Consider the following 83,457-nt stretch of genomic DNA (forward strand, 5'->3'; position numbering starts at 1 on the left):
ACCATCCAATTGCGGAGCAAGCATGCGCTGACGAGGCACAGAGGCAGGGCATAGGCGGCCCAGTAATACCCGTTGTCAATCTTCGAGAGCGTCAATGTCTTGTCTGTGCATAGGTAAAACTCCGACACCGTTCGGATCGAAAGCGTCGACGCGACAATGATGAGCGCACCGAGAACATAGGGGAAGTATCGGTCCCCCGCAAAGTGCAGCGCGCTCCTCGCTGGAATTCGATCCAAGATCATCGTGGACACGCTCACTGCGACGATGACAATCATCATGCAGACATATGCTCCGGCAACTATATTGCTGTTGTATTTTACCAGGGGAGCCCCGCTGGCATCGTATCCGCTGGCGAACTGGATGCTCCCCAAAATGCCGGGCGAGAAATAAATAACAGTCGATCCGAATGCTACGAGGATTGGATCCACTTGTCTGCGACATAAAAAGTAGATTGAGCAAACTATAACTAAAGATAAAAACAGAATCTGCATTCTTAATTGCCTGGTCTGCCCTAATGGCTGCACTCGCAACCCAAGGTCTATCTAGCTAAATAAGCTATATATGCACCAGACGAGCGATGACAACCCCGAGATGTGATGACGGGTTGTTCATCATCCTTTGCATCCCGTCTGATCATTCGCTCGCATCAGATCATGATACCGTTCTTCCACCCGGCGCATAGCCTCTCGGCCTTCGTCTATGAAGCCCGATTGCGGCATGATCCGTAGCTTAACGTGGGTGGCGAGCAGGTTCCACATCCATTTCCCCTTCATCGGCCCGTGCAACTGCTTCTGGATTCGTCCGATGCAGTTTTCGCCGTCATATCCGGACCAATCATTATCGTCCGGCGGATCGTTCTCGTCGATCCGGGTTCTGCGCCAGCGGTAGAGGGGTTTGTAGGGCGTTGCCATGGCGATAATGGTTTACATCGGGCCAGGATTCGTCAATGAAATATCGGGGTCCGTTTACACTTTGATATCGCGAGAAGCCCTGAGAATGCTCATTTCGGCCTCCGCCTTCTAAGCAGGTGGTCGCAGGTTCGAATCCTGCAGGGGTCGCCAATTCTTTTTCCGAAAATTTTGAACGCAAAAGCGGCGCCTTGGTGCCCCTGCCGAGGAATTGAACCTGGATCGGCTGCTAACGGCGCAGCTGCTCTGACGTTGAGCTACGAGGGGCGTGAGGCATTGTATGCCTCCGGCGTGCCGCGGCTTCAACGCGTTCTTCGCCGGACGGTTAGCCGGTAAGCTTAATGCACATGATGCCGAAGGCATGATGATTGAAAAAGGCCCGGTGATGAACCGGGCCTTTTCTCGCTTACTGCGGGGTGTTGCCACCGGCTGCGGGCGGCGTAGCCGGGGCCGGAGTAGCGTTTGTATCGGCCGGTGCCATCGGCTTTACGGGAGCCGGTGCCGGTGCTGCCGGTTCCGATTGCGTCGATGCCGTCGTCTGCGGGTCGGTAGTCGGCGTGCCGTTCCACTCCGTATAGGCAAAGGCCGCGACGGCGACCACGGCGATCGCTGCCACCCAGCCGACCCAGGCGTTGGATTTTTCAGCGCGGACAGGGGTGGCGCGGTAGTCGGGAGTGCCCGCCGGATCCAGCGGACGGTTCGGGTCATTCAGGTTGTTCGGGTCGTATGTCATTGTCTCTTCTCCTCTTCACATGGGAGGGAAACTGACATTCACGCTTATTTGTTCCCGAGGCGGTCATTGCTGTTGCCGCTGTCCGGCCCGTGACTGCATCGCAGAGCCGTTCCATGCGGCAAGGGACGAGAGCAGGAGCGCCACCGGAAACGCAGGCCTGTTTGCCGGAATCAATCGTTCCAGCGGAAGATCGGGCGATAGACGCGATTGGCGATCATCAGGCTGCGGTCCGGCCGGATGATGTAGGTTTCCTCGACCTCGCGGCCGCGATTGTCCACGAAGGTGTGCGGAAACTGCGAGCCGATCGGCGACTTGGTCAGCTTCGTCCGGGGTTGGCCATTATAGGTGATGCTGCCCGGGATCGGTGCCAGGCCTGGGCCGGAGATATCGCCGGTCGCAGTGCAGCCAGAAAGAACAGCACCCGCGATGATCGCTGCGGCAAGAGAGAGTTTCATCGGGCGCTCCGTCGGTTGTTTGTTATCTCAGGCAATTAGGCTTTCGCTCGCTCTTGTCTATGGCCGGTATCACAGCGATTCGCCAACCGCCGCCTGTTGACGAAGAAGTGTATGCTTCCGGCACGCTTTGGCCGGATCTTTGCTTCGCGGTAACCGTGGCTCATTGTTGCGTGAAACAATGCTAATATTACTGCGTTCGCTTTTCATGGACCTGACCGCGATGGCCAAGTCCACGGACCCGCCAACGGCCGTGTCCAAGGACCGGGCTGGAGGCCCTGTCCATCTGATCGAAGGTGCGCGCGTTCCGTCGATTTTCGGCTGCCGGTGATCCGGCATTGAGAAAACGGAGGAATATCATGACCTACGCTCATTCGAGGACCGCGATCGCCGTCCTTGCATCCGCCTGCTCGATTTTCGTCATGCCGGTCAGTTCTGTGCACGCTCTCGATATCTCTATCGGCGGCAGCAACGGCGTCAATGCCAGTGTCGGCCTCGGCTCCGGAAGTTCCGGCGGCCTTGGCGCCAATGTCGGCGCTTCTGTCGGCGGCTCCGGTGGCATCAATGCGAATACCAACGCCACGGTCGGCGGGTCCGGCGGTCTCGTTGATGCCGATGTGAAAGCCAGTGTTGGCGGCAGCAATGGCGTCAATGCGGCGGTCGGCGCCAATGCGGGCGGCAGTGGCAACCTCGCAGACGTCGATGCCGGCGTATCGGCTGGCGGCGGCAGCGGTGTGAACGCCAATGCCGGCGCAACTCTCGGCGGCAGCAATGGTAATATCCTCGATACGGATGTCACGGCGTCGATCGGCGGATCGAACGGCATCAATGCCAATGCGGGCGCAAATATCGGCAATGGCGCAGGCGCCAATCTCGGCCTTGGTATCGGCGGCGGCTCGTCCGGTGGTGGTGCATCCAGTGGCGGCAGTGGAAGCGGGATGACGCCGAGTGCGGTTACCCGCGAGTTCAGCAGGATGGATGCCAGCGATCAGCGGAAGATGCTGGTTCGCTGCCGCGACATTGCCTCTGGTGGCTATGATGCCGGGCTGACCGGTCTCTGCAAGATGCTACGGACGCTGGCATCCCGCTAAAGCCGCAAACAAAAAAGCCGCCGGATCGCTCCGGCGGCTTTTTCTGATCTGTTATCCGCTTAATGCAGGATCTGGCTGAGGAACAGCTTGGTGCGCTCGTGCTGCGGATTGTCGAAGAATTCGGCCGGCGAATTCTGCTCGACGATCTGGCCCTGGTCCATGAAGATGACGCGGTTGGCGACCTGGCGGGCAAAGCCCATTTCGTGGGTGACGCAGAGCATGGTCATGCCTTCTTCGGCCAGACCGACCATCGTATCCAGAACTTCCTTGATCATTTCAGGATCGAGTGCCGAGGTCGGCTCATCGAACAGCATGATCTTCGGATTCATGCAGAGCGAGCGGGCGATCGCCACGCGCTGCTGCTGGCCACCGGAGAGCTGGCCCGGATATTTGTTGGCCTGTTCCGGAATCTTGACGCGCTTCAGGAAGTGCATGGCGACTTCTTCCGCCTGCTTCTTTGGCATCTTGCGCACCCAGATCGGCGCCAGCGTGCAGTTTTCCAGGATCGTCAGATGCGGGAAGAGGTTGAAGTGCTGGAACACCATCCCGACTTCGCGCCGCACTTCGTCGATCTTCTTCAGGTCGTTGGTAAGCTCGGTGCCATCGACGACGATCTGACCCTTCTGGTGCTCTTCCAGACGGTTGATGCAGCGGATCATCGTCGACTTGCCGGAACCCGACGGACCGGCGATGACGATGCGCTCGCCGCGCATGACCTTCAGGTTGATGTCGCGCAGAACGTGGAAATCGCCATACCACTTGTTCATGTTGACGATATCGACCGCCACTTCGGTCGTGGAGACGGTGAGCTTCTTGGTTTGAGCTTCAGCCATATTTGTTACCCTCAATTCTTATCGTTTGTGGCCGGTGTCGAGATGGCGTTCCATGAACACCGAATAGCGAGACATGCCGAAGCAGAAAATCCAGAAGACAAAACCCGCAAAGATCAGACCTGTCAACGGTGTTACGGCCGATGCCCAGTTGCCGTCGGAGAAGTTCAGACGGACGATGCCGAGCAGGTCGAACATGCTGATGATCGAGACCAGCGAGGTATCTTTGAACATGCCGATGAACGTATTGACGATGCCAGGGATGACGAGCTTGATCGCCTGAGGCAGCACGATCAGGCGCATCTTCTGCCAATAGCCCAATCCAAGCGAATCCGCGCCTTCGTACTGGCCCTTCGGAATGGCCTGCAGACCGCCGCGGATGACCTCTGCCATATAGGCCGACGCGAAGATCGACACGCCGATCACGGCGCGCAGCAGCTTGTCGACGTTCCAGCCCTGCGGGAGGAACAGCGGCAACATGACGCTGGCCATGAACAGGACGGTAATCAGCGGAATGCCGCGGATGACTTCGATGAAGATGACGCAGACCATCTTCACGACAGGCATCTTCGAACGGCGCCCGAGCGCCAGGATGATGCCGAAGGGCAGGGAGACCGCGATGCCGACGAATGAGACGACGAGCGTCACGAGAAGGCCGCCCCAGAGCGGGGTTTCCACGACTTCGAGGCCGAGACCGCCATACAGCAGCCAGAGCGAAACGAGCGGCAGCGCCACGAAGAGCAGCAGCGCGTTCAGCCCCTTGCGCGGCATCGACGGCATCAGCATCGGCACCAGCAGGGCGGCGAACATGATGAAAACAAGCGTCGGACGCCAGCGGTCGCTGAGCGGGTAGCGGCCATAGACGAACTGGTCGAGCTTTGCGTTGACGAACGCCCAGCAGGCGCCGCTCCAGCCATCCGGCTGCGTGCCGCCCTGAACGGTGGTGGCGCAGAAGGTGCGGTCCGTACCGGTCCAGACGGCCTGGATGAACAGCCAGTTGATCATGTGCGGCAGCACCCAGGCGAGAACTGCGATGGCGATCACCGTCAGGATGATGTCCTTCGGCGTCGCCAGCAGGTTGCGCCTGATCCAGGCGATTGCGCCGCGTTCGCTGGATGGAGCCGGTTCCGGCTGCAGCATGGCGTTGCGGACGAAAGAAATGTTGGAACCCGACATCTTATCTCTCCACCAGTGCCATTTTGCCGTTGAACCAGTTCATGAACAGCGACGTCAGAATGCTGAGGGTGAGGTAGACGGCAATCCAAATGACCACGACTTCGATCGACTGGCCGGTCTGGTTGAGCGTCGTACCGCCGACGGCAACGAGATCCGAGAAGCCGACGGCGATTGCCAGCGATGAGTTCTTGGTCAGGTTGAGATACTGGCTGGTAAGTGGCGGGATGATGATGCGGAAGGCCTGCGGCACCACGACGAGGCGGGTGACGGAGGAGGGATGCAGACCGAGCGCGCCTGCGGCTTCCGACTGTCCCTTCGGCACGCCCCGGATACCGGCACGCACGATTTCGGCGATGAAGGCCGCGGTGTAGAAGGACAGCGCCAGGAACAGCGACATGAATTCCGGCCCGACGACGGAGCCGCCGGTCAGATTGAACTTGCCCGCGACAGGAACGTCGAAGGTCATCGGCAGACCCGCCGCCAGGAAGGCCAGGATCGGCAGGCCGGCGATCAGCCCGATCGACACCCAGATCGTATGGAACTGCTTGCCCGTTGCCGCCTGGCGCTTATGCGCCCAGCGGGCGATGATCACAGTGGCGACGATGCCGATCACTAAGGCTGCGAGGACAGCCCACATGCCGGTATCGAAGATCGGCTTCGGGAAGGCGAGGCCACGGTTGTTCAGGAACATGCTGAACGGCAGATGCACGGATTCGCGCGGCTGCGGCAGCACGGCCAGAACTCCGGAATACCAGAAGAAGATGACGAGCAGCGGCGGGATGTTGCGGAACACCTCGACATAGACGGTGCACAGCTTGGCGATCAGCCAGTTGTGCGACAGGCGCCCGATGCCGACGACGAAGCCGATGATCGTCGCGGTGATGATGCCGGTCACGGCGACCAGAATGGTGTTGAGTATACCGACGACGAGCGCGCGGCCATATGTCGAATCGCTCGAATACGGGATCAGCGACTGGCCGATCTCGAAGCCGGCGCGTCCGTTGAGAAATGCGAAACCAGATGCCGTATTGCTGCGCTGCAGGTTGAGCGCGGTGTTGTGAGCGACCCATGCCACGAACAGCACGAGCAGAAGTACGGTCAGAACCTGGAAAAAGATGCCCCTGAATTTGGGGTCGTAAAGTGCCGACTGGAGCGTCCAGCGGCTCTCCGGCAAAGGTGTCGTGTGCACAGCCTCTTGCGTCATGCCGAGCCTAATCCCCTATGTGCCCGTTTTTGGGCTTTTTTTCTTTGAAGATGGAAAGGCGGTTTCCCGCCTTTCCGGCATTCTTGTCGAAAGCTTAGCGAACCGGCGGTGCGTACTGGATGCCGCCCTTGTTCCACAATGCGTTCAGGCCGCGTGCGATCTTCAGCGGGCTGCCCTGACCGACGTTGCGTTCAAAGACTTCACCGTAGTTACCGACGCCCTTGATGATGTTGTAGGCCCACTCGTTGGTCAGGCCGAGGTCGGTACCGATCTTGGTATCGGCTTCGGTGCCGAGGAAGCGCTTGATATCCGGGTTCGGCGAATTCTTCATCTCGTCGACATTTGCCTGGGTGATGCCGAATTCTTCAGCGTTCACCAGGGCGTAAGCCGTCCACGAAACGATATCGAACCACTGGTCGTCACCCTGGCGCACTGCCGGGCCGAGCGGCTCCTTGGAGATGATCTCCGGAAGGATCATGTGCTCGTCAGGGTTCTTCAGCGTCAGACGCAGCGAGTAGAGGCCGGACTGGTCGGTCGTGTAGACGTCGCAACGGCCGGAATCATAGGCAGCGTTGACTTCTTCGAGCTTCTCGAAAACGACCGGATTGTACTGAAGGTTGTTGGACTTGAAGTAGTCGGCGAGGTTGAGCTCGGTCGTGGTGCCGGACTGTACGCACACAGCGGCGCCGGAGAGTTCGAGAGCCGACTTCACGTTCAGGCTCTTGCGAACCATGAAGCCCTGACCGTCGTAATAGGTGACCGGACGGAAGTTGAAGCCGAGAGCGGTGTCGCGGTTGATCGTCCAGGTGGTGTTACGCGAGAGAACATCGACTTCGCCAGACTGCAGGGCCGGGAAGCGGTCCTTGGCGGACAGAGGCGTGTACTTGACCTTGGTCGGGTCGCCGAAGACGGCGGAAGCGACGGCCTTGCAGAAATCAACGTCGAAGCCGGCCCAGTTGCCGGATGCGTCAGGCTGCGCGAAACCCAGGAGGCCCGAGTTGACGCCGCACTGAACGAAGCCCTTTGCCTTCACGTCTTCAAGAGTGGTTGCCGAGGCCGCATGGGCGCCAAGAGCGAAAACTGCTGCGCCGACGGCGGCGGACAGGAGCTTAATCTTCATTTTTCCCAACCTTTTATCTGTTGTCTTATGTTTTTGTGGGAGGAGAGGCGAAGAAAACCCTGTCCCCCCAATTTCTCGACACCCTCCCGGCGCGAGTGGTTCTATCACAGTCGCAAATGCCAATACGGTCAAGTGTCGCGGCTAATAAATGCGGCAAAATTCGGCATTTTGGCAAAATGCGCCGTTCTGATAGGCAGTTGGATAGTATTTGGGCAGTGTTTTGCGGAAAAATACCGCGCAATTCACTGATATATCTGCGAAAGTAACGTTCCGGGTAATTTTCGGCCCGTCGCGGCTACGGGGTTGACCCGACTTTTCCTGAGGTCCAAAACTCGCCCATTGCATCCCTCGCCAAAGGCTATTTCAGACTATGAAAGACAAAGACGGTCTCCTGCAGAACGCCGGTATCAACACCCGCCTCTCGCATATCGGCAACGACCCTTCGGAATACCACGGTTTCGTCAATCCGCCCGTCGTGCACGCATCGACGGTGCTGTTTCCGAATGCCAAGGCGATGGAGACGCGCGGGCAGAAATACACGTATGGCACCCGCGGTACGCCGACCACCGATGCACTCTGTGAGGCGATCGACGCGCTCGAAGGTTCCGCGGGCACGATCCTCGTGCCGTCGGGCCTTGCTGCCGTTACCGTGCCGTTCCTGGCATTTCTGTCTTCGGGCGATCACGCGCTAATCGTCGATTCCGTCTACACGCCGACCCGCCATTTCTGCGACACCATGCTGACGCGCATGGGCGTCGAGGTCGAATATTACGACCCGGCCATCGGTGCCGGCATCGAGCAGCTTTTCAAGCCGAATACCAGGCTCGTCCATACGGAAGCGCCCGGCTCGAACACGTTCGAGATGCAGGACATTCCGGCGATTGCCGCAATTGCCCACAAGCATGGCGCCATCGTTGCCATGGACAATACCTGGGCCACCCCCGTCTATTTCCGCCCACTCGATTTCGGCGTCGATATCTCGATCCACGCGGCGACCAAATATCCGGCCGGCCATTCCGATATCCTGATGGGCACCGTTTCGGCCAATGCCAAGCATTGGGAGCAGCTGAAAGAAGCCAACGTCACGCTCGGCATCTGCGGCGCACCTGACGACGCCTATCAGGTGCTTCGCGGACTGCGCACCATGGGTATCCGCCTGGAGCGTCACAATGAAAGCGCGCTGGCCCTTGCCAAGTGGCTGGAAGGCCGCGAAGAGGTGGCCAAGGTGCTGCATCCGGCCCTGCCGAGCTTCAAGGGTCACGACATCTGGAAGCGTGACTTCAAGGGCGCCAGCGGCATCTTCTCCTTCGTGCTCAAGGTCGATTCCGCCAAGCAATACAAGGCGAAGGCTCATGCCTTCCTCGATGCGCTCAGCATCTTCGGGCTCGGCTGGTCCTGGGGCGGCTTCGAATGCCTGGCCGTTCACGTCAACCTGAACGACCGCCGTATCRCCAAGGCGCCGGAAGGCGGCCCGCTGATCCGCCTGCAGATCGGTCTGGAAGACGTTGCCGATATCAAGGCCGATATCGAACGCGGCTTTGCGGCGGCAAAGGCCGTCTGATCAGCCGAGCGGCCGGTAGCCGTAAATCCAGTCAAGATCCGCCGCGAGGCTTTGCGGCGGTTTCATCGACAAGACGATATCACGCCCGATCCTGACCGGGCCGCGGGCGTGATAGGCAAAGCGGTTGAATGCGCCGCGCTTGCGGATCTTGGCGATCCGCGGGCCCCGATGCGCCTCGAAGCGGGGCAGGGCCTGCTCGATGGGATTGCTGCCCAGAAAATAAGCCAGCTCATAGGCATCTTCGATTGCCATGGCCGCGCCCTGGGCGGCAAACGGCATCATCGCATGCGCAGCGTCGCCGATCAGCACGCGGTCGCGCCCGTCCTGCCACGATCCCTCGGATGCTTCGTAGAGCGGCCAATAGGTCGGCTCGATATTGCGAAGCAGGGCCAGAGCTTCGGGATGCCAGCCGCGGAAGCGCGAACGCAAAGTCTCCAGCTGGTGACTTGCCGTGCCACTGTCCCACCGCTCAGTGCTTTCATTGCCGCTGGTGATGGCGACGAGATTGAAGCTCGCCGATTCCTTCAGCGGATAGCAGACGAGATGCACCGATCCACCGAGAAACGCCGAGACGCTGTTCCTGTCGAGAAAGTCAGGTGCTGCGGCGGCTGTGATCGTGAAGCGATAGGCGATGTTGCCTGAAAATCGGGGCGAGGGCGAAGCATCGATCGAGGCTCGCGTCTTCGACCAGACGCCGTCGGCGCCGATCAGCACGCCCGGGCCATTAGACGGCAAACCTGCGGATTCGATCGGAGTGCCGAGATGCAGCTGGCAGAGCGGGTTGGCGCGCACCGTGTCCAGAAGCACGCGCTGAAGCGTTGCACGGTGCAGGACGCCGTAGGGGGCATCCCATCGCTCACGGGCGAAACGGCCGGCGGGAACGGCGGCGAGCTGCCGCAACGTGTCGCCCGCAACGAGCCGGATCATTTCCGGCTCAAGCCAACATTTTTCGATCTCGGCGAGAACACCGAGTTCACGGAGAATGCGCGACGCGTTGGGGGAAAGCTGCAGGCCGGCACCGACCTCTGCCAGTTCGCCGGCCTGTTCGAAAATATCGGAACGGATGCCCCGTTTGGCCAGCGCCAGCGCGGCTGTCAGCCCTGCAATTCCTGCGCCCGCAATGGCGGCGTGCTCGACCGGCATCGTTTGTCCGATCTTCAGGAGAGAATGATCAGGCGGCCTTCACATGGAAGACGCAGCCGGCCGGGTTCGTCTGGTTGGCCTTCAGCGCGCCATTGAAACGAAACAGCGTCGAGCAATAGGAACAGACCTTTTCGTTGTCGTCGCCCATGTCGATGAAGATATGCGGATGGTCGAACGGCACGGATGCGCCGGTGCACATGAATTCCTTCACGCCGACTTCGATCACGCGGTGTCCGCCGTCGTTCTGGAAGTGAGGAATGCTGTGGCCGGCCATGTCTGTCTCCGAATGCTTTGAAATTTGGCCGGACATTACCGTCCTTCGCCGCAAATGTGTAGAGCCAAAGCGCCGCAAGCCGCATGGTTTTTTGCCCGCCGGGGTTCACCTCGCGGCAGCGATAAAATATGGTCCGGCGCAAACAGGGGCCTGCCTTTATGAATTTGAATACGCCTGCATTCTCCAGCTTCACGCATGACGGCCTGAAACTCGCCTATTTCGACGAAGGCGACCCGAATGGCGCGCCGGTCCTGCTCATTCACGGGTTTGCGTCGACGGCGAGCGTCAACTGGGTGCATCCGGGCTGGCTGAAAACGCTGGGCGATGCAGGTTACCGCGTGATCGCCATGGACAACCGCGGCCACGGCGCCAGCGACAAGCCGCACGATGCCGAAGCCTACCGCCCGTGGATCATGGCGGCGGACGCGATGGCGCTTCTCGATCATCTCGGCATCCCCGAAGCAAACGTCATGGGCTATTCGATGGGCGCGCGCATTTCTGTCTTTGCGGCGCTCGCCAATCCGCACCGCGTCCGCTCGCTGGTGCTCGGTGGCCTCGGCATCGGCATGACCGATGGCGTCGGCGACTGGGATCCGATCGCCGACGCGCTGCTGGCGCCGTCGCTCGATACCGTGACACACGACCGCGGCCGGATGTTCCGCGCCTTTGCAGAGCAGACGAAAAGCGACCGCGAGGCGCTGGCCATGTGTATTCGAGGATCCCGCGATCTCGTCGCCCGCGCCGACATGGGCAAGATCGAAGCGCCGACGCTGATTGGCGTCGGAACAAAGGACGACATTGCGGGTTCGCCTCAGGAGCTTGCCGCCCTGATGCCGAATGCCGAAGCGCTCGATATCCCGGGCCGCGACCATATGCTGGCTGTCGGCGACAGGGTTTTCAAGAAAGCGGTTCTGGAGTTTTACGAGAAGGTCGCCTGACGGTGACATGCCGCTGTTGAGCGGATATTCACGGAAAAATCATTCTAGAAAGCGCTGGCGGCCCGACCCATTTATGTTACAGCCGTTTTGCTCTATACACTGACGTTCCCACGGGAAATGAGGAGACCGGTAATGGTCGCGAAGACAGACATTCGTCCTCTTGAAGCTGCAAGCCCGCTCAAGGTGATGGATCCGATCTGGGACAGCCTGCGCGAAGAGGCGCGCATTGCTGCCGAGAAGGATCCGGTACTGGCGGCTTTCCTTTATTCGACGGTGATCAATCACCGCTCGCTGGAAGAATGCGTCATCCACCGTATCTGTGAACGCCTCGACCACCCGGACATGCAGGCAACGCTGCTGCGCCAGGCCTTCGACGAAATGCTGTCGGACTGGCCGGAATGGAGCGACATCCTGCGCGTCGATATCCAGGCGATCTATGACCGCGATCCCGCATGCCTCCGCTTCATGGAAGCCGTGCTCTATTTCAAGGGCTACCATGCCCTGCAGACGCATCGTCTGGCCCACTGGCTGCTCAACCGTGGACGCCGTGATCTGGCGCTCTATCTGCAGAGCCGTTCGTCCAGCGTCTTCCAGACGGATATCAATCCGGCGGCCCGGATCGGCAGAGGCATCTTCCTCGACCACGCGACCGGTCTCGTCGTCGGCGAGACGGCCGTGATCGGCGACAACGTCTCGATCCTGCATGGCGTGACGCTCGGCGGTACCGGCAAGGAAGGTGCAGACCGCCATCCGAAAATCGGCAGCGGCGTGCTGATCGGAGCCGGGGCGAAGATCCTCGGCAATATCGAGATCGGCTACTGCTCGCGCGTTGCAGCGGGCTCAGTGGTCTTGAAGGCCGTTCCGCCGAAGACGACTGTCGCAGGCGTGCCGGCGAAGGTCGTTGGAACCGCAGGGTGTTCGGAGCCGTCGCGCGTCATGGACCAGGTGATCGGCGCGGATATCTGAGCCGGTCATATTCGCAGAGGCTGAAAAAAGCTGGTGAAAATCGCAAGGGGAAAGCCGGGTACGTTGGCCTGTCTCAACCTTTACAGCGCCACTTTTCGTGTGCAAGAAGCGGCCACCAGAGACCGCTAGGAGATCAAGTGTGAAGCCCGAAGAACTCAAGAAGCTCGACGCCTACTTCAAGAAAACGCTCAACCCGGAGATCGTCGTCAAGGCGCGCCCGCGCAAGAACGACTCGGCTGAAGTTTACCTCGGCGAGGAGTTCCTGGGTGTCGTCTATATCGACGACGAGGACGGCGACCGCTCCTATAACTTCTCGATGGCGATCCTCGACGTCGATCTCTGATCCGGCGCCGATTGACATTGCGTGACGGGCCGCTTTGCGGCCCGTTTGCGTTTTATGGCACGCAATCGGTCCTAGCCGCTGGATCGCGCCGCTCTCTGCTCCATTTTAGTGATTGCGAATGCGATCAATCATCATGGAGGCCTGGGACATGGGAATTTTCGACAAGATCAAGCACGCGATTTTCGGGGAGGCGAAAGCGGCTCCCGTTACGGCGGCAGCCGCGCCGAAGGTTGAACCGGCCGCAACTCCGGCCCCGCCGTCAGCAGCGCCCACAGCTGCGTCTGCCGCCGCGGCACCCGCACCCGCGGCTTCCGCTGCGCCAAAGGCGGCAGCGACCGCCGTCGATATCGTTCCGATCCTCGATGCTGCCGTGAAGAAAAGCGGCCAGAAACTCGATTGGCGCCGCTCGATCGTCGATCTCATGAAGGCCGTCGGCATGGATGCAAGCCTTGCCGAGCGCAAGGAACTGGCAGCCGAGCTCGGCTACTCAGGTGACACAGGCGACTCCGCCAAGATGAACATGTTCCTGCACAAGGCGCTGATGAAGAAGCTCTCCGAGAACGGCGGCAAGGTGCCCGCCGATCTGCTAGACTGAGCCGTTAAAAGCAATGTGTTTCGAGGCTTCGCTGGCTACCGGCGAAGCCTCTGGTTGCGCCTGACTGATATATGTCTGCAAAATCAACGATCGACGTACGTTCATCTTTTTTCGGACAATATGCGGCATCGCGAATGCACGCATGAGTCGTTTTGCATCGCACAAAATCTCTTGACTCCTGATGGTTTGTGGCTACCATTTTTGCTGCAGAGCCGAAGAGGAGGATGCGCATGTTCAACTTTGACGATACGAGCCGCAAGAGCAAGGAAGCCATGGACACGATGCTCAAGAGCTATTCGGATAGCGCCAAGGGCTTCCAGGCAATTGCCACCGAAGCCGTCGAATATTCCAAGAAATCGTTTGAAGACACCGTCAGGCATTTCGAGGCGCTGTCAGGCGTTCGCAGCATCGAGGCTGCCTTCGACCTGCAGAGCAGTTTCGTGAAATCGTCCTATGAAAGCTTCGTCGCCGAAGCCACCAAGATGGGCGACATGTATTCCGACCTCGCCAAGGGCGCCTACAAGTCCTACGAGGCGCAGGTTCCGGCACCGGTCGTGAAGGCCGCGAAAGCTGCCGCACAGGCGACGCCCGCCGCTGCCTGATTCCATGCGCCTTGTGGCGCACCCCTTGAAAAACGAAGACCGGCTACGCACTTGCGGCCGGTCTTTTTTGTTTTCTGCTCTGTTCAAGAAATAGTCCGGGACTTTTTTGGCGTTTGCGTCAAGTCCTGCGGAATTGTGATTGCAGTCGGGAACAAGGGGCTTAAAATCGCAGCATTATGAACTAAGTTAGTGTTTCAGATATTCGGTGGGTAAAGCATCCTCCCATGCACCATCGGACTGATCGAGGAATGAATGAAAATGATCGCAAAGCCGATCCGGATGCAAAACGATGGCGAAAGGAACGGGGACAACGGAAATCGCGGAACCTCGGTCATTACACGTACGAAGCCGAAGACCAAGAAGCCTAATCTCTACCGCGTGCTCATCCTGAATGACGACTACACTCCCATGGAATTCGTCATCCACATCCTGGAGCGGTTTTTCCAGAAAGATCGCGAAAGTGCCACCCGCATCATGCTCCATGTCCATAACCACGGCGTCGGCGAGTGCGGGATATTCACATACGAGGTAGCGGAAACGAAGGTGAGCCAGGTGATGGACTTTGCCCGGCAGCATCAGCATCCGCTGCAATGCGTCATGGAAAAGAAGTGAGGATCACAACGTGCCAACATTTTCGCCTAGCTTAGAAAAGGCGCTCCATCAGGCACTGACCTTTGCCAACGAGCGGCATCACGAATATGCGACGCTCGAGCATCTGCTGCTCGCCCTTGTCGACGACTCCGATGCGGCCGCGGTCATGGGTGCCTGCAACGTCGATCTCGACGCGCTCCGCAAGACACTGATCGAGTATATCGACAACGAACTCTCCAATCTGGTCACTGGCTATGACGAGGACTCCAAGCCGACATCCGGCTTCCAGCGCGTCATCCAGCGTGCCGTGATCCATGTCCAGTCGTCGGGCCGCGAAGAAGTGACGGGGGCAAACGTCCTCGTCGCGATCTTTGCCGAACGCGAAAGCCACGCCGCCTATTTCCTGCAGGAGCAGGAGATGACCCGCTACGACGCGGTCAACTACATCTCGCACGGCATCGGCAAGCGGCCGGGCTCGTCGGAAAGCCGCACCCCGCGCGGTGCCGAGGATGAATCCGAGAGCAAGCCGAGCGCATCGCGCGGCGGCGCAGAGGACGATACCGCAGGCAAGAAGCAGCAGGATGCGCTGAAGGCCTATTGCGTCAATCTCAACGAGAAGGCCAAGACCGGCAAGATCGATCCGCTGATCGGCCGTCATGCCGAAGTCAGCCGCACGATCCAGGTTCTGTGCCGCCGTTCGAAGAACAACCCGCTTTATGTGGGTGATCCCGGCGTCGGCAAGACGGCGATCGCCGAAGGTCTCGCCAAGCGCATCGTCGAAGGCAAGGTGCCGGAAGCGCTCGCCGACGCGACGATTTTCTCGCTCGATATGGGCACGCTGCTGGCCGGCACCCGTTATCGCGGCGACTTCGAAGAGCGTCTGAAGCAGGTCGTCAAAGAGCTCGAGGAATATCCGGGCGCCGTGCTGTTCATCGACGAAATCCACACCGTCATCGGTGCGGGCGCCACGTCGGGCGGCGCCATGGATGCGTCGAACTTGCTGAAGCCTGCTCTGTCTTCCGGCGCGATCCGTTGCATCGGCTCGACCACCTACAAGGAATATCGCCAGTTCTTCGAAAAGGACCGGGCTCTGGTTCGCCGCTTCCAGAAGATCGACGTCAATGAGCCGTCGATCGATGATGCGATCGAAATCATGAAGGGCCTCAAGCCTTATTTCGAAGAATATCACCACCTGCGTTATTCGAACGATGCCATCAAGTCGGCTGTCGAGCTGTCGGCCCGATACATCTCGGACCGCAAGCTGCCGGACAAGGCGATCGACGTCATCGACGAGACGGGTGCAGCCCAGATGCTGCTGCCGCCCTCGCGCCGCCGCAAGCTGATCACCGAGAAGGAGATCGAAGCGACGATCGCGACGATGGCCCGCATCCCGCCGAAGACCGTGTCGAAGGATGACGAAGCCGTTCTTGCCAATCTCGAGCAGGAACTGCGCTCGGTGGTCTATGGCCAGGATACGGCGATCGAAGCCCTGTCTACCGCGATCAAGCTGGCGCGTGCCGGCCTTCGCGAACCGAACAAGCCGATCGGCTCCTACGTCTTCTCCGGCCCGACGGGCGTCGGCAAGACCGAGGTTGCCAAGCAGCTTGCATCGTCGCTCGGCGTCGAGATGCTGCGCTTCGACATGTCCGAATACATGGAGCGGCACACCGTCTCGCGTCTGCTCGGTGCACCTCCTGGCTATGTCGGCTTCGACCAGGGCGGTCTTCTGACCGACGGCGTCGACCAGCATCCGCATTGCGTGGTTCTTCTCGACGAAATCGAGAAGGCGCATCCTGATATCTACAACATTCTGTTGCAGGTCATGGACCACGGTACGCTGACCGACCACAATGGCAAGAAGATCGACTTCCGCAACGTCATCCTGATCATGACGACCAATGCGGGCGCATCGGAGATGGCCAAGGCTGCCTTCGGCTTCGGCTCGTCCAAGCGGTCGGGCGAAGACGAGGAAGCGCTGAACCGCCTCTTCACGCCGGAGTTCCGCAACCGTCTGGATGCGATCATTCCGTTCGCATCGCTGCCGACGGCTGTGATCCACAAGGTCGTCCAGAAGTTCATCATGCAGCTGGAAGCGCAGCTTTCCGAACGCAACGTGACCTTCGACCTGCATGAGGATGCGATCGCCTGGCTGGCGGAACGGGGTTACGACGAGAAGATGGGCGCCCGCCCGCTGGCTCGCGTCATCCAGGACGTCATCAAGAAGCCGCTCGCGAACGAAATCCTCTTCGGCAAGCTGAAGAAGGGTGGCGTGGTTTCCGTCACCGTCGGTCCGAAGGAAGACGGCAAGCCCGGTATCGTGCTCAATTCCGTTTCGGAACTGGCACCGATCAAGCCGAAGCCCGAGGCTGAGGTCATCCATCCCGACGCCGATGGCGAGGATGATGGCGAGCTGAAGACCAAGCCGAAGAAGGCAACGGTCAAGAAGGCCAAGGCCCAAGCCGAGCCGGAAGTGAAGGCGGCGCCGAAGAAGAGCAGCACGGTTCCGAAGGTTCCGCGCAAGAGCTGATCGTCACTGCATGGTGAATTGAAAAAGGCCGCAGTGATGCGGCCTTTTTTGTGTCTGCCGGTGCGTGTTTCAGAGCGGCGCGTAGTCGATCTCCAGAAAGTCCTCGACCTCCGGAACCCAGCGGTCGCGCACGAAGGCAGCATGCGCCGGGTGGACATTATAGGCGTCGTAGCCGGCCTGGTTCTCGAACTCCATCGAGAAGCCGAAGGTGAAGGCATTCTTGCCGCTGGTCTGCCGCAGCTGCTCGAAATTGCGCACGCTCGGAATGGCGGCGAGCGTCAGTGCTTCGGTGAGGAAAGCCTTTTCCTCTGCCGAGCCGGCTGGATGCTTCAGGCGGAATGCCACCGTATGACGGATCATCTTTATCTCCAGGTTCTGCTGCAGCTCAGGCGAGTTCGGCCCTGATCTTCTCGGCGTTGGCGGCGAGCACCGCGCCGTCTTCCATCGTGCCGGAATGCGGCTTCAGCGCCACGCCGTCATGGCGCGGGATGACGTGGAAGTGCAGGTGGAAGACGGTCTGTCCGGCGGCCGGTTCGTTGAACTGGCAGACGAAGACGCCGTCGGCATCGAAGGCATCCTGAACTGCATTGGCGATCTTCTGGACGACTGCGATGGCCTGAGACAGCGCAGCTGGATCCGCGTCGAGAATGTTGCGGGACGGGGCTTTGGGAACAACGAGGACGTGGCCCGGCGCCTGCGGCATCACATCCATGAAGGCAACCGTATGGTCGTCTTCATAGACCCGGTGCGAAGGGATTTCGCCGCGCAGGATCTTGGCGAAGATGTTGTTGTCGTCATAGGCGGCGCTGGTCATGGTGAAATCTCCTCGTGTTTGCAATCGGGTAGCGCGGTGACGGCGAGTGCGTCAATCCTCCTGCTGCGGCTCTCCCTTGCGGAACGGGCTGTGGTCGGTGAGGATTTCGTTCATGTGCTCGACATCCTCACGCTCGCGCTTGAGATAATCGGCGATCGCCCGGCGCAGACCGGCATGGGCGACATAATGGGCGGAATGCGTTGTCACCGGCAGGTAACCTCTGGCGAGCTTGTGCTCGCCCTGCGCTCCGGCCTCGACGCGCTTCAGGCCCTTGGCGAGGGCGAAATCGATCGCCTGATGATAGCAGACCTCGAAATGCAGATAGGGGTGATCCTCGATGCATCCCCAGTGGCGGCCGTAAAGCGTATCGCCGCCGATGAAGTTGATGGCGCCTGCCACATAGCGCCCCTCGCGCTTGGCCATCACGAGCAGGATATCGTCGGGCATCCGCTGGCCGATCAGTGAATAGAATTCACGGGTCAGATAGGGCCGGCCCCATTTGCGGCTGCCGGTATCCATATAGAAGGAAAAGAACTGGTCCCAGATCCGTTCGGTCAGGTCGCTGCCGGTCAGCCAGTCGATGCTGATGCCGTTCTCGAGCGCGGCGCGGCGCTCCTTCTTCAGTGCCTTGCGCTTGCGTGACGCCAGCGTTTCCAGGAAGGCGTCGTGATCGGCATAGCCTTCATTGATGAAGTGGAACTGCTGGTCGGTCCGATGCAGATAGCCGTCGGTCTCGAAGACTGAGATCTCATCCTCGGGCACGAAGGTGACATGCGCCGAGGAGACGCCGAGTTGACGCACGACTTCCTTCAGGCTCTCGGCAATGACGCTCTGGACCGGCCGCCGCTCGAATCCTTCGGCAACCAGCAGCCGCGGGCCGGTCGCCGGCGTGAACGGGATCGAGCATTGCAGCTTCGGATAATAGTGCCCGCCGGCGCGCTCGAAAGCATCCGCCCAGCCATGGTCGAAGACATATTCGCCCTGGCTATGGTTCTTGAGATAGCCGGGCAGGGCGCCGATCAGCTCGCCCTTTTCCGTCTCCAGAAGCAGGTGATGGCCGAGCCATCCGGTGTCCGCCGTTGCGGAGCCTGATTCTTCAAGCGACGAGAGAAAAGCGTGAGACAGGAACGGATTGTAGGGGACGGTGTTTGCCGTTTTCGATGTCCCGGAAAGCCGTGACCAGCTCTCCGGGGAAATCGCGGTAAAGGACCGTTCGACGCGGATCGATAGTTCATCAGTCATGGAGCAAAAGACGAGGCCGTTGGGGGAGGAAAGTGGCTCCCTTCCAGTCTGCGCATGATCTTGTCCAAAAAGCGAGCATCAAACCGAAGCGTGGGGATCAAAGCCTTCAAAAGTCATTTGATCGGCATTTTCGAATGTATGCTTGCGGGCTTTCTCGTCGCGCACGGTCCAGGTGATCACAGGGATACCATTGTCGCGCTGGCCGGAGATGAACGGGTTCGGCAGATCCGCGAAGAAATAGGAGATGAAATCGAGGCCGAGCGCCATCGCCTTCTCGTGAACCTCGAATTCCTCGGGCTTGTTACCGCCAGCCGTCAGGCCGACGGGGTAGGGCGCCTTCAGTTCCTTCAGGTCGCGCAGCAGCCAGTGGTCGAAGCTCATCAGCGCGACCTTGCCCTGATAGCCTTCCAGCACCTCGAGCACGGTCTCGGCAAAGCCCTCGTCATCGGCTTCACGGCCCTTGAGCTCAAGCACCAGAGGAACCTTGCCCTGAACGAGATCGAGCAGCTGCTTCAGCGTCGGGATCTTGTCGGCGGTRCCGCCAACGGAGAGCAGGCCGAGCTCCTTGGAGGTCCGCTCGCGGATGTCGCCCGGCATGTTGCAGAGGCGCTCAAGGTTCTCGTCGTGGAAAACGATCGGAACGCCGTCGGAGGCATAATGCAGATCGCACTCGATGGCGAAACCCGCCTCGACGGCGCGCGAAAACGCCGTCAGCGTGTTTTCCCAGACGAGCTTGTTGGTGTCGTGATAGCCGCGATGCGCGACCGGCAGTTCCTTGATCCAAGCGGCGGAGGTCATGTTATGCGATTTCCAAGATGGCATCGATTTCGACGGCGGCGTTGAACGGCAGCGCGGCCATGCCGACGGCAGCGCGGGCATGTTTGCCGGCGTCGCCGAGAACATTGGCGATCAGGTTGGAGGCGCCGTTGATGACGAGGTGCTGCTCGACGAATTCAGGCGCCGACGCGACAAAGCCGTTGAGCTTGATGACGCGCTTGATGCGGCCGAGGTCGCCGCCGAGTGCGGCACTGGCCTGCGCCAGGATGTTGATGGCGCAAAGTTCTGCGGCGCGTTGGCCGGCCGCGACGTCGACATTCTTGCCGAGATGGCCGGTGACGGCGACCTTGCCGCCTTCCATGGGGAGCTGGCCGGAAATGTAGAGAAGGCCGCCGCTGATCACATAGGGAACATAATTGGCAGCCGGAGCAGCGGCTTGCGGCAGGGTTATCCCCATTTCCTTGAGTTTTGCGGCAATCTGGTCGGACATTTTCGCCTCCACTTTCATTGTCAATGCTTCAAAAATTATGCATCAAGACTAGAATGTTGCGTATGACAGCTTCCAGCCTCGATTTGGCCGAAAGCGTTCTTATAACATCGCGGCCGAGTCCAACAGGAGATAATGGATGTTCCGATCGAGTCTTGCCGCTCTGCTTATCGCAAGCGTTTCCGCACCGGCCTTAGCCGCCGCGCCCGCGGCGGGCGCTGCGATTGCGTCAGGTCTCGTGGCGCATCGCGCGATCTACGATCTCGAACTTAAGGACGCATCCGAACGTTCAGGCATCGCCGGCATGTCCGGCCGCATGGTCTATGAGTTTAATGGAAGTTACTGCGAAGGCTTCACCACCAATTTCCGCTTCGTGACGCAGATCGATACGGGTGAAAACACCCGGGTCAGCGACCAGCAGACCAAGACCTTCGAAAATATCAAGGACCGCAAATTCACCTTCGAGACCAAGTCCTTCACCGACGACCAGTTGGACAAGGAAGTCAACGGCGCGGCCAGCGACAAGCCGAATGGCGTGACCGTCGACCTGACGAGCCCGCAGACGAAGGAATTGCAGCTGGCGGAAAGCCGCTTCCCTACGGAACACATGCTCGACGTGATCGAGAACGCCAAGTCTGGCAAACGCTTCTTTGAGGCCCGCGTCTTCGACGGATCCGATGATGGCGACAAGGCGCTGGCGACGACGACCGTCGTCGGCAAGCAGATCAGCCCCAAGGCGGGCGACGAGGCCGATGCCGGCAATGCCGGCGCCTTCGCCAAGCAGGCTTTCTGGCCGGTGACGATTTCCTACTTCAACGAAAACAGCAAGACGGACGCCTTGCCTGTCTACCGGATGTCGTTCAAGCTCTACGAGAACGGCATTACCCGCGATCTCACCATGGACTACGGTGATTTCGTCCTGACCGGCAAGCTCGCGAAGCTGGAAATGCTCGACAAGAAGCCCGAGACCTGTAAGTAGCTGAATAGCCGCTTCGACGCGGCAGGTCTTTTTCCGGGGGAGGATGGCATGACCTGCATGCCAGTGAAAATGCTTGCTTCTTCGGTCATTGCGCTCGCAGCCTTCTGCGCAGCCATGCCGGCATTTGCCGCCGATTGCGGCGAGACGCCAGCGTCCGGCATCGATTGGAGCAATTGCAACAAGAAGAACCTGATGCTCGAATCGAGCGACTTCGAAGGCGCCAATCTAGCCGATGCCGACCTGTCGCAGACGAGCCTCAAGGGTGCCAACCTGACATCAGCCAATTTCGAAAAGGCGACCCTGATCCGCGCCTGGCTCGAGAATGCCAAGGCCGACGGTGCGAAATTCGACAAGATCGAAGCCTATCGCTCGGTCTTCCAGAGCGCATCGGCGCAGAAGGCATCCTTCGCCGCGGCCGAGTTGCAGCGTGCCGATTTCACCGGTGCACAGTTGTCAGGCGCCAGCTTCGAGAAGGCCGAGCTTGGCCGCACCAACTTCGCCAAGGCGACGCTCAGCGAATCCAAGTTCGCGCTGGCAAACCTGTCGCGCGCCAATCTGGTTGGCGCGACGCTTGGCGGAAAGGTCAGTTTCGACCGCGCCTTCATGTATCTGACGCGCATCGAAGGCGTCGATCTTTCGACTGCGACCGGGCTGGAACAGGCGCAGATCGATCTCGCATGCGGCGACGCCACGACGAAGCTGCCCTCGGGGCTGAAGGCTCCCACAGATTGGCCGTGCCCCGCAGAGCCCAACTGATGCCGGTAAGGCCCGGCGCTCAGATCTCCGGGTGTCGGTTTTTTCAGAGAAACCCTTGCAATCGAGGTGAATCGACTGTAAGGGCACCCGCATTCCACACGTAAGGCATGGGATTGTCCGGGAGAAATCCGGATTGTTCCGCCCGGTGGCATTCTCAAAGAGGATGCTGTTCGCCTTGCGGAGGTTCAACCGGAAAAGGATAACAAGGCATGGCATTGCCCGATTTCTCTATGCGCCAGCTCCTCGAAGCAGGGGTCCACTTCGGCCACCAGACGCACCGCTGGAACCCGAAGATGAAGCCGTACATTTTCGGCGATCGCAACAACATCCACATCATCGACCTGGCTCAGACCGTTCCGATGCTGTCGCGCGCTCTGCAGATCGTCAGCGACACGGTTGCCCGTGGCGGCCGCGTTCTGTTCGTTGGCACCAAACGTCAGGCTTCCGAGCTCATCGCTGACTCGGCCAAGCGTTCCGCTCAGTACTACGTCAACTCGCGTTGGCTCGGCGGCATGATGACCAACTGGAAGACGATCTCCAACTCGATCCAGCGCCTGCGCAAGCTTGACGAAATCCTTTCCAGCGACGCCTCCGGCTTCACGAAGAAGGAACGTCTGAACCTTGAGCGCGAGCGCGAAAAGCTCGACAAGGCCCTTGGTGGTATCAAGGACATGGGCGGCACGCCGGACCTGATGTTCATCATCGACACCAACAAGGAAAAGATCGCGATCGACGAAGCCAAGCGCCTCGGCATCCCGGTCGTCGCCATCATCGACTCGAACTGCGATCCGGACCTCATCGACTACCCGATCCCGGGTAACGACGACGCGTCGCGCGCCATCGCTCTCTACTGCGACCTGATTGCTCGCGCTGCCCTCGATGGCATTGCGCGTCAGCAGAGCTCGTCTGGCCGTGACCTCGGCGCTTCCTTCGAAGCTCCGGCCGAGCCGGCGCTCGATGAGACGGCTCAGGCCTGATAAACAAGCGGCGGATCTTGCGGTTCGCTTTGCTTGACTGAATTGGGAAAAGGCCGCGCGAGACTTTGCGAAGTTCCGGCGGCCTTGACCTTTTCAGGCGAAGGCATCCGCCATTGCCTGACATGTTTCGTTATGGCGCGTCATTCATCACGCTGTCATACATACAGGTACATTTCGTGCCTCAATCCGGTGCCGCACGCGTTTCGCGGGCCACCGTTGAACCGACAAAGAGGAAGCTTATGACCGAGATTACGGCTGCACTGGTGAAGGAACTGCGCGAAAAGTCTGGCGCAGGCATGATGGACTGCAAGAAGGCGCTGCTCGAAAACAACGGCGACATCGAAGCATCGATCGACTGGCTCCGCGCCAAGGGCATCTCCAAGGCCGACAAGAAGGCTGGCCGCGCTGCTGCTGAAGGCCTGATCGCCATCGCCGGCGCTGGCCACAAGGCCGTTGTCGTCGAGCTCAACTCGGAAACCGACTTCGTTGCCCGTAACGACGCCTTCCAGGACCTCGTTCGCGGTATCGCCAGCGTTGCGCTTGCGACCGACGGCACGGTTGAAGCCATCGCGGCTGCGACCTACCCGGCATCCGGCAAGCCGGTTATCGACACCATCAAGGACGCGATCGCCACCATCGGCGAGAACATGACGCTGCGCCGCTCTGCCAAGCTCGAAGTCGAGCACGGCGTTGTCGCGACCTACATCCACAACGCTGCCGGCGACGGCATCGGCAAGCTCGGCGTTCTCGTCGCGCTGAAGTCGGAAGGCGACAAGGCTGTCCTGACGTCGATCGGCCGCCAGGTTGCCATGCACATCGCTGCGACCAACCCGCTCGCCATCCGTTCTGAAGAAGTCGATGCTGCTGTTGCCGAGCGCGAACGCAACGTCTTCATCGAACAGGCCCGCGAATCCGGCAAGCCGGAAGCGATCATCGAAAAGATGGTTGAAGGCCGCATGCGCAAGTTCTTCGAAGAAGTCGCTCTTCTCTCGCAGGCTTTCGTCATCAACCCTGACCTGACGGTCGGTGCTGCTGTCCAGGCTGCCGAAAAGGAAGCTGGCGCCAAGATCGAAGTCGTCGGCATGGCACGTCTCCTGCTTGGCGAAGGCGTCGAAAAGGAAGAGAGCGACTTCGCCGCCGAAGTCGCCGCTGTCGCCAAGGGCTGATAGCCTCTCTTACATGTGAAAACGCAAGGGCATCGCGTGACAACGCGATGCCCTTCGTGTATCCGGCAGTCAGCGGTGATAAACGAGGAGCCAAGATGTCGCGAGAGCCTGTCTACAAACGCGTTCTACTCAAGGCTTCCGGCGAAGCCCTCATGGGCAGCCAGGGTTTTGGCATCGACGTAGCGGTTGCGGACCGCATTGCTTCCGATATCGCGGAAGCCCGCCATATGGGCGTTGAAGTCGGCGTCGTCGTCGGCGGCGGCAATATTTTTCGCGGCGTTGCCGTAGCCTCCAAGGGCGGCGACCGGGTGACCGGCGACCACATGGGGATGCTCGCAACCGTCATCAATGCGTTGGCGCTGGCGACCTCGCTACGCAAGCTGAATATCGACACCGTCGTGCTGTCGGCTATCGCCATGCCGGAGATCTGTGAAAGCTTCTCCCAGCGCGCGACGCTCTATCACCTGTCGCTTGGCCGCGTGGTGATTTTCGCCGGCGGTACTGGCAATCCCTTCTTCACCACCGATTCGGCTGCAGCACTGCGCGCCGCCGAAATGGGCGCAGAAGCGATCTTCAAGGGCACGCAGGTTGACGGCATCTATTCGGCTGATCCGAAGAAGGTCCCCGATGCGACGCGCTTTGACCGCCTGACCCACAAGGAAGTGCTCGACAAGGGCCTTGCGGTCATGGACGTGGCAGCCGTCGCGCTCGCCCGCGAAAATTCCATTCCGATTATCGTCTTCTCGATCCACGAGAAGGGCGGTTTCGCTGAAATCTTGACGGGCGGTGGTCTCAAGACCATCGTATCCGACAACTGACAAAGACGGCGCCGCAAACACGGCGCGATTCCGACTGAGACGGGAGCATGACTATGAGCGAAGGCATCGACATCAAGGAAATCAAGCGCCGCATGGATGGCGCAGTTTCCTCATTCAAGAGCGATATCGCATCGCTGCGCACCGGCCGTGCCTCGGCCAACATTCTGGATCCGGTCACCGTCGAAGCCTATGGTTCGCGCATGCCCCTGAACCAGGTTGCCAACATCACCGTTCCCGAGCCGCGCATGCTGTCGGTCTCCGTCTGGGACAAGTCGATGGTCGGCGCCACCGATCGCGCGATCCGCGAATCGAACCTCGGTCTCAACCCGATCGTCGATGGCCAGAATCTCCGCATTCCGCTGCCTGAGCTCAACGAAGAGCGCCGCAAGTCGCTGGTCAAGGTTGCTCACGACTATGCCGAAAAGAGCAAGGTGGCGATTCGCCATGTTCGCCGCGACGGCATGGACGGCCTTAAGAAAGCCGAAAAGGACGGTGTCATTGGCCAGGATGAAAGCCGGGCGCAATCCGATCGTGTGCAGAAGATGACGGATGAGACGATTTCCGAAATCGATCGCTTGCTTGCCGAGAAGGAAAAGGAAATCATGCAGGTCTAGGCTTTCGCCTGCGCCCCAAGAGACCGGACGGGAAATGTCGGAACCAGCATTCGTGAGCATGCCAGAACATGTTGCCATCATCATGGATGGCAACGGCCGTTGGGCCAAGCAACGCGGCTTGCCGCGCGCCATGGGGCACCGCAAAGGCGTGGAGGCGGTCCGTGCGACCGTCCGCGCTGCCGGTGACGCTGGCATCAAGTATCTGACCCTTTTTGCATTTTCGTCCGAAAACTGGCGCCGGCCGGAGGCTGAGGTTTCCGACCTGATGGGCCTTCTCAAGGCTTTCATCCGTCGCGATCTCGCCGAGCTTCACTCGGAGAATGTCCGCATCCGCATCATCGGCGACCGCCACACGTTGCGCAGCGATATTCTCGATTTGCTGCTGGAAGCCGAAGAGACGACCAGCAACAATACCGCGCTGACGCTGGTCATCGCTTTCAACTACGGCTCGCGCGACGAGATGGCGAGAGCCATGGTCAGCCTTGCCAAGGACGTTGAGGCCGGCCGTCTGCGGACGCAGGACATTACGCCAGCGCTGATCAACGCCCGGCTCGATACGGCCGGCATTCCGGATCCGGACCTGATCATCCGCACCAGCGGCGAAGAGCGGCTGTCCAATTTTCTGCTCTGGCAGGCCGCCTATTCCGAGCTGATCTTCGTGCCGGAATACTGGCCGGATTTCGGACGCGAGCTGTTCTATTCGGCGCTTGAGAAATACGCCGCCCGCGACCGCCGCTTCGGCGGACTGTCGTCGCAAGCCGCGGCAGTGGGTACTTGATGCAGCAGGAACTGAAGCTTCGCATCATCTCGGGCATCATCCTTGCCATCATCGTGCTTGCGGCGACCTGGTACGGTGGATTGGCGTTCCAGGCGCTGTCGGCGCTGATCGGGCTGTTGATCTACTATGAATGGTCGACGATCACCCGCCTTAGCGTCGAGGAGCCGGTTGCCAATGCCGCAGGCTGGGCCGGGCAGGCTGCTATCGCCCTCGCAATTCTCCTTGGCCGCTTCGATTGGGCCCTCGGACTTCTCCTGGCAGTTTTCATCGTTGCCATCGGCTTCACGCTGCTGCGTGGCGTCAGCCGCTGGTTTCCGGCAGGTGTCGTCTATGCCGGGCTGACGGGCATTGCGCTGGCTGAGATCCGTGGCGCCGATACAGGCGGCCTGCATGCCATGCTTTTCCTGTTTGCCGTGGTATGGGCGACCGATATCCTCGCCTATTTCGTTGGCCGCGCAATCGGCGGGCCGAAGCTGGCACCGAAGATTTCTCCCGGAAAGACCCAGTCGGGCGCGATGGGTGGCGCGGTTTCTGCTGTGATCGCCGGCAGCCTGATTGCCTATTTCCTGGTGCCTGAGGCCGATTGGCTGGTCGCCGCTGCGGTCGCGTTCATCCTGTCGGTCTGCAGCCAGGCCGGAGATCTCTTCGAATCCTTCATCAAGCGCCGCTTCGGCGTCAAGGATTCCAGCCGTCTCATTCCGGGACATGGCGGCGTTATGGACCGCGTCGATGGCCTGATTTTCGCCTGCTTTGCGGCTTTCTTGCTTGCGACGTGTTTTTCATTGATAAGAGGCGGCACAGCAGCGCCGCTTGGCGCGGCGTTGTTCGGACTTTGAATTCGCGGAAAGGCGGCGGAAGAAACTTATGGAAGGCTTGACCGGAATATTCGGCTTCCTGACGGGGTATATCATCCCCTTCGTCCTCGTTCTCTCGCTGCTCGTTTTCGTGCACGAGATGGGGCACTATCTCGTCGGCCGCTGGAGCGGCATCCGCATCCTGGCTTTTTCTGTCGGCTTCGGCCCTGAGATCATCGGCTTCAGCGACCGTCATGGCACGCGATGGAAGATCTCCGCCATTCCGCTCGGTGGTTACGTGCGGTTCTTCGGCGACGAGGATGCATCGAGCAAACCGGATACCAGCGTTCTGAATGCCATGTCCGAAGAGGACAGGGCGCGGTCTTTCGCAGGCGCCAAACTCTGGAAACGGGCTGCGACAGTGGCCGCCGGTCCGATCGCCAATTTCATTCTGGCGATCGCCATCTTTACCGTACTGTTTTCGATCTACGGCCGCTCGGTCGCCGATCCGGTCGTTGCCGAGGTCAAGCCCGAAAGTGCGGCTGCTGAAGCTGGTATATTGCCGGGCGACCTATTGATCGCCATCGATGGCGGCAAGGTCGAGACCTTTGATGACGTGCGCCGCTATGTCAGCATCCGTCCGGAGCAGAAGATCGTCGTCAGCATCGAGCGCAATGGCGAAAAGCTGGACCTGCCGATGGTGCCGAAGCGTACCGACATGACCGACCAGTTCGGCAACAAGATCGAGATCGGCCTGATCGGTATCGTCACCAATCAGGAAGTCGGCCATTTCCGCGTCCAGACCTACACGCCGGTCGCAGCCCTGAAAGAGGGTACCGTCCAGACCTGGCATATCGTTACCGGCACGTTCAAATATATCGGCAACCTCTTTGCTGGATATATGAAGCCCGATCAGCTGGGCGGCCCGATCCGCGTTGCACAGGCCTCCGGTCAGATGGCGACGCTCGGCGTTGCTGCTTTGCTGCAACTCGCAGCAGTATTGTCCGTCTCTATTGGATTGCTTAACCTGATGCCTGTACCGGTACTTGATGGCGGGCATCTGATGTTCTATGCGATTGAAGCGGTGAGGGGAAAACCTTTGGGGTCCTCGGCTCAGGAAATTGCATTTCGCATCGGCCTGGCTATGGTGCTTTCGCTAATGGTTTTTGCCACCTGGAATGACATAAGCGCGCTAATTGGATAGCGCGTGCGGTGAGGGAAAATTACCGTTTATTTACGATGTTTCAAAGCTGTAGTGGCGAATGGGTCACGCTTCGAAATGAAGTAAACAGAAATTAACTTGCTACCTTGCTTGTATGTCAAAAGCGGGTAAAACGACACACGTGGCCGGAATCGGGTTCTCCCGGCGACGGGGACGAGAAAAAAGGTAATGGGTGAAATGAAGGCTGGTTCAAGATTTTTGAACGCAGTATCGGCGGTTGCGCTGTCTGCAAGTGTTGTGGCTTCCGGCGCAGGTGTCATTACAATCATCTCTGCGGGGGCGGCTGAAGCCGCAGTCATTCAGCGCATCGATGTACGCGGGGCAAGCCGCGTCGGTGCTGAGGCTGTGCGTTCCAACCTGACCATCGCACCAGGCAAGAGCTTCTCCAACACCGACATCGATGACTCGGTGAAGCAGCTCTACGGCACTGGCTATTTCTCCGACGTCAAGATTTCCGTCTCTGGCGGCACGCTCGTCGTGCAGGTTCAGGAAGCCCAGCTCGTCAACCAGGTCGTCTTCAACGGCAACCGCAAGGTCAAGGACGACAAGCTGGCCTCCGTTGTCGGTACGCACGCCTCCGGCCCATACAACGATGCGCAGATCCAGGCTGACATCGCCGCCATCAAGGAAGCTTACGCTGCCACCGGCCGTAGCGAAGTCAACGTCACGACGCAGGTCGTTCCGCTCGGCGAAGGCCGCGTGAACCTTGCTTTCGTCATCGACGAAGGTGACCGCACCAAGATCGATTCCATCAACTTCGTTGGTAACAACGCTTACAGCGCCGGCCGCCTGGCTGCTGTCATCTCGACGAAGCGTTCGAACTTCCTGTCGTTCCTGACGCGCAAGGACGTTTACAACGAAGACAAGCTGCACGCCGATGAAGAGGCGCTGCGCCAGTTCTACTTCAACCGTGGCTATGCCGACTTCAAGGTCGTCTCGTCCGACGCTCAGTTCGACGAAACCACGAACAAGTACACGCTCACCTTCAACATCGAAGAAGGTCCGCGCTACAATTTTGGTCCTGTTACGGTCCAGTCGACGGTCGATGGCGTCAGCGGCGAACAGTTGCAGGGTCTCGTCAAGACGCATGAAGGCGAAGTCTACAGCGCCAAGAGCGTACAGCAGTCGATGGAAGCCATCTCCGACCAGGTTGCTTCGGCAGGCTATCCCTTCGCCCGTGTCACGCCGCGCGGCAACCGCGATCTCGGCAACAACACGATCGGCGTCGAGTATCTCGTCGACCAGGGCGAGCGCGCCTATATCGAGCGCATCGAAATCCGCGGTAACAGCCGCACGCGCGATTACGTCATTCGCCGCGAGTTCGACGTCTCCGAAGGCGACGCCTTCAATCAGCAGATGATCACCAAGGCGAAGCGCCGCCTTGAAGCGCTTGGCTTCTTCTCGTCCGTCAACATCTCGACGCAGCCGGGCAGTGCCGCTGACCGCGTCGTCGTTGTCGTCGACGTTCAGGATCAGTCGACCGGTTCGTTCGGTATCGGCGCCGGTTACGCCGCAGGCGGCGACGGCCTCATTCTCGAAGCGTCGATCGAAGAAAAGAACTTCCTCGGCCGTGGCCAGTACATCAAGGTTTCTGCCGGTGGTGGTCTCGAAGGTTCTCAGAGCTACGGCCTGAGCTTCACCGAGCCCTACTTCCTCGGCTATCGTCTTGCGACCGGTTTCGACCTGAACCACAGCGAAACCTCGAGCAACGACAACTACGACTATACGGAAGACAGCGTCGTCCTGCGTGCAACCGCGCCGATCACCGAAGATCTGGCTTCGACATTCCGCTACAACTTCAAGCGGATGGACTACGATCAGGACGGCTCGATCGACGATCTTTCGACCCCGTATCAGGACCTCGTTCAGAACGGTCCGTGGATCAAGTCGTCGATCTCGCAGACCTTCACCTACAATACGCTCGACGATATGACGTTGCCGCGTGAAGGTATCTACGCAACGCTGACGAACGAAATCGCAGGCCTCGGCGGCGACTCGCAGTTCTACAAGGTCTACGGCAAGGCCCGCTACTACCATCTGCTCGCTGACGATGCCGATATCATCGGTTCGCTCTCCGCTGGTGCTGGCTACGTAGTCGGCCTCGGCAAGGATCTGAATATCTTCGACCAGTTCACCCTGGGTAACAACGATATTCGCGGCTTTGAGAACAAGGGTATCGGCCCACGCGTTGGCGGCGGTCCGGATGATCCGCTGGGTGGCACGACCTACTTTACGGTTTCGGCTGAAGCATCCTTCCCAATGCCTGGCTTCCCGCGTGACTTCGGTCTTCGTGGTGCAGTATTTGCTGATGCCGGTACGCTGTTCGGCAACGATGTGCAGCCCACTGGTGGGGAGTATGTCAACGGTGATGATGCAGCTCTGCGCGCTTCGGTCGGCCTTGGCCTGATCTGGCAGTCGCCTTTCGGTGCACTTCGCGTCGACTATGCGATCCCGGTCGTCAAGAAGGACTACGACAAGACGCAGTACTTCAAGTTTGGCATCAACAACCAATTCTGATATCGGCAGTCCGGAACCATACTGGAATTCCGTTCTGGAGCATTGCCGATGGAGCAAAATTCGTTCTTTAAGCCTCGGGATGGGGTGAAACTCTCTGAGCTCGCTCAATATCTCGGGGCAGAACTCCCCGATTCGTCCAAGGCAGACGTCATCATCCATTCCGTGGCTCCTGTGAGTCGTGCCAAGGCTGGTGACATCTGTTATGTGATTTCGCGCAGGAGCCGCGCCGAGCTGGAAACATGCGAGGCATCGGCTGTTCTGTGCGATCCGGCTTTGCTGTCTGCAATCCCGGCGCATATACCGGCCCTCGTCTCAAAAAACCCTCACACAGCATTTGCGATGGCTGGTGGATATTTGCATCCGTCGGCTCTGCAGCCATTGCCATCCATGTCGGTTGACAGCGCCATCGGCACTGGCGCGGTGGTCGATCCGACCGCCAAGCTGGAAGTCGGCGTCATCGTCGAGCCTTTGGCTGTCATCGGCGCCGGTGTCGAAATCGGTTCGGGCACCCGGATCGGAGCGGGCGCGATCATTGGCCCTGGTGTCAAGATCGGCCGCAATTGTTCGATCGCCAGCGGCGCGAGCGTGCTGTGTGCTTTTCTCGGCAATCACGTCATCATCCACAATGGCGCACGTATCGGCCAGGATGGATTCGGCTATGCGCCGGGTCCGCGTGGCATGATCAAGATCGTTCAGATTGGCCGTGTCATCATTCAGGACAATGTCGAGATCGGCGCTAACTCGACGATCGATCGCGGTACGATGGACGACACCGTCATTGGTGAGGGTACCAAGATCGACAATCAGGTGCAGATCGGTCACAACGTCAAGATTGGCCGCCACTGCGCGGTTGTTTCGCAAGTTGGCATCGCCGGCAGTGCCGTGATCGGCGATGGTGTGCAGATCGGTGGTCAAACCGGGATTAATGGCCATATTACCATTGGCAACGGCGTTCAGATCGCTGCCAAGAGCGGTGTGGTACAAAGCATTCCGGACGGCGAGCGTTACGGTGGCATTCCGGCCAGGCCGATCAAGCACTTCCTGCGCGAATCTGCCGAGATCATGGCACGTTCGGCGGCACGGGCGAACAAAACGGGAGACAAGAATGACTGAAGAAGCAAAGGCTTCTCTTTCGTCGGCAGACATCATCGAGATCATGAAGCTCCTGCCGCATCGCTATCCCTTCTTGATGGTCGACAGGATCATCGAGATCGACGGTGACGATTCCGCGATCGGTATCAAGAACGTGACGGCCAACGAACCGCAATTTACCGGCCATTTTCCCGACTCGCCGATCATGCCTGGCGTGCTTCTGGTCGAGGGCATGGCTCAGACGGCCGGTGCGATCTGTGCGCGCAAGGACGGCACGAGCGGTAATCTCGTCTACTTCATGACGATCGACAATGCCCGCTTCCGCAAGCCTGTCATCCCCGGCGATCGTGTTGAATTCCACGTCAAGAAGCTGAAGCAGCGCGGTAATATCTGGAAGTTCCACTGCGACGCCAAGGTTGATGGTAACCTGGCCGCGGAAGCCGATATCGGTGCAATGATCCTACGCAAGGACAAGGCATGAGCACGGTTGCTGCCAGCGCCCGCATTCACCCGATGGCCGTCGTTGAAGACGGCGCCGTCGTCGGTGAGAACGTGACCATCGGTCCCTTCGCCTATGTCGGTCCGAAGGTGACGCTTCATGACAATGTCGAGCTTCATCCGCATGCCATCGTCACCGGCCGGACCATCCTCGGCAAGGGGTCGAGGGTGTTTCCGATGGCCGTCATCGGCGGCGATCCGCAAAGCGTCCATCACGCCGGTGAAGAGACGACGCTGACCGTCGGCGAAAATTGCACAATGCGCGAAGGCGTAACGATCAATACCGGCACCAGCGATTTCGGCGGCAAGACCATCGTCGGCGACAACAATCTGTTCCTCGCCAATTCGCATGTCGCCCACGATTGCCGCGTTGGCAATAATGTCATCATGTCGAACAACGTCATGCTTGCAGGTCACGTGACGATCGAAGATCGCGTCATTCTCGGCGGCGGTTCGGCGGTGCATCAGTTCACGCGTGTCGGCCGTCAGGCCTTTGTCGGCGGCCTCTCCGCCGTGAGCTACGACGTCATTCCCTACGGCATGCTGAACGGCAATCCGGGGCTGCTCGGCGGCCTGAACGTCGTCGGCATGACGCGTGCCGGCGTTGATCGCGCTGTCATTCACACTGTACGACGCGCTTACAAGGCGATTTTCGAAGGCTCCGGTTCGGTTCGCGATAACGCAGCCGCAATCCGCGCCGAATACGCCGATTGCCCTCAGGTTGTCGAAATCCTCGATTTCATTGCCGCCGAGAGCGATCGGGCGCTGTCTTCGCCGACGCGGGGACAGAAAGGCTGAGCGTGTCCGTTTCCGGCGACACCGCGAAGGGCCGTCTTGCGATCATCGCTGGAAACGGCCTTTTGCCGGCTTACGTCGCCGAGGCAGCGCGTGCCGCCGGCGATGAACCCTTCGTGATTTCATTGAAGGGAGAAGTCGACCGTTCCTGGCAGGGCTACGACCATGCCGTCATCGGCGTCGGCGATGTCTCCGCACTCGAAGCTATCTTCAGCAAGCATGACATCCGCCGCGTCGTGATGTCCGGTGGCGTTCGCCGCCGGCCGGAATGGCGGGAAATACGCCCGACCTGGAAGTCTGTCGTCAAGATCCCGTCGGTCGTCAGGACATTGATCTCCGGCGGCGATGACACCGTGCTGCAGATGGTGATCAAGCTCATCGAAAATAACGGCCGCCGCGTGATCGGCGCCCAAGAGATTGCCCCCGATCTTTTGGCTTCTGTCGGCTCTCTTGGTGCGGTGGTGCCGGGCAAGGACGATATCTCCGACATGCTGAAGGCCGCCGAGGCCGCCAATGCCTTGGGATTGCTGGATGTCGGGCAGGGTGCCGTGTCTGTGGGTGGACGCGTCGTCGCGCTCGAGGGACCCGAAGGTACCGACGGTATGCTGGAGCGGGTCGCATCGCTGCGCAATGCAGGGCGGATATCGGCGCGCCGCAAAGGTGTGCTCGTCAAGCTCTGCAAGCCGCAGCAGGATTTGCGCGCCGATCTGCCATCGATCGGCGTATCGACCATTGCCAATGCACAGAAAGCCGGTCTTGCAGGCGTCGCCGTCGAGGCGGGCAGGGCACTGATTCTGGAGAGAGATGAGATGATCGCTGCGGCGGATCAGGCCGGCCTTTTCGTCTGCGGCATCGACCGCGGCTTGCCGGGATGGGGGCTGACGTGAGCATCAGTCTGAAAATCGGTATCATTGCCGGAGAAGTTTCCGGCGACCTGCTGGGCGGCGATCTGATCGCTGCTCTGAAACAGATCCACAACGGCCCGGTCGAGCTTGTCGGCGTCGGCGGCGAAGCGCTGGAAGCCCAGGGCCTGAAATCGCTTTTCGACTATTCCGAACTGTCAATCATGGGCATCAGCCAGGTGCTCGCCAAGCTGCCGACGCTTTACAGGTTGATCCGCCAGACCACGGCGGCAATCATCGCCGCCAAGCCTGATGTTCTCGTCATCATCGACAGTCCAGACTTTACCCATCGCGTCGCCAAACGCGTACGCACGGCTCTCCCGGATCTGCCTGTCGTCAACTATGTCTGTCCGAGTGTCTGGGCGTGGAAGGAATACCGCGCACAACGCATGCTGGGATATGTCGATCATGTTCTGGCGGTCCTGCCATTCGAGCCCGGCGTGATGAAAGAACTCGGCGGGCCGGCGACGACCTATGTCGGTCACCGGCTGACGGCAGATCAGGATCTCATCGCGACACGAAACGCGCGCAGCGCAAGGGCAAACTCTGCCCAGCATGCCGTCAAGTCGATCATGCTGCTCCCGGGCTCGAGGGCTTCGGAGATCAACCGCCTGTTGCCGCATTTCGGCGATGCCGTGAATGAGCTCGTCTCGCGCAACGGCGAGATGCGCTTCATGCTGCCGACCGTTGCGAGGCGCGAGGCGCAGGTGCGCGAGATGATCAAGGATTGGCCGGTGAAGCCGGAGATCCTTGTCGGCAGCGAGGCGAAGTGGCGGGCATTCGCCGAAGCCGATGCAGCGATGGCCGCATCCGGAACGGTGATCCTGGAGCTGGGACTTGCCGGCGTGCCGACGGTGTCGGCCTACAAGATCGACTGGATCATGAAGCTGTTGACGGGCCGCATCAAAACCTGGACGGCTGCCATTCCGAACCTGATCGCCGATTACGCGATCGTGCCTGAATATATCAACGAGGTGGTCCGCGGCGGCAGCCTGTCGCGATGGATGGAGCGGCTGTCGGCAGATACGCTGCAGCGCCGCGCGATGATCGAGGGTTTCGATCTCGTCTGGCAGCGAATGCAGACGGACAAGCCGCCGGGACAAAAGGCGGCCGAGGTCGTTCTCGAGACTCTGGACAAGAAAAAACCCGGTCAGAAATGACCGGGTTTTTTTGTTTCACCGATACAGGCGCTTAGCGCTTGGAAACCGGTACGTAGTTGCGCTCCGCCTCGCCGATATAGAGCTGGCGCGGACGGCCGATACGCTGCTGCGGATCCTCGATCATCTCGTTCCACTGCGCGATCCAGCCGACGGTGCGGGCGAGAGCGAAGAGAACCGTGAACATGGTCGTGGGGAAGCCGAGAGCCTTCAGCGTGATGCCCGAATAGAAGTCGATGTTCGGGTAAAGCTTCTTCTCGATGAAATACTCGTCGGTCAGCGCGATGCGCTCGAGTTCCATCGCCACTTCGAGAAGCGGATCGTCCTTGATGCCGAGTTCGCCGAGAACTTCATGCGTCGTCTTCTGCATGATCTTGGCGCGCGGATCGTAGTTCTTGTACACGCGGTGACCGAAGCCCATCAGGCGGAACGGATCGTTCTTGTCCTTGGCGCGGGCAACATATTCAGGGATGCGGTCGACCGAGCCGATTTCCGAGAGCATGTTGAGGGCAGCTTCGTTGGCGCCGCCATGAGCAGGGCCCCAGAGGCAGGCAATGCCAGCCGCGATGCAGGCGAACGGGTTCGCACCCGAAGAGCCGGCGAGACGAACGGTCGAGGTCGAAGCGTTCTGCTCGTGGTCGGCGTGCAGGATGAAGATGCGGTCCATGGCGCGGGAGAGAACCGGATTGACCGTGTACTCTTCGCACGGAACGGCAAAGCACATACGCAGGAAGTTCGACGCATAGTCGAGGTCGTTCTTCGGGTAAACGAAGGGCTGACCGATGTGATACTTGTAGGCCATGGCGGCCAGCGTCGGCATCTTTGCGATCATGCGCAGCGAAGCGACCATGCGCTGGTGCGGATCGGTGATGTCGGTCGAGTCGTGGTAGAAGGCCGAGAGCGCGCCGACACAGCCGCACATGACGGCCATCGGGTGGGCATCGCGGCGGAAGCCGGTGAAGAAGCGGCTCATCTGCTCGTGCACCATGGTGTGGTGCGTGACGCGGTAATCGAAGTCCTTCTTCTGCGCTGCGGTCGGCAGTTCGCCGTAGAGCAGCAGATAGCAGACTTCGAGGAAGTCGCCGTGCTCGGCCAGTTGCTCGATCGGGTAGCCGCGGTGCAGCAGAACGCCTTCATCGCCATCGATGTAGGTGATCTTCGATTCACAGGATGCGGTCGAGGTAAAACCAGGATCGTACGTGAAGGAACCGGTGTTCTTGTAGAGTGCGCCGATATCGATGACATCAGGCCCAATCGTTCCGCTCTTTACGGAAAGATTGGCGGATTTGTCGCCGATTTTGATTGTTGCGCTTTGATCCGTCATTCTGATCCTCCAAATTGGCGGCGGCGCCATAAAAGCGCCATAGGGTTAAGCGTCCGCTCAGATTGCTATATGATAGCGCGCCTAATGCCAAGTTACCGTGACGCCATTTTGTGCATCGCAGTATCAACTTTTAGGCACTCCTGCGATGCTGTAAACGCATAGCGGAAGCCGATGATTTATTTAGGCTTTTTGCACTCACGTTTTTTCATCATTTTTCAATCGATTATTGTTGCTGAAACGCGCGCAGGGTTGCATTCTGGTTGTATTCTATCGGGTCATCAGGCTCTTTGCATGCCGGAGTTGAAAACCAGCGACGTCAGCACGATCACCATCGGTGCCGCGGCCAAATTGCCGCAGACGCCGCTGATGCCGCCTGCAGCGGGCTCTCTCTTCGCACCTGTTAATCTAGGTCACCGCCGGCAGCTTTCTATTCATGCTCTTCGGTCGCTCCAGCGCCGTGTTGTGCAAAGCCTGCCGGCCTGCGCTGTCGAAGAACTGGCTTATGGCGGCCGCATGTTGTTTGCGCCGGTGGCGCTCGGACTGGGCTCCGTTCTCTGGTTTGCCTGCGGCGCAGACATTTCACCGGCTGTGCCGCTTTCATGCGCAATCGCGCTACTTCTGCTGCTCGCAGTGACGGATCGCGGCCGGGAGTGGAGCCGGATCTGCCTAGTCTCCATGATGTTGATCGCTGTTGGCATCCTCGCCGCACAATTCGAGACCTGGAGAGCCGGTACTGTCGTTCTCGATTCGGCGGTAACGACAACGCTGACAGGCCGCGTAGAGCGGCGGGAAAGCGATGGCCGCGGCGGCTGGCGGTATCTGCTGGCGCTCAAGGCGACGGAGAACCCGGCGCTGAAACGGCCGCCAGAGCAGGTGATCGTGATTGCGCGCGGCCAGAAAGCGGAGTTCCAAACCGGGGCTTGGCTGAAGGGCAGGGCAAGGCTGACGCCGCCGTCAGGCCCCGCTCTTCCCGGCCTCAACGACTTTTCGTTCGGTGCCTATTTCGACGGCGTCGGTGGCAACGGTTTCTTTTATGGTGCCCCTGCCGTAGTTCCGGCGGCCGAACCCGGGCCCGGATCGATGCAGGATCGCGCGCTTGAATGGCTTTATCGCCTCAGAAGCGGCATCGGCGATCGTATCAGAGGTATCCTGCCTGGCGACACCGGCGCTTTCGCCGCCGCTCTCGTCACGGACGAGCGCCGCGCCATTTCGAGCGAGACGACCGAGGCGCTGCGCCAATCCGGGCTTGCGCATATCATTGCCATTTCCGGTCTCAACATGGCGCTGTCGGCAGGCATCTTCTTCGTCGGCTTCCGCAGCGTGCTCAGCCTGTTTCCGGCTGTCGTCCAGGCCTATCCCGTCAAGAAGATCGCCGCAGCCGGTGCGCTTGCCGCCGTCACCGCCTATTTCCTGATCTCGGGCTTCGCCGTCTCCGCCGAACGCGCCTTCATCATGATGGCGATCATGTTGGCCGCAGTCTTCTTCGACCGGCCGTCGATCAGTCTGCGCAACGTAGCCCTATCGGCGCTGGTGATCATTGTCCTCTCGCCCTTGGAGATCATGGGACCAAGCTTCCAGATGTCCTTCGCCGCGACACTGGCCCTCGTCGCGGGCTATGCGCTCTGGAAGGAGAGGCCGGTGCGCGACCGGCCCTTCGCAAAGTTTCGCGCAGTCAGGATGCTGTCTTCCGCCGCGGCGTTCTTCGGTGGCATTCTGCTGACCTCCGTCATCGGCGGCTTCTCGACCGCGTTGTTCTCGGTCGAGCACTTCCACCGGCTGACGGCCTATGGCCTGCCAGCCAATCTCGCTGCCATGCCGATCATCTCCTTCATCATCATGCCGTTCGGCCTCATTGCCATGCTGCTGATGCCCTTCGGCCTCGATGCATGGGCGTGGCAGGTGACGGGCTTCGGGCTCGATCTGGTGATCGCCATCGCCAGGACGGTTGCTTCATGGGGCGGCGATATCGGCGTCGGGCGCCTGGCGTCTTGGTATTTTCCCGCGGCGGTGACAGGTTTCCTGCTGCTGACTTTGCTGCGCAGCCGCATGCGCCATCTAGGCACCGCGATCTTGGTGGCATCGACGACAGCCGCCGCGATGTTGGGAGGTCCTCCGCCGCCGAAAATCGTGATTGCCGAGGACGGGAGCATGGCGGGCATCGTCAGTGACAACGGCCTCGCCACCAATCGCGAGCGGCCACCGGGCTTTATCTTTGATCAATGGAGGCGCGCTCTGGTGATCGATAAGCATTTGTCACCGGCGTTCCCGGCGCTCCCGGATATTCCAACCGCACCGCGCGGTGAAAGGCTGAAACTGACAGAGGCACAGCAGAACGACACCATGAACGCGATCAAGGCCAGTGCGACGGGCGAGCGCTTCTCATGCGTGAAAAAGGCCTGGTGTACGGCGAAGCTCGACAGTGGTTCGATCCTGACCGTGATCGAGAATGCGGCGTTCCTTGGCCCAGCCTGCGACATATCCGATATCGTCGTCACACCGGTTCGCCTGCGCCTCGATACCTGCCGCTCAGGCGCCCTGCTTTTCACCGGGGAGACACTGCGGAAGACAGGCGCTGTCGAGCTTCGTTTCCCCAATGGGATCGCCGAAATCACCACATCATTCGAGGGTCTCGACCGGCCCTGGACCGGCCACCGCGCCTACGATTGGCGCAGCGGCACTTTTGGTGAAAGCGAGACGCTCAGTGATAGCGGCGGATAAGGCCAACGAGCTTGCCCTGAACCTTGACGCGGTCCGGTCCGAAAATACGGGTTTCGTAAGCCGGGTTGGCAGCTTCGAGCGCAATGGATGCACCCTTGCGGCGAAAGCGCTTCAGCGTTGCCTCTTCGTCATCGACGAGAGCAACGACGATATCACCGGCATTGGCGGTATTGGTGTTGCGGATGATGACCGTATCGCCGTCGAAGATGCCGGCCTCGATCATCGAGTCGCCCTTGACCTCAAGAGCATAATGTTCACCGTTTCCGAGCATGTCGGCGGGAACAGTGATGTCGTGTGTGTTCTGCTGGATCGCCGAAATCGGCACACCGGCTGCGATCCGGCCCATGACCGGCACGGAGATCGACGTGTGATTGTCCTCGTTCGCCGGCTTCGGCGGCGCGACGGGCTGCGGCTTGCCAAGGCTGCCTTCGATGACGCTCGGCGAGAAGCCGCGGCGCGGCTGAATGCTCGGGCTGTAGGCTTCCGGAAGCTTGATGACCTCGAGTGCGCGCGCCCTGTTCGGTAGGCGGCGAATGAAGCCACGTTCTTCCAGAGCCGTGATCAGGCGATGGATGCCCGACTTGGAAGCCAGGTCGAGCGCATCCTTCATCTCGTCGAAGGACGGCGGTACGCCGGACTCCTTCATCCGCTCGTGAATGAAGAGGAGAAGCTCCTGTTGTTTGCGCGTCAGCATCGAAGTCTTTCCCCAGATTCGTGAAACAAAGCCAGAACGGACACTATATGTTCCATATGTGTTCCGCAAGTGCCTAAATATTGGTAAAACTTCCGATGATTTTTCGTCGTTTTTGAAAGTTTATTTGCCGCATTGGTGATCCACGCTTGCGCTTTGCCGGGCAGGGCGTGCAAATCTCTGCCGGCTTCACCGGAGGAACCGCCATGACGCATCCGCTCGATCATCTGGTACTGCCCGTGACCCATATCGACGTTGCCCGCGAGCGACTCGGGCGTCTCGGTTTCACCGTCGCGGCCGATGGCCGTCATCCGTTCGGAACGGAGAATGCCTGCGTCTTCTTGGCCGACAAGACCTATCTCGAACCGCTCGGTGTCGCGAGCCAAGCGGAGTGCGACGCGGCAGTCGCGAAGGGCAACAGCTTCGTCGCCCGCGATCAGGCCTTCCGCTTCCGCTGCGGCGATGATGGTTTTTCAGCCATCGTCTTCGGCACCGATGATGCCGATGCGGACAAGGCTTCCTATGACGGCGCGCAGCTCAGCGGCGGTGATATGGTCGAATTCTCGCGGCCGATCGTCATGCCCGACGGAACGCAGGCGACAGGCGCCTTCAAGCTCGCCTTTGCCGCCGATCTCCGGGCACCCGATGTCTTCTTCTTCGCCTGCCAGCGGATCAACGCCTTTCCGGCCGATCGCAAGGCACTGGAAACCCATGCAAACGGCGTCACCGGCATCAGCGAGATTGCCCTGAGCGCTGAGGATCCGCAGGCCTTCGCCGAATTTCTGGAGACGGCCAGCGGTGGAGTGGAGCCTAAGGAGGCGGCACTCGGCCTATCCTTCGAATTGCCGAACGGGAGACTTTCCATCTTCTCGAACGAGGGCATGGAGGCCTATTTCGATGCCGAGCCACTTGTCACCGATAACGGCCTCAGGGCGCGCGCAATCGTCTTTTCGGTCGGTGATCTGGCCGTGACAGCGGCGCATTTGGCTGCTAACGGGATCACCCATGTCAGTATGAACAATCGTCTGCTGGTGAAGCCGGCGCCGGGACAAGGCGCAATCTTTGCCTTCGAGGAGACCCAATGACAAATACCAATGCAGAAGTCGTCGCCGGCGAGAGTGCTGGACGCGTTACTTTTTCGAATACGGGCAAGCTGTCGCTGATCGCCGGTCCTTGCCAGATGGAAAGCCGCGACCACGCTTTCATGGTCGCCGGTGTTCTGAGCGAACTCTGCAAGTCGCTCGGTATCGGCCTCGTCTATAAGTCGTCTTTCGACAAGGCGAACCGCACATCGCTTTCCGCCGAGCGCGGCATCGGTCTTGAAAAGGCGCTTGAAGTCTTCTCCGATCTGAAGAAGGAATTCGGCTTTCCCGTTCTGACCGACATCCACACGGAAGAGCAGTGCGAGCAGGTGGCTTCCGTCGCCGACATCCTGCAGATCCCGGCCTTCCTCAGCCGCCAGACCGACCTTCTCGTTGCCGCCGCCAAGACCGGCCGGATCGTCAACGTCAAGAAGGGCCAGTTCCTGGCGCCCTGGGACATGAAGAATGTTCTCACCAAGCTGAATGCCAGCGGTAATCCGAACATCCTGCTCTGCGAACGCGGCGCCTCCTTCGGTTACAACACGCTGGTATCGGACATGCGCTCGCTGCCAATCATGGCCGCACTCGGCGCCCCTGTTATCTTCGACGCCACGCATTCCGTGCAGCAGCCGGGCGGGCAGGGCGGCTCGAGCGGTGGTCAGCGCGAATTCGTTGAGACCCTGGCGCGTGCAGCCGTTGCAGTCGGTGTCGCAGGTGTTTTTGTCGAAACCCACGAAGACCCGGACAACGCCCCGTCCGACGGCCCGAATATGGTCTATCTGAAGGACATGCCGCGGCTTCTCGAAAAGCTTCTCGCCTTCGACGCGATCGCGAAAGCGGCCTGACGTTCAAAAGGCTGACATGATCCTGTAATAGGCCTCGAATGAGGCCGGAAACGAAGGCATGTTAGGCGGCTCAAAAACGGCCATTGTAATTTGCGTGCCTTCGATTAAGACGATTTCAAACGATTTATCCCACCCACCGAGCAGGAAGAAACCCATGACTGCAATTACCGATATCATCGCCCGCGAGATTCTCGATAGCCGTGGCAACCCCACCGTCGAGGTCGACGTTTATCTGGAAGATGGCAGCATGGGCCGCGCGGCTGTTCCGTCGGGTGCCTCGACCGGCGCGCATGAAGCCGTCGAAGTTCGCGATGGCGGCAAGCGCTATCTCGGCAAGGGTGTCGAAAAGGCTGTCGAAGCTGCCAATACGGAAATCTTCGACGCCATCGGCGGCATCGATGCCGAAAACCAGATCCAGATCGACAACATCATGATCGAGCTGGACGGCACGCCGAACAAGTCGCGCCTTGGCGCCAACGCTATCCTCGGCGTTTCGCTCGCTGTCGCCAAGGCTGCCGCTGAAGCTGCCGGCCTGCCGCTTTACCGTTATGTCGGTGGCGCTTCGGCCCACCTGCTGCCGGTTCCGATGATGAACATCATCAACGGCGGCGCTCATGCCGACAATCCGATCGACTTCCAGGAATTTATGATCCTGCCCGTCGGTGCCGACTCGATCCGTGAAGCCGTCCGTATGGGTTCGGAAGTCTTCCACGTCCTCAAGAAGGAACTCTCGGCTCAGGGGCACAACACCAACGTCGGCGACGAAGGCGGTTTCGCACCCGGTCTGAAAAGCGCGCCTGAAGCCCTCGATTTCATCATGAAGTCGATCGAAAAGGCTGGCTACAAGCCCGGCGAAGACATCTATCTCGGCCTCGACTGCGCCTCGACCGAATTCTTCAAGGACGGCAAGTACGTTCTCGAAGGCGAGGGCCGCACGCTGGAGCCGGGCGCCATGGCCGAATACCTGGCGCAGCTCGCTGCCCAGTATCCGATCATTTCGATCGAAGACGGCATGGCTGAAGACGATTGGGACGGCTGGAAGGCCCTGACCGATCTGGCTGGCAAGAAGGTTCAGCTGGTCGGCGACGATCTCTTCGTCACCAATTCGGCCCGCCTGCGCGACGGCATCAAGATGGGCGTTGCCAACTCGATCCTCGTCAAGGTCAACCAGATCGGCTCGCTGACGGAAACGCTGGACGCCGTCAACACCGCGCACAAGGCTGCCTACACTGCCGTCATGTCGCACCGTTCGGGCGAAACCGAAGATTCGACGATCGCCGATCTCGCGGTTGCCACCAACTGCGGCCAGATCAAGACCGGCTCGCTGTCGCGCTCGGATCGTCTGGCAAAGTACAACCAGCTGATCCGCATCGAAGAGGGCCTCGGCCCGCAGGCCCGCTACGCCGGCCGCTCGATCATCCGCGGCTGATAGCCGTTAGCGATCGATGCCTTGAAACCCGCGCTTCACCGGCGCGGGTTTTTTCTTGCCCGCAAGAATTCATAGTCAACGGACGGTTAATCTCTCAGCGCTACTCTCATCGCATAGGTAATGCGTTTTAGAGCATGTGTGCGTATGTGGACAAAGCATCATAAGAAAAAGAAGATCGGCCGGTTCGTTGTTCCGGCTATGACGGTCGCCTTTCTTTCCTATTTCGGCTATCATTGCATCCATGGCGATTACGGCCTGCGTGCGACCGAGCTCTTCGAGCAGCGGCGCATCGCCCGCGAGAAGGAGCTTGCGACTCTGAAGGCCAAGCGCGAGCATATCGAACAGCAGGTCGCGCTGCTCAGCGACGGCTCTCTGGATAAGGATATGCTGGACGAAAAAGCCCGTTACCAGCTGAATATGTCACGCGCCGACGAGGTCGTGATATTCAATTCATATTCCAATTAACTGAAAACAGGTTAATCGTTAATTATATAGAGTTATCAGTGGTTTAATCCTGAATACGTGCCATGCATTTATGGCATTGCTGTGGCCATATTTCTTCCCTATGGTACGCGCCACCTAAGAACCACAAACCCATAGGGAGGGTTGAATGGCGCCGCGAAAGAACGCGACCGTTTCCAGCCGCAAGACCAGCGCAAAATCCGCAGCCAAGGCCTCGAATGGTGGTCCTGTCGCCGATTTCGATCGCGACGAGGAGCTCAAGGCTTACCGCGAGATGCTGCTGATCCGCCGCTTCGAAGAGAAGGCCGGCCAGCTTTACGGCATGGGCTTCATCGGTGGTTTCTGTCACCTTTACATCGGTCAGGAAGCTGTCGTCGTCGGCATGCAGATGGCGCAGAAGGATGGCGATCAGGTCATCACTGCCTATCGCGACCACGGTCACATGCTGGCAACCGGCATGAGCGCCCGCGGCGTCATGGCCGAACTGACCGGCCGCCGCAACGGCTATTCCCACGGGAAGGGCGGTTCGATGCACATGTTCTCCAAGGAAAAGCATTTCTACGGCGGACACGGCATCGTCGGCGCGCAGGTCTCGCTCGGCACCGGTCTGGCATTTGCCAACCGCTACCGCGGCAATGACTCGGTCAGCGTCGCCTATTTCGGTGACGGCGCGGCCAACCAGGGCCAGGTCTACGAAAGCTTCAACATGGCGGCACTCTGGAAGCTGCCGATCATCTATATCGTCGAAAACAACCGCTATGCCATGGGCACCTCAACGGCCCGCGCCACCGCACAGTCGAACTATTCGCTGCGCGGCTCCGGCTTCGGCATTCCGGGTGTACAGGTCGATGGCATGGACGTGCGCGCCGTCAAGGCTGCCGCCGACGAGGCGCTCGAGCACTGCCGCTCCGGCAAGGGCCCGATCATCCTGGAAATGCTGACCTACCGCTACCGTGGCCACTCCATGTCGGACCCGGCCAAGTACCGTTCCAAGGACGAAGTGCAGAAGATGCGCTCGGAGCACGACCCGATCGAGCAGGTGCGTCAGCGCCTCGTCGAAAAGGGCTGGGCCTCCGAAGACGATCTGAAGGCGATCGACAAGGACGTCCGCGACATCGTCGCCGACAGCGCCGATTTCGCCCAGAACGATCCGGAGCCGGATGCATCCGCGCTCTACACCGACATTCTGCTCTAATCGGGGAGGGAACCAATGCCTATCGATATCCTCATGCCCGCCCTCTCTCCGACGATGGAAGAAGGCACGCTGTCCAAGTGGCTCAAGAATGAAGGCGACAAGGTCACCTCGGGTGACGTGATTGCCGAAATCGAAACCGACAAGGCGACAATGGAAGTCGAAGCCGTCGATGAAGGCGTGATCGGCAAGCTGCTGGTTCCGGCCGGCACCGAAAACGTCAAGGTCAACGCCAAGATCGCGATCCTCCTGCAGGACGGCGAATCGGCTTCCGACATCTCGGCCGCACCCGCTGCTGCACCGGCTCCCGCCGCTGCTCCGGCACCGGCCGCAGAAACCAAGCCTGCCGCAGCACCGGTTCCGGCTGAGCCGAAGGCCGCAGCACCGAACGATCCGGAAATCCCCGCCGGCACCGAGATGGTCTCTATGACCGTCCGCGAAGCGCTTCGCGACGCGATGGCCGAAGAAATGCGCGCTGACGACAATGTCTTCGTCATGGGCGAAGAAGTGGCCGAGTATCAGGGTGCCTACAAGGTCACCCAGGGCCTGCTGCAGGAATTCGGCGCCCGCCGCGTCATCGACACCCCGATCACCGAGCACGGCTTTGCCGGCGTCGGCGTCGGCGCTGCGATGGCCGGCCTGAAGCCGATCGTCGAGTTCATGACCTTCAACTTCGCCATGCAGGCGATCGACCAGATCATCAACTCCGCTGCCAAGACGCTCTACATGTCCGGCGGCCAGATGGGTGCTCCGATCGTCTTCCGCGGCCCGAACGGTGCAGCCGCACGCGTTGGCGCTCAGCACAGCCAGGATTACGCTTCCTGGTACAGCCAGATCCCGGGCCTCAAGGTCGTCATGCCCTACACGGCAGCCGACGCCAAGGGCCTGCTGAAGGCCGCGATCCGCGATCCGAACCCGGTCGTCTTCCTCGAAAACGAAATTCTCTACGGTCAGCACTTCGATGTGCCGAAGCACGACAATTTCGTTCTGCCGATCGGCAAGGCCCGTATCCACCGTCAGGGCAAGGACGTCACAATCGTCTCCTTCGGCATCGGCATGACCTATGCGGTCAAGGCTGTCGCCGAACTCGAGAAGATCGGCATCGACGTCGAACTCATCGACCTTCGCACGCTGCGCCCGATGGACCTTCCGACCGTTATCGAATCGGTCAAGAAGACCGGCCGTCTGGTCACCGTCGAAGAAGGTTACCCGCAGAACTCGGTCGGCACCGAAATCGCCACCCGCGTCATGCAGCAGGCCTTCGATTATCTCGATGCACCGGTCCTGACGATCGCCGGCAAGGACGTTCCGATGCCCTACGCCGCAAACCTCGAAAAGCTGGCGCTGCCGAATGTCGACGAAGTCGTCCAGGCAGTGAAGACCGTCTGCTACAAATAAGGGGAGGGTATTTCGATGCCTATCAACATCACGATGCCTGCCCTCTCTCCGACGATGGAAGAAGGCAATCTGGCCAAGTGGCTGGTCAAGGAAGGCGACACGGTCAAGTCTGGCGATGTCATCGCCGAGATCGAAACCGACAAGGCGACGATGGAAGTCGAAGCCGTCGATGAAGGCACCGTTGCCAAGATCATCGTTCCGGCTGGTACGGAAGGCGTCAAGGTCAACGCGCTGATCGCCGTTCTGGCAGCCGAGGGTGAAGACGTGAAGGCGGCCGCAAGCGGCGCCGGTGCGTCGGCGCCGGCTCCGAAGGCCGAAGCTGCCCCGGCACCGAAGGCTGAAGCCGCAGCTGCCCCGGCAGCCGCCGCTCCTTCTGCTCCTGCTCCGGCCGCAGCGCCTGCTGCTGTCGCACCGTCTGGCAACCGCACCTTCTCTTCGCCGCTGGCTCGCCGCCTCGCGAAGGAAGCCGGTATCGATCTCGCCGCTGTCACCGGCTCCGGCCCGCATGGCCGCGTCGTCAAGAGCGATGTCGAAGCTGCCGTATCCGGTGGTGGCGCCAAGGCGGCTGCGCCTGCTGCTGCCGCAGCTGCACCTCAGGCCGCTGCCGCGCCTGCTGCAGCCCCGAAGGGTGCCTCGGAAGAAGCCGTTCTCAAGCTCTTCGAGCAGGGTTCCTATGAGCTCGTGCCGCATGACAACATGCGCAAGACGATCGCCCGCCGCCTGGTGGAATCGAAGCAGACCGTGCCGCACTTCTACGTCACCGTCGATTGCGAACTGGACGCGCTGATGGCGCTTCGCGCGCAGCTGAACGATGCGGCGCCCCGCAAGGACAGCGCACCGGCCTACAAGCTCTCGGTCAACGACATGGTCATCAAGGCGATGGCTTTGGCGCTGCGCGACGTTCCGGATGCGAACGTTTCCTGGACCGACAACAACATGGTCAAGCACAAGCATGCCGATGTCGGTGTCGCCGTGTCGATCCCGGGCGGCCTGATCACCCCGATCATCCGCAAGGCCGAGCTGAAGACGCTCTCTGCCATCTCCAACGAGATGAAGGATCTCGGCAAGCGCGCCAAGGATCGCAAGCTGAAGCCTGAAGAATATCAGGGTGGCACGACCTCGGTTTCGAACATGGGCATGATGGGCGTGAAGGATTTCGCAGCCGTCATCAACCCGCCGCATGCAACGATCCTGGCGGTCGGCGCAGGCGAGCAGCGCGTCGTCGTCAAGAAGGGCGAGATGGCCATTGCAACGGTCATGAGCGTCACCCTGTCGACCGACCATCGCTGCGTCGATGGCGCGCTCGGCGCGCAGCTGCTGCAGGCCTTCAAGGGCTATATCGAAAACCCGATGGGCATGCTCGTCTGAGCATTGAGCGGAGGCGGAAATGACGAAGACCGTTCTTTGCTATGGTGACTCGCTGACCTGGGGCTACAGCGCCGAGACAATCGGCCGTCATGCCTACGAGGATCGTTGGCCGAGCGTGCTGCAGGCAGCGCTCGGCAACGGCACGCGCGTCATTGCTGAAGGCTTGAACGGCCGGACCACCGCCTTCGACGACCATCTGGCCGATTGCGACCGCAACGGTGCCCGTGTGATGCCGACCATCCTGCAAACGCATGCACCGCTCGATCTCGTCATCCTGCTGCTCGGCACCAACGACATGAAGCCTGTCGTGGCGGGTTCGGCCTTTGCCGCCTGCCAGGGCATCGCCCGGCTGGTGCGGCTGATCCGCAATCATGCCTGGCCCTTCGAATTCGACGGGCCGGATATCCTGATCGTCGCGCCGCCGGTTCTGTGCGAGACGGCGAACGCGCCGTTTGCCGCGTCCTTTGCCGGTGGTGTCGAGGAGTCTGCAAAGCTCGCGACCCTCTATCGCGATCTTGCTGATGAACTTGGCTGCGGTTTCTTCGACGGCAGTTCGGTTGCGAAAACCACGCCGCTCGATGGCGTGCATCTCGATGCGGAAAATACCCGCGCTCTCGGGCGCGGTCTGGAATCGGTTGTCCGGATGATGCTGGGAGTTTGACCGTGGGCACCTTCGCCGCGCTGCGGCCGGCGGAACGGCGGGATGCGGCAGAACTCGCGATCCTCGTCGATATCGGCTCTCACGGTTTCGCCTCCTGGCTTTGGTTTTCCGAGGTCTCCGGCGGCAAGGTCGATACGCCTCTCGAGCAGGGCCGGCTGAAGATGAGCCGGGATGGCGAGTGGGGCAGCTGGCAGAATGCTGTTGTCGCCGAAGCCTATGGCGAAATCGCCGGAGCGGCGGTGGGTTACGAACTGGGCGCTGGCATCAGCGCCATCGAAACGGATCGTCCGGCGCTGGTGCCTGTGATCACCATGCAGAAGACGGTCGCCGGCGGCTGGTTCATCGGTACGCTGGCCGTCTACCGCCATCTGCGCGGCATCGGCATTGGAATGAAACTGCTCGGCGATCAGATCGACAAGGCAAATGGCTTGCCGGTCAGCCTGATCACATCGAGCGACAATGAGGCAGCGCTGGCGCTGTACAAGAAGAATGGTTTCTCGGAAGCGGATCGCGCGGATGCCGTGCCGATTTTCGAGAGCAGCAAGAAACACGAGTGGGTGCTTTTGACCCGCCTCGCCGGATAAAAAGGCAGGAAACATGGCTGAGAATTACGACGTCATCATCATCGGTTCGGGTCCGGGCGGCTATGTCGCCGCGGTGCGCGCCGGTCAGCTCGGTCTGAAGGTCGCGATCGTCGAGCGCGAGCATCTGGGCGGCATCTGCCTGAACTGGGGCTGCATTCCGACCAAGGCGCTGCTGCGCTCCGCCGAAATCCTCGATCATTCGAACCACCTGAAGGATTACGGCCTGGTTCTCGAAGGTTCGGTCAAGGCCGACACCAAGGCTGTCGTCGCCCGCTCGCGCGCCGTCTCCGGCCGCCTGAATGCCGGCGTTGGCTTCCTGATGAAGAAGAACAAGGTCGATGTCATCTGGGGCGAGGCGAAGATCACCAAGCCCGGCGAGATCACCGTCTCCAAGTCGTCGAAGCCGGTTGTCGAGCCGCAGCATCCGCTGCCGAAGAACATCAAGGCCGAGGGCGGCACCTACACTGCCAAGCACATCATCATCGCCACCGGCGCACGCCCGCGCGCGCTGCCCGGAATCGAGCCCGATGGCAAGCTGATCTGGACCTATTTCGAAGCGCTGAAGCCGGATGTTCTGCCGAAGTCGCTGATCGTCATGGGCTCGGGCGCTATCGGCATCGAGTTCGCCAGCTTCTACCGCTCGATGGGCGTTGACGTCACCGTCGTCGAAGTCATGCCGACCATCATGCCGGTCGAAGATGCCGAGATCACCGCGATCGCCCGCAAGCAGCTGGAAAAGCGCGGCCTGAAGATTTTCACCAGTGCCAAGATCACCAAGGTCGAGAAATCGGCAGACAGCGTCACCGCGCATGTCGAGACGGCTGACGGCAAGGTGCAGCAGATCACCGCCGATCGCATGATCTCCGCCGTCGGCGTTCAGGGCAATATCGAGAACCTCGGCCTCGAGGCGCTCGGCGTCAAGACCGATCGCGGCTGCGTCGTCATCGACGGCTACGGCAAGACCAATATCCCCGGCATCTACGCGATCGGCGACGTCGCCGGCCCGCCGATGCTCGCCCACAAGGCTGAGCATGAAGGCGTCGTCTGCATCGAGAAGATCGCCGGCCTGCCGAACGTTCATCCGACCGACAAGAGCAAGGTTCCGGGCTGCACTTACTGCAACCCGCAGGTCGCCTCGGTCGGCCTTACCGAAGCCAAGGCCAAGGAGCAAGGGCGCGATATCCGCGTCGGCCGCTTCTCCTTCGTCGCCAACGGCAAGGCGATCGCGCTCGGCGAAGACCAGGGCATGGTAAAGGTGATCTTCGACAAGAAGACCGGTGAACTGCTCGGCGCCCACATGGTCGGCGCCGAAGTCACCGAGCTTATCCAGGGCTTCGTCGTCGCCATGAACCTGGAGACGACCGAAGAAGAACTGATGCACACGATCTTCCCGCATCCGACCGTTTCGGAATCGATGAAGGAAGCCGTGCTCGACGCTTACGGACGAGTGCTGAACGCTTGATAATTTCCGTTTCCGCCCTCTTTCTTGAGGATGGCAGAGGCCATTCCTGAAAGAGGGAAAAACGAAAGGAAATCATGATGTCAATGAGTACGCAGGCATTGCTCATCTTTCTGCTGATCGGGCTTGTCGCCGGTTTTCTGGCAAGCCTCGTGGTCGGTGGGGGCGGGCTGATACGATGCCTGCTGAGCGGCGTCATCGGCGCCTTCGTGGGCGGGTTTCTGTTCAATGCACTTGGCATCTCGCTCGGCATTGAAAATGCGTTGGTGGTGCAGATCATTCACGCCACGGTCGGCGCCATCATCGTGGTGCTGATCGCAAGGGTGATAGCCTAGGGAAAAAGGGTTCATATGGAAGGCGTCGGCTGGATAGCAGCAATCATCATCGGCGGTTTTGCCGGCTGGCTCGCAGGCAAGCTGATGGAGGCACGGTACGGCATTCTGCTGAACATCGTGCTCGGCATCGTCGGCTCCGTCGTCGCCACCGCCATCCTGGCGCAATTCCATATCGAAGTAGCCGGCGGGCGGCTCGGCTACTTCGTCACCGGCTTCCTGGGCGCTTGCCTGCTGATTTTTCTCGCCCGGCTCGTCCGGCGATGATGCACATGACGGCTCGATTGTAAGATATGAGTAAAACACTTATGTGCAGACTGATGATGAAGCCGCATGGGGCGGCGGAAAGTTGAAACTGCAATGGTCACTATCCTCGACACGATCAATCCCGATGTAAAGCGCGTGCGCCATCCCGAAAAGGCCCACCGGCCGGACCAGGAAGTGCTGCGCAAGCCGGACTGGATCCGCGTCAAGGCGCCGACGTCGAAGGGTTATTCCGAGACTCGCTCGATCGTGAAGGAGCACAAGCTCGTCACCGTCTGCGAGGAAGCCGGCTGCCCGAATATCGGCGAGTGCTGGGACAAGAAGCACGCAACCTTCATGATCATGGGCGAGATCTGTACCCGCGCCTGCGCCTTCTGCAATGTCTCGACAGGCAAGCCGAACGCGCTGGATATGGCCGAGCCCGAGAATGTCGCCAAGGCCGTCAAGCAGATGGGCCTTTCGCACGTCGTCATCACCTCGGTCGATCGTGACGATCTGGCCGATGGCGGCGCCGAGCATTTCGAAAAGGTGATCTGGGCCATCCGCGCCGCGTCTCCTCAGACGACGATCGAGATCCTGACGCCTGACTTTCTGAAGAAGCCGGGTGCTCTGGAGCGTGTCGTTGCCGCCAAGCCTGACGTCTTCAATCACAACATGGAGACCGTCCCGGGCAACTATCTGACGGTTCGCCCCGGCGCCCGCTATTTCCACTCCATTCGCCTGCTGCAGCGCGTGAAGGAACTGGATCCGACGATGTTCACCAAATCAGGGATCATGGTCGGTCTCGGCGAAGAACGGAATGAAGTTCTCCAGCTGATGGACGACCTGCGCACCGCCGACGTCGACTTCCTGACGATCGGCCAGTACCTGCAGCCGACCAAGAAGCACCATGCCGTCATGAGCTTCGTCACGCCGGAAGAATTCAAGTCCTACGAGACTGTCGCCTATACCAAGGGCTTCCTGATGGTCGCCTCCAGCCCGCTGACGCGCTCCTCGCATCACGCCGGCGACGACTTCGCCCGTCTGAAAGCTGCGCGCGAAAAGAAGACGCTGATCGCCGTAGAATAAAATCCCTGCTTGCATTTTCTGAAAGCCGCGGCGATTTTCGCCGCGGCTTTTTGTTTGCGAGCGAGAGACGCGATGCCTGCTTATATCGACGATATCGGTGAAGCCGTCCGCCTCGCGCGACGGTCCTCCCGGATCATGGTCATCGGCTGCTCCGGGGGCGGCAAGAGCACGCTGTCGCGAAAGCTCTCCGCCAGGCTCGGTCTCACCCATATCTCCATGGACAGGGAATTCTTCTGGCTGCCGGGCTGGGTGAAGCGTCAKAAAGCCGAGGAACGGCAATTGATCACCAATACCGTCAACAGCGAAGGGTGGCTGATGGACGGAACCGGCCCATCGACCTTCGATATCCGCGTCCCGCGCACGCAACTGATCCTCTGGGTGCGCATGCCGCGCTGGCTTTGCCTGTGGGGCATCTGCAAGCGCGCTTTCTTTCATCTCGGCAAGACGCGGCCGGATATGGCGCCCGGATGCCGGGAACAGCTGCCGGATCGCGAGTTCCTGACCTACATCTGGACGTTCGAGCGGCGGTTCGCACCGCTCGTCATCGCCGGTATCGATCGCTACGGCCCCGATGTCCCGGTTTTCCAGCTGAAAAGCCGGCGAGAGGTGAGCCGCCTTCTTGATCTTCTCGATGCGCCCGCTTAACTGCCCTTCATGCCGCAATTCGAAACGCATCGCCCCGTTCCCCATAGTGCCGAGCAGATGTTCGACCTCGTTGCCGATGTCGAACGCTATCCGGAATTCCTGCCGCTCTGCGAGGCACTGACCGTGCGTAGCCGCAAGGAGCGCGATGGCAAGATCCTGCTCGTGGCTGACATGACGGTCGGCTACAAGGCGATCCGCGAAACCTTCACGACCCAGGTGCTGCTCAACAAGGCCGAGCACGTCATCGACGTCAAATATATCGATGGCCCATTCAAGTATCTCGACAACCGCTGGAGCTTCACCGGCGCCGCCAACGGCTCGACCGTGAATTTCTTCATCGACTACGAGTTCAAGAGCCGCATCCTCGGCGCGCTCATGGGGACGATGTTCGACAGGGCGTTCCGCATGTTCACGGAAGCCTTCGAAAAACGCGCGACGGCGATCTACAGCAGCTGAGCTTAGCGGTCGAGGAAGTGGTCGAAGACCTGCGTTGCCGGATAGGCATAGTAGCCGCGATCGACAAAGCTGCGTCGGTAGAGGCAGTTCCTCAGCGCGGTATTGTAGCGCAGGCTGCGCGTGTCGGGCGAACCGCGCCACGACACCGATTCCCGCTCGCAATAGGAGAGGGCGCGGTCGTAACGCGCCAGCAGCACCGGATCGGAATCGACACGGATGCCGGTATAGGTCTGGTAATTGGACGGTGCTTCCGCGGCGGAAATGCAGCCGAGGCTCAATGCAACGCCGAAGACGGCTAAGTATCGCATGGGAACAATCCTTCAAAACCGGCATTGGCCGGCAACGCGGCAGGAACGGTAGCGGAAGACTTTTGTTCCGGCATGCTACTTCAGCGACAGCAGCATTTCCAGTGCTGTCGCAACGGTCGCGAGCCGAACCTTGTCGCGGCCGATATCGCCATAGAGCATCTTGCGGTGGACGAGTTCGCCGCGCCGCGATTTGGCTGCGAGATGCACGAGACCGACAGGCTTCTCCGGCGAGCCGCCGCCGGGTCCGGCAATGCCGGTAACGGCAACCGCCACAGCGGCGCGCGAGCGGAAGAGGGCGCCATGCACCATCTGCCTTGCCGTCTCCTCCGAGACCGCGCCGAAACGGGCCAGCGTCTCTTCGTGAACGCCGAGCATCTCCATCTTGGCGGTATTCGTATAGGTCACAAAGCCACGATCGACGACCGCCGAGGAGCCTGAAATCTCGGTCAGGGCGCTGGCGATCAATCCGCCCGTGCAGGACTCGGCCGTCGAGACCATCAGGCCGGCGGCGGAAAACTCCCGGATGATCTTTTCTGCGAGAGCAAGGATATCAGCCGGAAACATCGTCACTCCTTCGTGCCGCGGAAGACGACCGTGGCCGTGGCGATTGCCGCGATACCTTCACGGCGGCCGACGAAGCCGATCGTTTCGTTGGTGGTCGCCTTGACCGAGCAGCGGCCGATCGAGATACCGAGGAATTCGGCCAGATTGGCGCGCATCTGATCGCGGTGAGGGCCGACCTTCGGCGCTTCGGCGATCAGCGAGACGTCGGCATTCATGATCGTGCCGCCGCAGTCGCGGACGATCTTCGCTGCATGCTCAAGAAAAATCCGCGAGGCGGCACCCTTCCACTGCGGGTCGGATGGCGGGAAATGATCGCCGATATCGCCGGCGCCGCAGGTGGCAAGCAGCGCGTCCGTCAAGGCATGCAGCGCGACATCGGCGTCCGAATGGCCCTTGAGCTTCTGGTCGTGCGGAATGAATAGCCCGCAGAGCGTCACGCCGTCGCCGGGCACGAGCTGGTGGACGTCGTAGCCATTGCCGGTGCGAACATCGGGTAAGGCGGACGACGACAGCCGGTTGTCGGCAAGGGCGATATCGCGTTTGACGGTCAGTTTCATGTTGTCAGCCGATCCTTCCACGATGGTTACCGGCATTCCGGCCCATTCGGCAATCGAAGCGTCGTCGGTGAAATCGATGCGGCCCGCGGAATGGGCCTTCTCATGAGCTGCAAGAATGGCATCATAGGTGAAGGACTGTGGGGTCTGCGCTGCGAAGAGATGCTCACGCGACACGGTTTCGAGAACCGTTCCGTCTTTGTCGGCGCGCTTCAGCGTATCGGCGACCGGTGTTGCCGGGAGAACCGCGGGCGCGCCGTCTGTCAGCGCGCCGGCAATGCGATCGAGCAGGACGTGGTCGAAGAACGGCCGCACCGCATCGTGGATCAGCACGTGGGTGATGCCCTGGTCCTTGAGATGTCTCAGACCCGCCAGGACCGACTGCTGGCGCGTTGCGCCGCCATGCACTGCCACGATCGGCGTTGCCGAGAGGATATGGCGCAGCGCCTTGTCGAACAGCGCCTCGTCGTCGGGATGAATGACGACGACGATCTGCGAGGCGTGTTCCCATGTCATGAAGTTTTCAAGCGTGTGGGCAATAACCGGCTTACCACCGATCATCCGGTACTGCTTCGGGCCCTCGGTGGATGCGCCTGCACGTTCGCCGCGCCCGGCGGCAACGACGACGATCCCGGCCGATAATGGTTGCTTCGAATGCATTTGCGCCATAAATCCCTAAAATAAGCAGAAAGCGACACAGGTGCTCTATAGGCTCGGCCACCGGCTTTCCAGCTTCTGCCCGAAAAATATCAATTCTAACCAAAGCCTCTTGGCAAGCCATTCGTCTATGGCTAAAAATAGTGCAGCAATATTGTGTGCCTGAAAGATAATCAATTGCATCGAGTGAACCTAGCAGCGCCTTTGCAGATCGGAAATGTCTCCGTGCGCAACCGCGTTACGCTGGCGCCCATGTCCGGCGTCACCGATATGCCGTTCCGGCAATTGGCCTGGCGATACGGCGCCGGTCTCGTCGTCACCGAAATGGTCGCGAGCCGTGAACTGGTCAACAACACCGCCGAATCCTGGTCACGGCTGCAAGCCGCCGGTTTCAAGCCGCATATGGTGCAGCTTGCCGGTCGCGAAGCCTACTGGATGGGAGAGGCGGCAAAGGTCGCTGCCGACGCAGGTGCCGATATCATCGATATCAACATGGGCTGCCCGGCAAAGAAGGTCATCGGCGGTTATTCGGGCTCGGCGCTGATGCGCGATCCTGATCATGCTCTCACACTGATCGAGGCGACGGTGAAGGCCGTCAATGTGCCTGTCACGCTGAAGATGCGCCTCGGCTGGGACGAGAATTCGCTGAACGCTCCCGAGATTGCCAAGCGCGCCGAGGATGCCGGCGTCCAGCTTATCACCATCCATGGCCGCACCCGCATGCAATTCTACGAAGGCAAGGCGGACTGGGATGCGATCCGCGCCGTCCGCGATGTCATTTCCGTGCCGCTGATCGCCAATGGCGATGTCAACACGCCCGAGGATGCTGAGGAGATCCTCCGCCGCTCGGGCGCCGATGCGGTAATGCTTGGCCGTGGCTGTCAGGGACGTCCCTGGCATGCGGGCGTCATTGCCGGTGCTGCCGGTCCGAAGCGACAGGAGATCGCTGATATCGCCGTCGAGCATTACCGGATGATGCTTGAATTCTACGGCGAACACGTTGCCATTCGCCATTCGCGCAAGCATCTCGGCTGGTATCTGGAGCGCTATGCGCCAGCGCTGTCAAAGGACGACAAGGCCGTGATCATGACTTCGAAGCAGCCGCTGGAGGTGGAGCGGCGGCTTTACGATGCGCTCTCTGCAGAGGCAGAAGCAGCTGAAAGCCGGGAGGCGGCATGACCGACAAGACGCAGGCCGATCAGACGGGTGGTGTGGCGATGGCGGTTCTGAATGCCATCCAGAACCCTGTCATCATGGTGGACGAGGCCGGTCTCGTCGCCTTTGCCAATTGGGAGGCCGAGGCCTTCTTCGGCGCCAGCGCCTCGCATTTGGCGCGCTACAAAATCTCGACCTTCATTCCCTTCGGCAGTCCGCTGCTGGCGCTGATCGATCAGGTCCGCGAACGCCGCGCACCGGTGAATGAATACCGCGTCGATCTGAGYTCGCCCCGCCTTGGCCAGGACAAGCTGGTGGATCTCTATGTGGCGCCCGTGATCAGCGCGCCGGGTTCCGTCGTCGTCGTCTTCCAGGAGCGCTCGATGGCTGACAAGATCGACCGCCAGCTGACGCATCGCGCCGCTGCCCGCTCGGTAACCGGCCTTGCATCGATGCTCGCCCATGAAATCAAGAACCCTCTCTCGGGCATTCGCGGCGCGGCACAGCTGCTGGAGCAGTCGGCCGTCGACGAGGACCGGGCGTTGACCCGGCTGATCTGCGACGAGACCGACCGCATCGTCTCGCTGGTCGACCGTATGGAGGTTTTCTCCGACGAGCGCCCCGTCGATCGCGTCCCGGTCAATATCCACTCCGTTCTCGATCATGTGAAAGCCGTGGCCAAGGCTGGCTTCGCCCGCCAGATTCGCATCACCGAGAACTACGACCCTTCGCTTCCGGCCGTTTACGCCAATCGCGACCAGCTGGTGCAGGTGTTCCTCAATCTGGTGAAGAACGCGGCAGAAGCCGTCGGGGAAAGGCAGGATGGCGAAATCCTGCTGACGACGGCCTATCGTCCGGGTATCCGCCTCTCCGTCGCCGGAACCCGCGAGAAGATTTCGCTGCCGCTGGAATTCTGCGTGCAGGACAACGGCCCCGGCGTTCCCTCGGACCTGCTGCCGCATCTCTTCGATCCCTTCATCACCACCAAGACCAACGGCAGCGGCCTCGGTCTGGCGCTGGTCGCCAAGATCATCGGCGACCATGGCGGCATCATCGAATGTGACAGCCAGAACAACAAGACCACCTTCCGCGTCCTGATGCCGGCATCCAAGGATGCCTCTTCCGATGACGCGGCAATTGCAAACCCCACAGGAACTTCTCGATGACAGCAACGATCCTCGTCGCAGATGATGATGCGGCCATTCGTACGGTGCTCAATCAGGCGCTCAGCCGGGCAGGCTACGATGTTCGCATTACCTCGAACGCAGCCACGCTCTGGCGCTGGGTTTCGGCAGGCGAGGGCGATCTTGTGGTGACCGACGTTATCATGCCCGATGAGAATGCCTTCGATCTGCTGCCGCGCATCAAGAAGGCGCGGCCGGATCTGCCGGTGCTTGTCATGAGCGCCCAGAATACCTTCATGACGGCGATCAAGGCCTCCGAAAAGGGTGCCTACGACTACCTGCCGAAGCCGTTCGATCTGACGGAGTTGATCGGCATCATCGGCCGGGCGCTTTCCGAGCCGAAGAAGAAGCCGGCAAAGCTGGATGAGGACATGCAGGACGGCATGCCGCTGGTCGGCCGCTCGGCGGCGATGCAGGAAATATACCGCGTGCTCGCGCGCCTGATGCAGACCGACCTGACGCTGATGATCACCGGCGAATCCGGTACCGGCAAGGAACTCGTCGCCCGCGCGCTCCACGATTACGGCAAGCGCCGCAACGGACCCTTCGTCGCCATCAACATGGCGGCGATCCCGCGCGACCTGATCGAATCCGAACTCTTCGGTCACGAGAAAGGCGCCTTCACCGGGGCGCAGAACCGCTCGACCGGCCGCTTCGAGCAGGCCGAGGGCGGCACGCTGTTCCTCGACGAAATCGGCGACATGCCGATGGACGCGCAGACCCGCCTTCTGCGCGTTCTGCAGCAGGGCGAGTACACCACGGTCGGCGGCCGTACGCCGATCCGCACCGATGTCCGCATCGTTGCCGCCACCAACAAGGATTTGAAGCAGGCGATCAACCAAGGCCTCTTCCGCGAGGATCTGTATTACCGCCTCAACGTCGTGCCGCTGCGCCTGCCGCCGCTGCGCGACCGCGCCGAAGATATTCCGGATCTCGTCCGACACTTCATCCAGCAGGCTGAAAAGGAAGGCCTGGGTACGAAGCGATTCGATCAGGAAGCGTTGGAGCTGATGAAGGCGTATGCCTGGCCCGGCAACGTGCGCGAGCTTGAGAACCTTATTCGCCGTCTGATGGCACTTTATCCACAGGATGTGATCAGCCGCGAAATCATCGAAAGCGAGCTGCGCTCCGACGTCCCCGACAGCCCGATCGACAAGGGGCCGATCCGCTCGGGTTCGATGACCATCGCACAGGCTGTCGAAGAGAATATGCGCACATACTTTGCAAGTTTCGGCGAGAATCTGCCGCCACCTGGGCTTTATGACCGTGTGCTGACGGAACTCGAATATCCGCTGATCCTCGCGGCCCTGACGGCGACACGCGGCAACCAGATCAAGGCAGCCGATCTGCTGGGCTTGAACCGCAATACGCTGCGCAAAAAGATCCGCGAGCTCGGCGTTTCGGTCTACCGGAGCTCCCGCACAGCTTGACAATGTGGCGGCATGCGTTGCATTTTCGCCACAATGCGTTGCTTAAAGGTCACGCATAGGGTTTGGACAATCGTAACCATAACAGATGGTCTGTGCCGCTGATCTCGATAGACCGGGATTGCGCGGGCGCTGATGGTTTTTCGGCCCGGTGATTGCAGATGTGGCGTGGCGGCTTGCCGCCAGGAGAATGACCAGATGAAGCAGGATGCGGCATCGCCTGCGGCAGAAGACGAAGGGGTGGCAATCGTCACCGATCGTCGCGCGCTCTTTGCATTGCCCGGTCTCATGCTGGCCGGTGGTGCGCTTCTTTGTGCCACCGCCACACTCTTCGTGCTTCTCGGCTTCACGCCGATCGAACCGACCTCCCGCGTGGTCATCACCTCCGTCGTCGTCAATTCGTTCTTCGTTCTCGGCCTGATGGCGCTGATCGGCCGCGAGGTCGCACGGTTGATGAAGGCCCGTACGCGCGGAAGGGCGGCCGCCCGCCTCCACATCCGCATCGTCGTGCTGTTCTCGCTCGTGGCGATCACGCCGGCGATCCTCGTCGCACTCTTCGCCAGTATCACGCTGAATGCCGGTCTCGATCGCTGGTTCGCGCTCCGCACTCAGTCGATCGTCAGTTCGTCGCGCAATGTCGGCCAAGCCTACATGATGGAGAACGCCAGTTATCTCCAGGGCCAGACCGTATCGATGGCCAATGATCTGGAGCGCAATCGCACCCTCTACAATCTCGATCGGACCGGCTTTGCCGAATTGATGACCCGCCAGGCGCGTGGCCGCGGCCTGCTCGGAGCTTTTCTCGTCGAAAGCAATGGCGACGTCATCACCCAGGCGGACATCAAGACCGAGAAGCCGCTGCCGGCGATCCCGCCGGATGCGCTGACCAAGGCCGCTGCCGGCCAGCCGACGCTGATCCCGCCGGGCGTGACCAATCTCGTCGGCGCCATCATCAAGCTCGAATCCATTCCGGATGCCTTCCTATACACCGTGCGTGCGGTCGATCCGAAGGTCATGGGCGCGATGCGGCTCATGCAGGAAAATGCCAACGAATATCAGTCGATGGAAGCGGGCCGCGTCTCGCTGCAGATCGCCTTTGCCGTTCTCTATATCGGCTTTGCGCTGATCGTGCTTCTCGCCGCCATCTGGACCGCGATTGCCGTCGCCGACCGTATCGTCCGGCCGATCCGCTTGCTGATCACGGCGGCCGACAGCGTTGCCTCGGGCAACATGGACATCGTCGTGCCAGTGCATGCCGTCGATGGCGACGTCGCCAATCTGTCGCGCACCTTCAACAAGATGATCTCCGAGATCCGCACGCAGCGAGACGAAATTCTGGAAGCGAAAGACGAGGTCGACGACCGCCGCCGCTTCATCGAGGCGGTCCTCTCCGGTGTGACCGCCGCCGTCATCGGAGTCGAGGGCGACCGGGCAATCACAATCGTCAACAGTTCAGCCGAGGCGCTTATGACGCTCGACGCGTCCGACATGCTCGGCAAGCAGTTGGCCGACATCGCCCCCGAGGTCGATCAGGTATTGACGGAAGCCGCCCAGCGCTATCGCGGCGATTTCCGCAAGCAGATCGCACTGGTGCGTGGCGGTACCGTTCGTACCCTCAGTGTCCAGGTGACGCGCGAAGAGGTGCGTGATGGCGCCGAATCCTACGTCATCACGCTCGACGACATCACCGATCTGGTCATTGCCCAGCGCTCGACGGCTTGGGGCGACGTGGCGCGCCGCATTGCCCATGAGATCAAGAACCCGCTGACGCCGATCCAGCTGTCGGCCGAGCGCATCCAGCGCCGCTATGGCAAGCAGATCAATCAGGACGATAAGACCGTCTTCGACCAGTGCACCGATACGATCATCCGCCAGGTCGGCGACATCGGCCGCATGGTCGACGAGTTCTCGGCATTTGCCCGGATGCCGAAGCCGACCAAGGAGCAGAGCGACCTTCGCGATATCCTGCGCGACGCGATGTTCCTGCGCGAGATGGGTAACACCCATGTCAGCTTCCTGCAGGATCTCGGCGAACGGCCGCTCGAAGGCATGTTCGACAGCCGCATGCTCGGGCAGGCCTTCGGCAACCTCATCAAGAATGCCGTCGAAGCTATCGAGTCGGTGCCGAGCGAGGAGCGCGACGAGCGCAAGGTGCTTGTGCGCGCCGGCATGGACGAGGGCAGGGACCGCTTCACCGTCGATGTCATCGACAACGGGCGCGGGCTGCCTGTCGAAAACCGGCACAGCATTCTGGAGCCCTACATGACGATGCGCGAGAAGGGCACCGGGCTCGGCCTGGCGATCGTCAAGAAGATTATTGAAGAGCATGGCGGGCAGCTTGAGCTGCATGATGCGCCCGCAGATTTTGACCAGGGGAGAGGAGCCATGATCCGCGTGCATCTGCCGCGTCTCGAGCCGGCTTCGTCCGCCCCTGCTGAAACCGACAAGGAAAGCGTTTATGGCCTCTGATATTCTCGTCGTCGACGATGAGCACGATATTCGCGAGATCGTCTCGGGCATCCTTTCGGATGAAGGTCACGAAACGCGCACGGCGCATGACAGCGACAGTGCACTGGCGGCGATCTCCGATCGTGCCCCGCGGCTGATCTTCCTCGATATCTGGATGCAGGGCAGCAAGCTCGACGGCCTTTCACTGCTCGACGAGATCAAGACCCGCCATCCCGATATCCCGGTGGTGATGATTTCCGGCCATGGCAATATCGAAACCGCGGTTTCCGCCATCAAGCGCGGCGCCTTCGATTTCATCGAGAAGCCGTTCAAGGCCGATCGCCTGATCCTGATTGCCGAGCGCGCGCTCGAGAATTCCAAGCTGAAGCGCGAAGTCTCGGAACTGAAGAAGCGCGCAGGCGATGCCGTCGAGCTGATCGGCACTTCGGTTGCCGTATCCCAGCTTCGCCAGACGATCGAGAAGGTCTCCCCGACCAACAGCCGCATCATGATCTTCGGTGCATCCGGCTCCGGCAAGGAGCTGGTGGCACGGATGATCCACAAGAAGTCGACGCGCGCCAGCGGCCCGTTCGTCGCGCTGAATGCCGCCAACATTACGCCGGATCGCATGGAGATCGCGCTTTTCGGCACCGAAGGTTCGCCCGGCCAGGCTCGCAAGACCGGCGCGCTCGAGGAGGCGCATCGCGGCATTCTCTACCTCGACGAAGTCGGCGAGATGCCCCGCGAGACACAGAACAAGATCCTGCGCGTGCTTGTCGACCAGCAGTTCGAACGCGTGGGCGGCTCGAAGCGGGTCAAGGTCGATGTCCGCATCATTTCCTCGACGGCCTATAATCTCGAAAGCCGCATTGCCGAAGGCTGGTTCCGCGAAGACCTCTATCATCGCCTGGCTGTGGTCCCGGTTCGCGTGCCGGCGCTTGCCGAGCGCCGCGAAGACATTCCGTTCCTCGTCGATCAGCTGATGCGCCAGATCTCCGAACAGGCCGGCATTCGCCTGCGCCGGATCGGCGACGACGCGATGGCGGTGCTGCAGGCGCATGACTGGCCGGGCAACATCCGCCAGCTTCGCAACAATATCGAGCGGCTGATGATCCTTGCCCGTTCCGACGGTCCGGATGCGCCGATCACCGCCGACATGCTGCCGACCGATCTCGGCGACATGCTGCCGAAAGTCTCTGCCAAGAATGACTACCACATCATGACGCTGCCGCTGCGCGAGGCTCGCGAGATGTTCGAGAAGGACTATCTCATCGCCCAGATCAACCGCTTCGGCGGCAACATCTCCCGCACCGCCGAGTTCGTCGGCATGGAGCGCTCGGCGCTGCATCGCAAGCTGAAGTCGCTCGGCGTCTGACAATTTTCCGGCGCGCAAGCCCGCGCCGGCGCTCTTCATTGCCCCACAGCCAGGTTTCCCGATGCCAAGAATTTCCTACGTCAACGGCCAGTATGTTCCCCATGCCCAGGCGGGCGTTCACATCGAGGATCGTGGCTACCAGTTCGCCGATGGGGTCTATGAGGTCTGCGAAGTCAGGCATGGCTATATCGTCGATATCACCCGCCACCTCGACCGCCTGAACCGCTCGTTGAGTGAACTCCGGATCGCAGCGCCGATGAGCCGCGCGGCACTGGTCACCGTGATTCGCGAGACGCTCCGCCGCAACAAGGTGAAGAACGGCCTGTTCTACATGCAGGTGACGCGCGGCGTTGCAAGACGCGACCACGTTTTCCCGGCCGAAGGTACCAGGCCGTCAATCGTCATCACCGCCAAGAGCACCGATCCGTCGATCATCGCCAGGAAGAATGCCGGCGGCATTAAGGCGATCAGCGTGCCTGACAACCGCTGGGACCGTGTTGATATCAAGACCATTGGCCTTCTGCCGAACGCGATGGCCCGCCAGCAGGCCAAGGAGGCCGGGGCCCAGGAAGCGATCTATGTCGACCGGGATGGGTTCGTCACCGAAGGGGCTGCCACGAATGTCTGGATCGTCGATGCCGACGGTACGCTGATCACCCGTCCGGCTGAGCACGGCATCCTGCGCGGTATCACCCGCACGACGCTGATCGATGTCGGCGCCAAGCTGGGCCTTGAGATCGCAGAGCGCAAGTTCACCGTCGCCGACATGCTGGCGGCCCGTGAAGTCTTTATCACCGCCGCGACAAGCATTTGTTTTCCTGTCGTTTCCCTGGATGGCCAGACGATCGCCAACGGTCACCCCGGCAGCGTCTCCCAGAATATCCGGGAAGCCTTTTTCGACGTTGCGGAAAAGATTGCGATTTGATACCAAGATTTGCTGGACGCAGGGGATGAGGGTTACCTGCTGATGGCTTGGAGAGGCTGATTAGTATTCCACCGGCTGAGACATGCCGGCAATAAAGAAAGAAGCGGCGCGATGGCGGAACGTTCTCAAAATTTGCAGGACTTATTTCTCAATACTGTTCGCAAACAAAAGATTTCCCTGACAATTTTTCTGATTAACGGCGTTAAGCTGACCGGCGTTGTCACTTCCTTCGACAACTTCTGTGTTCTTCTTCGCCGTGACGGTCATTCGCAACTCGTGTATAAGCACGCGATCTCGACCATCATGCCGGGCCAGCCGATGCAGATGTTCGAGAGCGAAGAAGCCGCTTCCTGATAGGATCAGACGTTATTTCGACACGCGATACGAAGAATGATTCCATCATCCCGGAAGCCGAAAAGCTCCGGGACGATATGAACGCGACCGTCGTCGTGCCTGTTCTCAAGCAGGCACGCGGACGCGGCGCATCCGCTGACGGTGCGATCACCGTCACCCGCTCTCCCGAAAGCCGGCTCGAAGAGGCCAGCGGCCTTGCCGAAGCGATCGACCTCGATGTCGTCTACGGCGCCATCGTGCCGATCAGCGATCCGCGGCCGGCGACACTGCTCGGGACCGGCAAGATCGAAGAGATCAAGGCCAAGCTCGAGGAATACGATTCGGGTCTGGTGATCGTCGATCACCCGCTGACGCCCGTGCAGCAGCGCAATCTCGAGAAAGCATGGAACGTCAAGGTCATCGACCGGACCGGCCTGATCCTTGAAATCTTCGGCCGCCGTGCGTCCACCAAGGAAGGCACGCTGCAGGTCGATCTGGCGCATCTGAACTACCAGAAGGGCCGTCTGGTCCGCAGCTGGACCCACCTTGAGCGCCAGCGCGGTGGTGGTGGTTTCATGGGTGGTCCGGGCGAAACCCAGATCGAGGCCGACCGGCGCATGCTGCAGGACCGGATCATCAAGCTCGAGCGCGAGCTGGAGCAGGTGGTACGTACCCGCCAGCTGCATCGCGCCAAGCGCCGCAAGGTGCCGCATCCGATCGTCGCTCTCGTCGGCTATACCAATGCCGGCAAGTCGACGCTGTTCAACCGCATCACCGGTGCTGGCGTGCTCGCCGAAGACATGCTCTTCGCGACGCTCGATCCGACGCTGCGCCGCATGAAGCTGCCGCATGGCCGCACCGTCATTCTCTCCGACACGGTCGGCTTCATTTCCGATCTGCCGACGCATCTGGTCGCGGCCTTTCGCGCGACGCTTGAAGAAGTGCTGGAAGCCGATCTCGTGTTGCATGTCCGCGACATGGCCGATGACGACAATCCGGCCCAGAGCGCCGATGTGCTGCGCATCCTCAACGACCTCGGCATCGACGAGGCCGAAGGTGCCAAGCGCATCATCGAGGTCTGGAACAAGATCGACCGGCTGGAGCCGGAAACGCACGATGTTATGGTCCAGAAGGCCGCCGGCACCAAGAACGTCGTGGCGGTTTCGGCCGTCAGCGGCGAGGGCGTCGATCAGCTGATGGAAGAAATCAGCCGCCGCCTGTCCGGCGTCATGACCGAAGCAACCATCACTATCCCAGTCGGCAAGCTTGCTCTTCTGCCGTGGATTTACGAGCACGCCATCGTCGATGCCCGCGAAGACAACGAAGACGGGTCGATCACGCTCGACCTGCGCCTGTCGGAGACGGAAGCTACGGCGCTCGAAGGGCGGCTCGGCAGCGGATCGAAGGCCAAGGAAGATTGGGAGCGCTGAGCGCTCTAAGGTCGGAATTGCATTTCCGTTTCACTGGAGGGGATGGCATGGCTGGGGTCAAGGCGCGTGCGGGAGGGGTGCTGCTGATTGCGCTTGGATGCGCGATCGCCTGGTTCTTTCTCCTGCAGCCACTTGAGGAGGCGCAGGCCGGTGTTCCCGAAGTCAGCTATCAGCTGAAAGCCTTTCTTGCGGTACCCGCCTGCCTGGTCTTCGGCCTCGGCTTTCTGGTCGCCGGTGCGAAGCTCAACTATCGCGATGCCGCCGCGAAAAAGCTGACGGCAACCGGCTGGGTGCTGTTTGCCGTTGTCGCCGTTCTGACGGCCGCAGGCTACTGGTGGTTCCAGCAGCAGTTCTCCGCGCTCGGCTATAGCAGCGCCGTCTGATCGCTCATTGGCAACGCTCCATCGGGCGAAAGCCACTCGAGGCCAATGCGACCGACCGGATCGAGCAACTCGCCCGTGACCAGCGTCGTGATCAGGTTTCGCAGCAGTGGCAGTTTGGTCGCCGGACCGATCATCACATCTCTGCTCATCGGCAGGAGACGGCTGTCGGATTGATAGAAGGGTGTCAGCACCCGGCTCAACAGTTGATAGAACCGGATGTGCAATTGCCGTTGCCTGAGATGGCGCGCGATCGCGTCGCTGACCGATGGCTCACGGGCAAGCGCCGCGCACAGCGAGGCCGCATCGAGCAGCGCCATGTTCGCCCCCTGTCCGAGCTGCGGACTGGTCGCGTGCCAGGCATCGCCGATCTTGACGCTGTTTATTGCCGCAAGCGGTAGCCGCGTATGATGCCGGTAGCGTGCGTGGACAGGCTCGGCCGCCGCCGCCAAATGCGCCGCCTCTGGCCAGAAGCGATGCACGGCCTCTATCCAGGCCTCACGCCCGGCGTCCCGCCAGGCGGCCATATCCTTGTTGCGGATGCTCCAGAAGAAGGTTGCCATCGGCGCCGCGCCATCCTTCGCCGTACCGACCGGCAGGACGCCTGCCATCTGGCTGGCCCGGTGGTAGCGCTGCTCCAGTTCGTCGGAGCGGAAGACGCCTGAGCCATCCCAGGGAACGGTGGCCCAGAGTGCGCCATAGTCGAGTTCGGTCGACGACTTGTAGCCGATTGGCGAACTGGCACCCATGGCGTCGACGACAAGGTCGGATGCCGATGACGTCTTGCCGTTGCCGAGCTTCAACCGCGGCCGCACTCCGGGCTCGATTGCCGTCACCCGCGATGCAGTCTCGAAGCCGACGCCGGCGGCGATCGCTGCATCGAGCAGCAGGTCGAAAAGTGCGACACGCTGGATGGCGATGCCGGAGGCCCCGTTGCGGTAACCCACATCGAGGACGGTGCGGCGCGTCGTCGAGAGCTTTCCGTGCATGCGCCGTATCCTGGCGCCGCGTTGCTCGACCTTGTCAAGCAGACCCATCGCAGAGAGAACGGCCGATCCCGTCGGCTGCAGCACGAAGCCCGATCCGACCGGCTGTGGTGCCGCCATCTGGTCGTAGATCGTCACGGTGGCACCATGCCGCGCCAAGAGTGCCGCCAGCGACAGTCCACCGATCCCGGCACCAGCAATCGCGATCTCAAAGCCGGCGAGCTTCATGGCGCCTCAGCCAAGCTGCCGTTCGATGGCCTTGGCGGCCTGCCAGATTTCTTCCATCCGTTCCAGGCTGGCGGCTTGCAATGTCTCGCCTTCTTTCTCAAGAACCGTTTCTATATGATTGAAACGGCGCCTGAACTTGGTATTTGTGCCCCGCAGTGACTGTTCTGGATCGGCATCGACATGGCGGCCGATATTGACGACGGCGAAAATCAGATCGCCGAGCTCGTCGCTGACCTTGGCCCTGTCGCCATGCGCCAGTGCTTCCCGTAGTTCGCCGATCTCTTCCTCGATCTTGTCGAGGATCGGCTCTGGCGCCGACCAGTCGAAACCGACCTTGGCGGCGCGCTCCTGCAGCTTCAGCGCCTCGGTCAAAGCCGGAAAGCTGCGCTGCACGGAGCCGAGATGCCCCGCGTTGAAATCCTCGCTCAGGCCACGCCTGGCGCGGCGTTCGGCGCGCTCGCGCTTTTCGGCCTGCTTGATCTCGTCCCACTGCTGCTTCACCCGCGCAGGCGTATCGGCATCCGAACGGTCGAAGACATGCGGATGGCGGCGGATCATCTTGCGGGTGATCGCCTCCACCACATCGCCGAAGGAAAACTCGCCGGCTTCCTCGGCCATCCGCGCGTGAAAGACCACCTGCAGAAGCAGGTCGCCGAGCTCGTCGCAGAGATCGTCCATATCGTTGCGCTCGATCGCGTCGGAGACCTCGTAGGCTTCTTCGATCGTATAGGGCTTGATGGTCTCGAAGGTCTGGACGATGTCCCAAGGGCAGCCGGTCTCAGGATTGCGCAGCGCCGCCATGATCTCGATGAGGCGCGAAATGTCTTTCGAAGGTTCCATGATCGCTCAATTCAGGGGAATGTCGTTGGCGCTTTTCGAAGATTGGTAGCTGTCGGACAGTGCCGCGTAGCGCGCCTTGATTCTGGCTGTCTGTTCCTTGAGCTCAGCGCTCAGCGCGCGCTCCTCGGTTTCCACCAGGTCGGCAATCGCAAAACTGTTCCAGAAGGCGTTCTGCTTGCGGTAGCCGCCGGGTTCCAGCCCGAAGACTTCCTTGAGGATTTTCAGGTCGTGCGGGATCGCGAAGGCATCGCGCGAATCCTCGTGGCTGAAGAAATAGTAGAAATTGTCGAAACCCGCCCAGGTGATCGCCGACATGCACATCGTACAGGGCTCGTGGGTCGAAAGGAAAATCAGGTCCTTCGTCGCCGGTTTCTCGCCAAGTTCGTAGAAGCGCTTGAGCGTATGGACCTCGCCATGCCACAGCGGATTTTCGAGCTCGTTATTGGTCTCGGCGATGACAAGCGAGAGATCGGACTTGCGCAGGATCGCGGCGCCGAACACCTTGTTTCCGGATGCGACGCCGCGCTCGGTCAGCGGCAGGATATCGCGTTCCATCACGTCGAGCAGGCGAGGGGCGATCGTCTTTGAGGCCATGGCTTTCTCCTTGTGTCTTCAAGTCTATCCCGCCCGGGCAAGAAGAAAAATGCCGAAATGCCAGATGGACGTTTTTGATCACAGGCTTTATATTGCACTGCAGCGACAACGGCGTCGCTCGGGCGACTTTTCTCAAATCAGTGGCATGCAGGCAAAAGATTACGCGGAGCGCGTAGGCTTTCGAATTTCTGTTTCTTCAACGCCTTGCCCGTTACAGGCATATTGGCGCAACTTCGAAGTGGAATGATAATGCCTTCCAAGAGCGAACAGCTATCGGTTTTCCCTGCCTTCTTCCGTGTGGAAGGGCGGGTCGCAGCCGTCTTTGGCAACGGAGACGAGGCCTATGCGAAGGTGCGTCTGCTGATGAATACGCAAGCGCGGATCGTTGCCTATGCCGACCGCCCTGAGGCCAGCTACCACGCCTTCCTCATTGCCAATCGCATCGAGACGGTTCGGGCGGATTTCAGAGCCGATCAGGTTAATGGCGCAGCCCTCGTCTTTGCCGCCACCGGCGAGGCCGTGCAAGATCGCGCGATCGTCGATGCCGCGCGCGCCGCCAGGATCCCGGCAAATGCCGTCGATCAGCCAGACTACTGCGATTTCTATACGCCGGCCCTCGTCAATCGCGCTCCCGTGGCCGTTGCGATCGGCACCGAAGGCGCTGGTCCCGTGCTGGCGCAGATGATCCGCGCACAGGTCGATCAGCTGCTCTCGCCCTCACTTGGACGCCTTGCAACGCTGGCGACCAGCTACCGCCGCGCCGTCGAACAGCTAATTCCGCGCGGCGTTTCCCGCCGCGTCTTCTGGCGCGGCTTCTTTTCCGGCGCAGTGGCCGATGCCGTTGCGAACGGCAATCTGCCGGAAGCCAAGCGTGCCGCCAATGCGCTGCTGCAGGAAACCGGCAAGGCGCAGGGCCGCGTCTGGCTGGTCGGCGCCGGTCCGGGTGCCGAAGATCTGCTGACGCTGCGCGCCCAGCGCGTCATGATGGAAGCCGATGTTCTGGTTTTCGATGCGCTTGTACCCCAGGCAATCGTAGATATGGGCCGCCGCGATGCCGAGCGCATTTCCGTCGGCAAGCGCAAGGGCTGCCATTCGAAGTCGCAGGAAGAGATCAACGATTTGCTGGTGCAGCTTGGCCAGGAGGGCAAGCGTGTCGTGCGCCTGAAGTCCGGTGATCCCCTGGTCTATGGCCGGGCAGGCGAGGAGATGGCAGCGCTGCGCGCGGCCGGTATCGCCTATGAGATCGTCCCTGGCATCACGTCGGCTTTCGCCGCCGCGGCCGATTTCGAGCTGCCGCTGACCCTGCGCGGCGTTGCCTCGTCGCTGGTCTTCACCACCGGCCACGATCTGACCGGCGATGTGCTGCCCGACTGGGCAAGCCTTGCGGTTTCGGGCGCGACGATTGCCGTTTACATGGGCCGGACCGTTGCCGCCTCGGTTGCCGAGCGGCTGATGGAGGCCGGCATTCCGGCGGAGACCACGGTCGCTGTCATCGAGAATGCCAGCCGCGCCGATCGCCGCCTGCTGCATGGCATTCTGCGCGATCTTCCCGACCTGCAGCATCGTGACGAATTGACGGGTCCCGTCATGGTCATTATCGGCGATGCGGTCGCAGGCGCCAATTTCGAACTGTCCGAGCCTCTGGTGCGCCGTCAGGCGACCGTGCCGGAACTTGCAAGGAGCTGATTATGGTAGACAAGGTACTGACCGCCAACCGCCTGACAGATGGCATTGCCGTCTGGCTCGATGCCAATCGCGCTTGGGTCACCTCGTTGCAAGATGCGCTGATTGCCCGCCATGCCGAAGCGGTGACGGCGCTGGAGGAAATCGGCAAGAAGGCTTACGCCGACAACAAGGTTGTTGACGTGAATGTCATCGAAGTTCAGGAAACCAACGGAGTTCTGTGGCCGCTGCGCCTGCGCGAACGTATTCGCGCGCAAGGGCCGACCATGGAATATGCGCCGGGCTACAAGCCTGCCGATCCGGAATTCATTGCAGTCTGAGGAAGCAGATGTACCGTTACGACGAATTTGACCACGCCTTTGTCGCCGAGCGCGTTGCGCAGTTCAGCGATCAGGTTGAGCGCCGTCTCGCCGGCGAGCTTTCCGAAGATGCGTTCAAGCCGCTGCGCCTGATGAACGGCGTCTATCTGCAGCTGCATGCCTACATGCTGCGCATCGCCATCCCCTATGGCACGCTGAGCTCCAAGCAGATGCGCATGCTCGCCCATGTCGCCCGCACCTATGACCGCGGCTATGGCCATTTCACCACCCGCCAGAATCTGCAGTTCAACTGGCCGAAACTCTCCGACATGCCGGCGGTTCTCTCGGAGCTGGCAACCGTCGAGATGCACGCGATGCAGACGTCGGGTAACTGCATCCGCAATGTCACAGCCGACCACTTCGCCGGTGCCGCCGCCGATGAAGTCGCTGATCCCAGGCCCTATGCGGAAATCCTGCGCCAGTGGTCGTCCGTCCACCCGGAATTCTCCTTCCTGCCACGCAAGTTCAAGATTGCAGTGACCGGTGCCGAGCGCGACCGTGCGGCCATCCAGGTCCACGATATCGGCCTGCATCTGAAGAAGAACGACAAGGGCGAGATCGGCTTTGCCGTCTATGTCGGCGGTGGCCAGGGCCGCACGCCGATGGTCGCCAAGCTGATCCGCGACTTCCTGCCGGAAGAGGATCTGCTGTCCTACACGACGGCCGTCATGCGCGTGTACAACCTGCACGGCCGCCGCGACAACAAGTACAAGGCCCGTATCAAGATCCTCGTTCATGAGACCGGCGCCGAAGAACTGGCCCGCCAGGTCGAGGTCGAGTTCGCTCAGCTGAAGGATACGGAGCTCAGGCTTCCCGAGCAGGATGTCGAGGCGATCACCGCTTACTTCGCGCCGCCGGCCCTGCCGCAGCGCGCTGAAGGCTGGGAAAATCTCGCCCGCTGGAAGAAGGCTGATCCGGCATTCGCCCGCTGGGTCCAGCAGAATGTCCAGCCGCACAAGAACCCAGACTACGGCATGGTGACGATCTCGCTGAAGCCGATCGGCGGCATCCCGGGTGACGCATCCGACAGCCAGATGGATTCGATCGCCGATATCGCCGAGGAATATGCCTTCGATGAAATCCGCGTCAGCCACGAGCAGAACCTGATCCTGCCGCATGTGGCGCTGGCCGATCTGGAAGCCGTCTACCGTGGCCTCGTCGCCATCAATCTCGCCGAAGCCAATGCCGGGCTGATCACCGATATCATTGCCTGTCCGGGCTTGGACTATTGCGCGCTTGCCAATGCGCGCTCGATCCCGCTGGCGCAGGAAATCTCGCGCCGCTTCGGCGATGCCGAGCGTCAGGCCGAGATCGGCGAGCTGAAGATCAAGATTTCCGGCTGCATCAACGCCTGTGGCCACCACCATGTCGGCCATATCGGTCTGCTGGGTGTGGAAAAGAAGGGTGCCGAACTCTATCAGATCACCCTTGGCGGCTCGGGCGACGAGCACACCTCGATCGGCGAAATCATCGGCCGCGGCTTCGAGCCTGAAAAGGTGACGGATGCGATCGAGACGATCGTCGATACCTATCTGAAGATCCGCAAGGACCAGTCGGAAATCTTCCTCGAAGCCTATCGCCGCGTCGGACCGCAGCCTTTCAAGGATGCGCTCTACGGCTCGGCAGCGGAAGCGGCATAAGGAGGGGCTGATGACCAAGATCTGGAGAGAAACCGGCTTCGTCGAAAACGATGCCTGGATCATCGAGAGCGAGGAAGTGAAGGCGACCGGCGATCAGAAGCCGCTGCTTCCCCTCGATGAGCTGCTTGCCAAAGTGCAGGAGAGCAACGATGTCGGCCTCGGCGTGCTGATCAAGCCGGCCGACGATGTTCGCAAGCTCGAGCCCTATCTCGACCGCCTCGCGATCATCGCGGTTGCCTTCCCGGCATTCAACGATGGCCGCGCCTTCAGCCATGCCTCGCTGCTGCGTGATCGCCTCGACTACAAGAGCGAGTTGCGCGCCGTCGGCGACGTGCTGATCGACCAGGTGCCGCTGATGCTGCGCGTCGGTATCGACAGCTTCGCTGTCACCAACGAGACGGCGCTGAAGCGTCTGTCGGAAAACCGTCTTCCGGGAATTCAGCATCATTATCAGCCTGCTGTGCGTGACGCGGACAGTGGCAAGGGCTATAGTTGGCGCCGTCAGGCGAAGCCGGCGGCATAAGGCCGGCTCGCCGTCACCTGATGACGGAAGCGATGCGATGAAGAATTTCGAAGTGGCGGTGATCGGTGGCGGTCTCGCCGGCATGGTTGCCGCGGTAGCGATTGCCCGCGGCGGCCGCAATGTGGCGCTGGTCGCGCCGCCTGCGCCCAAGGAAGACCGGCGCACCACGGCGCTGATGGATCAATCGATCCGCTTCCTTGACCGCCTGACCCTCTGGGACAAGCTGAAACCGGCCACCGCGGCGCTGACCAGCATGCGCATCATCGACGGCACGAATCGCCTGTTGCGCGCCCCGGCAACGACCTTCCGCGCTCCCGAAGTCGGCCTCGATGCCTTCGGTTACAATTTCCCGAACAAGGCGCTGACCGACGTGCTGGAAACGGCGATTGCAGGTGAGGGCAATATCACCCGCTTCACGGCCTTCGCAGAGACCATCGAGATCGGCGCAGATGCGGTGACGATCACATTGGCGGATGGCGACGTGGTGAGCGCGGATTTCGCCATCGGCGCCGATGGCCGCAAGTCGAAGCTGCGCGAGACGGCCGAAATCGATGTGCGCAACTGGTCCTACCCGCAGTCGGCCATGGTGCTGAATTTCAGCCATTCCGCGCCGCATCAGAATATCTCCACCGAATTCCACACCGAGCATGGGCCGTTCACGCAAGTCCCACTTCCCGGAAGCCGCTCCAGCCTGGTCTGGGTCCAGAACCCGGCGGAGGCGGCTGCGAATGCGGAGCTCTCCCTGGAGGATTTGAGCCGGCTCGTCGAGGAGCGCATGCAGTCGATGCTTGGAAAAGTCACCGTCGAGGACGGCGTCCAGGTCTGGCCGCTGTCCGGCATGATGGCGCACCGTTTCGGCAAGGGCCGCATTGCCCTTGTCGGCGAGGCGGCGCACGTCTTCCCGCCGATCGGCGCTCAGGGGCTCAATCTCAGCCTGCGCGATATCATGGCGCTGACCGACATTCTCTGCAACCGCGCCGAACTGCCGGTGGCAGCCGATTCGGGCGATCAGTTCGACCGCAAACGCCGCGCCGATATCATGACGCGCACCGCGAGCGTTGACTTGTTGAACCGGTCTCTGCTGTCCGATTTCCTGCCGGTGCAGATGCTGCGGGCCGCTGGGCTGCATATTCTGTCAGCCATCCCGCCACTGCGCAGCATCGTGATGCGCGAGGGCATAGAGCCAGGCCGCGGTCTGCGCGGCATACCGGCTGCGCTGAAGGAAAGGCTAAGCCGGCAGAAAGCCTGATTTGATCGCGATCAGAAACACCGACACCGTCACGACGGAAAGGGCCGTTGCGATGAGGATCGTTGCCGAGGCGCGTTCCTGCCAGACGTGATACTGCTGGCCGATGACGAAGACATTGGTCGCGGTCGGCAGCGCCGCGAGCAGAACCGCGGCATAGACCCAGATCGGATCGAACCCGCCGACCAGTGTCAACGCTCCATAGACGACGAGCGGGTGCGCGATCAGCTTTGCCGGAACGATATAGCCGATTTCGGGCGGGATTCGCTTCAGCGGTCTAAGCGCCAGCGTCACACCCATCGCAAACAGCGCACAGGGCGCGGCGGCCTGCGCCAGGTAATCGACGAACTGCCGCAGCGCTGACGGTTGCTCGAATTGCAATGCGGCTGCGAGAAAGCCTGCTGCCGTCGACAGGATGAACGGGTGCAACGCCACCTTCCTGATAATATCGGCGGCGATCTGGCTACGCGAACGATCATCATCCCCAGCCGCCGCCATCATCGCCGGCGCGACGATGAAATGCATCGCATTCTCCAGGCAGACGATCAGCGCCACCGGCACGGCCGCCTCGTCGCCGAAGGCGATCAGCGCCAGGCCCGGCCCCATATAGCCGATATTGCCGTAAGCACCCGCAAAGGCCTGGATCGTCGATTCGTCCATGCGGCTTTTCCTGAGATAACGGCCGATGACGAAGAGTGCGATGAAGATCGAATAGGTGGCGGCGAGATCGGTGGCGATGAAGTCGATTCGCGCCAGGTCTTCCACCGGTGTCCGCGACACCAGCTTGAAGAACAGCGCAGGCAGCGCGGCATAGATGATGAAGGTGTTCAGCCATCCGAGCGCCTCGGCGGGCTGCTTGGTCGCCTTTGCGGCAATATAGCCGATCAGGATCAGGCCGAAGAACGGCAGAAGAAGGCTAATGATGTCGGTCACGGGACCGTCCTGAATGGGCTCGACACAAAAGTCATTTTTGTATCTAGCGGGTGTTGATTTTGAACGACTATTTTTTCCCTAGATCGCAAAAATATGGCTAGTTGTCCCCTAAAAAATGTCTAACTGCTGAAATGTTCCTGGCGCGGGCCCTTCGCGCGTGTCGACGCTGCCTCCAGTGTAGATTACACAGCGGCGGAAAGGTTTGAGACGCTGTACGCGTGGTTTACGGCGGAGTTTCGCCTAAGCCCATTTGGGCGTGAACTGGAACTATGCAGACTCTGGATCGTGCCGACTTGAGATGGCGGCTGTGAAATCGCAAGGACGCCGAACGTCATCATAAGGTCGGCGGTTTGCCCAACGGCTAATCCACTTAAACGTGTTGAATCCTCTATCACCCGGCTAACAGTTCGGGTATTACCTCGTCGCTAGATATCGTGGGGAAGTTGACATTGCAGCGGCCGATCAAAGCAAGATCGCCCTCATCGCTCGCCCTACTTCTACAGGACGCGAATTCCATGTTGTCAACCAAGCAAGCCCCCATGCAAAACCAGACAGACCTACCCAAGCTATATCTCGAATCTGCCACAGTACCAGGTAAGACGAACATCTTCTTCATCGGACCATTTGGTAAAAGGGTCAGCTTCGCATCTCAGCAGCGCCGGGCATTTAATGTCGTTTGGGCAGTCGGGCAACAGAGACTGCTCGCGTCGAATCCATCGGTGGCGGTTGTTGGGGGTGGCCTAGCTGGGATCACCACGTGCGCAGCACTTGTGGCGCAGAAGTGCAGAGTCACCCTGATCGAAGCGCGAGACTCTGTCCTCGAGCGCCAGATTGCCACAAATCACAGGTACGTCCATCCGACCGTCAATTTTTGGCCAGAGAAGGAAATCTCTGGCACGACCTCGTTCCCATATCTTGATTGGTACGAGGCTCGTTGCAGCACAGTGATCGAAACGATCAAGTTCGAGTGGAAAGAGCACTTTGAGAAGAGCATATCGCGGTTTCTTCCGCGGACGAAGGTATCCAAAATCGAAAACTCGGACACGAAGGTCAAGCTGACTTTTCAGACAAACTTCGGACATCCCGACGAGGGAATGGCCGAGGGAATGTTCGACATGGTTTTTGTAACGTCTGGTTTCGGCGATGAGGCTTCGTTAGTTAGCGGCGATAGGTCGTATTGGGATCGAGACGGTTTGGAAGAGGCGAGGGATGCAGGGTCCAAGGACTTCGTCATCGCTGGAACCGGCGACGGAGGACTTATCGAGGCGCTACGCCTTGTCCAGAAGCAGTTCAATAATGGCAACTTGTGCCTGGACGTCATAGGCGATCTTGACGACCTGGGATTGTCTGGCAGGGTCAAGATGCTGGAGCATGAGGCATTCGCGAAGTTCCGGAAAGACGATGTCGAGGCTGCGAAGTTTTATGCATCAGCATACAAGGAACTCATCGATGACATCCCACTTCGAGCGAAAGACAGGCTCTCGGAAAGGTTTTCAGGAATAAGAGTTCGTCTGGTTGGCACCCTTCCTGCGCCATTTGGGCTATGGGTAGCACCGATACACAAATTGATGATGGCGGCCGCTATTGAAGCCGGCGCTGTTGAGTACAATATTGGCAAAGTTCAAAGCGACGGCGCAGGATACGCGATCGTGGCAGCGGATGGCAGCAAGGCGCCGATCGAGAACACGGCGAGAGTAGTTGTCCGAATCGGGCCGAGCCATCCTCTCGGAAGCTTTTTGGACGCGTCGGCGATCACTATGCTGAAGGAGGCGCAGCAAGCGACGGCAGACATTTTGGACGTTGCCGAAATTGACACCGACTTTTTCGGTGCATTTTCAAAGCATCCAAAGCGGGATGTGGAAGAATACGAGTTCGTACGATTCCGGAAGGCACTTGCCGATCGGTATTTTTATGACCATTTTAAAATCAAATCGACGCTGTCTGTTGACCATCCGCCAAGATATATCGTTCCATTGAAGAGCTCTGAGGATAATTATGACGGCACATTACCGGATAAAATCTTTGGGATCGCAGTCGAGGGTGAGCGTATCCGGCTCGGAGCACAAATATAGATGAGTATCCATGCAGGAAATCCTCTTATCAATAGATCGGGGCGGGCTGCCACGCTCGGCCCTTTGCTTCGCGCTGGTCGCAAGCTGATATCGGTGGTCGCACGCTACTCGCTCGATGAGAATGGCGTCATGCTCGACAGGCTGTCTAAGGAAGTTGTTGGTAAGGCAATAGGCGGGAAAAAGTTTGAAGATCGCCACGATTCCGTTCAAGACATTGTCGATATTCTAGCGCCCATCTCTCTGGAAAAAAGCGTAGCAACTTCGCACGGGGGGATGCTGAAGCTTTTCACGAGTCTTGCCGATCCCGCGGACCATGTCCGTAAGCCTGTACACAAGCTATCCGGGTCCGGGCGATCCGTCGGTCGGATCACCGCTATCGATGCTGCATTTCATGTTTTAGATTCCCGAACCAATTTAGTCCAGAAGTATCATGGCGCCTTTGAAATCGCGTCGAGTTCGGACGATCTTCCATTCGCAACGACGGGCGATGCGGGCGCTCCAGTTTATACTGACGAAAATGAGCTACTAGGCATTTTGATCGGTGTAGCAGGGGACAGGTCGTACGCCGTCCCGGCGTCGAGGCTGAAGAGCCATTTCTCTGTTGAGGCGGCAAGCTTTCAGGATCTGCTCGAGCATAACCGGCAAGTCACGTTGGCAGACCAGCCTGCTCCTCTCGTAAATAATCGAGAGATCGTTGCTCTATACGGTAGTGACCGGCTTATGAAAGCTGAGGCACGGCTTAACAGTCGAATTCTATGGAAAAGGCTGCTCAATGTAAGGCAGGAAGCCCCGCAGGATCAAAACTGGATTTTCAGTGATTACGAAGAATCGCGGCATATGGCACCTATGCTCGGCGCACGGACGTTCCTCCAAAACCTACACGCCCATAGACTTCAGTTTTTGGAGACGGCCAATCCTTCGTTATCAGACTGTCGCTATAACTACATCGGTGGCATCGAGTCCTTCCTGCGTCCTGGGCATTTCGACAAGAACGAGATTGAACAGGCGCTGCGTCGAACAGTCGATCTTTATGTGCGGACAGATTTTCCTCACCTCGCGGATGCATACACGGACGAACTATTGGGAACTGAATACACCCGTGTGTTGAGGGGAAAAGCCATTTCCGCGCCGACGGCGTGGCTATTTTTTACTACGCTTCGAGATATCTATTCCAGTATGGGTGAGGCGTCCTTCGGGCGTTTGTGGATCGAACCGGCAATTTTCGAGGCGAAGGAAAGCGCTACCGCCCTAAAGAATGAATTGGAAGCTCACCACAAACAACGTCGAGCTTTCGAGGGTTTCTTCGGATCGGTCGTGAGGCAGATGGAAAGATTCCCTAGCTTTTCGGGGACAAAAGTCATCGAAACAATCGCTGAAGGTCGTGCGGTACGCTTCTTCACGGCTTGGGCAGCGGAACGTGCTGTTCAGTTGTTCAAGAACAATGGTTACGGCCTGAGTTGGCATCGTTCGATGAGCCCTTCGGGCAAGCACGCTGCGGTGGATGACGCGATGTCACATGCTCCCTTGGTGGTGAAGGCGGATCGGCAAGCAAGACGCCATGGCGGGCGGACTTTCTAGCTGTCGGCTTCGGGCCACGCCTGGCTGCCGCGCACTATAAGTAGACGTCAGCCTTTCGATAAAATCGTTCGACTCCACCAAAATCATGGACCGGCTCAATTCCGCGGACGCGATCTTCGGTCTTTGCGTAATGCTCAATTCCGCGAGCTAGCTTGCGGAAGCTGACGTGGTCCTTCTTGAACGTCTGCACCGAGGCCTCCGAATATGCGGTAACAGTAAGTCCATTGCCGCTCCGATACTGCATGGTTTCGAATACGCCTGCGCTCGCGAGGCGATCGACGGTGTCGGTTAAGGCGACCAGGCGCGATGTTACGAATTTCGCGGTGACGTACCCTGCCGGATGGCCAATACCGGCAACCGCTTTTAGGGTGTCGAGGTCGACGCGGAGATGATCGAGTGTGGTCGGTACGCCTCCAGGCTTGGAGATCCCGAACGGAATCTTTCCGTCCAAGATGCCAAGAAGCTGGTCTGCAAAAGACATGAACGGAACGCAGTTTCTGATCGGAAGCATTCGAGCGGTGTCCACCAACGACGCCTTTTCATCAAGGCGCGCGAGAAGACTTTCGATCTCTTTGCGCGAGAAAATGTTCTTCAGAGCGTAATCTGACTTCTCGCTCGCCATCGAGATGATGCCTGCTTCGACGAGCTGACGAACGACCTGCGGAGAGGATCCTAGCCGCTCGCGGGCGAACAACATTGGAACGCTGTCACGCCAGCCTTCGATGACCGCATCCATGATCTCGACAGGGATGGAAACCTTCAAGTCCCTAGTCGGCGTCGTCTCGTTATCGAGAAGGCCATTCGCAGCGAGAAGCTTCCGCAACGTGGCAGGATGGATCCCATAGCTCGTGAAGGCGCTCCGAACGCTGTGGAACTTGCGAGTTCCGCCGCGACCAAGGAAGTTGTTCTCCGGCCCCAGCGGGTGGACGCTGAAAGCATGGTCGCGAACGAAATTAACCAGCGTTTCGAAACCAGGCGTCCCAGCGTTGTCGTGAAGGAACCCATAGAACTCGCCGTAAAGCTTGCTGCCCACGGATTTGTCGTCGGCTCCATGATGGCGTTTGTCGAGTTCTTCGAGGAAGGCTCGAAGGCCGCGATATCCGCCGGAAAGCAGATCGAAGCCGGATTTCGCCATGATCCGGATTTCCTCTCTCGAATGCTTGGAGCGCGCCTTTCGATCGGTACCGGTGATCATGGCCCCCATGACGTCGCAAAGCCCCAGCGCGCCATGGTAAGGAAGCCTCGACAAGACCTCGTGCTTGACGGGCGCGCCGTTGAGGCGGTCGTAGAAATAGCGGTCGAAGGCGCTCACTTCCACCGACGGGCCATTCTCGGCCGCTGCTGCGACCTCGTCCCAGTTGTGCATCATAGAGCTGGTGAAATCCTCCATCGCATAGCCCGCGTAGTTCTTTGAAATCGAAACGAGGCCGACGTGATGAACGGGGCAGACGACGATGCGGCGGTGCATCCACGCCGCGCGACAGAACACTTTGGTGAAGGGGCGGCGGTCGCCGGCCGAATAGTCATCGACGACACAGCGCGGGCAGTAGCGAGCGGCGTCGCGGTAGGCGTCACGTCGGTCGATCAGCTCGCCATGGAGCTTGTGACGCCGCCCGTCCTCCATGCGCAGCGCATGGAAAGCGAGTTCTTCCGCGCGGTTGCCCGTCATCGTAGCGAGGCGTGCGACGGCCGCGTCGAAGCTTGCATGGTGCCAGATCTTGATGCCAGTCAACCGCATGAACTTGGGAAGGTCCATGTTTCGTTCGCGGGCATAGCGCGAGGAGAAGCCAAGCAGCGTCTCCGACGATTTGATTGGGAAACGGTTTGCCATGACTATTTCACCTCCTTCCTGGCCGCCTTCATGGCATCGGCCTTTTCAGCCTCGAGCTTGAAGACGCGGGCGAGCGTCTCGCCGAGGGCGTTGTTCGGATCGATCGTCTTCCAGGCCGCAGCCTTGAAGATGTTCTGAGTGTCGCGGCAGCCGCTAAGGCCATACGCGAACTCGAAATCGCCCTTCTCGACAAGAGGAGACCTGCGGCGCAGCGCATGCTCGGACGCGGCGCGAATGAGCTGGATGATCAATCCGAGACCGCCGCTCGATGCATGCATCACCTGGTGCACGAAGTCGTCGGTCGCCAGATCTACCGACGCTTCAAGGCCGGCGTGATCGACGACGATCTTGAGGAGAACTTTGCGGACGAGCTTCACGTCGTCCGGATAGTTCAGAGCGCGAAGCTCGACGAGGTTGCTGCGGCCCTTGAGCTGACCATCGGCGTCGCCCGCGATGTGGACGAACTGCGCCAGCGCCGGCACGCCGCTGAGGATCAGGTGGAGGGGCCAGCCTTCGATCTGGACGAGGCTCTTCAAGACGTCGGCGACGTTCTGGATTTCCTTGGTGGTGTTCCCGCGCAGGACGTGCTGCATCTCGTCGATCCATAGAAAGAGAACCTGCTGCTCCTTCAACTGCTCCTTCCACAGATCGAAGATCTCCTGCTCGGTGACCTGCTTGTAGGCCACCTCGAAGTTCAGGGCAGCCAGGCCGGCGCGGGCGAGGCCCTTCAACGTCATCGGCTTCGGCGCCTCGAAAGCGACGAGCGGGCGGACCTCCCGACCATCGGCGGCCACTCGGGGCGCAAACTGGGGGCGCTTGGCGATATGGCGCTCGACCGCAGTAGTCTTGCCGGAGCCGCTCTCGCCGACGACGAAGATTGCGCGACGCTTGGCGGCTTTGCCGAACAATGCGGCCGCCACGTTTTCGACGATTCCGTCGAAGAGCTCGTCCAGAAGCGGATCGCGCGGCGTTCCGACATAGCGCGTGTGCATGCGTCCGAGAGTTTCGACGCGGGCCTGGCGGTCCGGATCAAGGCTGTCGTAGATGGCCTTCGCGGCCTCGGTGAAGTAGTCGGAGTGCAGAGAAGAAGCGGTCATGGAAGTGCCCTCGCTGGAGATGGTGAGATCGCTGGTGGTCATGGGGTGTCCGCCTCAGCCTTCGTCGTCGAAGAAGAGGCCGTCTTCGTCGCCCGAGGTGGGATCGACGACGGTGAACGCGGAGCCGGAGGAGTCTTCGACCACGACCGTCACAGGTTCGGCGGGGACCACGTCCTCGTCGTTGTTGTCCTGAGCGATCAGGTGATCGAACGCGTCGAGGCTGCTCGACAGCGGGTTGGCGGGAACATGGACCGCGCCGAGATCAACCAGGCGGCCCTGAAGGTCGTCCTCGACCTGCTGCTTGAAGTACTCGCGCTCGATCTGCGCGTAGTCCTTGGTCAGCAGCACGTCGAGACCGAGCCCTGCGAGGGACGCGGCAGTCTTCCCGGCGGCGCGGAGGTCGCGAATTCCTGCGAGCATCACGGACAGCTTGGTAGCGGCGTTGGCGCCGTGCTTTTCCGCGAGGTCCTTCTTGGCCGCGACCCATTCGAACAGCGTCGTCCCGGCCGGGATGCCGATCGTCGCGCTGGCTTCGATCCATTCGTTGCCGCGCTTGAACGAGATCTTGCTGATGTCGAGACGGCTGGTGCGGACCTCGAGGCGAGGCGCCGGAGAATAGGGCAGCGCCTGCTGTTCGTAGCGTGCTCGCTGGATATCGGCGTGGTCGTAGTGAATGCCAGCGACGGCGAGGCCCTTGTCCGATACGGCGCGGACGAGCTCGGCGCCGAAGATGTCGCGGCGGGACTTCTCATCGATCGGCTGCATCACGGCGGTGTTGCGTGACAAGCGGTACCAGGCGTTCGCCGGCGTCTCGAACCCTAGACCCGAGTGCTCCGTGTTGTGGTAGACGTCGACGATCGCGCGGATGAACAGACGATTGAACTCGTCGATGTTCAACACGGCGTAACCCTGGGAGTCGTATTTGCCCTTCTCGAGGATGTTGGAGAAGGTGCGCCCCTTGAAGTAGTCCATGAAGCGCAGTTCGCAGGTATGGAAGAACGACTCGATCGTGCCTCGGGCGGCCGCGTCGCCGGCCGGAGGAAAAGCATGCACGCAGCGAAGCGCGGCCACCGCGGCGCGGAATTTCTCGTGGACGAATGCTGCGCCGGCGTCGGTGCAGAGCGTTTCCGGCACCAGCGCATATTCCCAGGCGTCGCCCGCGCCGACCATCGCCGACATCACCGTCTTGTCGGTGACGACCATCTCCAGGGCGGCGAGCGAGGAGCGGTGAGACGGATCGCGGCGGCTGAAGTGCATCGCCAGGATGCACTTGGTCGCACGGTCGATCGCGACCGTCAGCCATACGCGGGCGCGCTTGACGGCCTCCTTCTCCTTGACGGAGAGCAGTTCCCAGATGCGGAGGTGCACGAGCAGGACATGAAGGTTCACCTTCCACTCGTCCATCTCGACGATCTGGCCGGGGCGCTCGACCGAGACGCCGCCATGAACGATCGCGAACTTCTTGCGAGCGTGGTCTTCGCCGTAGCGCTTGGCCATCAGATAGTAGACGCCCATGCTCTTGATCAGGCGTTCGAAGCACTTGTGTGTTTCGGCGTGGAATGTTGACCCCCCTGGCGGGGTGACCGGCGTCCAATTTTGACCCCCCACCTGTTTCGTCTGACCATCCGTCTTTTGCTGACGGATGGAGGGGGAGTTGAAGCGAGTGGATACGATTGCGCGTGTTCGTCGA

At 60.4% G+C, this 83,457-nt stretch carries 84 protein-coding genes and 1 tRNA gene; 57 read left to right on the plus strand and 28 right to left on the minus strand.

Annotation, left to right across the window (positions count from 1 at the left end):
- The 5 genes from AC1DIJ_RS27665 to AC1DIJ_RS27685 form a co-directional block, all read right to left on the minus strand.
- Positions 1-491 (minus strand): hypothetical protein (locus AC1DIJ_RS27665; protein ID WP_477831703.1); only part of this gene is annotated, 491 nt, incomplete at its 3' end.
- A 120-nt stretch (positions 492-611) separates the two neighbouring features.
- Entirely contained in the window at positions 612-911 is a 300-nt protein-coding gene (locus tag AC1DIJ_RS27670; RefSeq protein ID WP_477831704.1) for a hypothetical protein, read from the minus strand.
- A 189-nt stretch (positions 912-1,100) separates the two neighbouring features.
- Positions 1,101-1,176, minus strand: a tRNA-Thr gene (locus tag AC1DIJ_RS27675).
- 138 nt (positions 1,177-1,314) lie between these two features.
- Positions 1,315-1,641 carry a hypothetical protein gene (locus AC1DIJ_RS27680; protein WP_112388083.1) on the minus strand — a complete coding sequence of 109 codons (327 nt, stop codon included), beginning with the start codon at positions 1,639-1,641 and terminating at the stop codon, positions 1,315-1,317.
- A 170-nt stretch (positions 1,642-1,811) separates the two neighbouring features.
- On the minus strand, positions 1,812-2,096 hold the full coding sequence (locus AC1DIJ_RS27685) for a hypothetical protein (RefSeq protein WP_112388084.1): 285 nt from the start codon (positions 2,094-2,096) through the stop codon (positions 1,812-1,814).
- 356 nt (positions 2,097-2,452) lie between these two features.
- Here AC1DIJ_RS27685 and AC1DIJ_RS27690 point away from each other — a divergent pair, with 356 nt between their 5' ends.
- Positions 2,453-3,184: a hypothetical protein gene (locus tag AC1DIJ_RS27690; RefSeq protein WP_112388085.1), complete on the plus strand. Its 732-nt coding sequence runs from the start codon at positions 2,453-2,455 to the stop codon at positions 3,182-3,184.
- 59 nt (positions 3,185-3,243) lie between these two features.
- Here the strand turns inward: AC1DIJ_RS27690 and AC1DIJ_RS27695 are convergent, their stop codons facing one another.
- The 4 genes from AC1DIJ_RS27695 to AC1DIJ_RS27710 all read right to left on the minus strand — a co-directional run bounded on the left by AC1DIJ_RS27695 (position 3,244) and on the right by AC1DIJ_RS27710 (position 7,514).
- A complete protein-coding gene (locus tag AC1DIJ_RS27695) occupies positions 3,244-4,017 on the minus strand; it encodes an amino acid ABC transporter ATP-binding protein (protein WP_112388086.1) in 774 nt (257 codons plus the stop codon).
- Between the two features lie 18 nt (positions 4,018-4,035).
- Positions 4,036-5,190, minus strand: coding sequence for an amino acid ABC transporter permease (locus AC1DIJ_RS27700; protein ID WP_112388087.1), 1,155 nt, complete (start codon positions 5,188-5,190; stop codon positions 4,036-4,038).
- Position 5,191: 1 nt separating this feature from the next.
- Positions 5,192-6,394: an amino acid ABC transporter permease gene (locus tag AC1DIJ_RS27705; RefSeq protein ID WP_112388088.1), complete on the minus strand. Its 1,203-nt coding sequence runs from the start codon at positions 6,392-6,394 to the stop codon at positions 5,192-5,194.
- A gap of 94 nt (positions 6,395-6,488) precedes the next feature.
- Complete coding sequence (locus tag AC1DIJ_RS27710) at positions 6,489-7,514, minus strand: amino acid ABC transporter substrate-binding protein (protein ID WP_112388089.1); 1,026 nt, start codon at positions 7,512-7,514, stop codon at positions 6,489-6,491.
- 370 nt (positions 7,515-7,884) lie between these two features.
- Between AC1DIJ_RS27710 and AC1DIJ_RS27715 the strand changes: the two genes are divergently transcribed.
- The gene (locus AC1DIJ_RS27715) at positions 7,885-9,075 is read left to right on the plus strand and encodes a cystathionine beta-lyase (RefSeq protein WP_477831705.1); all 1,191 of its coding nucleotides are present in this window, start codon (positions 7,885-7,887) and stop codon (positions 9,073-9,075) included.
- Here AC1DIJ_RS27715 and AC1DIJ_RS27720 read toward each other — a convergent pair whose 3' ends face one another.
- Both AC1DIJ_RS27720 and AC1DIJ_RS27725 read right to left on the minus strand, forming a co-directional pair.
- Complete coding sequence (locus tag AC1DIJ_RS27720; RefSeq protein WP_112388091.1) at positions 9,076-10,218, minus strand: FAD-dependent monooxygenase; 1,143 nt, start codon at positions 10,216-10,218, stop codon at positions 9,076-9,078.
- A gap of 28 nt (positions 10,219-10,246) precedes the next feature.
- Positions 10,247-10,492 (minus strand): zinc-finger domain-containing protein, encoded by a 246-nt coding sequence (locus AC1DIJ_RS27725; RefSeq protein WP_112388092.1) that lies wholly within the window; start codon positions 10,490-10,492, stop codon positions 10,247-10,249.
- 158 nt (positions 10,493-10,650) lie between these two features.
- On the opposite strand from AC1DIJ_RS27725, the gene AC1DIJ_RS27730 reads away from it, so the two are divergent.
- The 7 genes from AC1DIJ_RS27730 to clpA all read left to right on the plus strand — a co-directional run bounded on the left by AC1DIJ_RS27730 (position 10,651) and on the right by clpA (position 17,054).
- The gene (locus AC1DIJ_RS27730; protein ID WP_112388093.1) at positions 10,651-11,430 is read left to right on the plus strand and encodes an alpha/beta hydrolase; all 780 of its coding nucleotides are present in this window, start codon (positions 10,651-10,653) and stop codon (positions 11,428-11,430) included.
- 132 nt (positions 11,431-11,562) lie between these two features.
- Positions 11,563-12,396 carry a serine O-acetyltransferase gene (cysE, locus tag AC1DIJ_RS27735; RefSeq protein ID WP_112388094.1) on the plus strand — a complete coding sequence of 278 codons (834 nt, stop codon included), beginning with the start codon at positions 11,563-11,565 and terminating at the stop codon, positions 12,394-12,396.
- Positions 12,397-12,535: 139 nt separating this feature from the next.
- On the plus strand, positions 12,536-12,739 hold the full coding sequence (locus tag AC1DIJ_RS27740) for a DUF3126 family protein (protein WP_112388095.1): 204 nt from the start codon (positions 12,536-12,538) through the stop codon (positions 12,737-12,739).
- A gap of 148 nt (positions 12,740-12,887) precedes the next feature.
- Positions 12,888-13,334 (plus strand): DUF3597 domain-containing protein, encoded by a 447-nt coding sequence (locus tag AC1DIJ_RS27745; RefSeq protein ID WP_112388096.1) that lies wholly within the window; start codon positions 12,888-12,890, stop codon positions 13,332-13,334.
- 230 nt (positions 13,335-13,564) lie between these two features.
- Positions 13,565-13,936, plus strand: coding sequence for a phasin family protein (locus tag AC1DIJ_RS27750; protein ID WP_112388097.1), 372 nt, complete (start codon positions 13,565-13,567; stop codon positions 13,934-13,936).
- Between the two features lie 258 nt (positions 13,937-14,194).
- Complete coding sequence (gene clpS / locus AC1DIJ_RS27755; RefSeq protein ID WP_112388172.1) at positions 14,195-14,548, plus strand: ATP-dependent Clp protease adapter ClpS; 354 nt, start codon at positions 14,195-14,197, stop codon at positions 14,546-14,548.
- A 10-nt stretch (positions 14,549-14,558) separates the two neighbouring features.
- Positions 14,559-17,054 carry an ATP-dependent Clp protease ATP-binding subunit ClpA gene (gene clpA / locus AC1DIJ_RS27760; protein WP_112388098.1) on the plus strand — a complete coding sequence of 832 codons (2,496 nt, stop codon included), beginning with the start codon at positions 14,559-14,561 and terminating at the stop codon, positions 17,052-17,054.
- Between the two features lie 69 nt (positions 17,055-17,123).
- On the opposite strand, the gene AC1DIJ_RS27765 is transcribed toward clpA, so the two are convergent.
- From AC1DIJ_RS27765 to AC1DIJ_RS27785, 5 genes are all read right to left on the minus strand, one after another.
- The gene (locus tag AC1DIJ_RS27765) at positions 17,124-17,414 is read right to left on the minus strand and encodes a Dabb family protein (protein ID WP_112388099.1); all 291 of its coding nucleotides are present in this window, start codon (positions 17,412-17,414) and stop codon (positions 17,124-17,126) included.
- 25 nt (positions 17,415-17,439) lie between these two features.
- Positions 17,440-17,868, minus strand: coding sequence for an HIT family protein (locus tag AC1DIJ_RS27770; RefSeq protein WP_112388100.1), 429 nt, complete (start codon positions 17,866-17,868; stop codon positions 17,440-17,442).
- A gap of 51 nt (positions 17,869-17,919) precedes the next feature.
- Positions 17,920-19,110: a GNAT family N-acetyltransferase gene (locus tag AC1DIJ_RS27775; protein WP_112388101.1), complete on the minus strand. Its 1,191-nt coding sequence runs from the start codon at positions 19,108-19,110 to the stop codon at positions 17,920-17,922.
- Positions 19,111-19,188: 78 nt separating this feature from the next.
- Entirely contained in the window at positions 19,189-19,908 is a 720-nt protein-coding gene (locus tag AC1DIJ_RS27780) for a glycerophosphodiester phosphodiesterase (RefSeq protein ID WP_112388102.1), read from the minus strand.
- A gap of 1 nt (position 19,909) precedes the next feature.
- Positions 19,910-20,377, minus strand: a complete 468-nt coding sequence (locus AC1DIJ_RS27785) for a RidA family protein (RefSeq protein ID WP_112388103.1) — start codon at positions 20,375-20,377, stop codon at positions 19,910-19,912.
- Positions 20,378-20,513: 136 nt separating this feature from the next.
- Here AC1DIJ_RS27785 and AC1DIJ_RS27790 point away from each other — a divergent pair, with 136 nt between their 5' ends.
- The 15 genes from AC1DIJ_RS27790 to lpxB all read left to right on the plus strand — a co-directional run bounded on the left by AC1DIJ_RS27790 (position 20,514) and on the right by lpxB (position 35,442).
- On the plus strand, positions 20,514-21,353 hold the full coding sequence (locus AC1DIJ_RS27790; protein ID WP_112388104.1) for a cell envelope integrity EipB family protein: 840 nt from the start codon (positions 20,514-20,516) through the stop codon (positions 21,351-21,353).
- A gap of 48 nt (positions 21,354-21,401) precedes the next feature.
- Positions 21,402-22,109 carry a pentapeptide repeat-containing protein gene (locus tag AC1DIJ_RS27795; RefSeq protein ID WP_477831706.1) on the plus strand — a complete coding sequence of 236 codons (708 nt, stop codon included), beginning with the start codon at positions 21,402-21,404 and terminating at the stop codon, positions 22,107-22,109.
- A gap of 209 nt (positions 22,110-22,318) precedes the next feature.
- Entirely contained in the window at positions 22,319-23,086 is a 768-nt protein-coding gene (gene rpsB / locus AC1DIJ_RS27800; RefSeq protein WP_112388105.1) for a 30S ribosomal protein S2, read from the plus strand.
- 239 nt (positions 23,087-23,325) lie between these two features.
- Positions 23,326-24,252: a translation elongation factor Ts gene (gene tsf / locus AC1DIJ_RS27805; protein ID WP_112388106.1), complete on the plus strand. Its 927-nt coding sequence runs from the start codon at positions 23,326-23,328 to the stop codon at positions 24,250-24,252.
- 95 nt (positions 24,253-24,347) lie between these two features.
- Positions 24,348-25,070 (plus strand): UMP kinase, encoded by a 723-nt coding sequence (gene pyrH, locus AC1DIJ_RS27810; protein WP_112388174.1) that lies wholly within the window; start codon positions 24,348-24,350, stop codon positions 25,068-25,070.
- A gap of 53 nt (positions 25,071-25,123) precedes the next feature.
- Complete coding sequence (gene frr / locus AC1DIJ_RS27815; protein WP_112388107.1) at positions 25,124-25,684, plus strand: ribosome recycling factor; 561 nt, start codon at positions 25,124-25,126, stop codon at positions 25,682-25,684.
- Positions 25,685-25,718: 34 nt separating this feature from the next.
- A complete protein-coding gene (locus tag AC1DIJ_RS27820) occupies positions 25,719-26,462 on the plus strand; it encodes an isoprenyl transferase (RefSeq protein WP_112388108.1) in 744 nt (247 codons plus the stop codon).
- A complete protein-coding gene (locus AC1DIJ_RS27825; RefSeq protein WP_112388109.1) occupies positions 26,462-27,298 on the plus strand; it encodes a phosphatidate cytidylyltransferase in 837 nt (278 codons plus the stop codon). Before AC1DIJ_RS27820 ends, AC1DIJ_RS27825 begins: the two co-directional genes overlap by 1 nt.
- A 28-nt stretch (positions 27,299-27,326) precedes the next feature.
- Positions 27,327-28,460: an RIP metalloprotease RseP gene (rseP, locus tag AC1DIJ_RS27830; protein ID WP_112388110.1), complete on the plus strand. Its 1,134-nt coding sequence runs from the start codon at positions 27,327-27,329 to the stop codon at positions 28,458-28,460.
- 195 nt (positions 28,461-28,655) lie between these two features.
- Positions 28,656-30,995, plus strand: coding sequence for an outer membrane protein assembly factor BamA (gene bamA, locus AC1DIJ_RS27835; protein ID WP_112388175.1), 2,340 nt, complete (start codon positions 28,656-28,658; stop codon positions 30,993-30,995).
- 48 nt (positions 30,996-31,043) lie between these two features.
- The gene (gene lpxD / locus AC1DIJ_RS27840) at positions 31,044-32,108 is read left to right on the plus strand and encodes a UDP-3-O-(3-hydroxymyristoyl)glucosamine N-acyltransferase (RefSeq protein WP_112388111.1); all 1,065 of its coding nucleotides are present in this window, start codon (positions 31,044-31,046) and stop codon (positions 32,106-32,108) included.
- A complete protein-coding gene (gene fabZ, locus AC1DIJ_RS27845) occupies positions 32,101-32,568 on the plus strand; it encodes a 3-hydroxyacyl-ACP dehydratase FabZ (protein ID WP_112388112.1) in 468 nt (155 codons plus the stop codon). Before lpxD ends, fabZ begins: the two co-directional genes overlap by 8 nt.
- Positions 32,565-33,383: an acyl-ACP--UDP-N-acetylglucosamine O-acyltransferase gene (gene lpxA, locus AC1DIJ_RS27850; RefSeq protein ID WP_112444974.1), complete on the plus strand. Its 819-nt coding sequence runs from the start codon at positions 32,565-32,567 to the stop codon at positions 33,381-33,383. The genes fabZ and lpxA overlap by 4 nt, the downstream gene beginning before the upstream one ends.
- Before the next feature lie 2 nt (positions 33,384-33,385).
- Positions 33,386-34,267, plus strand: coding sequence for an LpxI family protein (locus AC1DIJ_RS27855; protein ID WP_112388114.1), 882 nt, complete (start codon positions 33,386-33,388; stop codon positions 34,265-34,267).
- Complete coding sequence (gene lpxB, locus AC1DIJ_RS27860) at positions 34,264-35,442, plus strand: lipid-A-disaccharide synthase (RefSeq protein ID WP_477831707.1); 1,179 nt, start codon at positions 34,264-34,266, stop codon at positions 35,440-35,442. Before AC1DIJ_RS27855 ends, lpxB begins: the two co-directional genes overlap by 4 nt.
- Positions 35,443-35,473: 31 nt before the next feature.
- On the opposite strand, the gene gltA is transcribed toward lpxB, so the two are convergent.
- Positions 35,474-36,763, minus strand: coding sequence for a citrate synthase (gltA, locus tag AC1DIJ_RS27865; RefSeq protein ID WP_112388116.1), 1,290 nt, complete (start codon positions 36,761-36,763; stop codon positions 35,474-35,476).
- A 513-nt stretch (positions 36,764-37,276) separates the two neighbouring features.
- On the opposite strand from gltA, the gene AC1DIJ_RS27870 reads away from it, so the two are divergent.
- Positions 37,277-39,481, plus strand: a complete 2,205-nt coding sequence (locus AC1DIJ_RS27870) for a ComEC/Rec2 family competence protein (RefSeq protein ID WP_477831712.1) — start codon at positions 37,277-37,279, stop codon at positions 39,479-39,481.
- Here the strand turns inward: AC1DIJ_RS27870 and lexA are convergent.
- Positions 39,462-40,175 carry a transcriptional repressor LexA gene (gene lexA, locus AC1DIJ_RS27875; RefSeq protein WP_112388118.1) on the minus strand — a complete coding sequence of 238 codons (714 nt, stop codon included), beginning with the start codon at positions 40,173-40,175 and terminating at the stop codon, positions 39,462-39,464. The two genes, AC1DIJ_RS27870 and lexA, sit on opposite strands and share 20 nt — an antisense overlap.
- 203 nt (positions 40,176-40,378) lie before the next feature.
- On the opposite strand from lexA, the gene AC1DIJ_RS27880 reads away from it, so the two are divergent.
- From AC1DIJ_RS27880 to AC1DIJ_RS27950, 15 genes are all read left to right on the plus strand, one after another.
- On the plus strand, positions 40,379-41,257 hold the full coding sequence (locus AC1DIJ_RS27880) for a VOC family protein (RefSeq protein ID WP_112388119.1): 879 nt from the start codon (positions 40,379-40,381) through the stop codon (positions 41,255-41,257).
- Positions 41,254-42,099 carry a 3-deoxy-8-phosphooctulonate synthase gene (gene kdsA, locus AC1DIJ_RS27885; protein ID WP_112388120.1) on the plus strand — a complete coding sequence of 282 codons (846 nt, stop codon included), beginning with the start codon at positions 41,254-41,256 and terminating at the stop codon, positions 42,097-42,099. Before AC1DIJ_RS27880 ends, kdsA begins: the two co-directional genes overlap by 4 nt.
- A gap of 154 nt (positions 42,100-42,253) precedes the next feature.
- Positions 42,254-43,528: a phosphopyruvate hydratase gene (eno, locus tag AC1DIJ_RS27890; protein ID WP_112388121.1), complete on the plus strand. Its 1,275-nt coding sequence runs from the start codon at positions 42,254-42,256 to the stop codon at positions 43,526-43,528.
- 144 nt (positions 43,529-43,672) lie between these two features.
- Positions 43,673-43,993 (plus strand): FtsB family cell division protein, encoded by a 321-nt coding sequence (locus AC1DIJ_RS27895; protein ID WP_112388122.1) that lies wholly within the window; start codon positions 43,673-43,675, stop codon positions 43,991-43,993.
- Between the two features lie 145 nt (positions 43,994-44,138).
- Positions 44,139-45,185, plus strand: coding sequence for a pyruvate dehydrogenase (acetyl-transferring) E1 component subunit alpha (pdhA, locus tag AC1DIJ_RS27900; RefSeq protein WP_112388123.1), 1,047 nt, complete (start codon positions 44,139-44,141; stop codon positions 45,183-45,185).
- Between the two features lie 15 nt (positions 45,186-45,200).
- Positions 45,201-46,580, plus strand: a complete 1,380-nt coding sequence (locus AC1DIJ_RS27905; RefSeq protein ID WP_112388124.1) for a pyruvate dehydrogenase complex E1 component subunit beta — start codon at positions 45,201-45,203, stop codon at positions 46,578-46,580.
- A 15-nt stretch (positions 46,581-46,595) separates the two neighbouring features.
- Entirely contained in the window at positions 46,596-47,948 is a 1,353-nt protein-coding gene (locus tag AC1DIJ_RS27910; RefSeq protein WP_112388125.1) for a pyruvate dehydrogenase complex dihydrolipoamide acetyltransferase, read from the plus strand.
- A gap of 19 nt (positions 47,949-47,967) precedes the next feature.
- On the plus strand, positions 47,968-48,609 hold the full coding sequence (locus AC1DIJ_RS27915; RefSeq protein WP_112388126.1) for an SGNH/GDSL hydrolase family protein: 642 nt from the start codon (positions 47,968-47,970) through the stop codon (positions 48,607-48,609).
- 2 nt (positions 48,610-48,611) lie between these two features.
- Positions 48,612-49,193: a GNAT family N-acetyltransferase gene (locus AC1DIJ_RS27920; RefSeq protein ID WP_112388127.1), complete on the plus strand. Its 582-nt coding sequence runs from the start codon at positions 48,612-48,614 to the stop codon at positions 49,191-49,193.
- A 13-nt stretch (positions 49,194-49,206) separates the two neighbouring features.
- Positions 49,207-50,655: a dihydrolipoyl dehydrogenase gene (lpdA, locus tag AC1DIJ_RS27925; protein WP_112388128.1), complete on the plus strand. Its 1,449-nt coding sequence runs from the start codon at positions 49,207-49,209 to the stop codon at positions 50,653-50,655.
- Positions 50,656-50,732: 77 nt separating this feature from the next.
- Positions 50,733-50,987, plus strand: coding sequence for a GlsB/YeaQ/YmgE family stress response membrane protein (locus AC1DIJ_RS27930; protein WP_112388176.1), 255 nt, complete (start codon positions 50,733-50,735; stop codon positions 50,985-50,987).
- Between the two features lie 15 nt (positions 50,988-51,002).
- A complete protein-coding gene (locus AC1DIJ_RS27935; protein ID WP_112388129.1) occupies positions 51,003-51,251 on the plus strand; it encodes a GlsB/YeaQ/YmgE family stress response membrane protein in 249 nt (82 codons plus the stop codon).
- A gap of 93 nt (positions 51,252-51,344) precedes the next feature.
- Entirely contained in the window at positions 51,345-52,316 is a 972-nt protein-coding gene (gene lipA / locus AC1DIJ_RS27940; RefSeq protein WP_112388130.1) for a lipoyl synthase, read from the plus strand.
- Between the two features lie 72 nt (positions 52,317-52,388).
- Positions 52,389-52,961 carry a P-loop NTPase family protein gene (locus AC1DIJ_RS27945; RefSeq protein ID WP_477831708.1) on the plus strand — a complete coding sequence of 191 codons (573 nt, stop codon included), beginning with the start codon at positions 52,389-52,391 and terminating at the stop codon, positions 52,959-52,961.
- Positions 52,962-52,970: 9 nt separating this feature from the next.
- Entirely contained in the window at positions 52,971-53,417 is a 447-nt protein-coding gene (locus AC1DIJ_RS27950; RefSeq protein WP_112388132.1) for a type II toxin-antitoxin system RatA family toxin, read from the plus strand.
- A 2-nt stretch (positions 53,418-53,419) separates the two neighbouring features.
- Here the strand turns inward: AC1DIJ_RS27950 and AC1DIJ_RS27955 are convergent, their stop codons facing one another.
- The 3 genes from AC1DIJ_RS27955 to AC1DIJ_RS27965 all read right to left on the minus strand — a co-directional run bounded on the left by AC1DIJ_RS27955 (position 53,420) and on the right by AC1DIJ_RS27965 (position 55,512).
- Positions 53,420-53,725, minus strand: coding sequence for a hypothetical protein (locus AC1DIJ_RS27955; RefSeq protein WP_112388133.1), 306 nt, complete (start codon positions 53,723-53,725; stop codon positions 53,420-53,422).
- A gap of 75 nt (positions 53,726-53,800) precedes the next feature.
- A complete protein-coding gene (locus AC1DIJ_RS27960; RefSeq protein WP_112388134.1) occupies positions 53,801-54,295 on the minus strand; it encodes a CinA family protein in 495 nt (164 codons plus the stop codon).
- Entirely contained in the window at positions 54,292-55,512 is a 1,221-nt protein-coding gene (locus AC1DIJ_RS27965; RefSeq protein WP_112388135.1) for a bifunctional 2-C-methyl-D-erythritol 4-phosphate cytidylyltransferase/2-C-methyl-D-erythritol 2,4-cyclodiphosphate synthase, read from the minus strand. The genes AC1DIJ_RS27960 and AC1DIJ_RS27965 overlap by 4 nt, the downstream gene beginning before the upstream one ends.
- A 144-nt stretch (positions 55,513-55,656) precedes the next feature.
- Here AC1DIJ_RS27965 and dusB point away from each other — a divergent pair, with 144 nt between their 5' ends.
- The 9 genes from dusB (at position 55,657) to AC1DIJ_RS28010 (ending at position 66,160) form a co-directional block, all read left to right on the plus strand.
- Entirely contained in the window at positions 55,657-56,679 is a 1,023-nt protein-coding gene (dusB, locus tag AC1DIJ_RS27970; protein WP_477831709.1) for a tRNA dihydrouridine synthase DusB, read from the plus strand.
- A complete protein-coding gene (locus AC1DIJ_RS27975) occupies positions 56,676-57,821 on the plus strand; it encodes a two-component system sensor histidine kinase NtrB (protein ID WP_112388137.1) in 1,146 nt (381 codons plus the stop codon). Before dusB ends, AC1DIJ_RS27975 begins: the two co-directional genes overlap by 4 nt.
- Complete coding sequence (gene ntrC, locus AC1DIJ_RS27980; RefSeq protein ID WP_112388138.1) at positions 57,818-59,269, plus strand: nitrogen regulation protein NR(I); 1,452 nt, start codon at positions 57,818-57,820, stop codon at positions 59,267-59,269. Before AC1DIJ_RS27975 ends, ntrC begins: the two co-directional genes overlap by 4 nt.
- 195 nt (positions 59,270-59,464) lie before the next feature.
- Positions 59,465-61,735, plus strand: coding sequence for a sensor histidine kinase NtrY-like (locus AC1DIJ_RS27985; protein ID WP_112388139.1), 2,271 nt, complete (start codon positions 59,465-59,467; stop codon positions 61,733-61,735).
- Complete coding sequence (ntrX, locus tag AC1DIJ_RS27990; RefSeq protein ID WP_112388140.1) at positions 61,725-63,089, plus strand: nitrogen assimilation response regulator NtrX; 1,365 nt, start codon at positions 61,725-61,727, stop codon at positions 63,087-63,089. The genes AC1DIJ_RS27985 and ntrX overlap by 11 nt, the downstream gene beginning before the upstream one ends.
- A gap of 61 nt (positions 63,090-63,150) precedes the next feature.
- Positions 63,151-64,014: a D-amino-acid transaminase gene (locus tag AC1DIJ_RS27995; RefSeq protein ID WP_112388141.1), complete on the plus strand. Its 864-nt coding sequence runs from the start codon at positions 63,151-63,153 to the stop codon at positions 64,012-64,014.
- A 111-nt stretch (positions 64,015-64,125) separates the two neighbouring features.
- Positions 64,126-64,368, plus strand: a complete 243-nt coding sequence (hfq, locus tag AC1DIJ_RS28000; protein WP_003539403.1) for an RNA chaperone Hfq — start codon at positions 64,126-64,128, stop codon at positions 64,366-64,368.
- 77 nt (positions 64,369-64,445) lie between these two features.
- Positions 64,446-65,777 (plus strand): GTPase HflX, encoded by a 1,332-nt coding sequence (gene hflX, locus AC1DIJ_RS28005; protein ID WP_112388142.1) that lies wholly within the window; start codon positions 64,446-64,448, stop codon positions 65,775-65,777.
- Positions 65,778-65,824: 47 nt separating this feature from the next.
- A complete protein-coding gene (locus tag AC1DIJ_RS28010) occupies positions 65,825-66,160 on the plus strand; it encodes a hypothetical protein (RefSeq protein ID WP_112388143.1) in 336 nt (111 codons plus the stop codon).
- Here AC1DIJ_RS28010 and AC1DIJ_RS28015 read toward each other — a convergent pair.
- From AC1DIJ_RS28015 to AC1DIJ_RS28025, 3 genes are read right to left on the minus strand one after another with little or no spacing between them, the layout of a single operon-like run.
- Positions 66,142-67,371, minus strand: a complete 1,230-nt coding sequence (locus tag AC1DIJ_RS28015; RefSeq protein WP_112388144.1) for an FAD-dependent oxidoreductase — start codon at positions 67,369-67,371, stop codon at positions 66,142-66,144. The two genes, AC1DIJ_RS28010 and AC1DIJ_RS28015, sit on opposite strands and share 19 nt — an antisense overlap.
- Positions 67,372-67,377: 6 nt before the next feature.
- A complete protein-coding gene (mazG, locus tag AC1DIJ_RS28020) occupies positions 67,378-68,211 on the minus strand; it encodes a nucleoside triphosphate pyrophosphohydrolase (RefSeq protein WP_112388145.1) in 834 nt (277 codons plus the stop codon).
- Between the two features lie 6 nt (positions 68,212-68,217).
- Positions 68,218-68,805: a nucleoside deaminase gene (locus tag AC1DIJ_RS28025; RefSeq protein WP_112388146.1), complete on the minus strand. Its 588-nt coding sequence runs from the start codon at positions 68,803-68,805 to the stop codon at positions 68,218-68,220.
- A 64-nt stretch (positions 68,806-68,869) separates the two neighbouring features.
- On the opposite strand from AC1DIJ_RS28025, the gene AC1DIJ_RS28030 reads away from it, so the two are divergent.
- From AC1DIJ_RS28030 to AC1DIJ_RS28055, 6 genes are read left to right on the plus strand one after another with little or no spacing between them, the layout of a single operon-like run.
- A complete protein-coding gene (locus AC1DIJ_RS28030; protein ID WP_148194340.1) occupies positions 68,870-69,052 on the plus strand; it encodes a hypothetical protein in 183 nt (60 codons plus the stop codon).
- Positions 69,053-69,054: 2 nt separating this feature from the next.
- On the plus strand, positions 69,055-70,491 hold the full coding sequence (gene cysG, locus AC1DIJ_RS28035; protein ID WP_112388147.1) for a siroheme synthase CysG: 1,437 nt from the start codon (positions 69,055-69,057) through the stop codon (positions 70,489-70,491).
- A gap of 2 nt (positions 70,492-70,493) precedes the next feature.
- Positions 70,494-70,808, plus strand: coding sequence for a DUF2849 domain-containing protein (locus tag AC1DIJ_RS28040; RefSeq protein WP_112388148.1), 315 nt, complete (start codon positions 70,494-70,496; stop codon positions 70,806-70,808).
- Between the two features lie 8 nt (positions 70,809-70,816).
- Entirely contained in the window at positions 70,817-72,487 is a 1,671-nt protein-coding gene (locus AC1DIJ_RS28045; RefSeq protein ID WP_112388149.1) for a nitrite/sulfite reductase, read from the plus strand.
- A 10-nt stretch (positions 72,488-72,497) separates the two neighbouring features.
- Positions 72,498-73,010 carry a DUF934 domain-containing protein gene (locus AC1DIJ_RS28050; RefSeq protein ID WP_112388150.1) on the plus strand — a complete coding sequence of 171 codons (513 nt, stop codon included), beginning with the start codon at positions 72,498-72,500 and terminating at the stop codon, positions 73,008-73,010.
- Positions 73,011-73,047: 37 nt separating this feature from the next.
- Positions 73,048-74,259, plus strand: coding sequence for a UbiH/UbiF family hydroxylase (locus AC1DIJ_RS28055; RefSeq protein WP_112388151.1), 1,212 nt, complete (start codon positions 73,048-73,050; stop codon positions 74,257-74,259).
- Here the strand turns inward: AC1DIJ_RS28055 and AC1DIJ_RS28060 are convergent.
- Positions 74,239-75,189 (minus strand): AEC family transporter, encoded by a 951-nt coding sequence (locus tag AC1DIJ_RS28060; protein ID WP_112388152.1) that lies wholly within the window; start codon positions 75,187-75,189, stop codon positions 74,239-74,241. The genes AC1DIJ_RS28055 and AC1DIJ_RS28060 overlap by 21 nt on opposite strands.
- Positions 75,190-75,728: 539 nt before the next feature.
- Between AC1DIJ_RS28060 and AC1DIJ_RS28065 the strand changes: the two genes are divergently transcribed.
- Together AC1DIJ_RS28065 and AC1DIJ_RS28070 are read left to right on the plus strand one after the other, a co-directional pair.
- Positions 75,729-77,261, plus strand: coding sequence for an NAD(P)-binding protein (locus AC1DIJ_RS28065; protein ID WP_162705978.1), 1,533 nt, complete (start codon positions 75,729-75,731; stop codon positions 77,259-77,261).
- Complete coding sequence (locus tag AC1DIJ_RS28070; RefSeq protein WP_112444966.1) at positions 77,262-78,839, plus strand: hypothetical protein; 1,578 nt, start codon at positions 77,262-77,264, stop codon at positions 78,837-78,839.
- Between the two features lie 34 nt (positions 78,840-78,873).
- On the opposite strand, the gene AC1DIJ_RS28075 is transcribed toward AC1DIJ_RS28070, so the two are convergent.
- From AC1DIJ_RS28075 to AC1DIJ_RS28085, 3 genes are read right to left on the minus strand one after another with little or no spacing between them, the layout of a single operon-like run.
- Positions 78,874-80,670 carry a TniQ family protein gene (locus AC1DIJ_RS28075; protein WP_112388155.1) on the minus strand — a complete coding sequence of 599 codons (1,797 nt, stop codon included), beginning with the start codon at positions 80,668-80,670 and terminating at the stop codon, positions 78,874-78,876.
- A 2-nt stretch (positions 80,671-80,672) separates the two neighbouring features.
- Positions 80,673-81,809 carry an ATP-binding protein gene (locus AC1DIJ_RS28080; RefSeq protein WP_477831710.1) on the minus strand — a complete coding sequence of 379 codons (1,137 nt, stop codon included), beginning with the start codon at positions 81,807-81,809 and terminating at the stop codon, positions 80,673-80,675.
- Between the two features lie 12 nt (positions 81,810-81,821).
- A complete protein-coding gene (locus tag AC1DIJ_RS28085) occupies positions 81,822-83,282 on the minus strand; it encodes a hypothetical protein (RefSeq protein WP_477831711.1) in 1,461 nt (486 codons plus the stop codon).
- Between the last annotated feature and the right edge of the window lie 175 nt (positions 83,283-83,457).

The sequence above is a fragment of the Rhizobium sp. 10N427 genome (genome assembly GCF_056394605.1).

Bases quoted from the DNA above. Each gene is read 5' to 3' on its own strand.
- AC1DIJ_RS27670 (WP_477831704.1), bottom strand. From the start codon at position 911: ATGGCAACGCCCTACAAACCCCTCTACCGCTGGCGCAGAACCCGGATC.
- AC1DIJ_RS27680 (WP_112388083.1), bottom strand. From the start codon at position 1,641: ATGACATACGACCCGAACAACCTGAATGACCCGAACCGTCCGCTGGAT.
- AC1DIJ_RS27685 (WP_112388084.1), bottom strand. From the start codon at position 2,096: ATGAAACTCTCTCTTGCCGCAGCGATCATCGCGGGTGCTGTTCTTTCT.
- AC1DIJ_RS27690 (WP_112388085.1), top strand. From the start codon at position 2,453: ATGACCTACGCTCATTCGAGGACCGCGATCGCCGTCCTTGCATCCGCC.
- AC1DIJ_RS27695 (WP_112388086.1), bottom strand. From the start codon at position 4,017: ATGGCTGAAGCTCAAACCAAGAAGCTCACCGTCTCCACGACCGAAGTG.
- AC1DIJ_RS27700 (WP_112388087.1), bottom strand. From the start codon at position 5,190: ATGTCGGGTTCCAACATTTCTTTCGTCCGCAACGCCATGCTGCAGCCG.
- AC1DIJ_RS27705 (WP_112388088.1), bottom strand. From the start codon at position 6,394: ATGACGCAAGAGGCTGTGCACACGACACCTTTGCCGGAGAGCCGCTGG.
- AC1DIJ_RS27710 (WP_112388089.1), bottom strand. From the start codon at position 7,514: ATGAAGATTAAGCTCCTGTCCGCCGCCGTCGGCGCAGCAGTTTTCGCT.
- AC1DIJ_RS27720 (WP_112388091.1), bottom strand. From the start codon at position 10,218: ATGCCGGTCGAGCACGCCGCCATTGCGGGCGCAGGAATTGCAGGGCTG.
- AC1DIJ_RS27725 (WP_112388092.1), bottom strand. From the start codon at position 10,492: ATGGCCGGCCACAGCATTCCTCACTTCCAGAACGACGGCGGACACCGC.
- AC1DIJ_RS27730 (WP_112388093.1), top strand. From the start codon at position 10,651: ATGAATTTGAATACGCCTGCATTCTCCAGCTTCACGCATGACGGCCTG.
- cysE (WP_112388094.1), top strand. From the start codon at position 11,563: ATGGTCGCGAAGACAGACATTCGTCCTCTTGAAGCTGCAAGCCCGCTC.
- AC1DIJ_RS27745 (WP_112388096.1), top strand. From the start codon at position 12,888: ATGGGAATTTTCGACAAGATCAAGCACGCGATTTTCGGGGAGGCGAAA.
- AC1DIJ_RS27750 (WP_112388097.1), top strand. From the start codon at position 13,565: ATGTTCAACTTTGACGATACGAGCCGCAAGAGCAAGGAAGCCATGGAC.
- clpS (WP_112388172.1), top strand. From the start codon at position 14,195: ATGATCGCAAAGCCGATCCGGATGCAAAACGATGGCGAAAGGAACGGG.
- AC1DIJ_RS27765 (WP_112388099.1), bottom strand. From the start codon at position 17,414: ATGATCCGTCATACGGTGGCATTCCGCCTGAAGCATCCAGCCGGCTCG.
- AC1DIJ_RS27770 (WP_112388100.1), bottom strand. From the start codon at position 17,868: ATGACCAGCGCCGCCTATGACGACAACAACATCTTCGCCAAGATCCTG.
- AC1DIJ_RS27775 (WP_112388101.1), bottom strand. From the start codon at position 19,110: ATGACTGATGAACTATCGATCCGCGTCGAACGGTCCTTTACCGCGATT.
- AC1DIJ_RS27785 (WP_112388103.1), bottom strand. From the start codon at position 20,377: ATGTCCGACCAGATTGCCGCAAAACTCAAGGAAATGGGGATAACCCTG.
- AC1DIJ_RS27790 (WP_112388104.1), top strand. From the start codon at position 20,514: ATGTTCCGATCGAGTCTTGCCGCTCTGCTTATCGCAAGCGTTTCCGCA.
- AC1DIJ_RS27795 (WP_477831706.1), top strand. From the start codon at position 21,402: ATGACCTGCATGCCAGTGAAAATGCTTGCTTCTTCGGTCATTGCGCTC.
- rpsB (WP_112388105.1), top strand. From the start codon at position 22,319: ATGGCATTGCCCGATTTCTCTATGCGCCAGCTCCTCGAAGCAGGGGTC.
- tsf (WP_112388106.1), top strand. From the start codon at position 23,326: ATGACCGAGATTACGGCTGCACTGGTGAAGGAACTGCGCGAAAAGTCT.
- pyrH (WP_112388174.1), top strand. From the start codon at position 24,348: ATGTCGCGAGAGCCTGTCTACAAACGCGTTCTACTCAAGGCTTCCGGC.
- frr (WP_112388107.1), top strand. From the start codon at position 25,124: ATGAGCGAAGGCATCGACATCAAGGAAATCAAGCGCCGCATGGATGGC.
- AC1DIJ_RS27820 (WP_112388108.1), top strand. From the start codon at position 25,719: ATGTCGGAACCAGCATTCGTGAGCATGCCAGAACATGTTGCCATCATC.
- AC1DIJ_RS27825 (WP_112388109.1), top strand. From the start codon at position 26,462: ATGCAGCAGGAACTGAAGCTTCGCATCATCTCGGGCATCATCCTTGCC.
- rseP (WP_112388110.1), top strand. From the start codon at position 27,327: ATGGAAGGCTTGACCGGAATATTCGGCTTCCTGACGGGGTATATCATC.
- bamA (WP_112388175.1), top strand. From the start codon at position 28,656: ATGAAGGCTGGTTCAAGATTTTTGAACGCAGTATCGGCGGTTGCGCTG.
- lpxD (WP_112388111.1), top strand. From the start codon at position 31,044: ATGGAGCAAAATTCGTTCTTTAAGCCTCGGGATGGGGTGAAACTCTCT.
- fabZ (WP_112388112.1), top strand. From the start codon at position 32,101: ATGACTGAAGAAGCAAAGGCTTCTCTTTCGTCGGCAGACATCATCGAG.
- lpxA (WP_112444974.1), top strand. From the start codon at position 32,565: ATGAGCACGGTTGCTGCCAGCGCCCGCATTCACCCGATGGCCGTCGTT.
- gltA (WP_112388116.1), bottom strand. From the start codon at position 36,763: ATGACGGATCAAAGCGCAACAATCAAAATCGGCGACAAATCCGCCAAT.
- AC1DIJ_RS27870 (WP_477831712.1), top strand. From the start codon at position 37,277: ATGTTGTTTGCGCCGGTGGCGCTCGGACTGGGCTCCGTTCTCTGGTTT.
- lexA (WP_112388118.1), bottom strand. From the start codon at position 40,175: ATGCTGACGCGCAAACAACAGGAGCTTCTCCTCTTCATTCACGAGCGG.
- AC1DIJ_RS27880 (WP_112388119.1), top strand. From the start codon at position 40,379: ATGACGCATCCGCTCGATCATCTGGTACTGCCCGTGACCCATATCGAC.
- kdsA (WP_112388120.1), top strand. From the start codon at position 41,254: ATGACAAATACCAATGCAGAAGTCGTCGCCGGCGAGAGTGCTGGACGC.
- eno (WP_112388121.1), top strand. From the start codon at position 42,254: ATGACTGCAATTACCGATATCATCGCCCGCGAGATTCTCGATAGCCGT.
- AC1DIJ_RS27895 (WP_112388122.1), top strand. From the start codon at position 43,673: ATGTGGACAAAGCATCATAAGAAAAAGAAGATCGGCCGGTTCGTTGTT.
- pdhA (WP_112388123.1), top strand. From the start codon at position 44,139: ATGGCGCCGCGAAAGAACGCGACCGTTTCCAGCCGCAAGACCAGCGCA.
- AC1DIJ_RS27905 (WP_112388124.1), top strand. From the start codon at position 45,201: ATGCCTATCGATATCCTCATGCCCGCCCTCTCTCCGACGATGGAAGAA.
- AC1DIJ_RS27910 (WP_112388125.1), top strand. From the start codon at position 46,596: ATGCCTATCAACATCACGATGCCTGCCCTCTCTCCGACGATGGAAGAA.
- AC1DIJ_RS27915 (WP_112388126.1), top strand. From the start codon at position 47,968: ATGACGAAGACCGTTCTTTGCTATGGTGACTCGCTGACCTGGGGCTAC.
- lpdA (WP_112388128.1), top strand. From the start codon at position 49,207: ATGGCTGAGAATTACGACGTCATCATCATCGGTTCGGGTCCGGGCGGC.
- AC1DIJ_RS27930 (WP_112388176.1), top strand. From the start codon at position 50,733: ATGTCAATGAGTACGCAGGCATTGCTCATCTTTCTGCTGATCGGGCTT.
- AC1DIJ_RS27935 (WP_112388129.1), top strand. From the start codon at position 51,003: ATGGAAGGCGTCGGCTGGATAGCAGCAATCATCATCGGCGGTTTTGCC.
- lipA (WP_112388130.1), top strand. From the start codon at position 51,345: ATGGTCACTATCCTCGACACGATCAATCCCGATGTAAAGCGCGTGCGC.
- AC1DIJ_RS27950 (WP_112388132.1), top strand. From the start codon at position 52,971: ATGCCGCAATTCGAAACGCATCGCCCCGTTCCCCATAGTGCCGAGCAG.
- AC1DIJ_RS27955 (WP_112388133.1), bottom strand. From the start codon at position 53,725: ATGCGATACTTAGCCGTCTTCGGCGTTGCATTGAGCCTCGGCTGCATT.
- AC1DIJ_RS27965 (WP_112388135.1), bottom strand. From the start codon at position 55,512: ATGGCGCAAATGCATTCGAAGCAACCATTATCGGCCGGGATCGTCGTC.
- ntrC (WP_112388138.1), top strand. From the start codon at position 57,818: ATGACAGCAACGATCCTCGTCGCAGATGATGATGCGGCCATTCGTACG.
- AC1DIJ_RS27985 (WP_112388139.1), top strand. From the start codon at position 59,465: ATGAAGCAGGATGCGGCATCGCCTGCGGCAGAAGACGAAGGGGTGGCA.
- ntrX (WP_112388140.1), top strand. From the start codon at position 61,725: ATGGCCTCTGATATTCTCGTCGTCGACGATGAGCACGATATTCGCGAG.
- AC1DIJ_RS27995 (WP_112388141.1), top strand. From the start codon at position 63,151: ATGCCAAGAATTTCCTACGTCAACGGCCAGTATGTTCCCCATGCCCAG.
- hfq (WP_003539403.1), top strand. From the start codon at position 64,126: ATGGCGGAACGTTCTCAAAATTTGCAGGACTTATTTCTCAATACTGTT.
- hflX (WP_112388142.1), top strand. From the start codon at position 64,446: ATGAACGCGACCGTCGTCGTGCCTGTTCTCAAGCAGGCACGCGGACGC.
- AC1DIJ_RS28010 (WP_112388143.1), top strand. From the start codon at position 65,825: ATGGCTGGGGTCAAGGCGCGTGCGGGAGGGGTGCTGCTGATTGCGCTT.
- AC1DIJ_RS28015 (WP_112388144.1), bottom strand. From the start codon at position 67,371: ATGAAGCTCGCCGGCTTTGAGATCGCGATTGCTGGTGCCGGGATCGGT.
- mazG (WP_112388145.1), bottom strand. From the start codon at position 68,211: ATGGAACCTTCGAAAGACATTTCGCGCCTCATCGAGATCATGGCGGCG.
- AC1DIJ_RS28025 (WP_112388146.1), bottom strand. From the start codon at position 68,805: ATGGCCTCAAAGACGATCGCCCCTCGCCTGCTCGACGTGATGGAACGC.
- AC1DIJ_RS28030 (WP_148194340.1), top strand. From the start codon at position 68,870: ATGGACGTTTTTGATCACAGGCTTTATATTGCACTGCAGCGACAACGG.
- cysG (WP_112388147.1), top strand. From the start codon at position 69,055: ATGCCTTCCAAGAGCGAACAGCTATCGGTTTTCCCTGCCTTCTTCCGT.
- AC1DIJ_RS28040 (WP_112388148.1), top strand. From the start codon at position 70,494: ATGGTAGACAAGGTACTGACCGCCAACCGCCTGACAGATGGCATTGCC.
- AC1DIJ_RS28045 (WP_112388149.1), top strand. From the start codon at position 70,817: ATGTACCGTTACGACGAATTTGACCACGCCTTTGTCGCCGAGCGCGTT.
- AC1DIJ_RS28050 (WP_112388150.1), top strand. From the start codon at position 72,498: ATGACCAAGATCTGGAGAGAAACCGGCTTCGTCGAAAACGATGCCTGG.
- AC1DIJ_RS28055 (WP_112388151.1), top strand. From the start codon at position 73,048: ATGAAGAATTTCGAAGTGGCGGTGATCGGTGGCGGTCTCGCCGGCATG.
- AC1DIJ_RS28065 (WP_162705978.1), top strand. From the start codon at position 75,729: ATGCAAAACCAGACAGACCTACCCAAGCTATATCTCGAATCTGCCACA.
- AC1DIJ_RS28070 (WP_112444966.1), top strand. From the start codon at position 77,262: ATGAGTATCCATGCAGGAAATCCTCTTATCAATAGATCGGGGCGGGCT.
- AC1DIJ_RS28075 (WP_112388155.1), bottom strand. From the start codon at position 80,670: ATGGCAAACCGTTTCCCAATCAAATCGTCGGAGACGCTGCTTGGCTTC.
- AC1DIJ_RS28080 (WP_477831710.1), bottom strand. From the start codon at position 81,809: ATGACCACCAGCGATCTCACCATCTCCAGCGAGGGCACTTCCATGACC.
- AC1DIJ_RS28085 (WP_477831711.1), bottom strand. From the start codon at position 83,282: ATGGGCGTCTACTATCTGATGGCCAAGCGCTACGGCGAAGACCACGCT.